This window comes from Clostridium sp. C2-6-12 (assembly GCF_009928485.1).
Classification (GTDB): domain Bacteria; phylum Bacillota; class Clostridia; order Clostridiales; family Clostridiaceae; genus Clostridium.
This window is the reverse complement of sequence record NZ_JAABNP010000017.1, coordinates 1-115,343: the sequence shown is the minus strand read 5'-3', so window position 1 is coordinate 115,343 and position 115,343 is coordinate 1. Positions and strand designations below refer to the sequence as shown.

Below are 115,343 nucleotides of genomic sequence, written 5' to 3'. Positions count from 1 at the left end.
AAGCTTAATTTATTTAGGATGAAGGAGGGATTGTGTGAATAATAAAGATAACAAGGATGAATTCTTAGGATATATTAATTCTCTTTGGAAACAAGGTCAAATTTCAGAAAGTGTATTAATAAAGATTAGAAATGAATATTGCAAGGAAAAGCTAAAGTGGCAAGAAGTTTCCGTAGAAAAAACTAAAATTGATGATCAAACAGCATCAATTGAAAAAGTTCTAGCTAAGGATTCTGAAGAAGAAAAGCTTATCAAAGAGGAGTTTTCAGAGATAAATGATTTGGATGTTCATTTTGAATCGGAAACAATTGAAGCAGAAAAGATTAATAGTTTTGAAAAAACATTAGGTGAAATTAATAAACCTTTAAAGGATTCATATATTATTAATAAAAATCAAAATAGAGAACAACAAAATAAGCTAACTAAAGAAAGAAATATTACCTTAATTTTAAGTTTAGGAATTATATTGATTCTTCTTGCAGGAATAATTCTAGCAACCAGTACGTGGTTTATAATGAGTAATGGAACAAAAACAATTGCATTATTAATGGTAAGTATTTTATTTTTTGCAATGAGCAGTTTTACAGAAAGAAAACTTAAAATAGTTAAGACGTCATTTGCTTTTTGGGTACTCGGAAATTTATTTTTACCAATAATATTTTTGTCTATTGGATTTTTTAAACTGCTAGGTAATTATTTGAGTATTGGAGGATCTGGAAGGTATATTTATGGAATTATAAGTGCATTTATATGTTTAATATTTTTTGTTTATAGTATCAAAAAATACAAAAATACAGCTTTTATTTGGATATCACTTATTGATTTGCAGTTATTGTATTGGTTTATCTTAAAACAATTATATTTTAACTATAATACGAGAGTTTTAATGATGCTAATATATACTTTGATTTTATCATGTGTTTACCTAATAGGAAAAAGATATGAAGGTATATATGCCTTTGTTTTGAAAACTATAAAGTATTATTCTTTTATTAATATTATATCGTGTATTTTTCAAGTTTTAGGAATTTGTATTTATGCTACAGTAATGATAATGGCAGGAAAACCATGCGGAGTGATACAAGGGTTAATAATTACATTTGGAGTCTTTATTTTAGCTGTAATTGTTTGGTTATGGATGTATGAACTTAAATTTCAAGGTGGAGTATTCGTAACGAGTCTATTGATTTTAGTAATTCATATGCTAGCTATCACTTTTAAAATTAAGATGGATGTTTTTGCTTATTATATTCTTATGAGCATAGGTATGAGTGTGGTCTATGGAGTAATTTACTACTTTAATGATTTTAAGTATTTAAAAAAAGGATCAGATATCTTAATATTAATTTCAATGACATGTTTAGATTTGATTTCTATTATACCTTTAAAAGCCTTATATGTAGCAATATTATTATATTTGTTAGGAACACTTATAGTTATTACTAGTAAAAAAAGCAAAAATCAATTTTACGTATTTTTATTAAAAAGTATAATACCAATCAATATTTTTATTGCTAATTTATTTGCTCTTTCAGGCTTGAAATTAATAGATAATATTTTTGCTAATAGCAGATTCCATTTAGGTTTTATTTATATAATTTTAAATATAGGGATTATTTATGCTATAGGTTTTATTTATGGTTTGAAAAATAATAGTAGTTATAAGATATATTTATATGAAGGACATGCATTTTTAGGGATTATTTATTTACTAACGTTATTTTTTCAAATAGATAGAATAATTGCAGGAATAGCAGTAATTATTGTAACAGCCTTTTGTTTTATTTTTGCAAAAAATGAACTTAAAATAAAAGTATATTTATATCTCTTTATAACCATGTTTACAATGGTGCTGTTGGATTTAGAATTATTTTATAGATTTAATAAATTGAATATATTCATTTTAAAGCCTCAAAATATATTCTTATGTATAAGTTTGGTTTTAACCATTATTTGGTGGTGTACTAAAGAACCATGGAAAAAGAGATTAAATTCATATATTATTGGAATTTACTCTTTTGGATTTATAAATTCAATGTTTTTAAACGATTTTCAAAATCTAAATTTCCTATTTATATTCTTCTTAATAGCAGCTCTAGGAATAATGGCATTATTTTTATATAAACAAAGAAAAATTATACTTATGTTTATTCCTCTTGGATTCTTTTGGATTATGAGTTTTAGAATAATATATTATTTTGAATTAATAAATCAAATAACAGCAAATTGGTTTATAGCTTTTATAATAGGAGCAGTAGGATATGAACTTTATAATATAGATGAAAGTTCAGGACATAGAGAATTGCTGTATTGTAGTACTTTTTCGGGAATTTCTCTTGTATATGCCATAATAATTTCATTATATGGAGCTGTCCCATTTATTTTTAATGTTTTTTCATTTATAGTATTTGGAGGTTCTTTATATTATTTGAGTCAGATTGTAGAAGGTAATAAATTAAAAAGAAATTTGTTCATAGCTTCTATATTTATTAATTATATCGGTTATGGAAGATTTATTTCTGAATTGGACTTTTTAGAAAATTTTCAATTAGATTTTTTATTGATTCCATTTATCATTGTATTACATTTGATAATAAAATATTATTTACAAAAGAAAAACATTTTCTGGAATTTAATTTTAAGAAGCTGGTATGTACTAACAGGAATAATTTTAATGTTCTCTCATAAAAATAATAGTTCATTTGAAGCTATTACTTATTGCATATTATGTATAATAAGTGTTATTGTAGGCTTTATTTTGCAAAGAAGGTTATATTTTATTGGAGGAGCAGTATTTTTATTGATAGGTGTATTTTTATATACTTTGAATTTTTGGCTAAATATACCTTGGTGGATATATCTGCTTACAGGAGGAGCATTACTAATATTTTTTGCAAGTAAAAATGAGCTTAATAAGCGAAATAAAAGAGAGAGCATTATTGGTAAGTTTATTAAAAAAGTTAAAATGTGGTAAGAGCGATTTGCAGCAAAGAAAATATTTAAATGTATATTTTAAGAAGATTAAATCTACAAGATTTTGTAGATTTAATCTTCTTTTACATTGTCTAAGAAAGTTAAGTAAAATTGTTCAGATATTTAGGCAGGTAAATAAATTAAAAATAAAGAATGTTATAAAAATAACGATAGTATTAATAATAAAATTACTTATCAAGAGGAGGTGGATATATATGAAAATCATTGGTGATATGAATAAAGATATGTGGGGAGAATTTAGAAAAGCAGAAGGTAAAGAAGAAAAGAAAAGAATTTTGGATAAAATGATTAATAGTCATCAAGAAAGGCCTCAGCAAAGTAATGTAAATTTGACACCAAATCAAATGGAGATGCAAAAGCAGCAAGATAAACTTTACATGGAAAGTATAGCTTCTAAAATAGCCAGAGGAGAATATGTTAATGATGAAGAGATTAAACATCTGGAAAAAAATGATCCTATACTTTTAAGTAAATCTAGATTTATGGATACGGAAAGAAAAAGAATTGAAAATCAAGTGAGAAATTCAAGAACAAAAAGAGAAGCTCAAAATATACTATCCTCTGCAAGACAAGGCGGTATTTATTTGGCATTTACAGGTTATTCTAAAGGTTATGATGGCGGCGCTGGAGGTATGACTTTTGTATCAGCTCTTAATAAAGCGGAAGATAATACTGCATCGGATTTGAGAAAAATAGAGAAAAAAGAAAATGAACGAGAGCTAGAAAGAACAAGGGCAAAAAAGAAAATCAATAAATTAGTCTAGTGAAATTTCGGACAGAAAAGAAAAAAAGATAATATTAAATCTTATAAAATTAATTATGTAAAGAGCAACTCTGTTTTGATATTACGTGTTGCTCTTTATATATTTTAAAAACTATTGGAAAAATAATAAATTATTATATAATATAGTGTGATACAATTAGCATTATATTAGAAATTATTAAAAACTGAAAGGAAATAGTTAAAAGGTTTTTCTTTCAAATTAAAAAAACTAAAGACTGAGGTTATGATTAATGAAAAAATTTAAAAAAGTATATGTAGAGATAACAAATGTATGTAATTTGAGCTGTAATTTTTGTCCTAAAACATCTAGAAAATTAAAGTTTATGGATAAAGAAGGTTTTGAGCATATTATAACAAAAATAAAACCTTATACAGATCATATTTATTTTCATTTGATGGGGGAGCCATTTTTAAATGAAGAACTTAAAACTTTTTTAGACATAAGCAGAGAAAACCAATTGAAGGTTAATATAACTACTAATGGAACTTTAATAAATGAAGTTAAAAACATATTGCTTAATGCATCTGCTTTAAGGCAGGTAAATATTTCTCTTCATAGTTTTGAGGCTAATGAGGAGAAAGTGGATTTCAATAAATACATAAATAATATAGTTGATTTTGTTAAAGAAGCAATTGAAAATACTAACATAATCTGTTCTTTAAGGTTATGGAATTTAGACACAAAATATAGAGCTAGCAATAATATGAATATTGATATACTTACACTACTTGAAAAAGAATTTGAAATAAATTGTAATTTAAGAGAGAGTCTTAAAGAAAAGAATAGTTTTAAATTAACAAAAAATGTTTATATAAGCATGGGTGAAAAATTTAAATGGCCATCTCTGAAGGTAGAGGAATTAGAAGAAAGAGCATTTTGCTATGGACTTAGAGATCAAATAGGCATTTTAGTAGATGGAACTGTAGTGCCATGTTGCTTGGATAGTGATGGAAGTATTCCTCTTGGTAATATTTTTGAAAGTGATTTAGAGGAAATATTAAATTCTGAAAGAGCTAAGGATATATATAATGGATTTTCTGAGAGAAAAGCTGTAGAAGAATTATGTAAAAGATGTGGCTTTATAAATAGAGTCAGATAGAAGTCTTTATAAAATATAGCACAATAGTTAGAAATGGATGTGGTTAAATGGAAGCAGCAGTTAAATCAGTAGGAGTTTTTTTAGTATTATATTTTTCTTATTATTATGTATTAAGATTTATACAATCAGTTTTTCAAGGTGCAATAGGAAGTGTAAGTTCTAATTTAGGAAAGTTTTTATATGGACTTAGTACACCAGCGCATGAATTGGCGCATTTACTTGTAGCTTTATTATGCCTAGCTAAAATTGATGAAGTTAAGTTTTTGCCTAAAGGCGGTAGGCCTGGATATGTAAAGTCAAGAATAGGAAGCAGTATACCATTTTTAATTAGTATAAAAGGATTTTTTATTGCAATAGCACCAGCTTTAGTTAATATACCTATATTTATATTTATTGAAAGCAAATTTATATTAAAAACTGAAATAGGTCAAATATCGCAAATATTAGATCCAAGATTTATGATAACTAAAGAAGGACTAATAACATTCTTATTGTTCTTAATATTAATAAGTGGAATTGCTCCTAGCCATGAAGATCTGAAAGGTATGGTAAAAGGACTTATAATCTTCAGTGTTGCTATATTTGGAATATCTTATGCTACTTCTATGCTTTTTAATATGAGATGGGTAAATTTTACTCCAATATTGACAGTAATATTTTACTATTTGGAAATTATATTAGGTGCATTGATAATAAGTGGCTTTGCAAACTATAAAAATTGTTTTAGAGTTACTGGAAATATAATTATAAATGCATTAAAACATACTTTCAAATCCAATTAAGGATATTTTATTTATTATAAGTAATTTAATGTATATTTATTTAAATAGTGTTAATACTCCTTAATAAGGAGTGATTATTTATGATTAATAAAAAGAGATTATTTATTGGAATGACATTGACTTTAGTAATTATTTTTTTTATAACTTACTATTTATCAGATAAATATATAGCTAATAAGAGCATAAAAAATAATGCAGTAGAAGCAAGTGAAGTAAATAAGAATAATGAATTGAGAGATAACACAAAAATATATTTATTTTCTGGAAACACTAAAGAAAAAGAAGCAACCATAGCAGAGTTAAAAAAAGAATTAAATATAGATGGTAATTTAACTAAGGGAGAATTATCAAAAGTATTAAGTGAAAAAGGTTATGTTCTTGAATTAAATAGTAATGGAGAAATGACATATAAAAGGGATATATCTAAAGCAGTAAAGCCTAACAAATATTACATTGGAGAAAAAGATGGTTTTTTAGCTATATATAAAACTGACAAAGATGGAATATTATTAATTGAGAATAGTGAAGATGTATATTCAAATAATAAAAAAGTTGATAGCTTAAGAGAAACGGATAAACAAAAAATCAAGAATTTTGAATTTGAATATGATTCTAAAGAAGAAGCTGAGGAAAATATATCTGAGTTTCTGTCATAATTAAATATGATTTACAGTAAAGTTCACAAAGGTATGGGCATATTTATTGCTTTCATACCTTTTTATATATGTAAGTCTTAACTGATTTATTAAATACATTGTTGAAAGATTTCTCTTAAAATGATAAAGTATAAGTTAGGTTTTATAGATTAATTTGACGAAATATTCATGAGGTATATTATTATGGAGGAATTTAAATGTACGAATATATAAAAGGAAAATATGTAGGCATAAATAGGGATTATATAATAGTAGAGAATAATGGTATTGGTTATAAAATATTTACATCAGGTGCCACAATGTCCTCCATTCCCAAACCAGAAGAAGAAATAATGTTATATATCGAACAAATAGTTAGAGAAGATTTCTTAGGGCTTTATGGTTTTGATTCGAGAGAAGAACTTGATTTATTTAAATTGCTTTTAACGGTAAGTGGGGTAGGTCCAAAGGCTGCCTTATCCCTGTTATCAATAAGCAGAGTAAACAATTTAAAATATGCTATATTGACTGGTGATGAAAAACATATTTGTAGGGGAGTTGGCATAGGTAAAAAGACAGCTGCTAGAATTATATTAGAACTTAAGGATAAGTTAAGAGCAGATGAATTATTAGATGTTCCTCAAAATACTGAAACGGGTACTAGTGAAAATGTTGTAGTATTATCAGAAGCCTTAAGTGCCTTACTTGCGTTAGGATATAGTGAAAAAGAAGCAGAAGCGGCACTTAAAAATGTTGATAGAAATGAAAGTATTGAAAATATAATTAAGGCTTCTTTAAAATTGTTAATGGGATAATTAAGGGGAGGTTTTTATGGAAAGAATAGTTAATGCGTTTGAATCGCAAGAGGATTTTAATTCTGAACTTAGTCTAAGACCTCAAAAAATTAGTGAATATATAGGACAAGATAAGGTTAAGGAACGATTAGATATTTTTATAAAGGCAGCAAAGAATAGAAATGAAGCTTTAGACCACGCTATTTTATATGGACCGCCAGGCCTTGGTAAAACTACTTTAGCAAATATTATTGCAACAGAAATGGGCGGAGATTTGAAGGTTACTTCAGGACCGGCCATAGAAAGAGCAGGTGATCTAGCTGCCATTTTAACAACATTAAAGGATTTTGATGTTTTATTTATAGATGAGATACATAGATTAAATAGATCTGTTGAAGAAATTTTGTACCCAGCTATGGAGGATTATGCGCTAGATATAGTTATAGGAAAAGGTGCTGCTGCAAAATCTATTAGAATTGATCTTCCTAAATTTACACTTATAGGAGCAACTACAAGAATTGGAATGCTTTCTGCACCTCTTAGAGATAGATTTGGTGTACTTTGTGCAATGGAATATTATACAGATCAAGAGCTAAAGGAAATTATAGTAAGAAGTGCAGCAGTATTTGGCTGTGAAATTACTGAAGAGGGAGCCTTTGAAATTGCAAGAAGATCAAGGGGAACTCCAAGAATAGCTAATAGATTATTAAAAAGGGTTAGGGATTATTCAGAGGTAAGAGGAGATAAGCTTGTATCTTTAAAGGAAGCAAAAGCAGCTTTAGAACTGTTAGAAGTTGATAATCAGGGTTTTGATAAAGTTGATAATAAGATATTAGAAGCAATTATAGATAACTTTAATGGTGGACCTGTGGGGATTGAAACTCTCTCTTATTTTATAGGCGAAGAACTAGGAACAATAGAAGATGTTTATGAACCTTATTTATTACAAAAAGGTTTTATAGTAAGAACTCCAAGAGGAAGAATTGCAAGTGAAAAAGCTTATAAACACCTTGGTAGAGTGAATACTTCAAAAAATAAATCTAGCAATAGTGTTCAGAGAAATTTTTTTGAAGAATAAAGAAGTAGATTATATATAAATTATCTAAATATATATTTTATTATAATGTAAATTAATTGTAATGTTTTTTTAGTTAGGAGAAATAATAAATGAACGTAAAAGATTTTGATTTTTATTTGCCAGAAGAGTTAATCGCTCAACATCCATTAGAAAAAAGAGATTCTTCAAGATTAATGGTTTTAGATAAGAAAACTGGTGAAATTAATCATAAAAAATTCCATGACATTGTTGAATATTTAAATAAAGGTGATACTTTAGTTTTAAATAATACAAGAGTAATGCCAGCAAGATTAATTGGAGAAAAAGAAGAAACTGGTGGAAAAATAGAATTCCTATTACTTAAGAGAATTGAAAAAGATAAGTGGGAGTGTTTGGCTAAACCTGGTAAATCAGCAAGAGTGGGAAGAAAATTTACTTTTGGAGATGGTAAATTAAAAGCTGAAGTAGTGGAAGTTAAAGATAATGGTAATAGAATTGTTGAATTTTTCTATGAAGGAATATTTGAGGAAGTATTGGATGCACTAGGTGAAATGCCTTTACCACCATATATTCATGAAAGATTAGAGGATAGGGAAAGATATCAAACAGTTTATTCAAAAGAAAATGGTTCAGCAGCAGCACCAACAGCAGGGTTGCATTTTACAAAGGAGTTACTGGCTGAAATAGAAGCAAAGGGTATTAATGTAGTTTATTTAACTCTACATGTTGGTCTAGGAACTTTTAGACCAGTAAAAGTTGAATCCTTAGAAGAACATGAAATGCATTCAGAGTTTTATATACTTTCAAAGGAAAGTGCAGATATAATCAATGAAACTAAAAAAAGAGGTAATGCAGTTATTTCTGTTGGAACTACATCAACAAGAACTTTAGAGACTATTGGTGACGAAAATGGCTTTGTAAAAGAACAAAGTGGATGGACTAATATTTTCATATATCCAGGATATAAATTTAAAGTAGTGGATAAATTAATAACAAACTTTCATTTACCAGAATCAACATTAATAATGCTGGTTTCAACATTAGCTGGAAGAGAAAATGTTATGAAGGCATATGAGGAAGCGGTAAATGAAAAATATAGGTTTTTCTCATTTGGAGATGCAATGTTTATTAGTTAACTGATTTAACCGCTGATGAGGTGACATTAATCAAGCGATAATAAATTATAAAATATAAGAGGTGACGCTTGTGAGTAAAAGATACACATTATTAAAAAAAGATGGAAAAGCAAGAAGAGGAGAGTTTGTAACGCCACATGGTACAATACAGACTCCTGTATTTATGAATGTTGGAACACTTGCAGTTATAAAAGGTGCAGTATCTACAATGGATTTAAAGGAAATAGGATGTCAGGTAGAACTTTCTAATACATATCATCTTCATTTAAGACCAACAGATAAAGTTGTAAATAAACTTGGTGGATTACATAAATTTATGAATTGGGATAGACCTATTTTAACTGATTCAGGTGGATTTCAAGTATTTTCTCTTGCAAAGATGAGAAAAATTAAAGAAGAAGGTGTATATTTTAATTCTCATATAGATGGAAAAAAAATATTCATGGGTCCAGAAGAATCTATGCAGATTCAAAGTAATTTAGCATCAACTATTGCAATGGCATTTGATGAATGTATTGAAAATCCAGCACCAAGAGAATATGTCGAAAGATCAGTAGAAAGAACTACAAGATGGCTTGAAAGATGTAAAGTTGAAATGGATAGATTGAATTCACTTCCAGATACAATAAATAAGGAACAAATGCTGTTTGGTATTAATCAAGGTGGAATATACGAAGATATAAGAATAGAACATGCTAAAGAAATAACTAAAATGGATTTGGATGGCTATGCAATAGGAGGACTTGCAGTTGGAGAATCTCATGAAGATATGTATAGAGTAATTGATGCAGTAGTGCCATTTTTACCTGAAGATAAGCCAATATACTTAATGGGAGTAGGTACTCCAATAAATATATTAGAAGCTGTTGAAAGAGGTGTAGATTTCTTTGATTGTGTTCTTCCTGCTAGAAATGGAAGACATGGGAATGTATACTGCAGTGAAGGTAAACTTAATTTAATGAATGCCAAATATGAACTTGATACAAGGCCGATTGATGAAGACTGTGAATGTCCAGCTTGTAAGAATTATACAAGAGCTTATATAAGACACTTGTTTAAAGCAAAAGAAATGCTTGCTATGAGGTTATGTGTATTGCATAATTTATATTTCTACAACAAATTAATGGCGGATATAAGAGATGCCATCGATGGCGGATATTTTAAACAATTTAAAGAAGATAAATTAAAAGCATGGGAAGGCAAAATGTAATAGATAAGCAATACTATTGCATTTAAATTATAGAGAAATAACCCAATCATAATGCTACAGGTAAAACCATACATAGTAAGTATTTTATATACTTACTTGTGTATGGTTTTATTACTAAAAGTAACTGCTTTGCAGTAACGTATAAACTGATTTGACTAAAAATTTTTTAGACATAAATAAATTTAATGGGAATAATAGACAAAATATAAGGGGATTTGATAAGGAAATAAAACGTAATAAAAAGAAAAATTTATAATGCTGAAATAATAAATAGAGATATAAATAATATGCTTATTTGCCAATAAACTTCTTTAGATGTAAAATTAAGGAAAGTGATTGCAGAATGAGGAGGGTGTTGGTATGAAGGGGAAGAAAAATAGAAAGCTAAAAAGTAGAGCAATAATAAAAGAGTTAAAGATAAATAGAAGAAATAAAAGATTAATGATAGATAAGATTCTATCATATAATCCAATGTTAATAGAAGGAATAGAAATATATAAAGATGCAAGTAATAACTTTTTATTGTTAATATTTTTAGGTGGATTACTAGTAGAATTTCCTTTAATTTCACTGCCTTGTTGTATAGGTGCAATATTCTTTGTTTTTAGAATGTTACAATATATTAAATATAAAAGTATAAAAGATATAGTAAGTAAGTTAGCAAAAGATTTATCTTCTAAAGGTATATATGATAAAGAAAAAGCATTAGATATGATAGAAGATTTTAAATTAAAATATGGTAATGATATTGTTGAGTACGAAGAATTAGTAAACATGATTAATAAATATGGAGAGTTTGTTATTAAAATAGAAAGAGTTTTAAAGGGATGTAATGGAAAGGACAATAATATTTATTATGAAAAGGATATTTTTATTCAAAATAGGATAGCCATGTTTGGCAATAGGGAAAATAATATGACTTTAAAAGAGACAGAAGGAAATAAGAGTAAAGAAAAAAATTATTGCTTAGATTTTAATGAAAAAATTTCTGTATTGTATAAACGAGAAGATGGAGAAATAAAAGAGGTTAATAAAGCAATAGAATTTTTCAATGGGGGAGATAGCAAAAGTTATAATAATCAAAATGCAGTAATTTTAAATAATGTAAATAAAGATAATAAAAATTTAACGGTATATTTGTATAAAAAATCTTCAATTATGTAAAAATATATTTTCATATGATTAATTTATAAGATAAATATTTTATATAGACGGCTTTTAATAAAATTTTGTGTTTTTTTACACTAAATTTTATTAGGAGTTGTCTTTTTCTTTGTTATATAATAAAATCTAATAGATATAATTGTACGAGTTTATTAATAAATGATATATGATATTCATATATTAAGTGATATGGAGGAGAATATGCAAAACGTAATGGTAATAGGTATAGCTGGAGGAAGCGGTTCAGGAAAAACCACTATATCTCAAAAAATAAAAGATTTTTTTGGAGATGAGGTAGTAATTCTATGTCATGATTATTATTATAAATCTAATGAAGATATCCCATTAGAAGAAAGAAAAAAACTTAATTATGATCATCCTAATTCTTTTGATACTGATTTTTTAATTGAACAGCTTAAAAGTTTAAAAGAAGGGAATTCTATTTTTCATCCAGTATATTCTTTTGTCGAACATACGAGATTAAATGAAACGGTTGAGGTACATCCTACGAAGGTAATCATTGTTGAAGGTATATTGATATTTGAAAATAAAGAACTATGTGACTTAATGGATATAAAGGTGTTCGTTGATACTGATGGAGATGTTAGAATAATAAGAAGATTATTAAGAGATGTTCAAGAAAGAGGCAGAGATTTAGATTCTGTAGTAAATCAATATTTGACTACAGTAAAGCCTATGCATGAAGAATTTGTTGATCCAAGTAAAAAACGAGCGGATATAATCATTCCTGAAGGCGGAGAAAATATGGTTGCGTTAAGTATGCTTTTAGAAAGAATTAAAAGCTTTATGAATAAAAATTAGTACATAATTCTAATATTATCATAGTAGAACATGAATGAAACCCTAAATGCTAACGAATTAAGTGGCATTTAGGGGTTTATTTTAGTTAACTTTGGAAGGGGAAAACTATGGATATTAAACAACTCACATATTTTATAACAATAGTAGAAGAAGGAACTATAACCCAAGCAGCAAATAAGCTTCATATGGCTCAACCTCCATTGAGTACTCGATTGAAGTTATTAGAAGATGACCTTGGAGTAAAATTAATTGAAAGAGGAGCTCGAAAGATTAAGCTTACTGATGCAGGAAAAATTCTTTATAAAAGAGCCAAACATATATTAGAAATAACAACTTCAACAGAAAAGGAAATAGAGGAATTTAGAAAGGGAATTCAAGGAACTTTAAGACTTGGGACAATTTCATCTTCTGGATCAGTTCTTTTAAGCAGGAGAATTATAGATTTTAATAAAAAATATCCAAATATAAAATTTGAAATACATGAGGGAAATACTTACGAACTTATTGAAAAGTTAAACTCGGGAATTATAGAAGTGGGAATAGTTAGGACACCATTTAATTCTAAAAATTTTCAATGCCTATTTTTAGAAGCTGAACCTATGGTAGCAGTTATGAGTGAAAGCTATAATTTTGAAACTGCAAGAGATGAAATTCTTCTGGAGGATTTAAAAGGTAGACCTCTAATAATTTATAGAAGATTTGAAAAAATTCTTTTAGGAGAATTTCAAAACTTAGGAATAGAACCTAATGTATTCTGTATTAATGATGATGCAAGAACTACAATTTTATGGGCAGGAGCGGGTCTGGGAATTGGAATAGTGCCTAAATCAGTAATTAATTTTGGACTTATGGATAATATCAAATATAAAGAAATAAATAATATTACATTAAGAACACAAATTTCTGCAATTTGGATAAAGGAGAGATATTTATCTATGGCAGCAAAAAAGTTTTTAGAATTTTTTACTTAGAAATTATATATGAAAATTATTTTGAGAAATAATTAATAACGGATATTTTAAAGAATATATGATAATATGGTTTAGAATAAATATTCTAAATAAGGAATATAAAATAAGTGATTATAAAGTCAACATATACAGTGAATAGTGAGGAGATAAATTATGAATAGACCAGAACTTTTAGCACCAGCAGGAAATTTAGAAAAGCTTAAAACTGCTATTAATTTTGGTGCAGATGCAGTATATCTTGGAGGAAATAAATTAAACTTAAGAGCAGCTGCAGATAACTTTACAATTGAAGAATTAAAAGAAGGGTTAGAATATGCACATTCAAGAGGTAGAAAAGTTCATGTTACCTTAAATGTAATTCCACATAATGATGATTTAATAGGGATTGAAGAATATATCAGGGAATTGTATGAAATTGGAGTGGATGCTGTACTTATTGCTGATCCTGGTATTATGAGCATAGTACGAGAAGTAGCTCCAAATCTTGAAATACATTTAAGTACTCAAGCTAGTAATTTAAACTATAAGTCTGCTTTATTTTGGCATAAAATTGGCATAAAAAGAATTGTAGCTGCAAGGGAAATGAGTCTTGAGGAATTGAGAGAGTTAAGAAATGAACTGCCAGAAACTTGCGATATAGAAGCATTTGTTCATGGAGCAATGTGCATGGGCTATTCAGGAAAATGCCTTTTATCAAATTATATAACAGGGAGAGATTCAAATAGAGGAACTTGCACTCAGCCTTGCAGGTTTAAATATCATTTATATGAAGAAAAAGAACCTGGAGATTATGAAAAAGTCAATCAAGGTGAGAATGGAGTGTATTTTATGAATTCAAAGGATTTATGTATGATAGAACATATTCCAGAGCTTGTTCAAGCAGGTATAAATTCTCTTAAAATTGAAGGGAGAATGAAAAGTTCGTATTATGTAGCATCTGTAGTAAAAGCTTATAGGCAGGCTATTGATAGATATATGGAGAATCCAGAAAATTATGTATATGATCCAAAATGGATGGAAGAGCTAGAGAAACCTAGCCATAGACCATATACAACAGGATTTTATTTTGATGAAGAAATAAGACAAAATTATGAAACTTCAGCATATATACATAATTATGACATGGTGGGGGTTGTGTTAAGTTATGATAAGGAAAGCAAAATTGCAACGGTTCATCAAAGAAATAAGGTTTGTAATGGAGATTTAGTTGAAGTATTGGCTATAAAAGGGAATAATGTTATTACTAAACTTGAAGATATGAAAAATGAATTTGGTGAATCAATAGAAAGTGCATCTCATCCACAAATGGTTTTTACAGTTAAATCAGATAAAGAACTGAAAGTTAATGATATTCTTGTTAAAGAGAAATAGATAATTTTAACAATATATTTGCCATATTATTCGTTATGATGTAGAATAATGAAAAATATAATATGAAGAGGAATAGTCATTAATGAAACATTTAAAAAAGTTTTTTGTAGTAATTTTAATTACTATTATAACAGCAACAACTGCAGTTGGGTGTGGTGAGGCAAGTACACCTCCAGATGAAAGTGCTAAGATTTTCTTGAATATTTTACTGAAAAATGATAAGACTAATATGGATAAGATTGGATTGAAAGAAGATGAATATGGGGAGTTAAGAAAAGAATTTGAAGATTATATGACTCAAGGTTTTAGTTCTAGCGGGATAGATGAAAATGTATTAACAGAAGAAGTTAAAACTAATTTTCAAAATAATATTATTAATGGACTAACCAAAGTAGATTATAAAGTTGCATTGGTATCAAAAGATAAGAACAATGCAAAAGTAGAAGTTAAAATAAAAGGATTTGATCTTCAAAAAATTTCTACTGATGCCCAAACCATTTTGCACGAAAAAGTTCTTGAAAATCCATCAATGACACAAAGTGAAAAGTATAAAGAATTATTTAATCTTATAGGAAAAGGTATTGCTGAGGGTGTATTAGCAGAAGATGAAGAAACTATAGAGATGGTATTAACAAATGAAAATAATACTTGGGTACCTGATAAAAATGACAGTATTTCAATTGTAACAGCAATAATGCAAATGCGAGAAAGTTAAAAAAATATATCCTGAAATAATTAAGGTTATTTTAGGGTATTTTTTTGAATAAATTCATTGAAAAGGATATATTGATATTTATGTTTGCAGCTAGGCTATTTGAAATCTATTATAAATGATAAAATTTTTAGGATGCTTGCTATTTATATATATAATTGATGAATAGAAGTTGGAAAGTATAAAATATAATGTTAATATTAAATTAGTAAATTATTTTTAATGTAAGAGAGGAATAGTTAAATGAAAAAAGTAAATGCAGTAATTTTTGATATGGATGGAGTATTAATAGATTCAGAAAGAATATCATTTAAGTGTTACGAAGAAGTTTTTAAAGAATATAATTATACCATTGATGAGAAATTTTATTTAACATTAATAGGAAGAAATTTAGAGGGCATTAAAGCAAAAATGGAAGAAGAATATGGTAAGGATATTCCCTTTGATATAATATATAAGAAAAAGTCTGATTTAGCTCATGAAGTTACAGATAAAAATGGAGTTATAGTTAAACCTGGTGTTCATGAAATTTTAGATTATTTAAATGAAAAGAAATATAAAATAGCTGTGGCAAGTTCTACAAGAAAAGAAAGAGTACTTGAATTATTAGGACAAGCAAAAATAAAAGATAAAGTTCATTTTATTATTGGAGGAGATCAAGTTGAAAATTCAAAGCCTAATCCTGAAATCTTTTTAAAAGCAGCAGAGGGGTTGAAGGTTGAACCAGAGAAGTGTTTGGTAATAGAAGATTCTGATGCTGGAATAAGAGCAGCACATGCTGCAAAGATGACAGGAATACATGTTCCAGATATGAAATTTTTAGAGGAAGATACAAAGGATTTAGCTTATAAAGTATGTGAAAGCTTATTAGCAGTAAAAGAATATTTAGATAAAAATAATACTTTAAATTAATTATTTACATAGATTTATATATAGAATAAGTAGTATATATAGATTATTTTTAGGATTTTAGTTATTTTCATAAAAATAGATCCCTCAATAATTTGAGGGATCTATTTTTTATTGATAAATCATTTTTGGTTGAATTAATCTTGGTTTATAACCATTATCTATAAGAGCTTTAACAATTGCTTCTTTATGCTCATGACCAAAGGTTTCCATAGTAATGTCCAATTCAACAGCACTATTACGATTAATGCTTACAAATTGATTGTGGTCAAGCTTTATTATATTACCTTGAGCTTCTGAAATTACTTTTGAGACATTTGTTAATTCACCAGGTTTATCAGGAAGTAAAACTGAAATTGTACATATACGTTCTCTTTCAATTAAGCCATGTTGAACTAAAGAAGCAAAAGTAATCACATCCATATTGCCTCCGCTTATAATAGAAACAACTTTTTTATCTCTTACATTTAAATGTTTTAGTGCAGCTACTGTAAGCAGGCCAGAATTTTCAGCAAGCATTTTATGATTTTCAAGCATATCTAAAAAAGCACCTATTAATTCATGATCTTCAATAGTAATAATGTCATCAATATTTTCTTTTACATAAGGAAATATTTTAGAGCCAGGAGTTTTAACAGCAGTACCATCTGCTATAGTATCAACTGATTGCAAAGTAGTTACTTCACCTTTCTTTAGTGATTCTTGCATACAATTAGCACCTGCTGGTTCAACACCAATAACTTTAATGTTAGGATTAAGGAGTTTGACTAGGGTAGAAACTCCAGCTGCAAGTCCTCCGCCTCCAATTGGAACTAAAATAATATCAACTGTTGGAAGTTCTTTTACAATTTCCATTGCAATAGAGCCCTGTCCAGTTGCAACGTCTAAATCATCGAAAGGATGAATAAAAGTATAGCCTTTTTCTTCAGCAAGCTTTAGAGCATAATTGCAGGCTTCATCATAAACATCTCCATGTAAAATAACTTCTGCACCGTATGCTTTTGTACGGTTTACCTTCATAAGGGGAGTAGTGGTAGGCATTACTATTACGGCCTTAGATTTATATTCTTTAGCAGCATATGCAACACCTTGGGCATGATTGCCAGCAGAAGCTGTTATGAGCCCCTTGCTTCTCTCTTCTTCAGTAAGAGTACTGATTTTATAATAAGCACCTCTAATTTTATAAGCGCCAGTTTTTTGCATATTTTCAGGTTTTAAATAAACTTTATTTCCAGTAATATCTGAATAATAATCACTATAAACTAACTTTGTTTTTAATATTACACTTTGAACAACTTCATATGCTTTTTCAAATTTATCTAACGTCATCATCTAGTAAGAACTCCTTTTTATGTATAAATTCCTTGTAAATATCAATACTTTTATAATAACATTTTAGTATTTTATGTCAAGATAACTTTTTTGAAATGGAAAAATAAAATAAATTTATTTAACAGTTATAAAATAAAACGTCCTATTTAATATTAATTTCGTAAAAGGAAAAATCATGACTTACAATAGAATTACTATCATAACCCATGATTCTAATCATTATAGAATATTTACATATTTTTTAATTAATATTCTATAATTTAATTTTAAATTGACTAGTGCCCTTTGCGTTTTTCAAGTCTTTTCTTTTGTTTTAATTCAAATTTTCTTTGTTCTTCAAGTTCTTTTTGTGCTTTGGATTTTTTCTTACGTTCAACTTTACATTGCTCGTGTTGAAGTTTTAAAGCTATTTGAGCTTTTGTTCCAATTCCATTTGTAGAAGTTTCCTTTTGAATTTTTCGTTGAATTCTCTTTGGATTTAATTTTTTTTCAACTAAAACATTTTTATCAGTTGAAATTGGGCTACTAAAATTTAAGGAATAAAATCTTTTTAATACAAAATCTAAAGTTTCATCTTCCCTTGGTTCAGAACCAAAAGTTACTTTGCATACTTTATATTCCTCATCCTCAGTAAGTTCGAAAACTCCAATCCAAAAAGGTTCACTAAAAAGAACTGTCAAATTAATTTGAGATATCATAAGTGTATCCTCCTGTAAAAAAACTAAATAGAGAATGGACAACCCCAGGAGGGCAGGTTACTGCTACATTTAATTAATGTAGGTTCCGACTACCAACGGAACTGTGTTTTTATCCCTAATATTATTATATAAGTTTTCATAAAGATTTACAAATTATATATTAATTTAAAGTTTATTAGATACTTTTAGAAGCACGTTCATAATAATTGATTTTATTATCTATTTTATCAAGGCTTTTATGTAGTTCTTCAATTTTATTTACAACTTCTTTACGATGATTTGAAAGTATTTCTTTGCGAATACTAAGAGTATCATCACCTTCAAGGCTCAATTTTATAACTTCTTTTATTTTTTTAATAGGCATATTTGAATTTTTAAGACAACGGATAAGCTTAAGCCATTCTAAATCCTTTTCTTTAAAATCTCTATTTCCTAATTCATTACGCTCTACAAAAGGCAGTAGACCCATTTTATCGTAATACCTAAGTGTATATGTAGATAGATCAATTTTTTCGGCTGCTTCAGCAATGCTGTATCCCATGTTATATATCCTCCATTATTTATGTTTAAGTATTCAATATTTTAAATTATATTCCAACATATCCAACTTGTAAATTTTATATAAATAAAAAAAGAGTTGACTTAGACTATACTGTAACCATTAGAATGTAATTGTCAGTAAAATATGGAAAGAAGGAAATATAATGTTAATTAGAAAAGATATTCTGGGACTAGCAATACCAATAGTTGTTGAACAAACTTTTGTTATGCTACTTGGAGTATGTAACACCATGATGGCAGGGCATATTGGGAAGGAAGCTGTTTCAGCTATTGGAATGGTTGATTCTATGAATAATTTGTTCATAGCTTTTTTTGCAGCTTTGTCAGTGGGTGCAACTGTAGTGGTTGCACAGCAAATTGGACAAGAACATCATAAAGTGGCTAACGAAACTGCTAAACAAGCTATAGTGTCTGGACTTTTAGTTTCAGGAATAATATCCTTGATATTATGGATTTTTCGTATACCAGTAATTAATTTTTTATATGGTTCAGCAGAAGAATTGGTTAAAGCCAATGCTAAATTATACATAGAGTTTACCTTAATTACGTATCCCTTTATTGCTATATCTCAAATTGCAAATGGTATACTTAGGGGAGCAGGAGATACAAAAACTCCAATGTACATTACAATGTTTATAAACATAATAAATATAGTATTAGGGTATATGCTAATATTTGGAATCGATGGTTTGAACATACCTTCCTTTGGAATAATGGGAGCTGCAATAGCAATTGCTATAGCTAGAATGATCGGGGCTATAATTATAATGACAGTATTATTCAGGGGGAGCAAAGTGATAAAAGTTAAAAATATACTTTCATTTAAATTTGATATCAATACTCAAAAGAGCATATTTAATATTGGAATACCAGCAGGAGTTGAACAGGTGATTTTTAATACTGGAAAACTAATCGTACAAGTGTTTATAGTTACTATGGGAACAGCATCAATTGCAGCTAATGCTATTGGAATGTCAATAATGCAGATAATGAATGTTCCAGGAACTGCACTTTGTATGGCTGCTACTACATTAGTGGGACAATACATTGGTAGAAATGATGTTAAGGGTGCAAAAGATACTCTTCTATATCTAGTTAAATTTACAACCATATGTTTAGTATCTATAGGGCTGTTATTTTTCCCTATTTCTGAATGGGTAGCTAGTATTTATACTGATGTTCCAGAGATAATAAAACTTACTGGTATATTAGTAAAAAGTAATAGTATAGCATATTTAGCATGGGCGATTTCCTTTGTATTGTCTGCAGGGCTTAAAGGAGCTGGAGATACAAGATATACAATGATAACAGCATTTGTTGGAATGTGGATGTTTAGAATTGGGCTTGGATATATATTAGGGATTGTATGTAATATTGGAATTCTTGGAATATGGATTGCAATGTACGTTGATTGGATTGTCCGAGGAACATTGTATTTGTATAGGGTTAGAGGAACTAAGTGGATTACGCATAGAGTATAGAAAGACGCTGTCACTAATGTGACTGCCTCTTTTTATATTCTTATATTAACTATTTTGATAGAAGAGGATAATATAAAAATAAGTAATTTGAATGAATTTGAGTATTATTGATTTTGAGTTAACACACAACGGTGTTTTTCTCTCTTGTGAGAATTATAGATTAAGAATAGCAAAATATCCTTGACTAATAACAGCCAAGGACAAATTTTGAGCAGTATAAATCAAAAGTTAAATCTTTAATAATGCTGCTATGTTATTACCTAAAACAGCATCTTCAACATATGAATCTTTACATATTTTTCTTACTGCATCTAATGATAACTGTAAATCCCCATAAGGCATGTCTACACCAAAGATGCATTTTTGTGGGATTTCATTTATAACAATTTTTAAGACAAGAGTGGAGAAATATGCAGATGTATCAAGATATAAATTTCGGATTTCCTTTGCAAGTTCTATAGTTGTCATCCAGTTACTTCCACCTAAATGGCCTAATATTACAGGTATATAAGGATAAGCCTTGCATAATTCAGCTATTTCTCTTATATCCTGTAAATCTAGAGGATTGAAGCCATGTATCCAAATTGGTAATCTTCCAAAATTCATGGAAGCTTTGAAAATGGGGGCTAATAATTTTACTTGTCCGCTTGCTGGAGTAAATTCACCTATGCCAGCAAGTTTGTTATTTGCTATATTTTCTCCAATATATGCGTTGGTGTCATTTTCACTCACTCCTAATGGGACATTTCCAAAGCCTATATACCTGTCTGGGTAACTGTTAATTACCGTCATAAGTTCATTTATAGATTTACGCTTAGTTTCTATTAATGAAGGTGTTTTTCCTCCTACAACATCATTTAATTTTTTCATTTCTATTTTTAATTCTTGCAGGTCTATGGAATTTTCAGGATGCACGGAGGTGGAAAAGAGTATTGTTTTATGAACTCCTGCTTGATTCATTATTTGAATATGTTTTTCTGCTGGTAAGATTACATGTGAATGTCCATCTATAATCATTTATATCATTCCTTTTCAATATTGTATTATCATAAGGCCTTATAAGTACATTATATAGAAGCTGTAAATTTATGAAAGTATGCACTTTTTTGTGCTATACTATCATAAAGGAGAGTGGAAGAAATGGAGAAGCTTTGCTATGTCAATAATAAGGAACCCTTTGAATATACTTTGTCTATTATAAGTGGAAAATGGAAACTAAAAGTTATTTATTTACTTGCATGCAGTGGCACTTTAAGATATGGGGAGTTAAAGAAGAATATTGAAGGAATTACTCATAAGATGTTAAGTTCCCAATTAAAAGAATTAGAAAATGAAAATATAATATTTAGAAAAGAATATCCACAAATTCCGCCTAAAGTAGAATATTCATTAACACAAAAAGGCCAAAGTCTTATTCCTCTCGTAAGAAATATGTGTGAATGGGGTAAGTCAAATATATAGACGATAAAAAGACCTTAATAATATATATTGCTATTATTAAGATCTTTTTATTTTGTTGTAGTTATAGCTGTAATTTTGTGCTACGAATTAAATTTTTTATATGATTTTTGTTGTCCAATCTTCGCAATTCCAAGTTTCAGTTACCACATCTCTATAAAATTCTGGTTCATGGGAAACTAATAGAATGCTTCCTTTATATTCTTTAAGAGCTCTCTTTAATTCTTCTTTTGCATCTATATCTAAATGGTTTGTAGGTTCGTCTAGGATTAATATATTTGTTTCATTGTTTATGATTTTACAAAGTCTTACTTTAGCAGCTTCTCCACCTGATAAAACTCTTATTTGAGATTCTAGCTGTTTAGTAGTTAGACCACATTTAGCAAGAGCAGCTCTTATTTGATATTGAGTGTATCCAGGGAATTCTTCCCATACTTCCTCTATACAAGTATTGCTGTTATTAGATCTGTCTTCTTGCTCGAAATAACCTATGTATTGATAATCTCCAAGATGAACTTCTCCGCTTAAAGGTTTTATTATACCAAGTAAACTCTTTAATAGTGTTGACTTCCCAAGTCCATTAGCACCAACTAAAGCTATTTTTTGTCCTCTTTCCATATATAAGTGTAATGGTTTTGTAAGAGGAGAGTCATAACCAATTACTAAGTCTTTAGTTTCAAATATTACTTTACCTGAAGCTCTAGCAGTCTTAAAGACAAATTCTGGTTTTGGTTTTTCCTTAGAAAGTTCAATTACATCCATCTTGTCTAATTTCTTTTGTCTAGATTTAGCCATATTAGCAGTTGCTACATTAGCTTTATTTCTAGCAACGAAATCCTCAAGTCTAGCAATTTCTTTTTGTTGCTTTTCATATGCTGCTTCTAATTTCTTTTTATTTTCTGAATATATTCTTTGGAATTCATCATAGTCCCCAACATATCTTGTGAGTTTTCTTTCTTCAACATGATAAATTAAATTTACTACTGAATTTATAAATGGAACATCATGTGAAATTAATATGAAGGCATTTTCATATGACTGTAAATATCTTTTTAGCCATTCTATATGTTCTTCGTCTAAATAGTTTGTAGGTTCATCTAAAAGTAAGATATCAGGAGATTCAAGTAATAACTTACCTAAAAGAATCTTAGTTCTTTGGCCTCCAGATAAATCATCAACATCTCTATCAAGACCTAAATCTAAAAGACCTAGTCCTTTTGCAACTTCTTCAACCTTTGGATCAATTACATAAAAGCCGTTATGATCAAGCATATCTTGAATTACAGCAGTTCTTTCAAGCATTTTTGTTAACTCATCTTCTGTGCAGTCACCCATTTTTTCATATAAGGAATTCATTTCTGATTCTAGGTCAAAAAGATATCTAAATGCTTCTTTTAAAGCATCTCTAATAGTTTGTCCTTTAGTTAAGGCAGCATGTTGGTCCATATATCCAACTCTAACATTATTAGACCAGGAAACACTACCTTCGTCAGGCATAAGTTTACCTGTTACAATATTCATAAATGTTGATTTACCTTCTCCATTAGCACCGATAAGACCAACATGTTCTCCTTTTAATAATCTAAATGAAACATCTTCGAAAATAGCTCTATCACCAAAGCCGTGATTCATATCTTTAACAATAAGTACGCTCATTAATTGCCTCCTATAAATATAAAATAATTACTTGTGAAATCTATACTAAAATAGTTTAAATGATAGTAAGCTACTATGTAAAGTGATTTTCTTAAATTTTAGTGATTTTCATTTATTTATTCTAATTATTAAGCTGTTTAGGAAAATAAAGAAAATTTTAAGAAAGAAAAGCTAATATTAATAATATTTCTATTTTGGGGCAAACTTATTAATGTAGATAAAATATTTTTCTACCCCAAATAATTGCTTTTATATTCAATGAAAAATTAAGAACAGATTTTTGCGAAAGGAGAAATTTTAATATGGAGCATTTTACTAAAGAAATAATGGAAAAAGCAGAAAGAATGGGAGGTGAAATGAAAGGATTAGCACAGGATATGGGTAATGAAATGAAAGGCATGGGTGAATTTATTAAAGAAAAGGCAGGAAGAATTGGAGAAGAAATAAAGAAAAGATTTATTGGATAATATTTACAAAAATCAAAGAAATAAATTTTTACTCTCATTCAAGTATTAATATTTATAACGAAATAATAATTTAAATTTATAAAAATAATCAAGGTTAGCTTTTAAAGTATGGATTAATTTTAACACCTACTAATAAAGCATAACCTTGATTTTTTATATTTATTCAAACATAAAAAGTTTGTAACTATAGAAGAAATGGAAAAGTAACATTAAAAAATAGAAATCATATTATATAGTGGACATGATTAAAGGGTAAGCAAGCTGCCTCTATCTATCAAATTTCCTTTTCTTAGCGCTATTGGAGAAACATCGTATTTGTAAAGAAATTTTTTAACTTCTTCTCCATAAGTATAGCAGTCTAAGTCACCAAAGAAGGCCATCTTGTCATTAGAAATCATACCTCCAGTACCTCCTATAAAACCATAGTCTAATGAGGGTAATAATATATTGGCGGGAGGAAGCAGTAGGATGTCAAAGTTATAGTCTTTTAGAGCTTCAAAAATACCTTTATCACTTGTTATTAATGCATTATCTCTTACAGGAAGAATTGAACATTTAGTATATCCTTGAGAAACATTGATTTTTATTTTGAAATTTTGTGATTTTAAAAGATTTTCATCTGTAAATTTTAAATTATGGATAAAATAATTTTCTAAAATCAAAGAATTTAAAATAATATCCTTAGGATATGTATTGGACAATGAATTTTTTGAAAGAATATATTTTATATTATTTGATTCAAGAATTTTTATGAAATCTTTGCTCATATTTTTTTGAATAATAATATGATCATTTTCTTTACTTTTGAGGATATTTAATTGAATATCAGGATGACCATTTATTGCTTCATAAACTTTGTTGCATTTAGGTACCAGTATTGGATTTACATTTAAGTTAGAAAGGTTTACTAATTCTTCATTAGTAATTCTATAATCGACAAAAACATGCATAATGATTCTCCTTAGAAATTATTCTTTTCAAAAAAATGTATAGTGTATATTTTGAACCTTAAAAAATAATCTGTCAACGTACTTTATTAAATAGGAAAAGAGGAAGATATAGGCTTATAAAATAAATTATAAATTCTGCATAGCAAGAAAAATTTGATACATACTAATATTAAGAAGGGAGTGAAATCCATGCTTATTTTAAAATTAGCTTATGATGAAGATCTGAACTTTTCCCGTGATTTGCAAGAGCTAAGAGATTTGCTAAAGAAAAGGGATATTTTAATAGGGTTAGTTGAAAGTATAGAGGGAAAGACTCATATAATTAAGATAATTTGTGAAGATGAATGTTATAATGAAAAAATAAAAGAAATTATTAACTTATATGTTAGTAATATTTTATATAGAATAGTAATTGAGAATTACAGAAAAAAAGAGATGTTAGAATTTTTAACTGACAATTATTTTTTCTTAAAGCAAAGTGAAATATTGGAAGCAGAAGATGAAATAATCAAGGTATTAAAAGTTGAAGAAAAAACTAAAAATGAAGAAGCAGTATATTGTTTAAATAAAATTAATTCAATGATAGAGAAAATAAGGGACTGTATAAGCGAGAAACAGGAAATTAATATAGATGGATTTATAACTTTTAGAATGAAAATGCTCAGAAGAGATATAGAAAAAATTATAGATAAAGTAATAGAAGCATACATGGTAGAAAAAGAATATAAGGAATTTGTAAAACTGCTAAAATATTTTGTGGAAATACAAGAATGTAAGATTGAAGAAATTAATATAATAATAGAAGATAATAATAATTATATAGTTAAGAATAAAGAAGGTAAAAATCTATATTATGATTTTTTAAAAGAAATTACAGCAGAGCAAGGTGCAATAGAACTAAATATGGAAGATGTTTTAATAAGCGGACTTATAACTAATGCACCTAAAAACATTATTATTTATGGAAAAGAGAACTGTACAAATAAAGAATTTTTAGATACAATAGAAAATGTATTTGAGGATAAAGTTGTTTTTTGCGAATATGATGATAAATATAAAATTATAAAAAATATTGCAAAAAACATTGACATGTATTAAATAGCATGATATACTCAAATTCGTTAAGAAGAAACAGCCGTTTCTCACCCTACAGTGTCAAGGTACTACTAGTATGGGTTTTTGGTATCTATGCATTAAGTATTGATAATATGAGACGGCTTATGGCCGTCTTTTTATTATGTATAGATTTTTTCGGAGGTGAAAAATATTAGTAAAGATTTTTCGATTAATGATGAAATAAGAGAAAAAGAATTGAGAGTAATTGGAAGCGATGGGGAACAATTAGGTGTTATCTCATCAGCAGAAGCAAAAAGACTTGCAGAAGAAAAAGACTTAGACTTAGTTATGATTTCTCCAAATGCAACTCCACCAGTTTGTAAGATTATGGACTTTGGTAAGTTTGTATATGAGAAATCTAAAAAGGAAAAAGAAGCTAAGAAAAAGCAAAAAATTGTAGAAATTAAAGAAGTAAGATGCAGTCTAACTATTGAGGAACATGACATTGATATAAAAGCAAAAAATGCCAGAAAGTTCCTATTAGAAGGAGATAAAGTTAAAATCACTGTTAGATTTAGAGGAAGAGAAATGGAACTATCTCATATGGGAGAAAAGATTCTTAATAACTTTCTATCTAAATTAGAAGATGTCTGCTTAGTAGAAAAAAGACCTAAAAAAGAAGGCAGAAGTATGACAATGGTTTTAGGGCCTAAAAAGGCATAACTTGAGAGGAGGATTTAAATCATGCCAAAAATGAAAACTCATAGAGGTGCAGCAAAAAGATTCAAAAAGACAGGTACAGGAAAATTAAAGAGAGCTAAAGCATTTAAGAGTCATATCTTAACAAAGAAAAGCTCAAAAACTAAGAGAAATCTTAGAAAAGCTGGATATGTTTCAAAGACACAAGAAAAAGTAATGAAGAAATTATTACCATACCTATAATATAGTTAAACACAGGAGGTTTAAGTAATGGCAAGAGTAAAGAGAGCGAAGAATTCTCGTAAAAATCATAAAAAAGTTTTAAAACTTGCAAAAGGATACTACGGTGGGAAAAGTAAGTTATTTAAAACTGCTAACGAATCAGTAATTAGAGCGTTAAGAAATTCTTACGTTGGAAGAAAGAATAAGAAGAGAGATTATAGAAGTTTATGGATTGCAAGAATTAATGCTGCAACAAGAATAAACAACTTATCATATTCAAAATTCATGAATGGAATTAAATTAGCTGGAATAGACATCAACAGAAAGATGTTATCTGAAATAGCTATAAACGATCCAAAAGCGTTTGCTGATTTAGTAGAAGTTGCTAAAAAACAATTAAACGCTTAATACATATAAAATGCGGCTTAGGTCGCATTTTATTTTTTTTGTAATAAATTTTTCTTAAATTTTAATTCTAAATAATGACAAAGATTACTAAGATACTTTATAATGTAGGTAATTGAAATTTATAATACGAAATTTTTCAGTATAATCATATTTTAGACGGAATTAGATAAGATTATATGGATAATTGTATATTAAGGCTTCATGTAAGAAGAGTAAGTTTTATATGTGAAAATAATATATAATGGGGTAAGGTTGGCTAACCTTTGGGATGGTGAGAGTATGGCAGAAACTTTAATGAAAAGATCAAAACTTAATGCAGTTCAAGTGCTTGCTATAGGTTTTGCATTAGTAATATTACTAGGAGGAATTATACTCAGTTTACCAATTTCATCAGTTGATGGAAATTTTACAAACTTTATAGATGCTATTTTTACATCAACTTCAGCAGTTTGCGTTACTGGGCTGGTAACTGTAGATACTGGAACTCACTGGAATAACTTTGGTAAAGTGATTATAATGCTTTTAATTGAAACAGGTGGACTTGGGTTCATGTCCATTACTATTTTTATAGCTGTATTATTAGGTAAAAAGATAACATTAAAAGACAGGCTTATTATGCAGGAGGCTATGAATACTTTTAATATACAAGGACTTGTAAGAATGGTTCAGTATGTTTTAGGATTTACTTTTGTAGTTCAATTTTGTGGGGCATTATTATTGTCTACGCAATTTATACCACAGTTTGGAATACAAAAAGGAATTTTTTACAGTATATTTCATTCAGTATCTGCCTTTTGTAATGCTGGCTTTGATTTGTTTGGGAATTATGATAGTTTAGTGAATTATTCTAGTAATTCGGTTGTGCTCTTAACTATAGCATTTCTTATAATTATTGGTGGGCTTGGTTTTACCGTATCACTTGAGATATTTAATTATAGGAAAGCTAAAAGATTATCGACACATTCAAAAATTGTAATATCAATTACAATTGGTCTTATAGTTATAGGGACTCTATTTATCTTTTTAGTTGAATATAATAATTCAGCTACTCTAGGTAATATGACTTTTGGAGGTAAAATTCTCAATTCATTTTTTGCTTCGGTTACACCAAGGACAGCCGGATTTAATAGTGTTTCTACTACAGAAATGACTATGGCAGGCAAACTTATGACAATAATATTAATGTTTATAGGTGGAGCATCAGGATCAACAGCGGGAGGGCTTAAAGTAACTACCTTTGGAGTGCTATTATTCACTATAATATCTGTGCTTAAAGGTAGAGACGATACTGAAGTTTTTGGAAGAAAATTTACAAAAGAAACTGTATATAAGGCATTTACACTTTTGTTTATATCAATGTTGTTAGTATTAACAGTAACAACAATTCTTGCTATAACAGAACCAGATAAGCTTTTTATCAATTTACTTTATGAGGCAACATCAGCGTTTGGAACGGTAGGACTTACAGCAGGAGTAACTCAAAGTATAGGCGTAATATCTAAAATAACTCTCATTATTACTATGTACCTTGGAAGAGTTGGTGCTATGACAGTAATACTTGCAGTTATTAATAAGAAGAAAAAAAGTGGAATAAGGTATCCAGAAGCAAAAATATTAATTGGATAGGGGTAATTAACATGGCAAAAAAACAATTTGTTATAATTGGACTTGGGAGATTTGGTACTTCAATAGCTAAAACTATATACAACTTAGGGCATGATGTATTAGCTATTGATTCTGATGAAGATAAAATTCAAGAAATTGTTGATAATGTAACTCATGCGGTACAAATGGATGCAACTGATGAAAATGCATTAAAAACTTTAGGGATTAGAAATTTTGACGTAGCAGTAGTTACTATTGGAAGTAATATTCAATCTAGTATTATGGTTACTCTTTTAGTTAAAGAATTAGGTGTAAAATATATAGTGGCAAAAGGTACTAGTGATTTGCAGGCAAAAGTATTATATAAAATTGGTGCAGATAGGGTTATATTACCAGAACAGGATATGGGAATAAGAGTGGCGCATAATTTAGTGGCTTCAAATATAATAGATTTTATAGAATTATCTTCAGAATATAGTATGATGGAAATTCAGCCCCTAGAAGAATGGTATGATAAATCATTAAAAGATATAAGAATAAGAGCAGATTATGGGATAAATGTTGTTGCTGTAAAAAATGAACATAACATTAATGTGTCTCCTTCTGCAGATTATGTAATCAAGAAGACTGATGTTTTGGTGGCACTTGGTTCAAGTGAATATTTAAGTAAATTTGAAAGTATGATAGGTAGAAAAGTTAAATAGTTTTGAGGTGTAAGACTTTGGCATTCATTGAAAGTAAGGATAATAATTTATTTAAAAATACAAAAAAACTTAAAGAGAGAAAAAATAGAAATAAAAGCAGCAAATATATAATTGAAGGTTTTAGATTGGTTCAAGAAGCTTTTAAAGCAAATGTAGATGTAGATTACTTAATTGTCACTAAAGATGGTAGTGAAAAAATAGATCAGTTTCTAACAAGTTATTTAACCGATCAAGTAAAAATATATGAGGTTAGTGATAATTTGTTTAAAGAATTAGTTTCAACAGAAAATCCTCAAGGAATACTTGCAGTTATAAATATGAATATAAAACCTATGAATTTAGATGGGAACTTTTATTTGCTTTGTGACAAACTACAAGATCCAGGAAATATAGGTACCATAATTAGAACAGCCCATGCAGCAGGGGTTCAGGGGATAATATTGACTAAAGGAACAGTTGATATATATAATGAAAAGGCAATTAGATCAACTATGGGGTCAATATTTTATATTCCTATTCATTATGATGATGACAGTTTATCCTTAGTAAAAAAATTAAAGGATCAAGGATTTAAATTAGTGGTAACATCATTAGAAACAGATAAGGATTTCTTCCAAGAAGATTTGGGTGGAAAAGTTATTTTAACGGTAGGAAATGAAGGCAATGGTGTAAGTGAGGAAGTGTTTGAATTAGCAGATACAAAGGTTAAGATACCAATGCCAGGAAATGCTGAATCGCTAAATGTTGCTATAGCCACTTCTGTCATTATGTATGAAAAGATAAGACAGGATAGAATGGAAAAATCGTAAGTTTAATATATTTTTTGTAAAGGATAGATGATTTCTTTTCTGAGAAATTATCTGTCCTTTTTATATTTACCACTTTAGTATAAAAATGTAATTATTTATTTAATAAGAAATAAGTTGGGTATACTTATGGAAACATATTACAAAGCATGGTATTATTATGATTGACGTATGTTTTTGGAAAGAATATTTTTGGTCAATAGATCAACCAGAGTGAAAAAAGAAAGCCACATTGTATATAACAATTTTATGCTTTTAATACAATAAAATTTAAAAGTAATAAACATAGTTATAGAATTACTGGAGTATAATGAGCTACGGAGGAGTAAAATGAAGGAATTGGAAACTGAAAGACTAATTATAAGAGAATTTAAAGCTGAGGATTGGGAAGATTTATATGAATATCTTAGTGATGAAGAAGTATTGAAATTTGAACCATATAAACCCTTTTCGGAAAAAGAGTGTAAAGAAGAAGCTTTGAGAAGAACTACAGATTCTGCGTTCTTAGCGGTGTGCTTAAAAAGTACTAATAAATTAATTGGGAATATATATTTTGCTAAAAGAGATTTTGATACTTGGGAAATTGGGTATGTATTCAATGGTTCATATCAAAAAGCTGGTTATGCAACTGAAAGCTGTATAAAAGTTATGGACTATGCTTTTAAAGAACTTAATGCTAGACGTATTACAGCTCATTGTGATCCTAAAAATCCAAATTCATGGAAGCTTTTAGAAAGATTAAAAATGCGTAGAGAAGGCTGTTTAAAAGAAAATATATATTTCTTTAAGGATGAAAATGATCAACCTATTTGGAAGGATACCTACGAATATGGAATATTAAAAACTGAATGGATTAAGATCTCTTAATCTCCATGAAAATTTTAATTTATGAGCTAACTTAATACATGTAAATTTATAGATAAAAATGAAATAAACTATTGAATTTTTTATTTTTTGCTTGTATAATAAGTTGTATTAATTTAATAACTAAAAACTGTGAATGAGAAAGTAGATATTAAAAAGATTTTAAGGGAGAGAAGGTCATGGACTGCAAGCCTTCTTAAGTTGTATAATATTGAAGTTCGCTCAGGAGTTCTGGCTGTGAAATTGTAGTAGTAGCTAGCGGCAAGAAAAGTCGTTAATGTTAATTGAGTTGGGAAGCTTGATATTTTTAATTAGGCTCCAATTAGGGTGGTAACGCGGATTAATTCGTCCCTTTTTATTAGGGGGCGATTTTTTTATACAAAAAATTAATTAATAAAATCAATTTAGAAGTTTAGTTTTATTTCAAATTAAGATTAATTTCAATTGAATTTGCTGAAAGGAGAACAGTTATGAAAGAAAAACTTAAAGAATTACAAGAACTTGCATTAAAACAAATTGAAACAGCTGTAAAAAGCAGTGAATTAGAAGAAATTAGAGTTAAGTTCTTAGGAAAAAAAGGTGAACTTACTACAATATTAAGAAGCATGGGAGGATTATCTCCAGAAGAAAGACCACTAGTTGGTAAGTTAGTCAATGAAGCTAAAGCTTTAGTTGAAGAAAAATTAGATGCAACTATAAAAAGCATAAAAGATAAAGAAAGAGAAGCTAAACTTGCTAGTGAAACTATAGATATATCACTTCCAGGAAAGAAGAAAATCATAGGGAAAAGACATCCTCTAGATTTAACACTTCAAAGTATGGAAGAAATATTTATTTCAATGGGATTTACAATCGAAGAGGGGCCTGAAGTTGAATTTGATCATTACAATTTTGAAGCTTTAAACATTCCAAAAGATCATCCGGCAAGAAGTGAGCAAGATACTTTATATATTAATGATAATATAGTTCTTAGAACTCAAACTTCACCAGTTCAAATTAGAACTATGGAAAATCAAAAACCACCAATAAAAATGATATCTCCAGGTAAAGTGTATAGATCAGATTCTGTTGATGCTACTCATTCACCTATATTTTATCAAATGGAAGGTTTAGTTATTGATAAAGGTGTTACTTTTGCAGATTTAAAAGGAACTTTAGAGTTATTTGCTAAAAAGATGTTTGGTGATAAGGTTCAAACTAAATTCAGACCACATCACTTCCCATTTACTGAACCATCAGCAGAAATGGATGCAACTTGCTTCGTTTGTGGAGGAGAAGGATGCAGAGTATGTAAAGGAAGCGGATGGATAGAATTACTAGGTTGTGGTATGGTACATCCTAATGTACTTAGAAATTGTGGAATTGATCCAGAAGTATATAGCGGATTTGCATTTGGATTCGGTGTTGATAGAATGGTAATGCTAAACTATGGAATAGATGATATAAGATTATTATATGAAAGTGATGTTAGATTTTTAGATCAATTCTAAAATCTATAAATAAGTTTTCTATAAATGTTCTTAACAATATATATTCTTTAGAATATTTGGAAATAATGCGGGTTTGAATGAGTTTGCTTCTAAATTTAAGCGCAAATAATCTGCATCTATAAATGAGGAGGAAAAAATATGAAAGTACCATATAATTGGCTTAAAGATTATGTTGAAATAAATGTAAGTCCTAAAGAGTTAGGAGACAAATTAACTTTAACTGGTTCACAACTTGAAGAGCTTGTAATTCAAGGTGATACAATTGATAAAGTAGTTACAGGAAAGATTACACAAATAGTAAAGCATCCAGATGCAGAAAAATTAAGCATCTGCCAAGTTAATATAGGCAGTGAAGAGATACAAATAGTTACAGCTGCAACAAATATGAAGGAACAAGATATAGTACCAGTTGCACTTCATGGATCAACACTTGCAGATGGAACTAAAATTAAAAAAGGAAAGCTAAGAGGAGAAGTATCAAATGGTATGTTCTGTTCTGAAGAAGAACTTGGAATTGCTGGAGATGAGCCAGTGCATGGATTAATGATTTTACCAGCTGATACTGTTCTTGGAGCAGACATCAAAGATGTTTTAGGCCTTAATAAAGCGATCTTAGATTTTGAAATAACTTCAAACAGACCGGATTGTTTAAGTATTGTTGGTATGGCAAGAGAAACTGCTGCAGCACTTAGAACAACATATAAAATGCCAAACTTAGAATATAAGGTTTCAAATTCAGCTAACATTGCAGATGAATTAAAAGTTGAAATTAAAGATGAACTTTGTTCAAGATTTATGGCAAGAGGAATTAAAAATGTTAAGATTAAACCATCACCAGGATGGATGCAGGAAAGACTTCTTGAAGCAGGAATTAGACCAATAAATAATTTAGTTGATATTACAAACTTCGTTATGCTTGAAATTGGTCAGCCAATGCATGCTTATGATAAAAGAGAAATTACAACTAATAAAATTGTAGTTGAAAGAGCTAAGGCTGATGAAAAGTTTACTACTTTGGATGAAGTAGAAAGAATATTAGATGATACTATGCTTTGCATAAAAGATAGTGATACAACAGTAGGTCTTGCTGGAATCATGGGTGGATTAAACTCAGAAATAAAAGAAGATACAACTGAAGTTATTTTTGAATGTGCTAACTTTGATGGAACAAACATTAGAGTTAATTCTAAGAAGTTAAATTTAAGAAGTGAAGCTTCAAGCAGATTTGAAAAAGATATTGATCCTAATTTAGCTGAAATTGCAATAAACAGAGCTTGTAGCTTGATTTGTGAATTAGAAGCGGGAGATGTAATGGAAGGAACTATTGATATTTATCCAAAGAAAAAAGAAGCTGGGAAAGTAGTTGTAGATTCTAAATGGGTAAATTCATTCTTAGGTACAGATATAACTAAAGAAGAAATGAAAAGATGTTTAGATAGTGTTGATTTATTTACTGAAATTGATGGAGATAATTTAGTTGTAACGGCGTCAACCTTCAGAGTTGATATTGCAATTAGAGAAGATATAGCTGAAGAAATTGCAAGAATATATGGATATGATATTATTCCAACAACAATATTTAGTGTTTCTACTGATAGAGAACCAAGATATAGAAAAGGTGTTTTAGATAACAGAGTTGTAATGCTTGCAACTGGAAGTGGATTAAATCAATCTATAAGTTATTCTTTTGTATCTCCAAAGGTATTCGATAAGATAAATTTACCTGCAGATAGTGATCTTAGAAATGTAGTTAAAATAAAAAATCCATTAGGTGAAGACTATAGTGTAATGAGAACATCAACACTTCCTTCAATGATGGAATCATTAGGAAGAAATTATTCTAGAAATAATTCTTATGTAAGATTATTTGAAATGGGAAAAGTATATATAAAGAATGAAGAGGAAAATAAACTTCCAACAGAAAAGAATATTTTAACTATTGGTATGTATGGTGATTGTGATTACTTAGATCTTAAAGGTGCTGTTGAAAATATAGTAGAAGGTCTTGGAATTAAGAATAGCAAATATGAAAGAGAAAGTGAAAATGTAAGTTACCATCCTGGAAAAACAGCTAAGCTTGTTATAGGAAAAAATGTGGTTGGAACTTTGGGAGAAGTTCATTTGGCTGTTAGCGAAAATTATGGACTTGATGTTCCTTGTTTTGTAGCTGAGTTAAATTTAGATTTCTTATATGAAAGTTCAAATATGGATAAGAAGTATAAGCCATTACCTAAATTCCCAGCGGTAACAAGAGATATAGCGCTGCTTGTTGAAGATGCTGTATTAGTTCAAGAAATTGACGAAACTATTAGAAAAGCTGGCGGAAATTTAGTAGAAAAAGTTGAATTATTTGATATATATAAAGGAAAGCAAATTCCAGAAGGTAAAAAGAGTATTGCTTATGCAATAGCATACAGAGATGAAAATAAAACATTAAAAGATGAAGATGTTAATAAAGTTCATGAAAAAATATTAAGATCCTTAGAATATAAACTTGGTGCTACATTAAGAGATTAATTGTTTTAATATTCTCTTAGAATATAAATATTAATAAATATAATATGTAAAGCAAGATCATGTGAATTATTATATACATGGTTTTGCTTTTTTATTTTTAACATTGGAATTAGTAACTGTAAAGGTTAAAGGTTAATAAATACAAATTTAATATAATACTAATACAAAATTTACATTAAGAGGTTTATTTTAAAAGTATAGACTGCTGGAAATTTGGTTGAGAATCAATATATAAAATGTAATAAATACAATGGGAATAGGTGAATTAATTACCTCTTTATAAAAAAAATTGAATAATTATAAAAAAAGCTTGATTTTAAGAAGGAAATACTATATTTTTATAGAATAGATATAAAAGTGGTTAGAAGTGGTGTTAAGTGGTTAAAAATAGAGTGGAATTTTAAATTTGTATAAAACAGGAGCTGAGAATAATGTTTATTGGTGAATACCAACATGGGTTAGATCCTAAGAATAGAATAATTGTTCCAGCAAAACTTAGAGAAGGTCTTGGTAATACATTTGTGATTACAAAAGGTCTTGATGGCTGTTTATACGCTTATCCACTTGATGAATGGAAAATATTAGAAGAGAAACTAAAAACTTTACCTTTAACTAACAAAGATGCGAGAGCCTTTGTAAGATTCTTTTTTTCTGGGGCTTGTGAAGTTGAATTAGACAAACAAGGAAGAGGATTGATTCCACAAAATTTAAAAGAATATGCAGGAATAGAAAAGGACATAGTAAGTATTGGAGTGTTAACTAGAGTAGAAATATGGAGCAAGGAAAAGTGGAATAACTATAATGAATCAAATATTGATTTTGATTCTATAGCAGAAAAAATGAACGATTTAGGAATATAAGGAGTTTTTATTATGGAATTTAAACATGTATCAGTATTATTAAATGAATGTATAGAAGCATTAGATATAAAAGAAAATGGTATTTATGTTGATTGCACTTTAGGAGGTGCAGGTCATTCATCTCAAATTGTAGCCAATTTATCTAAAGAAGGGACGCTAATTGGTATTGATCAAGATAAAGATGCTCTTTCTGCGGCTAAAAAAAGGCTTGAAAATTATGAAAACGTAAAATATGTTCATAATAATTTTTATAATATAGATAGCATTTTGACAGAATTAGATGTGGAAAAAGTTGATGGGATTTTAGCTGATTTAGGAGTTTCATCATATCAATTAGATGAAGCTTCAAGAGGTTTTAGTTATATGCAGGATGCTCCTCTAGATATGAGAATGAATAGAGATAATGATTTTTCTGCTCATGAGATTATAAATAATTATTCTGAAGATGAATTATATAAAATAATAAAGGACTATGGAGAAGAAAGGTTTGCAAAAAGAATTGCTAATTTTATAGTGAATAGAAGATCACAAAAAACTATTGAAACAACTTTTGAGCTTGTAGATATTATAAAAGCTGCAATTCCAGCTAAGATGAGGAGAGATGGGCCTCACCCAGCTAAAAGAACTTTTCAGGCAATTAGAATAGAAGTTAATTCAGAATTAAAAATATTAAATAAGACAATAGAAGATGGTGTAAATAGACTAAATAAAGGAGGAAGAATGGCAATTATAACTTTCCATTCTTTGGAGGATAGAATAGTTAAATTAAAGTTTAGAGAATTAGAAAATCCATGTACTTGCCCAAAGGAATTTCCAGTCTGTGTTTGTGGGAAAAAGCCATTAGTTAAGGTGATATCAAAAAAAGGAATAGCACCAACTGAAAAAGAAATTGAGGAAAACCCAAGAAGCAGAAGCGCTAAGCTTAGAATAATTGAGAAATTATAATTACTATTTTATATGTTATAAATGAGTTGGGATGTGAATAATATGGCGAGAAGACAGTATGATTATATAAAGGGAAATACGGCATTAGCACCAGAGAGAAAAAAGAGAGTACAAAAACCTGATAGGAAATATAAACAGATACAAAGAAGAAAAAAGCTTCAAAATAAAAATATACTATTGAGGAATAAAAGAAAAAATGATAGGAAATATGTATTATCTATAGCAATAGTTATATTTAGCTTGGGATTTATTACTATTTCGGGAGATAGTAAGGTTTATAACATGCAAAAGCAGGTTACAGATTTAAATAGTCAAATTAAACAAACGGAAGAAGCAAATGAAGCATTAAAAGTTAAATTGCTAAAATACTCATCCTTAAATAACATAGAGAAAAATGCATCTAATAAATTATCTATGGTTGTTCCTAAAAAGGATGAAACAATGAAAATTGATTTTTCACAAAATTATTTTACGGACTTAAAATCTAATGTATCTGATAACAATACAAAAGAAACAAATTTATTTTCTAAATTACTAAGTTTAATTAAATAATTAGGTATAATCATAAAGTAATAAGTTAGTATGCCATTTATTTTGAGTTATGTCAAAAAAAGTTTATTTATATTTTTATAGGTGAAGTATTTTATGACGTGACTTAAATCATATGCTGCATTAATGACTTATTATTTTATTTCGTAATAGTTATCAATTAGTAATATTGATAAAAATATATAGTATAGCAAAAATAATTATTATTAAAAATAATATAAGTTTTAAAAATTATGTAATAAGAATTATTTTTTTTGAATATGATTATGTAAAAGAAAGTACGTGGGGGAAGTAGGCGTTGAAAAAGAAAAATTATAAAGATAAAGCAAAAATGCGGCAAAGGATGAGCATTTCAGCTATTATGCTGACATTGGTTTTTGCTCTTTTAACAATTAGATTATCTTATATAATGATAGTAAAAAAGGCTGATTATTCTGCTAGGGCAGAGGAACAATGGACTAGTGAAGTTAAAATTGACGCAATAAGAGGAAGAATTTTAGATAGGAATGGTAAAGAACTTGCAGTATCTGCAAATGTTTATAGAGTTGATTTTGATTTAAATGCTATTAGAAAATATCTGGATAGGAATTTGACTCAAATACCTTCAAAAGAAACTGAAAAGATGAAGAGTGTCGGTATACCTCTTCCTACAAAAGATAAGGGACTAACTACAGATGATATTGCTCCTGTAATAGCAAAAGCATTAGATTTAGATGTTCAAAAAGTAAAAGAAAAACTCGAAACAAAGCTTCCGAATGGATTAATGGCAGGATCTGCAACACTTATAAGAAGAATAGAAAAAGAACAAGCTGACAAAGTTAAGGAACTTAATATAAATGGTGTTTTGGTATCTCCAGACACAAAAAGATATTATCCTAACAATAATTTCTTAGCACATGTACTTGGAAATACTGATGCTGATAATAAAGGATTAAATGGAATAGAGCTTCAGTATAATTCATATTTATCTGGAATTCCAGGAAGAAAGATTACTGAACTTGATGGTGTAAATAGAGATTTACCTTATACTATATCTCAGTTTACATCACCAGTTCCAGGTAAAGACGTTTCTCTTACTATTGATGAAAACATACAAAACTTTGCAGAAAAGGCAGCGCAACAGGCATATTCTGATACACAAGCCAAGGCAGTATCAGTGTTAGTTATGGATCCTAAAACAGGGGAAGTTTTGGCTATGGTCAATAAACCGGATTTTGATCCTAATAAGCCATTTGATGGAAAAGAGAAATTTGATGGTGACACTAATAAAATGTGGAGAAACAGGCTTGTAAATGATACTTTTGAACCAGGGTCAATATTTAAGGTAATAACAGCAATCACTGGGTTAGAAGAAAATGTTGTCAACAAAGATACAAAATTTTTCTGCAGTGGTTCATTAGCAGTTGGTGGAATTCATCCAAAATGTTGGAGACCAGAAGGACATGGTCCTCAAGTATTCCCTGATATAATTCAAAATTCTTGTAATGTAGGATTTATGGAATTGGGAGCTTTGATTGGAAAAGATAAACTATGTGCGTCTATTAACAAATTTGGATTTGGTCAGGCTAGCGGAATTGATTTGCCTGGTGAAGCAAAAGGAATTGTTAAATCAGTAGGAAAAGTTTCGGATGCAGACCTTGCAACAATATCTTTCGGTCAAACAAATACAGTTAATTCTGTTCAATATATGGCAGCTTTTAATTCTGTTGCAAATGGGGGGACATTAATTCAACCTCATGTAATGAAAGAAATAACACATAATGATGATAGTGATGTTAAAATAGTTGATGAAACTTTTAAGCCAAAAACAACTACAGTAGCTAGCACTGAGAAGACGGCAGAATTGAGAAGTTATCTTGAAAGAGTTGTAACTGCAGGCTCTGGAACAGCAACTTTCATGGAAGGATATCATATTGGAGGAAAAACAGGAACTGCTCAAAAGGTTGTTAATGGAAAGTATCAAGATGGAGCATATATATCTTCTTTTGTTGGAATGGCTCCAGTTAGTGATCCTAAGGTAACAATAATGATAACAGTTGATGAACCTCGTAAAGATGGAATATATTATGCGTCTCAGGTTGCTGTACCACCAGCAAAAACATTATTTACAGATATATTTAATTATTTAAATAGTAAATTTGCTGAAGAGAATTTAGGACAAATTACTAAAGATGTAGTTATACCAGAAATTAGAGGAATGAAAGTTGCAGATGCAAAAAAAGCATTGAGCAATGTAAAGTTAGATTTTAATATTGATGGAACTGGAGAAACAATAGTAGATATAAAACCATATCCAGGATATTCAGTAAAGGAAGGCGAGAAAATAAATCTTTACACAACTGGTGAAGCGACTTATAATAATACTGTTGCAATGCCAGATGTTAGAGGATATTCAAAAGAAGATGCAGCTGCCTTGCTTAAAAATCTTGGAATAGTTCCTGCCTTTGAAGGAAGTGGAATGATATCAGACCAAGATATTGCAGCAGGCGAATTCATATCTAAAGGAACAACAGTTAAATTAGAATTAAGTTCAGAATATAAGGATTAAAAATTAACTCTTATTTTTAAAATTAATAAAACTGTTATAAGTTTAATAATTATTTTATTTAGATTATGAATAAATTTTCTTTAAGTTAAAGTAAACAAGACTAATGACGAAATACTAGCATGTGGGAAAATGCTCACATGCTATATTTTTTTAAATAATAGGGACAGTTAGGAGAGGGAATGTTATGAATTTGAAATCTATCTTAAAAGGATTGGACTACGAAATTATTCAAGGTGAAATTGATCTTGATATTAATAAAATAAATTATGATAGTCGAAAGGTTGCAGCTTTTGATATTTTTATTTGCATTAAAGGATATTCAACAGATGGACATAAATATGTAGATAAAGCTATTGAAAATGGAGCTAAGGTTATAGTTATTCAAGATGATGTAGAAATAAGAAACAATGATATTACTGTTATTAAAAGCAGTGATACAAGAAAAGCATTAGCTTTAATGGGAGCTAATTATTATGATAATCCTAGTGATAAAATGAAAATAATTGGTGTGACAGGAACCAATGGGAAAACTACAACAGCTTTTATGATTAAAGAGATTTTGGAAGCAGATAATAAAAAGGTTGGATTAATTGGTACTATAGCTAATTACATAGGTGATGAAAAAATTCATACAGAAAGAACCACACCAGAATCTTTAGAGTTACAGGAATTATTTTCTGAGATGGTAAATAAGGGTGTGGAATACTGTGTAATGGAAGTCTCTTCACATTCTTTAGAATTAGATAGAGTATATGGAGTTAAATTTGAAGTTGGTATTTTTACAAATTTAACAAGGGATCATTTGGATTTTCATAAAACTTTTGAAAATTACTACAAAGCAAAGTTTAAATTGTTTGAAAGGGCAAGAATAAAAGTCGTTAATATTGACGATAATTATGGAAAACAAGTAATTTCAGATTTAAATAAGTTAAATTCAGAAAATATATTTTCTTTTTCAGTAAAGGCAACTTCGACATTTAAAGCAATAGGCGAAGAAATGGGAAGTAGAAATATTAAGTTTAAAGTTAATCTTGATAAAGAGGAAGCATTTATATTAAATATACCAGGTGAATATAATATTTATAATGCATTAGGTGCAATTGGAGCATGCTTTAAAGTAGGTATAAAAATTGAAAGTATAAAAGAGGGTATTAAAAAGGCTGTTGTACCAGGAAGATGCGAAAGAGTTGGAGCAGAATACAATCTTCCTTATGAAATAATAATTGATTATGCACATACTCCAGATGGTCTTGAAAATATATTAAAAACAGCTAAAGCATTTACTAAAGGAAGATTAATTTCCATATTTGGTTGTGGCGGAGATAGAGATAAGGTGAAAAGACCTCAAATGGGAAAAATATCAACAGATATTGCAGATGTCACAATAATAACTTCAGATAATCCAAGAAGTGAAGAACCAATAGATATTATTAAAGATATTCAAGCAGGATTAGAAAAAGAAAATTATATTGTAATTGAAAATAGAAAAGAAGCTATAAAGAAGGCTATATCTATTGCTCAAAAAGAAGATGTAATAGTCATTGCTGGAAAAGGTCATGAAACATATCAAATATTAAAAAATGAGACTATACATTTTGATGAAAGAGAAGTTGTAAAGGAAATACTTAATTCAGTTAACAGCTAACTGATCAAAAGGGGTGTATGAAGTGGATTTAAATTTAGAAGAAATAATAAAAGCAGTAAATGGAGAAATAATAGTCCAAAACAATGATGGTTTATTTAATAAAATTTCTACAGATACAAGAAAAATTGAAAAAGACAATTTATTTATTGCATTGAAAGGAGAAAATTTCAATGGGAATGATTATACTGTTTCAGCTATAGAAAAAGGAGCTGCAATAGTAATAGTTGATGAAGTAAAGTTTCAAAAAGAAGAACTAAATAATAGAGGAACTATCATTAAAGTAAAAGATACTAGGATAGCTTTAGGCGATTTAGCTAGATTTTATAGAAATAAATTAGGTATAAAAGTTGTTGGAATAACCGGGTCTACAGGAAAAACTTCAACTAAAGATTTAGTTGCAGCATTTCTAAGCGGAAAATATAGAGTATTTAAAACACAAGGAAACTTTAACAATGAAATAGGTCTTCCACTTATGATATTTGAACTTTCAAAAGAATATGATATAGCAGTTTTAGAAATGGGAACCAGTAATTTTGGAGAAATAAATAGACTTGCAAGTATTGGTCTTCCAGATGTAGCAGCAATAACAAATATTGGAGTAGCCCATATAGAATATTTAAAGACTAGAGAAAATATACTTAAAGAGAAGATGGGAATAGTAGATTTTTTTGAAGGAAAAAATTCTCTCATATTAAACTGTGAAAATGATATGTTAAAGACTGTTGAAAAAAGTGATAAGTTTAAATTAGAAAAAATAGGCTATGATGAAAATTATGACCTTCATGCTGAAGATTTAGAATTAACTTCTGAAACAACAAGTTTTAATGTGGTTACTAAAGATAAAGAAACATATAGATTTACATTAAATATGGTTGGACAGCACAATGTTTTAAATGCATTAATAGGAATACAAGTTTCTAGAGATTTTGGGCTTACATTTAAAGAAATGGAACAAGGACTTAAAAACTTTAATGCAACGTCCATGAGACTTGAATTTATAAAAAAAGACAATTTTACAATTATTAATGACTCGTATAATGCAAATCCAGACTCAATGAAGGCTGCTTTAGATGTACTAAAAAATTATTCTGGAACTAGAAAAATTGCAGTACTTGGTACTATGGGAGAACTGGGAGATTTTGCAAATGAAGCTCATACTCAAGTTGGACAGTTTGCAAGAGAAAAAGCAGATATTATATTAACAACAGGTGAATATAAAGAATGCTATAAAAAAGGCTATGAGGAAAATACAATCGTATTTGAAACAAAACAAGACTTAATGGAAGCTTTGGCTAGTATGATTCAGTTTGGAGATACTATTTTAGTTAAGGCATCTAGAAGTGCAAAATTTGAAGAGATAATTAAATATATTGAAAAAGTAAAATAAAGCGAAGGAGGTGACTTGCCTTAAATAAGCATCTTCTAAGCAGATTTTGATTTTAGATGCGCTAGGCAACACTAAGATGGGGGAAATAGTAAACTTTATAATAAGCTCAAAAATTATAGCACCGTTAATAATGGGATTTGTATTTTCAATAATACTAGGACCAATATTTATACCAGTGCTGCACAAATTAAAATTTGGCCAAAATATTAGAAAAGAAGGTCCTAAAAGTCATCAAAAAAAATCTGGGACACCAACAATGGGAGGACTTATATTTTTTATTTCAGTAGCTGCAGCCATATTAATTATGGGACATAGCTTTATGGATAAAGAAATGATAATTTTATATTCATTTCTTGCCTTTGGTTTCATTGGATTTTTAGATGATATTTTAAAAATAATTCATAAAGATAATTTAGGATTAAAAGCGGCTCAGAAAATGACATTATTAATTTTATTTTCTGTAGCTTTAGCTTGGTATGGATATACTTATATAGGAACAGAAATTTTAATACCATTTGCAAGCATTAAATTGAATTTAGGTCTGTTGTATATACCTTTTGTTGTATTATATTATGCAGCCGTTACAAATGCAGTAAATTTAACTGATGGTGTAGATGGACTTGCAACTTCTGTTACCATAATAGTGTTGACATTTTTTGCAATAGTTGGTTTTAAAACAGGAAATTCAGAAGTGGCAATTTTTGCAATAGCGCTAATAGGAGCTTTACTTGGATTTTTGAAATTTAATGCGTTTCCAGCTAAGATATTTATGGGAGATACAGGTTCACTTGCTCTTGGAGGAGTTGTTGGGACACTGGCATTAATGCTTAAGATGGAAGTTTTTGTAGTTATAGTTGGTGGTATATACGTAATTGAAACTTTGTCAGTTATTATTCAAGTAACATCATTTAAATTAACAGGTAAAAGAGTATTTAAAATGTCACCAATCCATCATCATTTTGAGCAATTAGGGTGGAGTGAAATAAAAATAGTAATAGTTTTTTCTATTGTTACGACAATTTTATGTATTATTGGATTTATAGCAATATAGGTATTTTGTATGCCTTAGTTATATGAGTTTGGAGGATTTATGTATGAAAATCATTAGGTCCAAAAGTAAAAGAAAAATGGGTGAAATAGATTATGGAATATTTTATACTGTAGCTTTGCTTTTAACAATAGGAGTGGTTATGGTATATTCTGCAAGTTCCTATACTGCAATGTTTACAACTCCTAATAAAGACAGTATGTTTTTTTTAAAGAAGCAATTAATATCAGCAATTATTGGAGTTATCGCTATGGGTGTTGCAATGTGTTTTGACTATCATAAGATAAAAAAATATACATTGGCAATAATGGCACTAAGTATTCCTTTGTTAATTGCAGTTTTCTTTTTTCCAGCAACTAATGGAGCGAGAAGATGGGTTTATATTGGATCGCAAAGTTTTCAACCGTCAGATCTTGCTAAATACGTTATAGTATTATTTCTAGCTATGAGTCTTGAAATTAAAGGCGAAGGTGTAAAGAAGTTTACTACAGGTATATTGCCTTATCTTGGAGTATCAGGTTTTTATGCAGCTTTAGTATTGGCAGAAAAAAATCTTAGTATAGCTGCAGTTATTATGATCGTTACATTTATAACATTATTTGCAGCTGGTGGACAAATAAAACATCTATTTGGAATTGTAGCACCTGCTATCGGAGGTATAGCAGTCATATTCACTATATTTGAGCCATATAGATTGAGAAGGCTTTTAAATTTTACTGATCCATGGAAGTCTCCAACAGGTGATGGATATCAATTGATACAATCCTTTTATGCCTTAGGTTCAGGAGGAATTACAGGTTTAGGCCTTGGACAGTCAAGACAAAAAACATTATATATGCCAGAGCCTCATAATGACTTCATATTTTCTATTATAGGCGAAGAATTAGGCTTAATAGGATGTGCATTTATAATAGCTCTTTTCGTAATACTCATATGGAGGGGAATAAACGTGGCGATGAAGGCAAGAGATACATATGGTACACTTCTTGCTATAGGAATAACCTCGGTTTTAGCAGTTCAATCTATAATAAATATTGCAGTTGTTACTGGTTCAATGCCAGTTACAGGAGTACCACTGCCATTTATAAGTTATGGAGGAACGGCACTTGTAATTAATATGACGGCTGTTGGGGTATTATTAAATATATCTCGACAGACTGAAGGAAAAGACATATAAAATGATATTTAACATTGAAATAAATACAGGGCAAAGAAAAAATCTTTGTCCTGTATTTAAGTGTTTAAAAAATTATATAATAGATTTTATGCATAATGTTAGCCAAAATAACGGCAATAATGGTATTGGTTTAGATATAATGAAAAATATATATGATTTTTAAATGATTATGAAAATTCTAATGTAAATTTTAATGAAAATATTTTTATAAAGTGTTATTATTGTATTAACTATTATTATATATGTTAGAATTTGAAATTTATAATACTTTTTAGTTAGTCATAAATTTTATACAATAAATTAATTTTCAACATATATAAAAATCGTGTTATTATATAATTAACTTGTATAGAATAGGGATGTGTATGGTAAAAAATAATAAATTTATTTTAAAGGCGAAGCGTAAAAGAACAATTAAAAGAATTTTTATATTGATTATAATTTTGATAGTTAGCGGAATGATATTTGCTACTAAGTCAAATTTCTTCAATATAAAAAAGGTAGCAATTTTAGGAAATCCAATAATGAGTGGAGAAGATGTAAAAACAAGAACAGAAAACCTAATAGGACAGAATATTTTCTTCATAAATAAACAAAATATTATAAACGAAGCAAAAAAAAATCCATATGTGGAAAGTGTAGAGATAAAAAAGGTATATCCGAAAGAAGTTGATATAAAAATTTCTGAAAAACAAGGAATATACTGTATAGAGAAGGATGCACAAAAGTATGTTCTAGATGGAGGAGCTGTATTACTTGAAAAAACAGATAATGTTGAAAATAGAAAATTAGTAAATATAATTGGTCTGGAAATAAAAAACACTGAACTTGGAAATAAAACTATAGATAATTCTAGAATGTTAAATTTTTTAGATATTTTTTATAAAATTATAAAAAATAATCCAACAAACTATAATATTGACTCTATTGATGTATCTGATTTAATGAATATAAAGATATATATTGGAAAAGTTGAAGGAAAGCTTGGAAATGATGAAAATATACCAGATAAAATGAATAAATTATTACACATAATTGAAAATTCTAATATTGGGATTACAGAAGGGTATATAGATGTGGGCTTTAATGGAGCACCAGTATATTATAAAAAAGGAAGGTAAAATGGCATGAAGGTATCTAGATCGCAAATATTTGTGGCAATTGTTTGTGGACTTTTAGGGTTTTTATTAGCATATCAATTTAAAGTTTTATCCAGCAAAAATATTGAAGCAAAAATTAATAATTATGATAAAAATGATATAATTGCAGAAATTGAATCTCTAAAGAAAGAAAAGGAAGAATTAATAAAAACAAATTCAAAAATATCTGATGAGTTAAAGCAACTAGAAGAAACAGCAGCTAAAGATGGAAATATGGGAAAAGATATAAAAAATCAATTAGATAATGCAAGAATGCATTTAGGTGTGGTCGATGTAAAAGGCCCAGGGATTGTGCTTACAATATCACCTAAATCTTCAATATTTGGTACAAATTCTCCAGAAAGTAATAGAGATTTAGGCGAAGATGAATTGGTTCATATTGTAAATTTTCTCTGGTATTCTGGAGCTGAGGCTATATCAGTAAATGATATAAGAATAACTCCTCAAACAGGAATAAAAACAGCTGGAAATGCTCTTGCAGTGGGGTCTTCAGGAAGAGTATACCCAAAAGAAAAAATTATCGTTAAGGCTATTGGAGAAAAAGGCAGACTAAATGTAGGAGCAACTTTTCCAGGCTCATTAGATTATGGAGTTCTTCCTAATTATAATACTGAAGTAAAATCAGAAGATGATATATTTATAGGAAAGACTACTCAATCATTGAAAAGTGATTTTGTCAAATTAGTAAAAGAATAGGAGAGAGTTGATTTGATAGCAGTAATAGGACTATTAATTGGAATAATACTTGGATTTGTACTTGATGTTAACATATCAGATAAACTGTCACCATATATGTCTGTAGCTATACTTGCATGTTTAGACTCGGTTTTTGGAGCAATTAGAGGAAACCTTTCAAAGAATTTTCAAGCAGATATATTTATATCTGGATTCTTTGGAAATGCGCTTCTTGCTGCAGGCCTTGCATATTTAGGGGATAAACTAGGAATACCAATTTATATAGCAGCAGTAATTGTATTTGGTGGAAGAATATTTGATAATTTTGCCATTATTAGAAGGCTTTTAATAGAAGATTTTAAAATTAGAAGAAAAAACTTAAACAAGAAGAATTCTATAGAAAAAGAAAACAATGATATTAATTAAAAGAGAGGTGATGTAATGAAAAATACTAAAGGTTTTTTCTTTGTTTTCATTGCAACTATAATACTAGGGACTTTAATATCAATGAATTTTAATTTTGAACGAATTCGATCATATAGTCAGCTTAATTCATCAGAATACCAAAATGCAGTTGAAGAAAGAGCTGGTTTATATAAAGAAATTGGAAATTTAAAAGAAGATACCATGGAGAAAAAATCCAAAATTAATAAATATACTAGTAATTATAAGAAAGATGATAAAATTCTTGAAGATATGAAATCTCAAATTGGTGATTACGAAATGTTTATTGGATTAAATAAAGTTGAAGGTCCAGGGATTGTATTGACAATAAAGGATGGAAAAACTAACCCACTTGAAGAAAGTACTGATGAAATAGATAATAAACTTTTACATTATTATGATATGGAATTAATACTAAATGAACTTAGAGTAGCTGGTGCAGAAGCTATTAGTGTAAATAATCATAGAGTAGTTCCATGGACTGGCGTAGTTTGTAGTTGGGCATTCATGGGTTTTGACGATGGAAGTATGGAATATGCACCCTTTAATATTTATGTTATAGGTGATCCGGAAAAATTGAAAGCTGCTCTTTTAGAGAATGGAAGTCATGTTAAGGAACTTATATTTAGAAAACTATATGTAAATATTGAAAAGAAAGATAAAATAACAATGCCTCCAACAACAGCGAGTGGAAATATTAAGTATATGAAGCGTGATGAAAGCAAAAAATAAAAATTATTTATATTTTGTTAGAGGAATTTTTAAATTTATATAGAATATAAACAAAGTGTAGTATAGAAAGGATGCGTTTTAAGGTGTTACATTGTGGGATTAAGCAAAATATTGAGGAACTTAAATCTAAAATTCCAGAAGAAGTAAAGCTTTTAGCAGTTTCTAAAACAAAACCACTAGAAGAATTAGAAGAAGCGTATATAGCAGGAATGAGGGATTTTGGAGAAAACAAAGTCCAAGAATTGGTAAAAAAATCAGAAAACTTTCATGATGATGTTAGATGGCATTTCATAGGACAACTTCAAAGTAATAAAGTAAAATACTTAGTAGATAAGGTTTATTTAATACATTCTTTGGGTAGTCTCAGCTTATTAAAAGAAATAGAAAGAGTTTTTGGTAAAGCTGATAAAGTTGCAAATACATTAATTCAAATTAACATTGGAAAAGAAGAAAGCAAAAGTGGAATTTTAGAAGAAGATTTATATGGTTTTATAGAAGAGGTAGAAAATTGTAATCACGTTTCTGTAAAAGGTATAATGGTAATTATTCCAATTGGAGATGAAGAAAGTAACAGGAAATATTTCAGAAAGACAAAGAAAATATTTAATGAGCTTAAAGAAAAAAGATATAAGAATATATCTATGGAAATATTATCTATGGGAATGACACATGATTTTATGACGGCTATAGAAGAAGGATCTAATTTAGTTAGAATTGGTACAGGAATATTTGGAGAGAGAAATTATAATGTAGGAGGAGTAATTAATGAGTAACGTTTTATCAAAGGTAAAATCTTTATTAGGATTTGAGGATTATGAGGAATATGATGACTACGAGGATGAAGATTATGAAAAAGAAGTAGCTGAAGATGACGATGTAGAACCAGTTATAACAAACAAAAAAAATAGTAAGGTTGTAAATATTCACACATCTTCTGCAACAAAGGTAACTATAACTAAACCAGTAGATTATGAAGAAGCTACTGAAATTTGTGAGGCACTAAAAAATAGAAGAATAGTGTTAGTTAATACAACTGTATTAGAATTAAAAATCGCACAAAGATTATTAGATTTTATAAGTGGATCTTGTTATGCATTAGGTGGGGAGTTACAACAAATTGAAAAAGGAGTATATCTTCTTTCACCATCAAATGTTGAAGTAACAAATGAATTAAAAAATGAACTTAGTTCAAAAGCCTTATTTAATTGGTCAAAATAGGAGGTAATATGATTGTAACTATTGTTATAACGCTTTTTAATCTGTTAGAACTGGCAATATTATTAGAAGTTATACTTTCATGGATTCCTCAAATTGGAAATAATAAATTTGTAAGTACTATACACAATTTTATATATCCATTGATGGAACCTCTAAAAGGTTTGCAGGATAGATTAATTCCAGGATTACCAATAGATTTTTCACCAATACTAGCATTGTTTATACTTGATATATTAAAAAGACTTATATTGGGGATTATATTTTAGCAATGAAGGAAAGAATAAGTTGCCACTTTACAGATGATGATAGAAATGATGCATTAAATTTATATGAAAGATACTTATTGGCAAGGGATAAAGATATACCAACCTTTGGTAAATACTTTTATCCTCCAAATATTTGGACTTGGTTTGAAGAAAATTTATCTACTAAAAACTTTAATGTAGAAACCAATGGATTTTTTGGAGAAGCGGAAAGAAGAATGATTTCTTTTAATAATGAATATGAAAGTCCTTTTCCTATGAAATTAATTAAGATTGAAAATACATCAAAGTTTTCAAAGCTTACTCATAGAGATTTCTTAGGAGGAATACTTTCTCTTGGTATCGAAAGAAACAAAATTGGTGATTTATTAGTAGATGAAAATGTATGTTTTGTACCAGTTCATGAGGATATAGAAAGTTTTATTCTATATAATTTAGAAAAAATTGCTAAGGTCGTTTGTAAGGTGAGCGTAGTTAATAAAATTGAACAAATTCCTGAGTTTAAATTTAAAGAAGAAATTATATTAATTTCTTCTTTAAGAATTGATGGAGTAGTTTCTAAAATTACAAATTTGTCACGTGCAAAAGCAGCAACAATGATAGAGCAGGGACAGGTTTTAATAAATTACGTTAAGATTAAAGATAAAAGTTATGAACTTAAGGGTGAAGAACGAATCACAATAAGAGGATTTGGAAAATTCATTATAGGTGATTCTATTGGAAATAGCAAAAGTGGAAAAATTAAGGTTATCATAAAAAAATATACATAATTGAGGTGAAAGTATGAAATTAACACCAATGGATATAAACAATAAAGAATTTAAAAAGGGATTAAGAGGCTATAATGCTGATGAAGTTGATGAATTTTTAGATGAAGTAGTTGAAAATTACGAAGAGCTTTATAAAGAAAATGCTAATCTAAAAGAAAAGCTTGCAAATTTAAATGAAAAGGTTGAACATTATTCACAAATTGAAACTACAATTCAAAATACATTATTGCTTGCTCAAAATGCTGCAGAACAAGCAAAAAATTCAGCTCAAAAGGAAGCTGAATTAATGTTAAAAAATGCAAATGAGACAGCTCAAAAAATTATGGATAAAGCACATGGTGATGTTATTCAAATTAATGATGAATATGAAAAGGTTAAACAAGAGTTTATTAAATTTAGAGCAAAATACAGAAACTTCATGAATACTCAATTGGAAACATTTGATGATTTGGAAAAAGATTTTATTAAAAATTATAACGTAACAGATCCTATAGAAGAGGATGATACAATTCAAGAAGACATAGTAGAAAAAGAAATAGAACTTTTGGAAAATAAGAAAGAAGAAAAAATTGAAGATACGAAAGATGCTTCAGAACGTGCCTTATTAAATGATGAATTGAATGAAATTAAAAGTTTTTTTGTTCAAGGAGAATAAAATATTAATATTGGTATTATAGATTTATAAAAGTACATGTGTAAAAATTTATGCAGTACTTTTTTTATTGTGTGTTAAAAGCATTATAATTATTTTTATGTATTTTGAAAATATAGTTATATAAATGAAGCCATCTGTAACTAATTTACAGATGGCTTCGTTTATAGTTTTTATTTTTGCTGAGTTTCAGATTCATTAAATTTATTGTTTAATATTAATATATCAACTCTTCTATTTGCTGCTTTACCTTCTTCAGTATCATTTCCTTTAATAGGTCTATATTCCCCATAGCCTACAGCTGATAATCTTTCTGGTTTTATACCTTGAGAAATTAAAAATTCAACTACATTTGAAGCTCTATCTGAAGATAATTGCCAATTAGAGTGATAATATTCAGTATTTATGGCCACATTATCAGTATGTCCTTCAACACGTATGTAATTACCAATTTCATTTAATACTTTAGATATAGAGACAAGTTTATTGTACCAGTCAGTTTTTACTTTAGCATCACCGCTATTAAATAAAACACTGTCATTAAAGCTTATTAAAAGACCTCTTTCTTGAATAGAAGTAGTAACACTGCCTTTTAGCTCTGAAGTTTCTACAAGTTCGTCAACCTTCTTTTTTATGTCCTCTAATTTTTCAGCTTCTTTTAAAGCTTTTAAGGTTTCTTCATCAATAGCAGGAGGAGTATTTGAACTATCAGATACAGCTATTATGTTTTCGCCATTGCCAGAGTTAAAACCAATTTTTAATGAGTGTGCAAGTGCCTCAGCCTTTTTATTATCAACATTAGAGATTGCATACATCATTAGAAAGAAAATCATAAGTAAAGTTATAAAATCCAAATAAGAAAGCATCCATCTTTCTGTATTATCCTTTTCCTTTTTTACGCCTCTTCTTCTCATAATTTACATACCTCTATTGAATTTCTTCTTCTAATATTTTTGCTTGAGATTCTGTTATATAACTAGAAAGTTTATTAACTAATGTATTTGGATTAACACCTTCTTGAATTAACAAAACGGCTTCAATAATCATCTCTTTTTCAGTAATTTCTTCTTTATTAAGTTCTTTCAATTTGCTAGCAATAGGAAGCCAGAAAAGATTAGCTGTGCCAAGCCCATATAAAGTCGCTATAAAAGCTACTGCAATTCTTCCACCCATAGCAGCAGCATCACTTAAATTGCTAAGTACAATGACTAAGCTTGTTATTGTTCCAACTATACCCATAGTAGGAGCATATCCGCCAGCAGCTGTAAGCATTTCAATACAATCCTCATGGCGTGTAATAAGGTTATCTAGCTTAGTGTTTAATATACCTTTTACAGTAGAAGGTTCAACACCATCAACAACCATTTGCAATCCTTTTTTTATAAATGGGTCTAAATCAGCTTCAGATAATTCGGCATCTAAGCTTAAAAGACCATTTTTTCTTGTTTTAAGAGAAACTTCTTTAAAGTATGATATATGTGATTGTAAATCTAATTCTTTTCTTTTGAAAGCCATAGATAAGATTTTTGGAAGTTTTTTTAGTGTTTTTGAAGGAAAAGAAATTCCAACTGCACCTAACGTACCACCAACAACTATTAAGAAAGCATTAGGCTGTATTAATGCTAAAGGTGCACCACCTTCAAAAATAAAACCTGCTATTATACACGCGAATGCAAATACCAAGCTGATAACTGTCATAATGTCCATAAATAAATTCCCCCTCACAAGAAATAACACGAATTAAAAAAATATGTAATAAAAGCAAATACCAGTAAAATACCCACTTGTACTCATTAAGCATATCATAATATAAAATAATTGTAAAATGTTAATGTTTATTAGCAAAACATGAATGTAAATGTTTTATAATAAGTTTTTAATTGTAAAGTGAAGGCTGTTATATTATAATGTTGAAGTGATACACTTGAAGGAAAGGATATTGATTTATGGAAAAAGATGTTTTTATTATTGAAGAAAAAGACCAAGGGACAAGAATTGATAAATATTTAGCAGAAGTATTTATTGACAAATCAAGATCTTTTATTCAGGGCCTTATTGAAAAGGAATGTGTTAAGGTAAATGGAAAGATTCCTAAAAGTAATTATAAATTGAAGGTTTCAGATGAAGTAGAAGTGGAAATTAAAGAGCCTGAGGTATTAATGGTGGATGCTGAAGATATACCTTTAGATATATTATATGAAGATAAAGATGTTATAGTTGTAAATAAAGTTCAAGGAATGGTGGTTCATCCAGCGCCAGGAAATTATAATGGAACTTTAGTAAATGCTTTACTTTTTCATTGTAAGGATTTATCAAGTATAAATGGGGTTATAAGACCTGGAATAGTTCATAGGATTGATAAGGACACATCTGGAGTTCTAGTAATTGCAAAAAATGACGAAGCTCATAATAAGCTTTCTGAACAATTAAAAGATCATTCTATGAAAAGGGAATATTATGCTTTAGTTGAAGGAAGGCTAAAAAATGAAAAAGGGACTATTGATAAACCTTTGGCAAGAAGCAAAAAGGACAGATTAAAAATAGGAATTGTTCAAGATGGAAAAAGAGCAGTAACACATTATGAAGTTATTGAAAGGTATAATGGTTATACCTTAATAAAGTGCATGTTAGAAACTGGGAGAACTCATCAAATAAGAGTACATATGGCATCAATTGGATTCCCATTAGTTGGAGATCCTCTTTATGGTTTTAAAAAGCAAAGATTTAAATTAAACGGGCAAATGCTACATGCAAAGACATTAGGATTTATTCATCCAACCCAAAATACATATGTTGAATTTACCACAGAGTTACCAGATTATTTTAAAATTATCATAGATAAATTAAGAAATGAACTAAAATAATGAGTTACTTAAGTGTAATAATGAATTATTAATTTAACATGACAGATGAATGGTGTGAAGGAAACCATATTAGTACTAAATTTATATAACGGAGGTATAATATGAAGTTAAAAGCTGTATTATTAGATGAAAAGGCTATAAATAGAACATTAATAAGAGTTTCTCATGAAATAATTGAAAAAAATAAAGGCGTAGAGGATTTAGTTTTACTTGGAATTAAAACTAGAGGATATCCTTTAGCACAAAGAATTGCAAGTTATATTAAAGGAATAGAAGGAAAAGAGGTTCCTGTTGCATCTGTTGATATAACTTTATACAGAGATGATTTAACTATTGTTAATGAAGATTTGGAAGTTAGAAATTTAGATTTAGGTCTTGATATAAAAGATAAAAAAATAGTTATTGTAGATGATGTTTTATATACTTGTAGAACAGTAAGAGCAGCAATAGATGCAGTTGTAGATGTAAGCAGGCCCAAAGCTATACAATTGGCAGTATTAATAGATAGAGGTCATAAAGAATTGCCTATTAGGGCAGACTATGTAGGGAAAAATATTCCTACGTCAAAAAATGAAGTTATAGCAGTTTTATTAAAGGAAACTGATGGTGAAGATTCTGTTAAAATATATGAGTCAGATGATACTAAAAAATAATAGTATTCAATTTGAACAGGGGAGAATTTAAAAATATGTATGAATTAATTGCAACAAGTACATTTGGAATAGAAAGTATAACCGCAAAAGAATTAAGAGCTTTAGGATATGAAGATTTAAAAATTGAAAATGGAAAAGTAACCTTTGAAGGAGATGAAATGGATATTGCTATATCAAATATTCATTTAAGAACTGCAGATAGAGTTCTTATAAAAATGGCTGAATTTGAAGCCAGATCCTTTGAAGAATTATTCCAAGGAGCTAAGAAGGTAGAGTGGAGCAAAATAATACCTTTAGATGGTGTTATGCATGTTGTTGGAAAGAGTATTAAATCAACACTTCACAGTGTTCCAGATTGTCAATCTATAGTAAAAAAAGCTATTGTAAAGAGTATGAGCGAAAGTTATGGAATAGAACAATTCAGCGAAAGTGGGCCAGTATATAAAATAGAGGTATCTATACTAAAAGATGTAGTAACATTAACTATAGATACAACAGGGCCAGGGCTTCATAAGAGAGGATATAGAGAACTTGCTGGAGCGGCACCTTTGAAAGAAACATTAGCTGCATCAATGTTATTAATATCTAGATGGGATGACCAATTTGAGCTTATAGATCCGTTTTGCGGTTCGGGAACAATATTGATTGAAGCTGCAATGATAGCTCAAAATATTGCACCTGGAGTAAATAGAACATTTATATGCGAAACATGGCCATCTATAAGTAAAGATGTTTTTGAAAGTGTAAGAGAAGGCGCAAGAAGATCGGAAAAACATAAGGAAATAAGCATAATTGGTTATGACCTTGATTATAGAGTTCTTAAGGTTGCTATGGAAAATGCAAAAAAAGCAGGCGTTGATAAATATATAAAATTTCAAAAAAGAGATTTTATGGAGTTTTCAACTTCTAGAAAACATGGTTTTATAGTGTCTAACCCACCATATGGAGAAAGAATAGGAGAAGAAAAAACATTACCACTTATTTATAAACATATGGGAAATATGAAGAAAAAATTAGAAAGCTGGGATTTTAACATTTTGACTTCTTTTGAACCATTTGAAAAAACAGTTGGGGTTAAATCAACTAAAAATAGAAAATTATATAATGGTAAAATAAAATGTTATTATTATCAATATTTTGATAATGACAAGATTAAGAATTTTGGAGACACATTAATAAATCAATTAATGGATTAATATATTAAGAAAAATTGTAGTTGAAGTTAACTTAATAAAGATTATTCTAAATAAAATTAATAAATAGAAGTAAATAAATAGAAATATGAAAAGATATTTACAAGATTTTTTTGACATGCTAAAATGTAAATAAATAGATTTTGATGGCAAAGGCGCTAACAAACTTAAGGTTGTTAGCGCTTTTTTTGATGACTTTTTTGGTTATAGAATGAGTTCATAAAAAATCAGATTAAAACTGCAGGAGCGATGAGAGAAATTAATAAAAGCTTTATATTTAGTAAAAGGAGGAGTTCAAACAATGACAGAAGTATATCAAAAGATGGCAGAAAAAATGCCTAATATGAGTAAGGCACAAGAAAAAATAGCAAAATACATTTTATCACATCCCAATAGTACACCCTTTTTGACTGTAGAAAAGTTAGCTAGTTTATCTGGAGTTAGTATTGCAACTGTTACTAGATTTGTAATCTTTCTTGGTTACAAAGGGTATCCAGAATTCTTAAAGGATACTCAGGAATCAATTAAACAACAAGTTAGCAATATTGAACGTTTAAAATCGGATTCAGAAAAGAGCTGTGGTGAAGATAGAGATATTTATGAGGTATTTTCAGAAGACTTAAATAATATTAAGGTCACCATGGAAGAGTTGAATTTAGATGAATTGAAGAAGGCTGTCAGTTTATTGGTAAATGCCAAAAGAATATATATAGTTGCAAGGAGAAGCTCTTCTGCATTAGGAACTTTTCTGAAATATTATCTTGATTTAATGTTTAGTAATGTAAATCTAATAGAAAATATAGAACAGATACCAAAGCAGGTTAATGAATTTACGGAGGAAGATGTTATTATTGGAATTAGCTTTGAGAAATATGCTAGAAGTACTATAGAAATTTTTACTTATTTAAAGAAAAGGGGTGCAACTACTATAAGTATTACGGATAATATGCTATCACCGCTTGTACCGTATTCAGACGTAACATTAACAGCAGTAAGTAAAAATTCTACCTTTATAGAATCTTTTGCGGCTCCACTTAGTTTAATAAATGTTTTAATTGTATACATCGAAAAAGAAAAGAAAGAATTATTTAATAGTAATGTAGAATTACTAGAAGAAGCGTGGAAAAAATTTGATTTATTTATTTAAATAAGTACTCTAAAAATAGCAGCTATGCACCTATAAAAGAAGTAGATATGTCAGAATGCGGAACTTCCCAGCAATACGTAAATTTTGGCCTATAAAAAGAGTAGCTATGTCCCAATACGGAATTTGTAACATCTAAAAAGATCGGTTATATTGTAATACGGACTTTCAAACAATAAAGTTTCTATAAAAATAAATATTATGAATATAATTATAACTGAGATAGGTATAATTAAAAAAGCTGGCAAAATCAATAAAATTTTATGATTTCACCAGCTTTTTTAAGCTATGATTTAAATAAAGAATTAAATTCACTTGGATTTATAATGATAGTTTTATTTGTGTGATAAATTACCATACCAGGTTTTGAACCGTTTGGCTTTTTCAATTCCTTTACTTTTGTATAGTCAATAGGAACTTTTAAAGAGTCTTTACCTTTACTGTAAAAGCCAGCAATTATGGCGGCTTCTTCAAGGGTTTTGTCTGGAACTTCAAAAGAAGAAACAATAACATGTGAGCCAGGAATATCCTTTGCATGAAGCCAAAGATGATTTTTATTAGCAAATTTTAAGCTTAAGTAGTCATTTTGTAAATTATTTTTACCTACATAAATATCAATTCCATCACTTGATACGAAATGAAGAGGCTTTGAAGTTTTAACCTTTTTAGAATTCTTATTATTTTTTCTAAATCTTATATAACCAGTTTCAACTAACTCATTTTTTATTTCTTCAATTTCACTATAATCATCAACATTTAATATATTTGTTAATACAGAATTTAAATATTCTATTTCTTCAAGATTCTTTTCAAGCTGAACTTTAGCATATTCCTCTGAAGTTTTTAGTTTATTATATTTCTTATAATAAAATTGAATGTTTTCAGAAGGGGTTTTTGTTTCGTTTAATTTAATATTAAGATATTCTTCTTCATTTTCATTATAAAAGTTTAAGAGATTACATTCTTTATCTCCTTTTTTTATAGTATATATATAAGACGTTAGAAGATCTCCCTTTATTCTGAAAGATTCTTTTTCCTCACACTCAGTAAGAGTTTCCTTAAGAATGCGAGCTTTTTTATTGCATCTTTCAATATTAGTATGGACAAGTTTTTGTAAATCAATTGATTTATTTTGAAGTCTATCCTGTTTATCTTTTTTTTCATAAAAAGCATCCATTAAGGTATTTGGATCAGCATATGAAGTTGTCGAAAATTCTTCTTCTAGAGTTTTTAATTTTAAGCAATAAAAGTCCTTTACTATGCCAATTTTATTTGTATATATATTATAAGAAATATTTTTTTGCAAATTATCTGTAAAATTCTTAAAATTTTCATAAATTTCTGATCTTGTAGGTGAATTATTTACTTCAATAGTGTTATAATATAATTCGCTAGATAATAGTTTACTTATTCCAGTAAAACAATTAGAATAAAAATTGGTGTCAAAAACAATGGAATTTTTACTTATATAAGAAGAAAAATCTTCATAAGTAGTAGAAAAAGGACCTAATTTAGTAGATGAAGGTGGATAAACATAATTAACACCGGGATATAATACTCTAAAGCTATTAATATCAGGCGTAATGTGTTTTATAGATTCCATGACTTTATTGTCTCGGTTTCTAACTAAGGTTATATTTGAGTGACGTCCCATTATTTCTATAATAAGGGAATATACACTATCAAAACCTAATTCATCTCTATTTTCAATTTCCATTATTATAATTCTATCATTATCTTTTTGATTAAGACTTATAATTCTTCCACCCAATATGTATTTTCTAAGAACCATTAAATACATTGGTGCTTTTATTGGATTTGGTTTAGTCGAATTAGTTAAATGAATTCTTGCAAATCGAGGAGATGCAGAAATCAAAAGTTTTATATTACTACGATCTTTTCGTATAGTTAAAATAATTTCATCTTTTTCAGGTTGATTTATTTTATCTATTTTTGAATTTAATATTGATTTTTGTAAATCATTGATTAAACTATATAAGTATATACCATCTAATGCCATGTTATGTCATCCTTTCTTAGTGTAACTAAGAATAGTATAACATTTTAGGTATGTAATTATCAATTATTAGCAAAATATGAAAGTACAAATATATTAAATAATCCTTGTATGTGAATGAGCAATAGTTGAATCTTATTACAAAATATAATAATAAAGATATTAAGTAGGGGGAATTAGAAATGAACTTTTATAAAATGCAAGGGGCTGGAAATGATTTCGTATTTATTGAAGATTTTGATTGTGAAATTAAAGATGAATGTAAACTGGCACAAAAGCTTTGCGATAGACATTTTGGAATTGGGGCTGATGGATTAGTTATTGTTAGAAAATCAGATATAGCTAATGCAAAAATGGTTATAATAAATGCAGATGGATCAAGAGCAAATATGTGTGGAAATGCTATAAGATGCTTTGGAAAATATGTTTATGAACATAAAATAGCCAATGGAACTAAATTTTCTGTTGAAACTGGCGATGGAGTTAAGGAAATTGAAATAATATTAGAAGGGGATAAAATTAAATACGTAAGAGTATATATGGGAAAACCATCTTATGATGGGAAGGATATACCTTTAAAGAATATAGACAGTCTTGTGGAATATGAAATTAATGTGGAAAACAATAAATATGTTATTACAACTGTTTTGTTAGGGGTGCCTCATACTGTAATTTTTGAAAAAGAAAGAGAATACAACGTTATAGGAGAAGGTTCTAAATTAGAAAAATTAGATTTGTTTCCAGAAGGAAGTAACATTAATTTTGTAAAGATAGTAGATGATACTCATATAAGAGTTAACACTTGGGAAAGAGGAGCAGGTGCAACCCTTGCTTGTGGAACAGGATGTTCAGCTTCAGTAGTTGTAGCTAAAAGATTAGGACTTGTAGATAGTGAAAAAGAAATTTTTGTTAAAGCACCAGGTGGTGAATTAGTTATAGAAGTTTTAGGTGATGATGTATACATGAAAGGACCAGCAGAAGTAGTTTTTGAGGGGAAAGTTTCATTATAAATATATTGCAAAAATATCTACATAAATTTTGAACTAATAAACAAAATTTATGTAGATTTCTAATTCAAGTGGGAAAAATTGTTAAAGAAGAGGGAGTAAGATGAAATCATTAAAACGAAAGTGTTTGAGCAGTTTAGCTTTCATTGTTCTTCCTCTGCTTATGTTAGGTTGTTCTTCAGAAAAGCCGAAGATAGAGACTTCTAATGTAGCAGAGGAAATGAAGTTAAATGCAGGAGCTGTATTAAAAAGCGAAGAAGGAATTTATAAATTATATAATTATGAAAATGGAAAATATGAAAAAAGCAAAACTAATAATGTTGTTTTAGCTTATGATAAAAACAGTTCAAATTATATATCAATTGAAGATAGTAAGCCTTATGTAGTAAATGGAGGCAGAAAATTTGAAATCAAAGATAAAGGATATAGTGATATTAAGTTATCTAAAGATGGAAAATATATATCGTATTTTATTGAAGATAATGGACTTAAGCTTAAAATATTTGATGCAGATAAAAATAAGGAAATAGAAATGAAATCTGATGTTTCAATATCAGGAACTTTGTATGATTGGTATGATGTTAATACTTTAGTATATTATGGAGTCAGTAATGATGGAGTGAATGGATTATTCACATATGATATAAAAGAAAATAAAGAAGAGTTACTTTATAAAATTAAAGAAGGATATTTAGCATTTATAAAGGGAACAATAGATAATGTTGTATTCTTACAATTAACATTAGAAAATAAGAAAGAATTAATCATGATAGATAAGAAAACAAAGGATGTTAAGCTTTTAACAGATAATATAGAGGAACTTTCAGACATAATTATAAATAAAGAAAAAATTTATTTTACTGGAAAAATTTTTGGTAATACTGATTCATTATATGAATTGATTAATAATAAAGCTAAAAGACTCGTTTATGATTTTCCTGCACAAGTTAAAACAAAAAAAGGTTTAATAATAGATGATAATGGAAATATTTTATTTGTAGGCTCAAATAATGTGAGCTCTAATAATGAGCAGGTTTACACCTATGCACAAGATGGTAGTATAAGTGCCGTATCTAAGGAATCTGTAGATTTTGTATTTTTAAATTATAGAAGTTAAAATTTTCTTTAGTAGTAATTTTAACTATTAAAACAACATTTTAATAGAGATATAGATGAAATAAAAACTAATATTGTTTAATGAAAAGCAAATAATTGAAAATAGAGATACCATGTGATTCATAAGAGAATCCATGGTATTTTTTATCATGAAATAAAATGAAGTGAATTTAAGTATTGACTTGATTAAAATAATTAAATATAATGTTAATGAAATTCGTTCTCAATTATATTTTAAGGAGCATAATAATGATTTTAGTTTGTACTTTTATTTTAATAACAATTTTAGCATTGACTTTAACAAAGTCTATTAAAAAATTACCTTATGTTTATTATTCGATTTTCGGGACTATTGCTGTTATTACTTCAATTTATGAAATATTAAGGATTACTTCTAATGCGAAAATTGATGGGTTTCTTCTTACTATTGAAAAAATTTCTATGAGGGGACTAATATCAATATCCTTTTTCATTTTAGTAATGTATGCTGGTGCTTTGAATTCTAAATGGTCAATAACAAAGAAGCTACTTAGCATTAGAGCTGAATTAGCAATACTAGGTTCAATTACAATGCTGCCTCATGGGATTATATACTTTGCTAGATTTTTGATACTTAAGTTGCCAAAGATTATAAGTGAAGGAACTTTTCCTATTTTGTATTTTAGTTATATAGGGATTGGAATTATAGGGTTTATTGTAATGATACCGTTGTTTATAACGTCAATAAAAAAAATAAGGAAGAAAATGAAAGGCATCCAGTGGAAAAGACTGCAAAGATGGGGATATTTATTTTATTTATTAGCTTATGTACATATTTTACTTGTATTATTTAATGAAAAAGAACTAGATTGGTTAAGAATAGCTACATATACCATGATTTTTAGTGGATACATGAGTTTTAGGTTCATAAAATATAGAGAAAGTAAACAAAAACAAGCATTAGTATTATGCAAAAGTAGTATTTAATATACATACATATATTATAAAGTAAAAACACCGTAAATTTTCGATTTGCGGTGTTTTTACTTTACAGTTCTAATAACAATTGATAAATAAAAAGGTTAGAGATGATCTTTTGAATTTATATTATCTTGTCATACCTAAAACTGCACCTGAAATATACGCAATTACCCAAATAATCCACACAGGAATACAAAATTTTAGAAAGTTAGTTTCAGCATTTTCATTTATATCTCTAATTGCTTTAGTTCCCCATAAAGCTTGAAAAAGCATTAGAAGTATTCCAAACAATCCAGTTATTCCATGAAAATTAAATTCAAAACCATTTCCAGCAAGTTTACTCATAATGGTTGTACCTAAAATATCTGATGTTAGACCTAAGTAAAGCGTAATTAAATGCCATTTCTTTAATTTCTTTTGAATTTTACAACACCATATTCCAATTGTATAAAATAAAAGAGCGAATGTTATAAATATAATTGCATAAATTAACATATTAATATCTCCTAATAATTTAATTTTTTAGTATTACTTGTATGTAAAAAATATGATTTTAATATAATTTTATCATATAAACAGGAATTCAAATAATAAATATCAGAAATTGTTTAATTTATCAAAAAGAATTAGTAATTAGTTTATGGAAATAATCATAAGATTAATATGAAGTGATTTATGGGAGTGGTAAATATTAAGGATTTAAATGGTACAGAAACTGAAAAAAATCTTTTTAGAACTTTTGCAGTTGAATGTAGAACTAATAATATTTATATAATGTTTGCCGAAAAGGCTAGAAATGAAGGTTACTTATGGATAGCAGAAATATTTGAAAGAATTGCAGGAAATGAATTGGCACATTCTAGAGCTGCTTATAATAAATTTCTAGGACTGATTAAAAATACAGCAGATAATTTAAAGTATGGAGTAGAGAGAGAAGATAATGTTGCTGAACTTTATAAAACATATGAAGAAATAGCTTTAGAAGAAGGATTAGATGAGATAGCTCGTTTTTATAAGGAATTAAGAGAGGTAGAAGAGTCTCACGCAGAAATTTACTCTGATTTATCCAAGAGATTTGAAAATGGTATATTTTCATCAAATAAGTATATTAGGTGGGTATGTATGAATTGCGGATATATACATGAGGGCGAAATGGCTCCAAATAGTTGTCCGTGCTGTGGCTATCCCAAAGCTTATTTCATGCCAAAATGTAATCCAGAATAATCTAATGAAAGAATTATATTATATTTCATTTATGGACCACGAGTTCAGTTCATTAATTGCACTGAATTTGTGGTATTTTTGTTATTTTATGAATTAAATTCAGCATAATAATATTTATTAATTCTGTTACGATATGCCCTTAAAAATCCCTATAAAATAATTTTAATTTTTAATTTCTACAGGTAAATATTAATATGAATATTATTTTCAGATTCAGTCAAGAATCTAAAATGAATTAACTAAGGATATAAAAATTTCTATTAGTAAGGCAGGGGGAGTCAAAAATAAAAGAATATGAAATAAGAGATGTGGATTTTAAAACTGCAAAGAATTTAAAGAAAGAAATCTGCGAAAAGTATAAAGTTATTCCTATTAAGGAGGATTTAACTGAAGTTATTGTAGTGACTTATGATATAACAAAGGAAGCAGAAGATTACTTAAGTTTTTTATATAACAAAAAGATTGAATTTAGAGAAATAGATAAAAACAATTATGAGAATTTAAAGAATATAATTTTTGGAGAAGAGGATAAAAGTTTAGAAGAAATCTTAATATTTAATGCTATAAAAGATAAAGCAAGTGATATTCATTTAGAACCACAAAAGAATTATGTTAATGTTCGTTATAGAATAAATGGTACCTTAATTTTAGTTCATAAAATAGATACAAGTGAATATGTAACACTTGTATCTAAAATAAAATTAAAGGCTAATATGGATATTACAGAAAAGAGAAAACCTCAAGATGGAAAAATTATAGTTGAATATAAAAATGCTAAGTATGATTTAAGAATATCATCTATTCCTTTAGTATATGGTGAAAAATTGGTTATAAGAATATTATATTGTGATAATTTTGATTATAAGCTTGAAGATTTAGGTTTTTCTGATGACCAAGTTAAACTGATTAGAAAAATAGTTGCATTAAATAACGGTATGACTTTAATTAGTGGTCCAACTGGTTCCGGAAAAACCACAACTCTCTGTACAATGTTAAAAGAGCTTGATTCAAAATCATTTAATATAACAACTCTTGAAGATCCTGTGGAAGTTTTACTTCCTAATATTAACCAAATGAGTTTAAATGCGAAATTAAATATAAATTTTGCAACAGGACTAAGAAGTATTTTACGGCAAGATCCAGATGTAATTATGATAGGTGAAATAAGAGATGAAGAAACTGCTGCAATGGCGGTTCGTGCTTCTATAACAGGTCATAAGGTATATAGTACAATACACTGTAAGTCTGCCAGAGAGGTATATGCAAGATTAGAAAATATGGGGATTAAAGAATATTTATTAAGTGATGCATTAGTTGGTATAATCTCACAAAGATTAATCAAAACCTTATGTGATAAATGTAAGCTGGTTGATATGGAAAATTCAACTCCAGAGATAACGATTTATAAAAAGTGCGGATGTAAGCAATGCAATTATTCCGGATATGGAGGGAGACAGATTGTAAGTGCAGTATATTTCCTACATGGAGAAAGTAGCAAAACAATAAAAGAAAATAATGAATGTTTATCAAACAATCCAATGAAAGAAGATTTGAAAAAACTACTTCGAGAAGGAAAAATCTCTAATAACGATTATATGGAATTCATTGAAGGAGAAAGATTGAATGCATAATTACGTGAAAAATCAAACTAAAAATAAAAAAATCAATTTTTCTATTATGAAGGAAAGAAATTTATTTAAACCAAGAGTGAACGAAGAACAACTAGTTTTAATTGCTGGCAATCTAGCTCAACTATATAAAAATGGAATACCTATTGCAGCAGCTTTGGAATTAGTCTCTGATATTTCATACAATAAAGTCTATAAAGAAAGTTTGCATAAGGTTTTGAATTGTATTAAGCAGGGAAATAGCTTATCTGAAGGTTTTTCTCAATTTAATACCTTGTATCCAAGATTTTTTACAGGGATTATTGCTATTGGTGAACATACGGGGAAGCTATATTCAGTATTAAAGGGGCTAAATGCATATTATAGCAAATCCATATTCATAAAAAAGGAAATAAAAAATGCCAGTATTTATCCTTTATTTATCCTTTTATCTATGTTTATACTTAGTATATTTTTCATAAACAATATAATACCTAGTTTTTGTGAGATATATAAAGCTATGAATATAGGGTTGCCTGCAAACTGTAAAGCTATATATGAATTCAATAATAATTTAAAAGAAAATCCTCTTATGTCAATCACTACTATGGTGTGTTGGTCATTAATATTATTAATTGTTCTAAAATATTTTTTTAAAAAAGTAGGTATTGATAAATTTGCTAAAGTCAGCATTGTTAAGCTTTTTTTTGAGTATATTATGGTGTTGTTTTTCTCCATAATAACTAGTTCAGGAATAAATATTTCAAAGGGGTTAAAGCATTGTGAAGATAGCATTACCTTTATATATCTGCAAAATAAAATAAAAAATATTAATGAAAATATATTAGGTGGAAGAACTCTTACTGATGCATTGGAGATAAGTGGTGTTTTTTCAAAATATACATTAGCTATTATTAAAGTTAATGAGGAAGGCGGGACAATAGAAGAAGGGTTTAAAGGATTATCTGTTCATTTAGAATATCAGTTATCTGAACAAATAAAAAAATATCTTAGATTAATTAGTCCGATTTTTGTATTTATAATGGCGGCTTTCATAGTTATATTTTTAGTAGGATTTGTATTACCATTATTTGATAATTTAAAGAGTGGAATTAGGTAATGAAAAAAGAAGGATTTACTTTAATAGAGATAATTGTAAGCATATTTATTTTAACTATTTTATTTAGTGTGGGAACATCGTTAAATAAATTTGCATTTAAATTATCTAATAATATGAAAACTACCGCTTATGTTTATGAAATACAAAATATACTCTCTTATGGAAAGGCTGTTTGTAGAGAAAAAAACAAATATGGGAAAATAACCATTGATCCTATGAAGAATCAGATTAGATTTGTAGAAGGAACTGATAAAATAGAAAAGGTTTTGAAAATACCTATGGACATTTCAATGGATGGTAAGTATAGGAATATATTAATAAGGCCCAATGGTAAAATTTCTAATGGAACATCTATTGTGCTTATAGATAATTATAGAGAAAGACAGACTGTAACTGTTCGAGTAGGTGTTGATTGTATTAATATAAAAGAGGATGAAATTATATGAAAAAGCATGGGAGTATACTTATTGAAGTTGCTGCTTCAATAATGATTTTAACACTTACAACAACTTTTATTGTTAGCACAAGTATAAAAAATATACAGGTTTTAAAGGAAAGAATTTTATTAGAAGAAGTAAATAGAGATGTAAGTAATCTTATTAATGAGTTTAAATACAATTTAACAAAAGAGGAAATAGAAGAACTATTAAAGGATGAAAAGGTAGGATATAAATATTATGAGAACTTCTCAGAGAAATTATTAAATTCACCTGTTAATGAGCTTGAAAATGGAAATGATATTGAGGTTATTAAAATTGGTGAAGATAATATTGGTATAAGATTTAAAGTTCAAACCAATATAAAAAACGAAAAGAGTGAGGCTGTAATAGAGCGAGAATTTATTAAAAGCTGGTGGATGGATGAAACATAAAAATAGTAGTGATTCTAAGAAGAAATATGGATTTACTATTATTGAATCTTTAGTATATATTTTTTTAACTACTATAATTTTAGTAGAGGGAATAAGTTTATATATTTCAATGTATAAATCATATTTGGAAACTAAAGCAGTTACTGTTAGATATAATAACTATCAAAATTTTTTTATTAATCTAGATAGTATTATATCAGAGGGAAATACTGAAAAAATAATAGTAAATGATAATAATATAATTCTTTCAAAAGAGGATAAATCACAAAAATTAGACAAGATTATTAAAGGTAATGAAGGGAAAGTAGCCATTAAATATTTGAAAAATGGTGTTACGGAAACAATAAACATTATGTTGATAGGTATAGAAAAATTGGAAGTAAAAACAAAGGGGAAATTGGCTTATTTAATAATATATGATAAGGAAGGAAAGAAATTTATTAAATGCATTTAAAGAAGAGGGGAACAGTCTTAATAAGTTCCATGGTTGTATTGGCGCTTATGTGCATTCTTGGAGGTTTCATTTTTAATATGATGAGAAATAATATTGAAATGGGTTCCTTATATAACTTTGATAAAGATAGATATGATTTAGATACAAAAGAAGAAGCAATTTTAAATAAATTTATGAGGGAAATAAACATAAAAATTAAAAAGGATAAAAGGGACAGTCTTGACGAAAAAGGTATATTTTCAGAAGATTTTAATAAAGTGATAGGAGATAGCGCTTTAGAGTATCATAAAGAAGCGGATAAATTAATTTTAAAAACTCAAAAAGATAATGAAACCATTAGAAATAGAAAAATTACGTATTCGTATAAAAAAGATAAAATAATTTTAATTCCAACTTATATGTTTGAAGATACAAATGACTAAGTATATATTGAAATTGTAAATTGCAAAAAGTGTTTGCACTAAGTTGGATATTGAAGAAGGAGAAAATATAGTGAGTAAAGCTGTGATTTTTATGAAGAAGGATTCATTTATATATAAGGACAAAGAATATGATTTCAATGTAATTTCGGAAATTAAGCATCAATTTAAATCTGATCTTAAAATAATAATTTTAGAAGAAGAGCTATATGGAAGGCAGTTCGTTAATAATGCCAAAGGAAATCAAATATATAAATTTGTTGAGTATAAGATAAATACTGATTTTATGCAAAATGGGGATATATTATATGATTTTCAAAAGCGCAATAATATTATTGTTATTTATTATATAAAAGGTGCTAAAAGAGTAGAAAAATTATCAGAAAAGACATGTAACTTAGAAGTAAAACCAATTCAATTTATAGTTAAAGCAGTTATGGGAAAAGTCTTAAATAATGAAAAATTTAATTGTAGTCTTTTAGTAAAGTTTTTAGAGTGTTATTATTATATGACTTTTGAAAATGGTTTATTCTACAGTGGATTTGTTAGTAAAGATAAAGAATTAATGTATAGTAAAATAATTGAAAATAATGAGTTGGAAGAAGTATATATAGATTGCAGTATAGAAGAAGATTTATTTGATTCAAGAGAAATTAAATTAATAAAAATTAATTTAGGAGAATTAATCAATGAAAAAATATATGAAAAACAAAAATTTTATACCAGAAAAATTTTATGAGAAAAAGCAGGTTAAGAAAAATAGAAGAGAAACCGAGATACTATTAGTAATATTAATAGTAAATTTATTTTTGCTACCAATCACTGTAAAAAGCAATGAGCAAGCGAAGAAAGCTACTTCTATAAATAAAATTAATGTAGAAGAAAAGCAATTGGGTATGGATGAATTTGAAAATATTAATATTTGGATTGAAAATATTATAAATGATGATGTTGAGGAGGCATATATAGATAAAAATAAAGGAGAAATTATAATTAATAGCATAGATAATATTGATAAATTAAGTAGTAAGAAGTCTTTAACAATAAATGATGTGAATTTAATAGATGATGGACAATATAAATTAGGAGTAAGTTTGAATGAATAAAATATATAAGAATATTTTAATATTAATTATGGTTGTAATTGCTAGTGTTCAAGGATGGTTCATAAGTAATATCAACAAACAAAAGAATATTGTCGTATGTAATAATATTAATAGTGAAATAATAAATAATAAAAGCTTAAAAGATATTAATGAGGAATTAAGCTGCTTAAATGATAAAAATATATTATCTGCAAATGAAGTTAATGGTAAATGGTATGTTAAAGTTAAGATAAAAGGGGATAAAGATAAGTTAGTTCAGGAAATATCAAAATTAAAAAACTATGAAATAAACGATTATTTCATTAATAGAGTTAAAGGAGAAAATTTTATTGTGTTAGATATTTGCTCTAAAGAAAATATTTAATTATGGAAATTATAAATTTTTATTAAAAAGTGAGCAGAAATAATTGCAATTATTTCTTTCTTTTGATAAAATATGAGTGTTATGTCAACGGTTAAGTATTTAGGCTTAATGCATAGAGAAAAGTTTTATTTTAATTAGGCATACAAAAAGAAAATTAGTTATTATGCTAATTTATTTTATGTGTTGTTTAACAAATTTGGAGGGATATTTAATGATAACAGCAGGAGATATAAGAAAAGGAACAACTTTTGAATTAGATGGTCAAGTGTTTACAGTAGTAGAATTTTTACACGTTAAACCAGGGAAAGGTGCAGCATTTGTTAGAACTAAACTTAGAAATGTAATTTCTGGTGGAGTTACAGATACAACTTTCAATCCAACTACAAAATTACAAGAAGCTGTAATTGAAAGAAAAGAAATGCAATACCTTTATAGTGATGGTGAATTATACTACTTCATGGATCAAGAAACATATGAACAAATTCCATTAAACTATGAAAAAGTTGAAGATGCAATCAAATTCTTAAAAGAAAACATGTTTGCAACAATTAAATTCTTTAAGGGTGAAGCATTCTCAGTAGAAGCGCCAAACTTTGTAGAATTATTAATCACTGAATCAGAACCAGGAGTTAAAGGAAATACTGCTACTAATGCAATGAAACCAGCTACTCTTGAAACAGGAGCAGTAGTAAATGTTCCTATGTTCGTTAACGAAGGTGATGTTATAAGAGTAGATACTAGAACTGGCGATTACATGGAAAGAGTTTAGTATTTATACATAAGTTGCTAGGCATAAGCTTAGCAACTTTATTTATATATAAATTTATAAATAATTATAGAATAAGTTAAAAGGGAGTGAGAAGCTATGGAAGAACTTAAAATTCAAATTGAAGAGTTAAAAAATAGTTTGTCTAAAATAGAAAGTAATCAATACAAAGAATGCTTTGATAGTATCACTTCAATTTTGGAAAACATGAATGAAAAAATTGAAGAGTTAACTGTAAATCAAGAAACTCTTGAAGAAAATTTAAAATTCATGGATGATGATTTAACAAATATTCAAGATGAATTATTTGAAGAATTATCTATAGATGAATTAAATGATATTGAAGATGAATATACAGAAATTACTTGTGTTCATTGTAACAAACCTATTTTTATAGAGCAATCAGCTTTAAGCAACAATGATGAAATTCCATGTCCATTTTGTAATAAAAATATTAAGAATAGTTAAATATAAGGTTAACATAAATAGTAATAATTTAATGTAAAAATAGCAGTTCAGTCTCAAAGTATGATTTGAGGAGGAGCTGCTATTTTTTATGCATATATATAAGAAAGTTTCAGTATCAATTAAAGAAAATAAATATTTTAAATTTTATTATTGTGAAATGGAATCTATTTATGAAAATTTACATTTGAGTAATAAATTAGAATAACATTACATATTAATTAAATAAAAGACATGAGAGGAGGCAGTGAGGTTTGAAGGGACAAGAAGAAATAATAAGCATTTTTACAGATAAAATAGGAAATATACTTGAGGAAAGGCTTCATAAAGAACAGATATATGAAATTAGAATTAAAAGCCAACAACCAATTTTAATTTACTCAAAATATGGAGAAAGTATTATAAATTATGTGCCTTCAAAAGATGAATTAAAAAGCATGATTCAAAAAATTTCAAATTATTCACTATATGCTTATGAAGAAGATATACGGCAAGGGTTTATAACTATAAAAGGTGGACATAGAATTGGTATAGCTGGTGAATGTGTTATGGAAAATGGAGAAGTTAAGACTATTAGAAATATTTCATCATTGAATATAAGGATTTGTAGAGAAATTATAGGGTGTTCAGATAAAATTATTAAGTTTATTACTTCTGAAAACAGGATTTATAATACAATAATAATTTCACCTCCCAAATGTGGTAAAACAACAATTTTAAGAGATATAGCTAGAAATATATCAAATGGAATTCCAACATTAGGAGCTAAGGGAAGAAAAGTTGTTGTAATAGATGAAAGAAGCGAAATTGGAGCATGCCATTTTGGTATTCCTCAAAGTGACTTAGGAATTAGAACAGATGTTTTGGATAATTGTTTAAAAAGAGAAGGTCTTATTATGGCAATTAGAAGTCTTTCACCAGAAGTTCTTATTTGCGATGAGATTGGAACAAAAGGAGATATCGATGCACTTATGATGGCATTTAACTCAGGCGTGAATATAGTAACCACCATTCATGGCTTTTCAGTGGAAGATTTATATAGGAGAAAGGTTTTTGGAGATTTGCTTAATAATGAAATATTAGAACGGGCAATAATTTTAAGCAATAAACATGGGGTTGGAACAATTGAAAAGGTATTTAGCTTAAAAGGAGATGAAAAAATATGCTTAAATTAATTTTTATAATGTGCATATTTATTATAAGCACCTATATAGGGTTTTCATATGGTGAAACTTTTCGAAGAAGACAAGCTGAATTAAAAGAAATATTAAAAGGGTTAACTATTTTACAAAATGATGTTCTATATGGAGCAACTCCTCTGCCAGAAGCCTTAGAAAAGCTTTCGTGTAAACTATGTGAACCTATGAGTTTGATGGTAAAGGCTGTTGCATTGCACTTGATAAAAGGTGATGTGGAAAGTGTTTATCATGGAGCTATAAAAGAATATAAGGTATTAGAAAATAAATTCTATTTATATGAAGAAGATAAAAAAGTAATGGGAGATTTTTTTAAGTCTCTTGGAGATTCTGGAATTTATGGACAGGAAAAAATATTTTCATTAGCAATTGAAGGATTAAAAATAAACCTAAAAGATGCTGATGAATTTGCAAAGAAAAATGTTAAGCTTTATAGATATCTTGGAATATGCTTTGGGGCAATGATAAGTATATTTATAATTTAAAAACTTGGAATGAAGTAATTAGCTAGTGTAAAGAGCAATTGAAAAATTAAAGATTGGAGGAAGATGAATGCATGATATAAGTATTCTTTTAAAAATTGGGGGAGCAGGAATACTTTTGGTGGTTTTAGATAAGGTATTAACTAGCAGTGGAAAGGGTGAAATAGCGGCTATAACTAATATAGCAGGTGTTGTAATAATTCTTCTTATGATAATTTCTATTATAGGAGATTTATTTAGCTCTGTTAAAACCTTATTCATAATGTAGGTGCAGTTATGTTAATAGTAAAAGTAGTTGGTATAGCATTAGTAGCTTTATTTATTATATTACTGTTTAGAAATTCTAAAAGTGAATTAAATACATTTCTAACGTTAACTGCTGGAGCATTAATTTTAATTATAATGATAGAACCACTTAAAGAAATAATTGATTTTTTAAGGCAAATTGCTGATAAGGCAAATATTGATACTGTTTATATTGGAATTGTGTTAAAAATTTTGGCTATTGCTTATATAGCATCTTTTTCAAGTGCATTATGCAAAGATGCTAATGCTGACAGTCTTGCGGCGCAAATAAATCTTGCAGGAAAAATTATGATTTTAGTACTTGCTATTCCAATACTCATGGCTGTTTTGAATTCTATATTACAGATAATGTAGGTGTTATTTATGAAGAGGATAAGAAGATTTACTTTTATATTAATATTAAGTGTGTTAGTAAATATAATACCAATAATCTTGAATTGTATATTTTCTAATTGTGATTATGTTTACGCGAGTGAAGTAGTGAACATTAAAACTGAAACAAAAGAAAATCAAGCAAACATTGAAGATATAAATGGAACAGCCAAAGAAGAAATCAATTCTTTATATGATTATATAAAAAACATGAAAACAAAAGAAGAACTCATGAACACACTTGATCCAGTAGATTATATTAAAGAATACATTAAAGATGGAAAGGGCAATTTATCTTTTCATAATATTTTAAATGGAGTTTTGAGCCTTATTTTTAAGGAGGTTAAAAGTGTTTTAAAGCTTTCCTTGTCAATAGTCACTATAGCAATAATAGGTTCACTGCTTAAAAATCTCCAAGATGCGTTTTCAGATGAAAGTATATCAGAAGTTGCATTTTATGCCTGCTACGGATTGATAATAATAATTCTTTCAAAGAGTTTTATAATTTCAATTTCAGTAGCAAAAGAAGTAATTGCTAATGTTTCAGACTTTATGAGTGCCCTTCTACCAATATTAATTACTATGATTTCCCTATCGGGAGGTATTACATCAGCTGCAACATTAGATCCGATTGTACTAGGGGCAGTTGTATTTATACCTAAAATTTATTCTAATATTATAATTCCAATGATATTAATGATTTTTGTACTAGAATTTGCTAATAATATTTCAACAGAACATAAAATAACTAACTTATGTAAATTGTTTAAACAAGTAACTATTTGGTTTCAAGGAATTATAGTTACAATATTTATTGGATTGTTATCAATTCGAGGAATTACTTCTACTACAATGGATGCAGTGACTTTAAAAACTACAAAGTTTGCAGTAGATAATTTTATACCTATAGTAGGAAAAGCATTTTCAGATGCAATTACATCAGTTGCAGGATACTCTCTTATTATAAAAAATGCAATAAGTTCTATTGGACTTGTTATAGTTCTATTGATTTTATTGCATCCCTTAATTAAGTTAGTTTTGATTACATTTATATATAAATTATCAGCTGCATTAGTAGAGCCAATAAGTGATTCGAGAATAACCAAATCAATAGAAGCAGCAGGAAGTTCTATGGTGTTAATTATTTCATGTGTTTTAACAGTAAGTTTAATGTTTTTTGTGCTTATTGGAATTATGGCATCAACTGGACGATTTATAGTTGGAGGATAAGCTTATGTTTATGGAAACCCTAAAAAGCATTGTAATAACACTTGTAACTATGCTTGTATTCATTAGTGCAGTTGAAATTATAACACCTGATAATAAGATGAAAAAATACATCAAATTTATTTTAGGCTTAATATTAATAAGTGTAATTTTAAACCCAATTATTAATTTAATATCAAATGGAGAAAAAAATCTTCCTGGGAGTATAGAAGATTATGAAACTGTATTTAATAACGACAAAACTAATTTAATCAATATGGCAACGAAAGAGAATGAAAATAAAGTAGATGTTAGAAAAAAAGAATTTATTAATAATTTTAATAAAAATTGTGATAATTTACTTAAAAATCAATTTAGAAATATGAATTTTAAATGTGAAGTAGAATGTGATGTGAATTTTACAAATGTAAGTTTAAATATAAAAAAATTAAAAATAGGCATAGGTGAAAATAAGGTAAATAAGATAAAAAAAATAGTCATAAATAATAAGGAGGAGAGCAATAAACAGGAACTGAATGAAGAGTATATAAAAATAATTGATTTTGTATCTAAAGAATTGGATATTTCAAAAGAAAAAATAGAAGTTTATAAATTAGATGAATAGGAGGTAAAAGTATTGGGAAAAAATAAAATTATAGAAGAAATTAAAAAAATACTTGATCAAAAGCAATTGAAAAATTTAATAGCTTTGTGTTTACTTTTAGGATTTATTTTGATTACAATGAATGTTTTAATTCCTAACAGCAAAATTATAACCAGCAATAAACTATTAGAAACAAATAATCAAGGAAATCAAAATAATAATTCACCTATAAAAGATTCCAATGAAACAATTAAAGCAGAGGAAAAAAATTATGAAGAAAACCAAAAAAATGAACTTAAAAATATATTGAAAAAAATGAATGGAGTTGGAGATGTAGAAGTTATGATGTCCTTTGGACAGGGAGAACAAAAGATTCCAGCTTATGATAAGAACACTCAAAAATCAACAACAGAAGAAACTGATAATGAAGGTGGAAAAAGGGTAAATAATCAAGACACAGATGGTACTAAAGTTGTTATGAAAACTTCTGATGGAAATAATGAACCTTTTGTATTAACAACATATAAACCAAAAATTTGCGGCATAATAATAATTGCAGAGGGGGCTGAAAATAGTAAAACAAAATATGAAATTGAACAAGCAGTGTCTAAATTATATAACTTAAGTTTAGATAAGGTTAATGTATATAGCATGAAGAAGTAGCATATAATTTTATAGAAAAGGGATGGGAGGAAAATATTATGACAAAGAAACAATGTGGGATTATTTTTACATTACTAGCATTAATATTATGTGTAGGGATGCTAGCTGCAAAACTTAATAATGGAGGATTAAATGATCCAACTGATTTAAGTCAAGTTCTATCAGCAGATAAAGTAAACAAGGAAGATACTGAAGCATTAAATCAAAATCAATATTTTTATGAGTCAAGAAGCGCAAGAGAACAACAGGATTCAGCAACTATTCAAACCTTGAATTCTATAATTTCAGATGCAAACACATCAAAAGAGCAAAAAGATGCTGCTACAAAGGAGTTAACTCAAAAAACTATGGTTAGAGATAATGAAGGAAGAATAGAGCTTGGTATTAAAAATAAAGGTTATGAAGATGTATTATGCAGATTAGATTCTAATAAAGCAACAGTAATAATAAAATCACCAGTTAGTCTTCAAGAAAGCGAAACTGTTGCAATACAAGAAATAGTTCAAGATGTATCAAAAATAAAAGACGTTATAATAGAAGTTCAAAAATAGTATAAAAACCATATAATAATTGTAATGTTAAATTATATTTGATATAATAAACACAAGATTATCATGTTTTGTTATTACAAAACCTAGGAGGTTAAGCAACATGGAAGATTTAGTTAGAGAAGAAAATATTGGAGTCGTTAAGATTTCAGATGAAGTAGTAAGCGTTATTGCTGGTATTGCAGCTCAAGAAATAGAAGGGGTATTAGATTACCAAGTGGGTGTAGCAAGTAATATAACTAACATATTTAAAGGTAAGAAAAGTACTGCAAAAGCAAGTAAAGTAACTTTAGAAGAAGATAAAGCTATTATAGAAATGAGTGTAGCAGTTGAGTATGGAAAAAAAATCATGGAGGTTGTAGCTCAGGTTCAAGACAATGTTAAAAAGACCGTTGAAGCTATGACAGGATTATATGTTGAGGCTGTTAACATCTATGTACAAAATATTTATCTACCAAAAAAGGAAGAAAGTGAATCTAACTAGTTTGATTTTCACCCTCTGATGCTTTCAGAGGGTGTTTCTATGTGAGTTAAGGCATAAGGAATAAAAAATTAGTCTATGGGGATCTATGTGATTTAACCTTAAGCAAAGAAGTATATTTGTAAAATAAGAATTTATCAAGTAAATATTCTAGGGTTTAAAAGAAAACAAAAGTGTGTATAATGATAAAGTGAAACAATGCGATACATTTAGGAGGATAATATGAATAGAAAATTATCAAGGGAAAAAACTATGGAGTTATTATTTGGAATGACTTTAAGTAAGGACACAATTGAAGAAGCAATAGAAAATTTTATTGACAATTATGAAGGAAATATAAAAGAAATTGATTTGACATATGTTAAACAAGCGTTAATTGGTATAGAAAATAATAAAGAAGCAATTGATAAAGTAATCGAAGAAAATTTACATAATTGGAAATTAGACAGAATATCTAAAGTGAATTTAAGTATATTAAGACTTTCAACATATGAGCTTTTATATGATAAAGAAATTCCAACTAATGTTGCTATTAATGAAGCATTGGAAATTACAAGAAGATATTCAGATGAAAAGAGCGTAGGCTTTATAAACGGAGTTTTAGACAAGGTTAAGTCAGTTAACATTTAACAATTAACAGTTATGGAACAAATCCTTACAGGATTTGAAGAAATTACAGTATGTTTTAGATAATTAAATTTTTGTATTAGCTCAATCTAATTATAGAAAGAAAAACATCATATTTAACTGTGAACTGTAAACTGTAAACTGAACGAAAGGTAGTGTGTGATAATGGGGCAAATTATAAACGGCAAAGAAGTAGCATTAAAGGTAAAAGAGGATATTAAAAATTTTATCAATGATAGAAAAGAAAAAAATCTTAAGATACCTAAAATTGCATCAATTTTGGTTGGAAACGATGGCGGATCTATTTATTATATGGCTAGTCAAGAAAAAGTAGCTTTATCTCTTGGCGCAGGATTTCTAAAGGTAACTTTACCAGAAACTCTAACGGATGAAGATGTAATTGCTCAAATACATAAATTAAATGAAGATTCAGAAGTTCAAGGAATTATTTTACAATTACCACTTCCAAGTAATTTTGATGAAAAGAAGATAATTAGAGAAATATCACCAAGCAAGGATATTGATTGTCTTACATTTGAAAGCCAAGGAAAGTTATATATGGGAGAACCAAAATTCTTACCATGTACTCCAAACTCTGTAGTTACATTAATTAAAAGTTTAAATGTAGATATTACTGGAAAGAATGTAGTAGTTCTTGGAAGAAGTAATATAGTTGGAAAACCTGTAGCTCAGCTTTTATTAAATGAAAATGCTACAGTTACTATCTGTCACTCTAAAACAAAGAATTTAAGAGAAGTATGTAAGGCTGCAGATATAATAGTAGTTGCTATTGGAAGACCTAAATTTATAGATGAAACTTATATAAATGAAAATGCTATTGTAATTGATGTAGGAACTTCCTCTTTTGAAGGAAAAATAACTGGTGATGTAGATTTTGACAAGGTTATAGATAAGTGTAAATTCTTAACTCCAGTTCCAGGAGGAGTAGGAGCACTTACAACAACACTTTTAATAAAAAATGCATGTGAGGCGTTAAAGGATAATGAATATTAAGACGTTAACTGTATCTGAGGTTACGAATTATATAAAAAGAATGTTAGACAATGACTTTATTTTAAGCAATCTCTCTGTAAAAGGGGAGATTTCTAATTTAAAATATCATAGCAGCGGCCATATTTATTTCACACTTAAAGATAGTAATGGGAAAATTAACTGTGTTATGTTTAAGGGAAACGCAGTTTTCTTGAAATTTGCATTAGAAGAAGGCATGGAGGTTGTAGTTAAAGGAAGAGCATCTGTATATACTGCAACTGGAAGTTTTCAGCTTTATTGTGATGAAATAGAAAAAGAAGGCTTAGGTGATTTGTTTGTTAAATTTGAAAAGCTAAAAGAAAAATTGTCCAAAGAAGGATATTTTGATGAAGCATATAAAAAACCACTGCCTAAATATCCTGAAAGAATTGGAATAGTAACATCACCTACTGGAGCAGCCATTAAAGATATTATAAATGTATCTACCAGAAGAAGTACATTGGTGGATTTAGTTTTATATCCAGCTAAAGTGCAAGGTATTGGTGCATATAAAGAAATAATAGCAGGTATTAATTATTTTAATAAGAAAAAATCTGTTGATTTAGTTATTGTAGGTAGAGGTGGAGGTTCCATAGAAGAGCTATGGAATTTTAACGAAGAAGAACTAGCTAAAGCTATTTTTAAATCTAATATACCTATAATATCAGCAGTAGGACATGAAATAGATTTTACTATTTCAGATTTTGTAGCAGATTTTAGAGCAGCAACTCCATCGCAAGGAGCTGAAATAGCAGTTCCTGTGAGCGAAGATATAAAAGCTAAACTTTATGATATATCAAAATTACTTGATAGAAAAATAGAAGATAAATTAAAGATAAACAAAAATGATTTGATTGCAGCAGAAAGAATTCTAAAAATTCATTCTCCAATGGCTAAAATATCTAATTCATATTTAGAAGTAGATAAATTAAAGGATAGATTAAAATTTGCAATAAAAACTAAGGTTAAGAGAGAAAAAGATCAAATATTAAATTTAAATAATCTACTTTCAGCACACAATCCAATTAATGTTATTTCAAAAGGATATGCTATAATAGAGGATAATGAAAATAATCTTATTACATCAAAAGAACAATTAATGGAAACAATAGACTTAAATATTTCACTTAAAGATGGAAAGGCTGAAGGAACTTTTATTCCATACAGCCAGAAGGATAAAAATTAATTGTTAATATTTATATATGATGAGATGCTGTGAAATAATTTATACAAAATTTACAGAATAATCTAATTGCAATGCAGCATATATGTTGTTTTGAAGTACTTAAAATAAGGAGTAAAAAGATGGCTAAAAAAGAAAGTTATGAAGAGATGCTTACTAAGCTTCAAGAAATATTAAACAATCTAGAAACAGATGAGTTAAACCTTGAAGAATCAATGAAATCCTATGAAGAAGGAGTAAAACTTGTAAATAAAATTTACAAAGTATTAGATTCATATGAAGCAAAAATTTCTATAATTAAAGACGAAAAAGAAGTGGAGTTTACTGATAGTTATGGAGATAAATAATTTAAGGCAAGAAATAAACGAATATTTAGAAAATTACTTTAAGGAAAAAGGAACATATAATAAAATTATTTATGATTCATGCAGTTATAGTTTAAATATCGGAGGAAAGAGAATCCGACCTATATTATTGGCATTATGTTATTATATATACAAAGAAGATTATAGAAAAGTTATGCCAATGGCAGCTGCTATAGAAATGATACATACATATTCATTGATTCATGATGATCTTCCTTGTATGGATAATGATGATTTAAGGCGTGGAAAGCCAACCAATCATGTAGTGTTTCAAGAAAATATTGCAGTCCTCGCAGGTGATGCTTTATTAAATGAAGCCATGATAATTATGATGGATTATGCTTTAAAGAATAATGGGAATTCATTAAAGGCAGCTTATGAGGTTTCAATGGCAGCAGGTGCTGAAGGAATGATAGGCGGTCAAGTTGTTGATATAATATCTGAAGGAAAAAAGATTTCAAAAGATGAACTTGAATATATGCATTCTAAAAAAACTGGAGCATTAATTAAAGCTTCCATATTAGCAGGGGCAATATTAGCTGAGGCACCTGAGGAAGACTTAATTACATTTGCTGAATATGGTGAAAAATTAGGATTGGTATTTCAAATAAAAGATGATATATTAGATGTTATCGGAGATGTTGAAGTTTTAGGAAAAAATATCCATGCAGATGAAGAAAATGATAAAACAAATTTTATATCTGTTTTTGGATTAGAAAAATGTAATGAATTATGTGAAACTTTAAGTGAAGAATGTATTGAGATTTTAAAGAGATTAACTGTTAATGCGGATTGCTTAATTGAGTTAACATATGCTCTTTTAAGTAGAGAAAACTAATAGAGGGAATGATTGTTGTGAAATTAATAGATAAGTTAAATTTCCCAAAAGATTTAAAGAAACTTAATGAAAAAGATAATAAAGTTTTATGCGATGAACTCAGAGAATTTCTAATAGAGAGTGTTTCTAAAACTGGAGGGCATTTAGCATCTAATTTAGGAGTAGTAGAACTCACTTTAGCTTTATTTAAAGTCTTTGATTTTGATAAGGATAAAATAGTATGGGATGTAGGTCATCAAAGCTATGTTTATAAGATTTTAACTGGAAGAAAAGATGGATTTAAAGTACTGAGACAATATAGTGGAATGAGCGGATTTCCAAAAAGAAATGAAAGTAAATATGATTACTTTGATACAGGGCATAGCAGCACATCTATTTCTGCTGCACTTGGAATTGCAAGGGCAAGAGATATAAAGAAAGAAAAATATAGTGTTATTTCAGTTATAGGAGACGGGGCTTTAACTGGAGGTATGGCTCTTGAAGCATTAAATGATGTAGGGTTTAGAAAAACAAACATGATCATTATATTAAATGATAATCAAATGTCCATATCAAAAAATGTTGGTGGACTTTCAAGATACTTAAACAAGCTAAGAATAGCTCCTTCATATAATAAATTAAAAACAGATATACATGCTTCGTTAAATCAATCAGATTTTGGAAAAAATATTGCTGGAAAGATTTCTAAAGTTAAAGATAGCCTCAAGCAATTAGTTGTATCATCTATGTTTTTTGAAAATATGGGAATCAAATATATAGGGCCAATTGATGGACACGATGTAAATTTAATGTCAGAAGTTTTTTTGAAAGCTAAAGAAATAGATGGTCCTGTTATAATACATATATTAACTCAAAAAGGAAAAGGGCATGCATTGGCTGAAGAAAGTCCAAGTAAATATCATGCTGTGGGTCCTTTTGACTTAGAAAGTGGAGAATTGAAGGTGTCTCCTAAAAACAGTTATTCTAAAGCTTTTGGAAAAGCACTGATAAAGTTAAGCAAAGAAGATGAAAAAATTGTTGCAATTACAGCAGCAATGCCTGAAGGTACAGGACTTAAATGTTTTTCAGAACAATTTAAAGATAGATTTTTTGATGTAGGAATAGCAGAAGAACATGCTGTTACGTTAGCGGCAGGGATGGCAAGTAATGGACTAAAGCCAGTATTTGCAGTTTATTCTACATTTTTACAAAGAGCTTTTGATCAAGTACTTCATGATGTCTGTATTCAAAATCTTCCAGTAGTTTTTGCAATAGACAGGGCTGGATTGGTTGGAGAAGATGGAGAAACACATCAAGGAATTGTTGATTTATCTTATTTATCAATTATTCCTAATATATTTATAGTTGCGCCAAAATGTTTAGAAGAAGTTGAAGTGCTATTAAGATGGGCCATAAATAAGGATGCACCAGTTGCTATTAGATATCCAAGAGGTGGAAACATAATAAATACTCTTTTCCCAATAACAGAGGTTAAAGAAGGAAAATGGGAAGTAATAAATTCGGGCTCAAAGGTATGTATTATTGCAACAGGAAAAATGGTACAAAATGCAATGCTTGCAAAGGATATACTATATGAAAAAGGATTAAATCCTATGCTGGTAAATGCAACCTTTATTAAACCAATTGATAAAAATTTACTAGAAAATTTAAAAAAAGAAGGATATAATATCTTAACAATAGAAGATAATATTTTAAAAGGCGGTTTAGGTTCAGCTATTAAGGACTATTTAAGTGAAATAGATTATAAGGGAACTATTAGAACCCTTGGATATGACGATGAATTTATACAGCAGGGAAATGTAGATACTCTATATAGAACATATAAGCTGGATGGTGAAAGCATAAGTAAAGCTGTTATAAATCTGTATGATTAAAAGGAGAAACAAATGGCAGAAAAAAAAGAAAGACTTGATATACTTTTAGTGGAAAAGGGCATAATTACTTCTAGAGAGAGGGCAAAAGCCTGCATAATGGAAGGTAAAGTATATGTTGATGGACAAAAAGTTGATAAAGCTGGAGAAAAAGTAAGTTTATCTGCTAATATAGAATATAGAGGAGAAACTCTTAAATATGTTAGCCGTGGTGGTTTAAAATTAGAAAAGGCCATGAATTCATATAATATTTCATTAGAAGATAAAGTTTGTATGGATATAGGTGCCTCTACAGGAGGTTTTACGGACTGTATGCTTCAAAATGGAGCAAAAAAAGTATTTTCAGTGGATGTTGGATATGGACAGTTTGCTTGGAAGCTTAGAACAGACGAGAGAGTAGTTTGCATGGAAAGAACAAATATAAGGTATGTTACTCTTGAGGATATTGGAGAACCTTTAGATTTTGCATCTATAGATGTATCATTTATTTCTTTAAAAAAGATAATGCCTGCAACGTTAAATCTTTTAAAAGAAAGTGGAGAAGTTGTAGCACTTATAAAACCTCAATTTGAAGCAGGACGTGAAAAGGTAGGCAAAAAAGGTGTAGTAAGAGAAAAAGAAACTCATAAAGAAGTAGTATATGGAATTATTGACTTTTTACTAGAACAAGATTTAAATGTTTTAGGGGTTGGGTATTCTCCTATTAAAGGTCCTGAAGGAAATAGAGAGTATTTAGTGTATTTTACTAAAGATAAAAATAAGGAAAGTAATTTTAAAAGGGAAGATATTGATGTCGTAGTAGAGGAATCACATGTAGAAATTTAACTTCTTTTGGAGGGGCTATGAAAAATATTGGAATTGCAATTAATCCATCAAAGGACAAAGATAATCAGATATTGCACATGGTTATAAAAAAGTTCACAGAAAAATTTAAGTTTAAAGATATTGTTATCTTTAGTTCTTATGATATAGAAAAGCAGGATTTAAAGGAAATTGACCTGCTTATAGTCCTTGGTGGAGATGGAACTCTTCTTGGAATAGCAAGATCATTAAATGATAGTTTTAATGCACCTATATTAGGAATAAATATAGGCAATTTAGGGTTTTTATCCAGTGTAGATATTTATGATATAGATAATGCTTTAAATAAGCTTGAAGAAGGTAAATATAAAATTGCAGAAAGAATGATGTTAAATTGTAAGGTTGAGTCTAGTATAAATAAAGAAGAGTATAAAGCACTTAATGATGTAGTATTGGCAAGAGGAACACTTTCACGAATGGTTAAATTTAAAATATATGTAGATGGAAAAATATACTCAACATTTAAAGGGGATGGACTTATTATAGCAACTCCTACAGGCTCTACAGCTTATTCTTTTTCAGCAGGAGGACCATTTATATATCCGGATTTAGAGCTTATAACTATAACACCTATATGTCCACATACAAAAAGTATGCAGACTATTGTATTAAAAGCTGATAGCATTATAGAAATACGTACAGATCATGAAGAGGAAAAAGTTTACTTAACTGTTGATGGCCAAAAGGCTATTAATATAAATCATGAAACCTCAATAAAAATAAGCAAAAATCAAAAAGGAGTAAAATTACTTTTATTTGATGATTATGATTATTTTAAAGTATTAAGAAGTAAGATTTTAAATAATTCTAAAGAATGTGATGGTGAGTAGTTTTGAAATCAAAGAGACATACGAAAATATTAGAAATTATAAGTACAAAGGAAATTGAAACACAAGAGGAGCTTGCAGAAGAATTAAAAAAAGAAGGATTTGATGTAACTCAAGCAACTGTATCAAGAGATATAAAAAATTTAAAATTAATAAAAATGCAGTCTTCAAGTGGTAAGTCAAAGTATTTTGTATCTACAGGAGAACAAAAAAATATAATAAATAGACTAAGTAATATATTAGCAAATACAGTGCTTTCTGTAGAAAATGTAGATAAAATGGTAGTTATTAAAACAATAACAGGTTCAGCACCAATTACAGCTGAAGCAATAGATAATTTGGAAAGTGCTGATATAGCTGGAACTGTAGCAGGAGATAACACTATTTTCATTTTAGTTAGAAGCATAGAAAGTGCTGAGGATTTAGTAGACAAAATAAGAAAAAGAATGTCATCATAAGGTATAAGGATGGGATGAAATGTTAATTCAACTTAATATTAAAAATTTTGCGTTAATCGAAGAAATGACAATAAACTTTAACGAAGGCTTTAATATACTTTCAGGAGAAACAGGTGCAGGAAAGTCTATTATGATAGATGCAATAGACTTTGTTCTTGGCGGAAAGTTTTCCAAGAGTTTAATAAGGACAGGTGAAGAAAAAACATATGTAGAAGCACTATTTACCATTGAAGGAACTAAAGCTTTAAATATTTTAGAAGAACTAGAGATTGAATATGAGGATGTATTAATTGTTTCAAGAGAAAGTCATGCAAATGGTAAAAATTTAATTAAGGTTAACGGAAAAAGTTTAATTACATCTCAGTTAAGAAAAATAAGATCAAAATTATTAGATATTCATGGACAACACCAAAATATAGAACTTCTTCAAAGAAGCAGTCATATATTATATTTAGATGATTTTATTGATATAGAAATAATAGAACCATTAAATAAATATGGTGAATTAAGGGATAATTTATTAGAAATTAGAGAAGATATTAATAGAGTTTCAGGAAATCAGGATAGGGAAAAATTACTTGATTATTTGAAATTTCAAATTGAAGACATAGAAAAAGCCAAGCTTAAAGAAAATGAAGAAGAAAATCTAAAAGAAGAATATAATATTTTAGCAAATGCTGAAAAAATTAATAAGAGTTTAGCGATTTCTTGTGGAGTTTTGAATGGAAATGAAGAATTTAGTGTTATTGAGTCTATTTCAAAAGTAATTCAAGAATTAGCAAATGTGGAAAAGCATTTTGATAAAATAAAGAAGAATAAAGAAATTATTGAAGGAGCATTTTATTCACTTGAAGAAGCAAGCCGTGAACTTCGTGATATGGCTGAAGAAATTGTTTTTGATCAGGAAGCTTTAGATAAAGTAAATGCTAGAATTTATGAAATAAATGTCTATAAGAAAAAATATGGACCAACTATACCTGAAATATTAAAATATTATGAAAAGATCCAAAAAGAATATAACGAAATAGTTAATTCAGAAAAAATTATAGAAGAGTTAAAAGAAAAAGAAAAGCAGGTTTTAATCAAAATGGAGGCAGAAGCGTTAATTCTTCATAATATCCGAATAGAAAAAAGCAAACATTTAGAAGAAAAAATCTTAAAAGAGCTTGCTTTTGTAGGGCTTGAAAAATCGAGGATGGAAATAAGAGTTTTAAGGCAGGAAGATTTTAATGAAAAAGGTTTTGATGATGTATGTTTCTATATATCTACAAATCCAGGTGAACCTCTTATGCCATTGGAAAAAGTATTGTCAGGTGGAGAACTTTCTAGAATAATGTTAGCTTTAAAATGTGTATTTGCTGAAAAAGATGAAATACCTACGTTAATTTTTGATGAAATAGATACAGGAATAAGTGGTGCTGTTGCGCAAAGAGTTGGAGAAAAAATGTATCAGTTATCAAATACTCATCAAGTATTATGTATAACTCACCTTCCACAAATTGCAGTACTTTCAGATTATCATTATTTTGTCATGAAAAAGGTAATAGATAATAAAACCTTCACTCAAATAAAAATTTTACAAAAAGAAGAAAAAGAATTAGAAATAAGTAAAATGTTAGCTGGTGATGATGTAACAGAAGCTACTTTAAACAATGTAAAAGAAATGATAAATTTAAGTGAAATAAAAAAATTAGAAATTAAAAAATAAATACATATACAAATAAAAATTGGTAAAAATAAAACCATGGATTTCGTGGTTTTATTTTTTTTTATATAAAATATTAAATTTTAGAATATGCTAAATTTTTTAACTACAATAACAGAGTTACTATAGGATAAGACTTTTGTATAGTGGGGAAATTAAATTTAAGAAGTAAAGGAGGAGAGAAATATGAAGAAAAAATTTTTATGTACAACTAGTTTAATTATAACTCCAATCCTAATTCTAAGTTTAATAACCGCAATCAGTATAATAAATTTACCAAATAAAATTTATACTGCTAATGAAAAAACAGTTCAGTCTATTGCACCAATAGGGAATACAATAGATAAAATTAAAGGAAATAACAATAAATATGAAATTAAATTTTTAGGTGTTATTCCTTTAAAATCCTTAGAAGTGCAAAAAATTAAAGATTTAGAAGTGTATCCAGGTGGTAATTCAATTGGTGTGAGAGTAAATAGTGAAGGTGTACTTATTGTTGGATATTCGGATATAGAGGTTAATAATAAAAAAGAGGAGAGTCCAGGAAAATTAGGTGGTCTTGAAATTGGAGATATAATATTAAAAGTAAATGGAATAGATATAGAAAATTCAATTGATTTATTAAAAACAATTAAAAGTTGCGAAAAGGAAGACATAGAAGTTTATATTTTACGAAATGGAAAAAAGATTACTAAAAACATTCATTTAAAAAGAGAAAATAATAAAGATTATAAAATTGGACTGTGGATTAGGGATTCAACTGCAGGTGTTGGAACAATGACGTTCTATGATAACAATACAAAAAAATTTGGAGCTTTAGGTCATCCTATTACAGATTGTGATACAAATGAGCCATTTTTAATTAAAAATGGGGATTTACTTGAATCCTCAATAATTAGCATTAAAAGAGGTGAAAAAGGAGCGCCAGGAGAATTAAAAGGCATTTTCATAAATGAACAGTTGCCGTCTGGAAGTATTGAAAAGAATACTGAAAGCGGAATTTTTGGAGAAATTAAAAATGCACAATCCTTTAATAGAAATATGAAGCCTCTTAAGGTTGGATTTAGAGATGAAATTAATGTAGGAAAAGCAAAAATAATAACAACAATAGATGAAAGCGGTCCTCAAGAATTTGACATAGAAATCGAAAAACTATTAAATCAATCAACACCAGGATCTAAAAGTATGGTAATAAAAATAACTGATCCAAAATTATTAGAAAAAACCGGAGGAATAGTTCAGGGAATGAGTGGAAGTCCAATTATACAAAATAACAAAATCATAGGAGCGGTTACTCACGTGTTAATTAATAAGCCGGATACAGGTTATGGGATATATATAGAATGGATGCTTCAGGATTGTGGAGTCATAAAATAATTGTTTACTAATAAGTTAAGATATTAATATAAGTCATATTTCTCAAAATAATAAGTCAATATCCTAGTTGAATTTGTCTGATAAAATGCACAACTGAAATAAGTGCAAATAATTTTATTAAACAAACCAATCTAGCTTAATGACTTATTATTTTTTGTAAAAATCCTATTTATAACAAGATTTTAGAAATAAAGATAAGACATATGCATTGTAGAAAAAGTAATATAATTATATAATAAATATATATTGCATTAATAATTGAGAATTTAGGAAATATATAGTTACATATTTGTAAAAAAAATACTTTTGGGTATTTTTTTATAAACTATTTACTTCTACAAATAAAAAGTGTATAATTTACAAATAGTGGAAGATAAACACAGCATAACAAATAAACAAATAAACATATTAAATATTTATGCAGAATGCTATATATTATATAAAAAGAAAGTATGAAAACAATAGTACATACCCTAGCAATAAAAAAGTTATTTACAAAAAAAGGTAAAAAATATATAATATAGTTGTGATCTAATAATATTGTTTATTAGATAATATATATGGTCATAAGGGGTAAAGTAGTATAAAACAACATATAATTTAATAATGGACTAAAGGAGAGAGAAAAAAATATGGAAGATTCAAAAATATCAGTACTTATTGCGGACGATAACAAGGAATTTTGTAGCATTTTAAATGACTACCTGCTAAATCAAAGGGACATAGTTGTTACAGGAATTGCAAAAGATGGTAGAGAGGCATTGGATTTAATTGTTGAAAGAAAACCTGATTTAGTTATTCTTGATATTATCATGCCACATTTAGATGGACTAGGAGTACTAGAAAAATTAAATACTATGGAACTAGAAAAAGTTCCAAGAATAATAATATTATCAGCAGTAGGACAAGATAAGATTACTCAACAAGCTATAACACTTGGAGCTGATTATTATACTGTAAAACCATTTGATATGGAAGTATTCACAAAGAGAATAAGAGAAATGTTCAACAGCAATGTAAGTGATACTTCAAGCATAAGAACCTCTTCATCATATCAACAAACATCATCAATTATATCTACACCAGTAGAAAACAGATCTAAAGGTCCTATGGACTTAGAAACAGAAATAACTAACATAATACATGAAGTTGGTGTACCAGCTCATATAAAGGGTTATATGTATCTAAGAGAAGCTATTACTATGGTAGTAAATGATATGGAATTATTATCAGCAGTCACTAAGGAATTATATCCTTCAATAGCTAAAAAATACAATACAACAGCTTCAAGAGTTGAAAGAGCAATAAGACATGCTATAGAAGTTGCATGGGGTAGAGGTCAGGTAGATGCTATTAATAGACTATTTGGATATACTGTTCATGGAGATAAGGGTAAGCCTACAAATAGTGAATTTATCGCTATTATAGCTGATAAATTAAGACTTAAGAATAAAGTATCTTAACAGGCATTGAAGAAATATGAAAAGCTTAGTAGAATGTAATGAAAAATATCTTCTATCTATATTTTAATAGCAGCTAATAGTTTTTCATACCAATTAATACTCTGAATTTATGTAAGCTAATACCTTTTATTAGTTGGGTGTAATAATCTAACTAATAGGAGGTTATTTTTATTCTAAAAATAAAAAAATGAATTTAGTATTTATATTTAAGATTTCTTGGATTATTGCAAAATTAAAAATTTATGGATTAAAACAATAAAAAGTTATTAAAAAAAGCCACAAGACAGTATTTACCGTTTGCAATGGAATATCCAGCAAAAGTGGTATTACTATTCTGTGGCTGTTATGACGTTAAATTAGAATATTGTGATAAAAAACAACATGTGATTATACTTATACTATAAGTGTTGCTGATAAACAATTTTTCTAATTGATTCAATTGAGAGATTGTATTGCTCAGCAAGAGATTCTATTGATATTTTTTGAGCAAATTTCTCTCTTATTTCAATATTTCTCTGTTTATAATAATCCTTTGCACCTGTGCTTTCTCCCCATTTTTGACGACTTTTATACTTTGGAAAGTATAATGCTTCACCACTCACATATTTTTGTACTTCTTTCAATAGTTCATCTGGCAAAACATCGCTTGCTTTTCTATATTTCATACAACTTACTCACTTACGAGTTCTGAATTATAAACTCATCTACGGAAGGATATGAATCAATTTTCACATTGTTTGATCTTATAGCAGCAACAATACGTTCCTCAGCTTGTTTTACTCTTTTTGAAAACCCAGATAAATCACTAACGTCAAAATTTGAAATAATATCTAAATCTGATATATTAAAATCCTTTGCAATCTCGTCCAAATCTGTTTGAATGTGAAAGCTTCCATCAAAGGCAAGTTCAGCTTCGTTATTAGCACAGAAGTGATAAATTCTCTTGAAATAATAGCTACATTCTTGATACCAGGATGCTAAATAGCCATAATCTGGAGTAACCTTATTTTCTCGAACACGCTTATCATTAATTTTGAAAAAATCTCTTGTTGTTTTAATAATTTCATGGCAAAGTGATTGTAATTCGCTTATAGTTTTTGTCTTAACAATTTGTTTATATTGTTCAATGAAGTTGTTAGGCAGATGCTTCATTGCATTTAGTTCTTGAAGTTTGGTAAAGCTTTTGAAATAAGTCTGATTATAGCAAGCAATAGCTACAGCTAAGTAATCTGCAATAAATCCAGCACCATTTCTTACCTTAGAAAGCTCATCTTCAAATAGCAAGGTTTTATATACATCCATAGCATTATTTAACCATTCCAATCCTCTTTCAAACATATACTTTGGATTTTCAAGATTTGCAAAAAACTTTGCTCTTAAATATAAAAACCTTTGTCTATCTGCTTCATTTTTACTATAAAGAATATTTGCTTCTGCAAGAATAGTTACATAATAGCCTTTTACATCTGCATCTCTTTCAAAACTTTCCCAGGAAACTTGATTAATGTCATACCCATTTCCATTAACGATAAATGTTCTTGCTAAACCAATATATTCTTTCGAATCAGATATAATAGTATTGACATACCTTACATTTTTGTCTTCCTCAAGACAGTAAGTGTTGTGCTCTAGTAAAATAGAGACTTAATCTTTGTAATGTGTTTCAGTTTCTTTGATTGCCCATTCTATAAGACGATTATCAATTTCTTTCATTTTAATACCACCTTTTTAATATATTGCAAGCGCTTTGCTATTATTAATGTATCATAGTAGAAAGGTAATAAATATACCATCATTTTTTATAAAAATTTATTACCCCCAAATTACGGCTATATACAATAAAAGTTAATAATATTTAATTAACCATTAATTTCCGATCTGATTTTCAAGAACATTATACCATCAGATACCATTTTTATAAAATTCTGAAGTCACAGTAAGTAAGAGATTCATAGATTTGAATCATATAATTTTCATTTCATGTTATAATAATGATAAATTAACTATTTTGAGGTGAATTATGAAGACGTCACAATTATTTCAATTGATTTTTGGCACAGTTATAAATTGCTGTATACTTGGTAGGATTATTTTTATTGTATCTACTAAACTAAATATAACTTTAGAAGATACAAGTTATATTATTGGATTAATGACACTTTTCATAGGTATATCCTTTAATATATTGGGAAATTCAGCAAGACTATCAATGGAAAATTCAGAAGATTTAAAATCTCAATATATATCAAAGAGCGATTTGAAAAATTATAAATATAGAAAGAAAAAAGATGTATTTAGCAATTCAAGTATTATTTCAGGAGTAATTATCATTTCAAGTATAGTTATATTAATTGCAGGACATTTTTTATAGAGTCTTATATGCAATTCCTATATCAAAATATAGGAATTTAAATTATATTTAGTAAGTATATCGTTTACATTAGAAAAGTAGTATAATAAAATCATAGGAATATTTTAATTATGATCAATTAAATGCAAGGGGGAATAAATATGTTATTAGGTATAGTTATTCTTATTAGTATTATATTAATTGCTTGTAATGCTTATTATGAAACAGATGAAAATGAGTTTGAGAGAAAAAATGAGACTGAGAATAAATTAGATGAAAAAAACAATTTAATATCTCATTATATATAAAATTTGGAGCTGTAAAAAATTAATTCATTAGTTTTTTACAGCTTGTTTCTTTGTTATATAAAATAAGCACTTAAAGAATGAAGGATATTTAACTATTTTTCACTTAAATCAACTTCAATTTCAATAATAGAATCTTCGTTTTCAGCAATAATTTCAACTGAAATTTTGTTTACTATTGTTTTAAATTCATCTTTTATAAATTTAGTGTTATTAAATGCTTTATTTAGCTCGTCTTTTGCATTAAAGCTTCCAATTGTCATGTGAGGAAGAAAGGTGTCTTCATTTAACCATTCAGCTTTGTATTTCTGCAAAATTCCTTTATATAGTTCTTGATTAAGTGCTTTTATTTCAGGCGAACCTTCCTTTATATTTAAAAATAAATACATTCCTAAAGGATTATTAACTTTTATTATTTCCTGTAAAGTTAATTTGAAAGGTTTAAACTTTTTAAGTACTTCTTTTAAATGAGTTTCTATTTCTATTGTAGATAGAGTACTTTCAAAGGTAAAGACTAAAGTAACGTGAGGCCTTACATGATTAGCAAGTGGATCATATTTTTTTCTTATTTCATCTATAATATTAATGTTTTCAAATTCGGGGAATATCATTATTGTTCTTCTTTTTAGCTTTGTATTCATATTATTGACTCCTTTACATATAATAATATCTCTATATTATAGCATATTACTTAATAATTGGAATTAGCTTTGCTGAAGCTGGAGAATTGGTTAAGATTATAAAAATATAAGTAGAAATTGATTACATTTTATATAATTTATATTGAATTTAAATGGATATATAATTTTAGAAATAATTTATAAACTTAACATAAAAAGTATAGCAAAATTTAGGGAAAAATGTTATAATTCAATTAGACATAATACTAAGCGGATTGCCAAGCAACTTTAAATTAACATCTAAAAGATAGGATAATAGAGATAAATCTTTATTATCCTATTTTTTTTAGTAATTTTAACTAAATATTAAAATATCGCTCTAAAATATTGACAAAGGGTACATATTTATGTTACCTTTTGTAAAGCATACTTTTAATTTAGTTCAGAGAAACTAACAAAGGAGATTACAAAATGAAAAAAGAATTATTAGACGACAGACATGATTTTATAGGAGTAACAGAAAAGGTTCCTTTAGCGAAAGCAATTCCACTTAGTTTTCAACATTTATTTGCAATGTTTGGAGCATCAGTTCTAGTTCCACTTATCTTTAAGGTGGATCCAACCACAGTTCTATTTTTTAATGGTATAGGTACATTGTTATATGCATTTATTACAAAAAAAAGAATTCCAGCATATTTAGGTTCAAGTTTTGCTTTTATTTCCCCGGTATTATCTTTATATAGTCAAGGTTATGATTTTCAAACTATACAAGGTGGCTTTGTATTTGCAGGTATAGCGTTTTCAATACTAGCAATTATTATAGGCTATACAGGTATGGGATGGATAGATAAATTATTTCCACCAGCAGCAATGGGATCTATAATAACAATTATAGGTTTAGAGCTTGCAAGTAATGCAGCTGATAATGCAGGATTTGCAGTAGGCGGAACTAATACTACTATTAACACTACTTGGGTAATTGTTTCTATGGTAACATTAATTACAGTGATTTTATGTAATGTTTTATTAAAAGGCTTCCTAAAAATTATACCAATATTAATTGGAGTAGTAGTTGGATACATAACTGCATACTTCATGGGAATAGTTGATTTTAGTAAGGTAAACGAAGCTAGCTTCTTTATATTACCAAATGTGCATGTGGCTAAATTTGATATAAATGCTATACTTACAATATTACCAGCAACTTTTGTAGTAATTGCAGAGCATGTTGGGCATTTAAAAGTTACTAGCAGTATTGTAGGAGAAGATTTAACTAAGGATCCAGGTCTTAATAGATCGTTACTTGGAGATGGTGTATCAACTATGATTTCTGGATTGTTTGGATCAGTTCCAACAACAACTTATGGAGAAAATATAGGAGTTTTAGCAATCACAAAAGTATATAGTGTATATGTAATTTGTGGAGCAGGTCTTATATCAGTATTATTAGGGTTTTCAGGAAAAATATCAGCACTTATTAGCACAATTCCAACACCAGTTGTAGGTGGTATCAGCTTCTTATTATTTGGTTCAATAGCAACAGGTGGGCTTAGAACCTTTATTGAAGAAAAAGTTGATTTTGCTAAATCTAGAAATTTAATTCTTGCTGCGGTTATATTTATTGTAGGAATGAGCGGAATAAAATTAACTTTTGGTAATTTAGAGTTAAAAGGAATGGGATTAGCAACAATAGTAGCTATGGTAATGGGAATTTGTTTCATGATATTTGATAAATTAGGAATAATGAACGAAAAAGAATAATAAATAAATGAAAATGCTCCGTCTAATTTAGATGGAGCATTTTTATTGTAAAAAAATTTACAGGATAACCATAATATAATTAGCCAATAAGCAAAAAAAAGAGTATAATATTTTAGAAATTATATAGAATAGGTTAATAAAAAAGAAAGATAAACTATATAGTCGATAATAATAAATATATGAATTAAGTTTTAACAAAATAATTACAATAACAAATCAATTTATATAATATTGATGTAGTAATATTTAAGACATAATCATATGACGAGAAGGAGAAAATAAAAAATGTTTTTCAAGAAAATAATTTATGGATTTTATATGCTATGGGTAAGAATAAAAGGTTTTAAGTATGACTATCTTTTTAAGACTAAAGGAATAGAAGCTGCTGAACAATATTTAAAGAAAACTGGTTACTTATGGAGTGAGTTTACTTTAAAGATCATAGGTATAGAATTAGATGTAAAGGGAAAAGAAAATATACCAGAGGAACAATGTGTATTTATAGGAAATCACTCAAGTATATTAGATATAATAATACTTCTAAATACTATTGATAAGAAAATGGGATTTATAGCTAAAAAAGAAATACTCAAAGCTCCAGTAGTTGGTTATTGGTTAAAAAAGAGCAGATGTGTACCTTTAGATAGAGAAAATCCAAGAACAGCTATGCTTGCGATAAATGAGGCTGTCAAAAATATAAAAGAAGGAAGCTCTATGGTAATCTTCCCAGAAGGAACTAGAAATAAAGAAGGAAAAGTTGGAACATTTAAAAAAGGTAGTTTAAAGCTTGCTACTAAGTCTCAAGTAAAAATAGTTCCAGTTTCAATTGACAGAGCTTCAAGATCTTTTGAAGATACAAGAGAATTTAGACCTGCTAAAATTAAAGTGGTATTTGGAGAACCTATAGATACAAAGAATTTATCTAAGGAAGAAGAAGCAAATTTAGCAGAAAATATAAGAAATATTATTGTAGCTAATTTAGAATAAATATAAGGATGATTTTATGAAAAAGACAATAGGAGTGCTTGCTCATGTTGATGCAGGGAAAACTACATTTTCAGAGCAGCTTTTATATCATACAAAGAGCATTAGGAGTAGAGGAAGAGTTGATCATAAGGATGCCTTTTTAGACAGTCATAGTATTGAAAAAGAAAGAGGTATCACTGTATTTTCTGATCAGGGTATTTTTGAATTTAATGGTTCTACATATTATCTTATAGATACCCCAGGGCATGTAGATTTTAGTACTGAGATGGAAAGAGCAATTCAAATTATGGATTATGCAGTTATAATTGTAAGCAGTGTTGAAGGAGTTCAAGGGCATACAAAAACTGTCTGGAATCTTTTAAGAAAATATAATGTACCTAGCATGTTCTTTATTAATAAGCTTGACAGAGTTGGGGCGGATAAAGATAGAGTTATTAAGGAAATTAAAAGAGATTTAACTAAAGATATATATTTTATTGATGAAGATTCTTTGAGTATTATTTCTAATGAAATAAATAGTTTAAGTAACTCTAAGGAAATAACATTAAAGGAAGAGTTTATAGAATTTATAAGTGAATATGATGAAGAGCTTTTAGAAAAATATCTTGAAGGAAATTATGAAAGTGATCTTTGGTTAGATACTTTAAAAAGACTTATAAAAAATAATGAGATATTTCCTTGTTTTGGAGGAGCTGCGCTTCAAGACACAGGAATAGTTGAATTTATAAATTATATGGATACGTTAACTTCTACTGATTATGATGAAAATGAAGAGTTTTCAGGAAGAGTTTATAAAATACGTTTTGATGAAAATGGAAGCAGGTTAACTTTTATTAAAGCTTTATCTGGTGTATTAAAGGTTAGAGATGAAATTTGTTATGGTGGAAGTAGCGAAATTAAAGAAAAAATAAGCAGTATAAGAATATATAATGGAAGTAAATTTAAGACAGCAGATTTTGTTCGGGCTGGAGATTTATTTGCAGTTACAGGGATTTCAGGGGCCGTAGCTGGTGATGGAGTTGGAGCTATAAAAGAAAACACACATTATGAAATGGTACCAACCCTAATGTCTAAAGTAATTTTTGATAAGAGTTTAAATATTCGAGAGGTTTTAAGTTATTTTAAAATTTTAGAAGCTGAAGATCCAGCTTTAAATATTACTTGGAATGAAGCTCTTCAAGAAATACATGTACATATTATGGGAAAAATTCAGTTAGAGGTTTTAAAAGAGCTTGTAGAAGAAAGATTTAACTTAAAGGTTGAATTTGGTCCATGTCAAATATTATATAAGGAAACAATAGCTGAAAAAACTATAGGTTGTGGTCATTTTGAACCACTTAGGCATTATGCAGAAGTACATTTAAAGCTTGAACCAATGATAAGAAATTCAGGAATTACATTTGAAAATAAATGTCATGCAGATCATTTAACTGTTGGAAATCAAAATTTAATTAAAACTCATATTTTTGAAAGAGAACATCATGGGCTTTTAACAGGTTCTAGCATAACAGATATAAAAATTACCTTATTAACAGGGAGAGCTCATAATAAGCATACCTGTGGAGGAGACTTTAGAGAAGCAACCTTTAGAGCATTAAGACAAGGATTAGAAAAAGTTGAAAATATATTGTTAGAACCATATTACAAATTTACAATAGATGTAGCTTCAGAACATATAGGAAGAGTATTATCAGATATTCAAAAACTTCATGGTTCCTTTGAACCTATACAAACAGAAGAAGATAAAGTAGTTATTAATGGTAGAGGCCCTGTGGCAACCTTTATGGATTATAGCATGGAGGTTATAGCTTTTACCAGAGGAAAGGGCAGTATAACTTTAGTATATGATGGTTATGATATTTGCCATAATAGTGATGAAGTTATAGAAAATAAAGGATATAATAAAAATGCTGATATAGAATATACATCAACTTCAGTATTTTGTTCCCATGGACAAGGATACTTGGTTCCTTGGGAGGATGCAGATGCTGCTATGCATTGTGAAATACTAGAGTAAAGTGAAAAGTTAGAAATGATATAGAATTTTTATTATCTGCTACTTTTTCAATGATATTGATATAAAGTAATATAGCATTAATTAGCAGAGCAGTGTTTGGAGATATTTATGAAATTAAATTTTGAACATAGGAATAAAGAAATAGAATTTAATATAGTACGAAGAAAAAGAAAAACAATTTCTATAAAGATAGAAGAAGATGGCAATGTTATTGTAAGTGCACCTTTAAGAGTGAGCAATAAATTTATAATGGACGTTGTACAAAATAAAGCAGATTGGATAATAGAAAAGCAAATTGAAATAGAAAAAAGAGGCTCAAGAAAGCTATCTAGGGAAATAGCTGAAGGAACTACGTTTATGTATTTAGGAAAAGAATATCCTTTTTATTTAATTTTTGAAAAATATAGAAAGAATATATCTGTTGAATTTCAAACTATAACTAAAAGTGAATTCAAAAATTTTAATTTTTATAAAACCACTATAAATTCAAAAGTTACAGAAGATATTCTTCCAAGTCCAATTTTTATCATACGTACAAATACAATGGAAGAAGAAAAGATAAAAATTGCAATGGAAAAATGGTATAGAGCTGAAACTTTACAAATAGTTTCAGAAAGAATAAATTATTATTCAGATAATTTTAAGGATAAGGTTACTGAAATAAGAGTTAAGGAACAAAAAAGAAGATGGGCAAGCTGTACAGGAAAGAATGCAATATTATTTAATTGGAGAATTAGCATGGCAACAGCTGAAGTCATAGATTATATTGTAGTTCATGAAATGTGTCATATGGATCATAGAGATCATTCGAAATATTTTTGGAATAGAGTTGCAGAGATTCTTCCTGACTATAAAGAAAAGAATGAGTGGCTTAAGAGAAATGGAATAAATTTATATATATAATTGTAATGACAATCAAAGCGGACGTGTATACTAAGTCTTTTTTGGTTGTGATTTTTTTGCAATAAAAGTTATAAGTTAATAGTAAATAACTGGCAGTTGATGATATAATTATATGTACATATGTAGACTCAAAACATAAAGAATTAAAATAATATACAAAGAGTAAATACAACAAATTTATAGCAATACAGTTCAAGAACTTATTTTTGAGATAGGGTATTATAAGTTTATTGGAGGGGATAACATGGAAAGCTGGGAAATTGTAAATGCAGTGCAGAGAATGCAGGAATATATTGATGAGCATATTATGGAGGAAATTACACTGAGTCAACTTTCAAAAGTAGCAGGTTATTCTCAATGGCATAGTGCAAGAATATTTAAAAAACTTTTAAATAAAGCACCTTTTGAATATATAAGAGAACTTAGACTTAGTAAAGCTGCTTTAGTTTTAAGAGATGAACAGCCTAGAGTAATTGATGTGGCTTTTGATTTTGTATTTAGTTCACATGAAGGTTTTACTAAAGCATTTTCAAAGAAATTTGGGATTTCTCCAAGAAAATATATTCAAAATGTACCACCGATAGGTCTATTTATGCCCAGCAGTATTCGTGATTATTACCTTATCTTAGAAAAAGGAGAGAATGTTATGAATAATGAAAAGAAAGAAAGAAATACTATTTTTGTCCAAGTGGTAGAGCGTCCAAATAGAAAGTTATTATTAAAGAGAGGAATAAAAGCAACAGAATATTTTGCTTATTGTGAAGAAGTTGGTTGCGATGTTTGGGGAGTTCTTACAAGTGTAAAAGAAGCTTTATATGAGCCAGTAGGCTTATGGCTTCCGGATCATTTAATAATGGAAGATACTTCAAAATATGTTCAGGGGGTTGAAGTGCCATTAGATTATAGTAATGAAATTCCAGAAGGCTTTGACCTTATAGAACTTCCTCCATGCAAAATGATGGTGTTTCAAGGGGAGCCATATGAGGATGATGAGAATTTTGAATGTGAAATTTCAAATGTGTGGGAAGCAATAGAAAATTATAACCCGGAAATTTATGGCTTCCAATGGGCAGAGCAGGAAGCCCCAAGATTTCAACTTGCACCAATGGGGTATAGGGGATATATTGAAGCTAGACCAGTAAAAGCAATAAACAATAAGGATAAAAAGTAAAGGAAATAAATCAAATTATAAAATATGTTTGAAATGATGATTAATTTGGAGACATATTTGCATAATAAGATTAGAAATGCTGTAATATTTGTGAAGAGTATTGCAGTATTTTTTATTAGAAAGATTAAAGTTATATTTTTATAAATACATACAAAATTAAATTATTTATATTTTATGAAAAGGTTATAATATGAAAAAAATTAGACTTGTGATATAATTTTGAAGGGATAGAATTTAAAGTTTGGGTAATTTTAGCTTCGAAATATATAGCTAAAGATACAGTAAATAAATAGCTTAACAGTTGTAATTTCAATAAATTATATATTTTAATTTGAAATATATATTAAAGAGTAAAGACATAATTGTTGTGCTTTGGAGGGAGGAAAATATGGACTATACTAATCTACATGATAAAAATCAATTTGATAAATTTCAAAGCGAGATACAACAGTTTAATAATAACTGTAATTATAATAAATCAATACCAATATTATTAGAGTCCATAAAATGTTTTAAAGACCATCCAGGATTGCATTATCTTTTAGCTCTTACGTACTATAATTGCAAAGAGTATTTAAAAGCAACTGAATGTCTAAAAACAGCTATTTATTATGATGAAAATAATAATAAATATTTAGGACTCATTGGGTGCTGTTTTTTTCAAATAAATGATTTTGAAAGTGCATATAATTATTCAAAAAAAGCTTATGAATTAGATAACTATAACTTAGATGCAATAATTACTTTGGGAAAAATAGAGTTAGTTAGACACAACTATGATGAAGCACTTCAATATGCTAAATTAGCTGTAGAAATTGAGGAAGAAAATTTTAAAGCAATACGTTTGCTTAGTAAATGTTATATAGCGCAAGGTGAAGAAGAAAGTGAAATTTTAGAAATATTAAATAAGGCAAGAAATCTTGGAAATGATGAAGATCTTGATTTTGATATAATTAAATATTTATATATCAATGGAGATTATTATGAATGTTTACAAGAGTGCAAAAAAAGCATAATGGAAAATACAAATTCCTATATTGCACAAAAAGCATCTAAATATGTTTCAAAAATATATGAAAAAGTAATGCGCAATAAAACTAAAATAAATCAAGAATTAGTGGCAGAAAGCGAAAATACTCAATCCAATAAGGAAGATGTTAAAGATGAATTTCATATAAATGAAGGACGATTGAAATCTTCTGTTGATGATATTATAGATATGGGATTTAAAAATGAAGATTTAAATGAAAATAAAGATGAAGAAAACCTAAATAAAGATTCAAATAGTAATGAAGCATCAAAACAATCAAAAGATAAATCTGAAAGACGTGCAAATAATAAAAGACGGGCTGCAGAAAATGAAGAAGAAGTTGAAAGTAGAACTTCTTCTTCACTAGAAGAAGCACTAGAAAAACTTGAGTCCTTGATTGGCTTAGAAAATGTAAAATCAGAAGTTACAAGAATAGTTCAACTTATTAAATATGAAAATAACAGGGCAAATGTACTTGGGATCGAAAAAAGTATGAATCAATCCTATCATTTTGCATTTTTAGGAAACCCAGGAACAGGAAAGACTACAGTTGCCAGATTAATAGGGGATATATTTTATTATTTAGGTATTTTAGAAAAAGGTCAATTGGTGGAAGTTGATAGAAGTGCAATAGTTGGTAGATATGTAGGTGAAACTGCAAAGCTTACTAAAAAGGCGATAGATAATGCTATGGGAGGAATTCTCTTTATAGATGAAGCCTATTCTTTAGCAAAGGGTGGAGAAGGTAGTAATGATTATGGGGCAGAGGCTATTGAGGTATTGATTAAAGCAATGGAGGATAATAGAGATAAATTTACAGTTATTTTAGCTGGATATACAAAGGAAATGCAGAATTTATTGAAATTAAATCCAGGACTTAAAAGCAGAATTAATTTAGATATCGAATTTGAGGATTATAAGGATTATGAATTGCTTGATATAGCTAAGAGCATGGCAGATAGTGACTATTACAAGTTTAATGAAGAAGGTGAAAAAGCCTTTTTGGAAAAGATTAAAATAGAGCAAGTGGATGAAAATTTTGCTAATGCCAGAGTTGCTAGAAATATATTAGAATCTGCAATTAGGGAAAAGGCATTTAGAATTGGCGATAGTGAAGTTTCAAAAGAAGAATTAATAACTTTAACTCCAGAGGATTTTGGAATAGATCTTGATTTTAATGCTCGTGATAAGATGAAAGAATTACAAGAAGAATTAGATAACTTAGTTGGACTAGAAGCTGTTAAAAACATTGTAAAAGGAATAATAAATACGTTAGAGCTTCAGCATAGGAAAAAAGAAATGGGAATTGAATCGGAGGATATTTCTTTAAATATGATATTTTCAGGAAACCCAGGTACAGGAAAAACAACAGTAGCAAGAATTATTGGTAAGATTTTAAAAGCTATTGGTGTTCTAAAGAAGGGGCATATGATTGAAGTTACACGTTCCGATTTGGTTGGAGAATACGTTGGACAGACTGCTCCAAAGACTTTAAGTAAAATTAAAGAAGCTTATGGAGGAGTATTATTTATTGATGAAGCATATAGCTTAAATGGAAGTGGCTCCAATGATTTTGGGAAGGAAGCTATAGCAACCTTAATAAAAGAAATGGAGGATAATCGAGATAAGCTGGTAGTTATAATGGCTGGATATACTAAGGAAATGAAAGATTTATTGAATTTAAATCCAGGTATAGATAGTAGAATTAAATTTACAATAGATTTTTCAGATTACAATCCAGAGGAGTTAATGGAAATATTTGAAGGATTGAGTAAAAGGGAAAGCTATGTACTTTCTGAAGAAGCTAAAGAAGAATTGAAGACTAAATTTATAAAGGAATATGAAAATAAAGATAAGAATTTTGGAAATGGACGATTAGTTAGAAAGTATTTTGAAACTATAAAAATGAAACAAGCTGATAGGGTGATTAAAGAAGATATCAGAGATAAGGAAGAAATTCTTAAAATTATTTTAGAGGATGTAATTGAAGTATAAATAATAACCTTGGTATGTGATAGACACCAAGGTTATTGTTTTTTATGCTTTTTCTAAATAATTGGATTTCATAATATGAATAGTGACTGTTTAACCATGAATTTTTATATATGTTTGACATGTTTTTGTAGGAATACTATAATAAAGGAATGTTTTGAATATGAAAAAAATGGTGCTTTATAGAAAGGATATAAACTATATGTTAAATGCTAATGTGAGTAAAAGTTTTATAAAAAGAGACCTTAATAGAACAAAGGATAAGCACAGAAATTTTGAACAAATAAGAACCTTGTATGATTTAAGTAAAAAAAATGAATTTACTATTGATGACCAAACTTGGGATGATTTAATAATGAATGAAGTATTTCATGAATTAGATAGAACTTATTCTACAGAAGGAGAAGCAGCTTTATATAAAATGCTTAGAAATCCAGTGATGAATGAGGAGGAGCTAAAAGAAAGAGGAAAACTAATTAATTTATTTAAAGAAGATATAGAGTTGACAGTTAAGCTTAGAGGAATATTTTATAATATGATTTTTGATAGCAAAAATAGATTATTAGAAATGATAAATGAATTACTTTATATTAGTAAGTTCAAGTATTATTTTTATTCATTCTTAGGATTTGTACCAGTACTTTTAATAGCTGGAGCTATAATATTTAAGGAACCTAAATTAATGATAGCATTAATGATAGATATATTTTTGCATATGTATATACATAATAAAGAAGGAGATACAATTTCTGCAGTTGGTCTTATTTATTTAAGAGATTTAATCGTAGCCGCCAATAGGTTATCTGGAATAAAAAATCAAGAAATAAAAAATTATACCACAAAGATTAGAGATTTATTAAAGGATGTAAGCCATATAGATAGATCAACAAGGATACTTACTGCAATTAATTCTTTTGGTGGTTTGTTAGAAATACTTTCAATTCCGTTTTTAATAGAAGAAAGTACATATTACAGAGTAAGTGAACAATTGAATAAAGAAAAAGATAAGATATTTGAATTATATTATTTAGTTGGAGAACTTGATGCTTTAACTTCAGTTGCAATTTATAAAAGCAATAATGATAAATGCAGCAAACCAAAATTTATCAAGGAAACTTCTTTAAAAATTACAGAAGGAATACATCCACTTTTAAAGAAGCCTGTTGCAAATTCAATTAGTATTTCCAAAAAGGGAATTGTTTTGACAGGTACAAATATGTCTGGAAAATCTACTTTTTTAAGAATGATAAGTGCTAACATACTTTTAGCTCAAACTTTTAATTTTGTTTTAGCAAGGGAATATGAAGCATGCTTTTTAAATGTTGTATCATCCATTAGTCCAAAGGATGACATAGTAAAGGGGAAGAGCTATTATCTTGCGGAAGCAGAAGCTATTTTAAGAATAATAAAAGCTTCAGAAGGAGAAGTTCCTGTATTTTGCCCAATTGATGAAATATTTAGAGGGACAAATCCCCTTGAAAGAATATCTTCTTCAGCTGAAATACTTAATTATATTAATAAGAGAAATGGTATCTGCATTGTAGCTACTCATGATAGAGAACTTTCAGATATGCTTAAGGAAAATTATGATTTTTACTATTTCAGTGAAGATGTAGATAGTGAAAATGGCTTGAAATTTGATTACAAACTTAAAAAAGGAATTTCTAAAACAAGAAATGCTATTAAACTTTTGGAATATGTAGGTTATCCAGAAGAAATTATTCAAAATGCATTTAAGAGAGTTGAAAAGATGGAAGGTTACGTTTAAAAAACTTAGTGGAAAAATGAGTTAAATAATATAGGATGTTGTGAAAATACTTAAAAAGTTATTTTGCAGCATCCTATATTGCTATATGTAGTGTTAAATTAAAATTGGTTTTTTGCTGGTTCAGAAATGTTTTTTAGAGCCTCTTCAGCATTATCTTGTAATGTAGGTTCTACTGAAATATCACCTAAAGAAACTATTCCAACAAGATGGTTATTTTCAACAATAGGAAGTCTTCTTATTTGTTGTTCACTCATTATTTTCGCTGCATCATGAACATCCATATCAGGGCTTCCTGTGACAGGATTTGAAGTCATAACTTCACTGATTTTTTGGTTATTTCCATTGCTACCTGTAGCAACTGTTCTTAAGATAATATCTCTATCTGTAATCATTCCAACTACTTTTTCTTGATTACAAACTGGTATTGAACCTACATCGAATTGTTTCATCATTTGAGCAGCTCTTTCAACAGAATCCTCTGAATTTAAACTTACTATACTATTTGTCATTATATCTTTCACTAACATGTAACTCACCTCCTAAAATAGATTGCCCAGTAATATATTTTTTATTTATGGCATTATAAAATTTATATTTATTTAAACGTTGACAAATATTTTAATATTAAATAATATGAGAGGTAATAAATGATTATATAAGATCTAACAGAAAACTTCTAATTTATGTATTTAACTAGAACCTATATAATAAATATCATTCACGTTATGGTCAAATGAAGAAAAGGAGAGAATTAAATTATGGGAAAAAATATTCTTCTTGTTGATAATGTTTCAAAGATTATAAATAAAAAAAGTATTGTTAAGGATGTAAGTTTTTCCATAGATCAAGGAGAAGTTTTAGGATTTTTAGGACCAAATGGAGCTGGAAAATCAACTACTTTAAGAATGATAGTTGGCCTTTCAAAACCTACTTCTGGGAACATAGAAATTTGTGGTCATTCAATAACTAAAGATTATATAAAAGCAATGTCTAATATAGGATGTATTATTGAGGGACCTGATTTATATAACTATATGAGCGGATTGGATAATCTTAAAATGCTTGCATCTATGAATGAAGGTATTTCTGAAAAAGTTATATACGAGATTATTGAGCTTGTTGGCTTAAAAAATAGAATTAAAGATAAGGTTAATACTTATTCTTTAGGAATGAAACAAAGATTGGGATTGGCTCAAGCACTTATAAATGATCCTAAGCTTCTTATTTTAGACGAACCAACTAATGGTTTGGATCCAGCAGGAATAAATGAATTTAGAAATATAGTGAAAACTTTAGCCAAGGAAAAAAATATATCTGTACTTGTATCCAGTCATTTAATGTCAGAAATAGAGTTGATATGCGACAAGGTATCAATAATAAGCCATGGTTCTATCATAAAGAATGCGACGGTAGATGAATTAATAAATACTAAAGAGGTAGCTTGGAAACTTGATGATAATGAACGAGGTAAAAAAATTTTAAAAGATATATGGAAAATAGATTCACAAATATCAGGAGAAAATCTGGAAGCAGAAGTTGATTTATATAAATTGGGTGAAATAAATAATTCGTTTTTTAAAGAAGGACTTATGATCACTTATGTAACAAATAAAAATAGAACGTTGGAAGATTTATTTTTAAGATTAACTGAAGGAAATGAAATTACTTAAAAGTGAGGTGACAAATTTGTTAAAATTAATAGAAAATGAAGTAAACAAAATGCTATTTAAAAAGAAATTTTTACTTATAAGTGGAATTTTATTAGTTTTAATTTCATTGTTTGCATATGGAGAAAATTATAAATATAACAATACTATTAATAGATATACCCAAATGAATTCCCAAACACAAAGTTATGAATGGCAGCAATTGGTGAAACAGCAAATATCTGATTTAAAAAACAGGCATATTAACGAGTTGAATAAAAAATCAAATAATATTGAAATAGAAAGACTTCAATATTATTTAGACAATAATATAAATCCAATAACTCCAAATGCAGCAAAATTTACAATTAATTTTATGAACCAATCTATATTTTTGTTTTTACCTCTACTTGTAATAATTCTTGCAGGAGATATTGTTTCGGGAGAGTTTTCCTCAAAGACAATTAAATTTCTTTTAACGAGGGCTGTTCCAAGATGGAAAATTCTTTTGAGTAAGTACATAGCTGTCATAATTATGTCAACACTAATGATTATAGAAACTGCTATAATTTGTATTATAGTGTCTACAATCACTTTTCAGATAGGAGGATGGTTTGAGCCAGTAGCTACAGGCTTTAAAGTTGTTGGAGAAAAGCTGGATGCCTCAAATGTAATAAAGATTTATCAATGGCAAAATGCAGTTTTGGTTTATTCTTTAGGATGGATTTCTATGATTACAGTAGCTAGTATATCTTTTATGGTTTCAGTATTAGTTAGAAGTACAGCCACTTCAATTGGAATTATGATGGCTTCTTTAATTACAGGAAGTTTTCTACAATTTTTCTTGTCAGATTGGCCTTTAGTTAAATATTATTTTGCAATAAACTTGAATCTAGCCAAATACTTGAGAGGATCCTATGAAGTTATTCCAGGAATGAACTTTAATTTTTCAATAATAGTATTGTTTTTTTGGATAGGGTTATCTTTAATTGTGAGCTTTAGGAGATTTACTAAACAGGATATATTAGTTTAAGAATTTATTGTAATATAAGATATAATGGAGGAAGTCATGTATAAGAAGATAATTTGGAAGTTAATTTTATTCTTATCAATAATAAGTGCTATAGTTTTTTCTGTCAGTGTTATAATATCTGGTAAAATAACAAATGGTACTAATAAAGAAGAAACATCAGTTAAGAATAATCAACCTGAAAGTAATAATGAATCAACTTTTAGTGATACAGGTGATGCATTTAATATTTTAGTTTTAGGAGATTCATTAGCAAAGGGAACAGGTGATGAAACAGGAGCAGGTTTTGCCCAAGAATTTGCAAAAGCATGGAGTGCTCAAAACAACAAAAAAGTAGAAACTAGCAATATGGCCATAAATGGAGATGTTTCTTCAGGATTATTAACAGTGGTACAAAAAGAAGAAATATTAAAATCAGTAGAATTATCTAATTTAATATTTATTTCTATAGGTGGAAATGAAGTGAAAGCATTTCAAAGCAATATAAAGGATGCAAATGCAGCAGATGTGAAGATAGTTCAAGATAAATATTTAAGTAATTTAAAGGAAATTATGAATTTAATACAAAGTAAAAACAAGAAATGTAAAATTGTATTTATAGGGTTATACAATCCTTTTGGAGAGGAAATTAGTCAAGAAAATTTAAAAACACTATATGAATGGAATTTTAAAACAGAGGAACTTTTATCATTATATCCCAATACAGTATTTATTCCAACCTATGATCTTTTTAAATATAATTTAGATAATTATCTTGCACAAGATAAATTTCATCCTAACTCAAAGGGGTATAAGGCTATTTCTAATAGGATATTAGAAGTAATCAAATAATAACTATAGTTTATAAAAAAATAATATTATTAATTGAAATATGGCATCTTCACGAAAAAGTGAAGGTGCCATATTTTTTTGCAAAAGAATATAAAGGGTAATATTTTTATTGACCTTGGTGTAACACGAAGGCTTATAATTATTTATAATATCAGATATTAATAAAATTTTCCTAGTTAGACGGGAGTTGATTTTTGTGTACACAATAGGAGAAATATCAAAAATAGTTAACGTATCACCAAATACTTTAAGATACTACGATGAAATTGGATTACTTAAACCAAGTCTTATACAAAATAACAATCAATATAGATATTATTCAGATATGCAAATAAAGAAGCTTGTTTTCATTTTAGAATTAAAACAATATGGTTTTACCTTAGGAGAAATTAAAGAATTAATGCGCAATGAAAACAAACAGAAATTTAAACAAATGTTAGAGGAAAAACATATTAAGCTGAATAAGGAAATAGTAAGACTTAAAAGTAATTCTATTCTTATAGAAAAAAGAATTAGCCAAATTATTCATGAGGAGAAATTAAATATGGAGGGTAAAAAAATTCTTATTGTAGATGATTTAGAACTTGCAAGGATTATGATTAAAAATATTATAGAAGATCAAGGATATATATCAGTTGCAGAGGCAGGTAATGGAAAAGAAGCAATAGAGGCATACGAACAATTTAAACCTAATCTTGTTATTATGGATATAGTTATGCCTATTATGGATGGAATAGATGCTGTTAAAGAAATTACTAAAAAATATTTTGATGCAAAAATAATCATGTGTTCAGCAATGAGCAATATTTCGGTAATATTAGATAGCATTAAAGCTGGGGCTTTAGATTTTATTTCAAAACCAATATCAAGTGACAGTTTGATTAAATCAATAGAAAGAAATCTTGAAAATAATCATGTTTTTGAAATAGGTAAATTTGACAATATATTTAATAATATAACAGAAGAAAGTAAAGAATTTATAGTTAATAAGCCTTTGCTGCAAAAAGATATAAATATATTTATTTATGAAATATTACAAAGTGACTTTAAAGATCATATAATTATAGATTTCATTAATAAAATTTGTAGTGATTATATTAAATTCGATAAATATTTAATTAATCAGTCTCTTGAAATTGAAGAAAATATTACTTTTTATTTAAAAGATAAAATAAAAGAGATTTTATCAGACTTTTCAAATTATTTATTTGAGAAAGAAAATAAGAAATTTATGATAAACCTATTAACAGTAGAAAGTATTACTATGAGTGAGTTCAGAACGTTATTAAGCAAAGGCGATAGAATAGGAACAATTAGAGTTAATGATTCTCATTCAAATATTTATGTTCATTTAAATAGTTATATTAATAAAGAAGATGATATTTTAAATGAAATTAATAACTTTATCGTAAGCATACTTAAAAAAACTTTTATTGAAAACGTAAATGCTGATATAATTCCAATCAATAAAACGTATTGTGAGTTAGCAGATGATTATTCGGTTGTATTAGTTTCTTTTGAAATAAAAGCTAATGAAGGAGCTAGAAATTTAATAGAAATAAGTATTCCACATTACCTTTTGGAAGGTTTAACAGAGAGATATAATATTCAATAGGAAATTTACTATGAAGGTTAAACTAAGAAAATTATATGCTTAAATTATGGTCAAAATTGATGCTAATCTAATGTAGACAGAGACGAACCCTGCCTACATTAGATTAAAAAATTACTCTTCTTTTAAATCATAATTATCAGGAGAAATCATATCTTGTGTATAATCAAATTCTGCATTAGATATATTATTAACAACAATATTATCATTTGCTGGATTAGGCATGTTTATTGGAAAATCTACGCCAGTTGCACTTTCTACATCGTCTTCACTTGGATGATAATTTGTTCTCATTTTTGGTAAATATGGATTAACAAATGCATTTTTCTCGTCATCTCTTACATTTGAAGTAAGAGATTTTTTTTCTTTATTCATAATATCACTCCTTAATTAAATTTTCAAATATGAATACAAAGGTTATATTTCACCCTTATATTCAAATTCCTTATCATCTTTATTCATGTTTGAATATTTTGATAATGTTGGAATTTTCTCAGTTGTATCTGAAACATTTTTTGCATTTGAATATAAATCATCTTTTAAAGAGCTATGATTTATATTTCTTAAATAAGAAGAAGGATTTGTTTCAGGTGAATGTATGTCAGTTAAGATTTCCACATCATAATCTCCAGGAGTTGGATTATAAGGTGTTTTTTCTTTACTCATAAGATTAATCACTCCTAACATAATAATTTAGAAAATATATAATATCCTAGACAAAAGCATAGTTAATTTATTTACAGGATTATTATTTGATAAAATAAGTATATTAATACGTAAAATATTCAGGTTTAAAATGTATTAATTTGGATATAATCATTTGAAAGGCTATAAATAAGAATTTGTTTATAATTATATGAAAATAATTTTCTAGCTGATGATAATGTGTTTTTAATAAGAAATATTAATATAAAAGTAATATATTCATAAATAAAAATTAATTATTTATATGCTATAATGTACAAGAAATAATGAAATAAAAATTTTAGTATTTATTTTACAGCACAAAAAGGAGAACAAAATAATGAAATTTAAATCATTTATGTCAAAAGCTATAATATCATCTTTAAGCTTAAGTATTTTATTTACATCCCTTCCTGGGATTCCAGTTTTTGCAGATTCATTTAAATCTGTCACTTTAGGAGGAGATCTAAATGAAGCTCAGAAGAAGGATATGTTAAAATACTTTGGAGTAAGTAAAAATGATGCCAATATATTAGAAGTAACATCTGAGGAGGAGCATAAATATTTAGGTAAGGTTGCCTCAGAAGCTCAACTTGGAAATAAATCAATATCCTGTTCTTATGTTGAACCTACAGAAAAGGGCGGAATAGTTGTAACTACTGAAAATCTTACTTGGGTTAATGATGGTATGATAAAAAATGCATTGATTACAGCAGGAATTGAAAATGCAAAGGTTAAGGCATCAGCACCTTTTAAAGTATCAGGAACTGCAGCACTTACAGGAATCTTAAAGGGTTTTGAAAATAGCACTACAGGGAAAAAGATTGATGAAAATAAGAAGGAAGCTGCTAATGAAGAATTAGTTACTACTGGAGATATTGGTGAAAAAATCGGACAAAACGATGCTACTAACTTAATGAATAATATTAAGAAGGAAGTAATAAAAGAAAAACCAGGAACTGAAAAAGAAATAAATAAGATAGTAGATAAAGCTACTGAACAATATAAATCAAATTTATCTGAAGAGGACATCGCAAATATAAAAGCTGTGATGAAAAAAATAAATAATTTAGATCTTAACTATAATAATTTAAAAGATCAATTAGATGATGTAACTAAACAATTAAAAGATAAATTAAATACTGAAGAAGCTAAAGGTTTTTTTGCAAAATTAGAAAAAATGTTTTCAGAATTATTGGAAACAGTAAAAGGAGCTTTTTCAAAATAATATACTATAAATTTTATAGTATATAAAAATATTCGATTTAGGGAAAAGTTGTCTAAACCTCTAATATTTTTAAGGTCTAGACAATTTGTTTTTATGAAATTATGGTTTTACAGTAATTATTTAAGTGAAAAATCTGTAAAAGTAAACTAATAATATAATAAGAAAGGTAAATTATCAAAAGCAAGCTAAAAGAGTGTTTGAATTCTATTATTGCTAACAATTTTATAGAGTATTATTCGTATGGCTGGTTAATATAATAGTGCAAAGCAAATTTAAAATAAATTGAAAAGTAAATTTATTTTAGAGTGTAAAGCAAAATTATATTATTTAAGGAGGAGATAGTTATGAGTTCAAACAATAGTGGAAGCAACAGAACTTTAGTACCAGAAGCAAAAGCAGGTTTAAACAGATTAAAAACTGAAGTGGCATCAGAAGTAGGCTTACAAGATTATGAAAACATAGATAAAGGTAATCTTTCTTCAAGACAAAATGGTAGTGTAGGTGGAGAAATGGTTAAGAGAATGATAGAAAGCTACGAAAGAGGACTATAGTAGCTAGATAATTAATGGATAGCAGTTATACAGCTGATTAAAAAATTTGCTGTGTAACTGCTATTTTATTGTAGGAGGTTAACTAAAATCAAATTTACTTTAGCTACAAAGAAGGAAACTCTATAATGAACTTATGATGTTCAAGAAAAATATTGCTTTTTGAAAAAAGTTAACGCATTTGGAAGGTTATAGTATATAATTTGATTGTAAAGTATTATCCGTAAATCAATAAAATTTTTATTGGCTTAAGGAGGAAAAAATAAATTAGAAAATAAATGGGATGGAATAACCTTATAAATATAAAATGGAGGCATTATATGATTGGTTTTCAATTAATATTTTTTGTTACTTTAGTATTTATTATTTTTAACTTAATTAGCACATATGTAAAAAATGAAAAATCTCCTGTTATAGCAACAAAAGCACAATTAATTAAGAAAAAAACAGATACTAATATACAAACAGATTCTAATGGAATGACTACAACAACTGAAACCTTGATTTTAATTTTTCAACTGGATACAGGCAGTGAAATTAAATTTGTTGTTGGAGGACGAGTATATAGAACTATTTCAGAAAATGAATGGGGAACATTAACTTTTCAAGGTACACGTTTCTTAAAGTTTGAGTCAAAGATGGGATAATAGAAAAATAAAGTATGATTTTTTTTGTTAAACTTTTATATTGGTGACTGTCACCAAAATTTTGAGAATTTAAGGAGTTATATTTATGGAAAACAAATTTATGGAGGACTTATTTCTTCAAATTGGTAAAACCTTTGCTGAAATTAGTAGTGAAGGACAATATAAGACAATGAAAAAGTATAGGAAGTTATATGGAAATGAGGAGAATAAATCTAAGGAAAGAATAAAATCAAATATTATAATTAATCCGGAAGATAAAGATGTGGTATATAAATATTTTTATAAAGGACTTGATATAATATCTCAAGGAGCAGTGCCAGAATATTTACAAATTGAATTAGACTATGAACTTCATAGAATTGCTTTAAGGTCTGAGATAGATGATGTTAGTCTTAGAGCCTTGCATGTGGTAAAAAGAATTTTAATAGATTATCAAGTTGGAAATTTTAAGTGGGAGGATTTTTCTGCTTTATCAGTATATTTTACTAACCCTAATGTTCGTAATAAATTATTTCCGCTATTTAAGGAAAGTGGTTTCTTTATAGAGGATGAACTAGGAAAAATATATAACGAAGAATGTGAAATAAGCCAAGAATTGACTATTGAAGAATTAAAAGAAGCTAATGAAAGTTTGAACATAAAAATTAATGATGAAGAAGTAAAGGAATGTATAGATAGGAATATCAAAGATTCAAGAATCTTAATAGCACAATATAAAGAAATTGTAATAGGTACGATTGTTTTTAAGGAGAATATAAGAGAGTCGGTAGATAAAGAAATATTAAATTATGATATTAATGATATGAAAATTGACAAGCTATATGAAGGAAAAGGCGTAGCAAAATTTCTGATTTGGGGTGTATATGATAGGTTAGTTAGTGTATCTGGAAATGGCGTTAAGTTCAATATTATTGAACCAGGTGGTACAAGTATTATTATGAAATGTAAAGCAAAAATGAACAATTAAATAATTAAAAGAATCAGCAAGAAATTAAAGAAAATATGAGGGTATGAGGGATATGGTCTATGGATATATTAAAAAATGCACAATATTTAAGAAGTATAGAATTAAAAAGAAATAAGATTGAATGTTTTGAGGAGTATCCATTTTGTATACCATCAATTAAAAATTTAACCAATTTAGAATTTCATCCAAAGGTAACATTTATAATAGGAGAAAATGGTACAGGAAAATCAACAATTTTAGAAGCTATAGCAACAGCCTATGGTTTTAACCCAGAAGGTGGGACTAAAAACTTTAATTTTTCTTCAAGGGATACACATTCAGAAATGCAGCAATATGTAAGATTAATTAAAGGATTAGTAATGCCTAAAGATGGATTTTTTTTAAGAGCTGAAAGTTTTTATAATTTTGCAAGTAATGTGGACGATCTTGATATGGAGGATCTACATAACGGAACATCTAGACTTTTAAGTTCCTACGGAGGAACATCTCTACATAACCAATCACATGGTGAGTCATTTTTTTCAGTATTTATGAATAGATTTTCAGGAAGAGGATTATATATATTAGATGAACCAGAAGCAGCACTGTCTCCATCGCGTCAAATGGCTATGATTTCAAGAATGCATGATTTAATTAAAGCTGGATCACAATTTATTATAGCTACACATTCTCCTATTATAATGGCATATCCTGATTCGATAATTTATGAAATTAGAAATGAAATAAAAACTGTTAAGTATGAAGAAACTGGGCATTATCAAGTTATGAAGAGTTTTATTAATAATACAGAAAGTTTGTTGGACATACTTTTAAGCAGAAATAATAATTAGTTTTAGATTAAAATAAGCTTGAATATATTCAGGGTAAATATATCCAAGCTTATTTGTGATAATTATAGTAAGATGTTTGTTAAATAAAATAATCCATGTCTTACTCTAAAGAGTTTTTTTATATTAGAATATGAAAAAAATATGTATAAAGCAGAACAAGATTATACAATAGTAGCATTTAAAAGTTTTGTTGATAGTTCGCTTAGACGCTGGCTTCCAAGAGATAGCTGTTCTGCTTGAGCAGAGTTCACCTCACCAGTGGTATAAAACTCATTACAAACATTTATGATACTGTTTATATTTTCAGTTATTGTTGCTAAAGTTTCATTTATTTGTCCAGTTGAACTTTTGCTGCTTTCTGCAAGTTTTCGTATTTCACTAGCTACAACAGTAAAGCCTCGTCCATGTTCCCCAGCACGTGATGCTTCGATTGCTGCATTTAAACCCAAAAGGTTAGTAGTATTAGCTATGCTAGTGATATATTGAATTATTGTATCCATGCTTTTAATACCAAGTTGAGTTTGTTCAACTAAAGTATTAACATTGTGGCTATTAGATGTTAATTCATGAGTAGAACTTGCCAATTCTTCAGAAGACGCTGTTAATTCTTCAGAAAACGCTTGCAATTCACTTACAATATCAAATATTTCCTGTTCTTTTTCTTGAGAAACAGCAATATTGATTGTACTTACAATATTATTAGTATCAGGATTAATAACAGGAATACTATAAGCAGATATTGGGAAACCATAAACTTCTTTTGGAATTTTTGCTGATTCTTTTTTTCTAGAACTTAATGCTTTTTGTGTAAGAGGGTCATTGGCGATTAATCCACCTTCTGATATATTAAGCTTAAATGTTTTCGCTTGTTGTACAAATATTAATTTATTTGTATCAGAAATACATATAGCAGCATCAGAATAAAATAAATTAGGAATTACAGTAAATACTGTTTTTAAGGCTGTTAATAACTCTTCATCTTTCATAATTGTTTTGCACGTCTCCTTTTTATTTTAAGCACATAATAATGTTTGAGTTGTTAATATATTTATACTAAGATAGGTTGTTGAATAAATAGAATCTGTAAAAAATAAATAAGCCATTCCTTTGTGA

120 protein-coding genes, 2 pseudogenes and 2 other annotated features are annotated in these 115,343 nt (G+C 28.0%); of the genes and pseudogenes, 105 read left to right on the top strand and 17 right to left on the bottom strand.

What is annotated here, in order from left to right:
• Nucleotides 1-34 precede the first annotated feature (34 nt).
• The 15 genes from GXK56_RS15440 to GXK56_RS15370 all read left to right on the top strand — a co-directional run bounded on the left by GXK56_RS15440 (nucleotide 35) and on the right by GXK56_RS15370 (nucleotide 16,444).
• Nucleotides 35-2,974, top strand: coding sequence for a hypothetical protein (locus GXK56_RS15440; protein WP_160688957.1), 2,940 nt, complete (start codon nucleotides 35-37; stop codon nucleotides 2,972-2,974).
• A 214-nt stretch (nucleotides 2,975-3,188) separates the two neighbouring features.
• On the top strand, nucleotides 3,189-3,758 hold the full coding sequence (locus GXK56_RS15435) for a hypothetical protein (RefSeq protein ID WP_160688955.1): 570 nt from the start codon (nucleotides 3,189-3,191) through the stop codon (nucleotides 3,756-3,758).
• Nucleotides 3,759-4,008: 250 nt separating this feature from the next.
• On the top strand, nucleotides 4,009-4,878 hold the full coding sequence (locus GXK56_RS15430) for an SPASM domain-containing protein (RefSeq protein WP_160688953.1): 870 nt from the start codon (nucleotides 4,009-4,011) through the stop codon (nucleotides 4,876-4,878).
• Between the two features lie 47 nt (nucleotides 4,879-4,925).
• Nucleotides 4,926-5,660: a hypothetical protein gene (locus GXK56_RS15425; RefSeq protein WP_160688951.1), complete on the top strand. Its 735-nt coding sequence runs from the start codon at nucleotides 4,926-4,928 to the stop codon at nucleotides 5,658-5,660.
• A gap of 80 nt (nucleotides 5,661-5,740) precedes the next feature.
• Complete coding sequence (locus tag GXK56_RS15420) at nucleotides 5,741-6,316, top strand: hypothetical protein (RefSeq protein ID WP_160688949.1); 576 nt, start codon at nucleotides 5,741-5,743, stop codon at nucleotides 6,314-6,316.
• Between the two features lie 197 nt (nucleotides 6,317-6,513).
• Nucleotides 6,514-7,110, top strand: a complete 597-nt coding sequence (ruvA, locus tag GXK56_RS15415; RefSeq protein ID WP_160688947.1) for a Holliday junction branch migration protein RuvA — start codon at nucleotides 6,514-6,516, stop codon at nucleotides 7,108-7,110.
• 16 nt (nucleotides 7,111-7,126) lie between these two features.
• The gene (gene ruvB / locus GXK56_RS15410; protein WP_160688945.1) at nucleotides 7,127-8,167 is read left to right on the top strand and encodes a Holliday junction branch migration DNA helicase RuvB; all 1,041 of its coding nucleotides are present in this window, start codon (nucleotides 7,127-7,129) and stop codon (nucleotides 8,165-8,167) included.
• Between the two features lie 89 nt (nucleotides 8,168-8,256).
• Nucleotides 8,257-9,282, top strand: a complete 1,026-nt coding sequence (queA, locus tag GXK56_RS15405) for a tRNA preQ1(34) S-adenosylmethionine ribosyltransferase-isomerase QueA (protein ID WP_160688943.1) — start codon at nucleotides 8,257-8,259, stop codon at nucleotides 9,280-9,282.
• 70 nt (nucleotides 9,283-9,352) lie between these two features.
• Complete coding sequence (gene tgt, locus GXK56_RS15400; RefSeq protein ID WP_160688941.1) at nucleotides 9,353-10,492, top strand: tRNA guanosine(34) transglycosylase Tgt; 1,140 nt, start codon at nucleotides 9,353-9,355, stop codon at nucleotides 10,490-10,492.
• Nucleotides 10,493-10,852: 360 nt separating this feature from the next.
• Complete coding sequence (locus tag GXK56_RS15395; RefSeq protein ID WP_160688939.1) at nucleotides 10,853-11,656, top strand: hypothetical protein; 804 nt, start codon at nucleotides 10,853-10,855, stop codon at nucleotides 11,654-11,656.
• Between the two features lie 201 nt (nucleotides 11,657-11,857).
• Nucleotides 11,858-12,478 (top strand): uridine kinase, encoded by a 621-nt coding sequence (udk, locus tag GXK56_RS15390; protein WP_160688937.1) that lies wholly within the window; start codon nucleotides 11,858-11,860, stop codon nucleotides 12,476-12,478.
• Nucleotides 12,479-12,585: 107 nt separating this feature from the next.
• Nucleotides 12,586-13,449: a LysR family transcriptional regulator gene (locus GXK56_RS15385; protein WP_160688935.1), complete on the top strand. Its 864-nt coding sequence runs from the start codon at nucleotides 12,586-12,588 to the stop codon at nucleotides 13,447-13,449.
• A gap of 153 nt (nucleotides 13,450-13,602) precedes the next feature.
• Nucleotides 13,603-14,820 (top strand): U32 family peptidase, encoded by a 1,218-nt coding sequence (locus GXK56_RS15380; protein WP_160688933.1) that lies wholly within the window; start codon nucleotides 13,603-13,605, stop codon nucleotides 14,818-14,820.
• An 82-nt stretch (nucleotides 14,821-14,902) separates the two neighbouring features.
• On the top strand, nucleotides 14,903-15,535 hold the full coding sequence (locus tag GXK56_RS15375) for a DUF5105 domain-containing protein (RefSeq protein ID WP_160688931.1): 633 nt from the start codon (nucleotides 14,903-14,905) through the stop codon (nucleotides 15,533-15,535).
• Between the two features lie 240 nt (nucleotides 15,536-15,775).
• Nucleotides 15,776-16,444, top strand: coding sequence for an HAD family phosphatase (locus GXK56_RS15370; RefSeq protein ID WP_160688929.1), 669 nt, complete (start codon nucleotides 15,776-15,778; stop codon nucleotides 16,442-16,444).
• Between the two features lie 108 nt (nucleotides 16,445-16,552).
• Here GXK56_RS15370 and ilvA read toward each other — a convergent pair whose 3' ends face one another.
• The 3 genes from ilvA to GXK56_RS15355 all read right to left on the bottom strand — a co-directional run bounded on the left by ilvA (nucleotide 16,553) and on the right by GXK56_RS15355 (nucleotide 19,012).
• On the bottom strand, nucleotides 16,553-17,773 hold the full coding sequence (gene ilvA, locus GXK56_RS15365) for a threonine ammonia-lyase (RefSeq protein ID WP_160688927.1): 1,221 nt from the start codon (nucleotides 17,771-17,773) through the stop codon (nucleotides 16,553-16,555).
• Nucleotides 17,774-18,048: 275 nt separating this feature from the next.
• Nucleotides 18,049-18,471: a YjdF family protein gene (locus GXK56_RS15360; protein ID WP_160688925.1), complete on the bottom strand. Its 423-nt coding sequence runs from the start codon at nucleotides 18,469-18,471 to the stop codon at nucleotides 18,049-18,051.
• Between the two features lie 175 nt (nucleotides 18,472-18,646).
• Nucleotides 18,647-19,012 (bottom strand): MerR family transcriptional regulator, encoded by a 366-nt coding sequence (locus tag GXK56_RS15355; RefSeq protein ID WP_160688923.1) that lies wholly within the window; start codon nucleotides 19,010-19,012, stop codon nucleotides 18,647-18,649.
• Between the two features lie 163 nt (nucleotides 19,013-19,175).
• Between GXK56_RS15355 and GXK56_RS15350 the strand changes: the two genes are divergently transcribed.
• On the top strand, nucleotides 19,176-20,513 hold the full coding sequence (locus tag GXK56_RS15350; protein ID WP_160688921.1) for an MATE family efflux transporter: 1,338 nt from the start codon (nucleotides 19,176-19,178) through the stop codon (nucleotides 20,511-20,513).
• A 228-nt stretch (nucleotides 20,514-20,741) separates the two neighbouring features.
• On the opposite strand, the gene GXK56_RS15345 is transcribed toward GXK56_RS15350, so the two are convergent.
• Nucleotides 20,742-21,530, bottom strand: a complete 789-nt coding sequence (locus GXK56_RS15345) for an amidohydrolase family protein (protein ID WP_160688919.1) — start codon at nucleotides 21,528-21,530, stop codon at nucleotides 20,742-20,744.
• A 123-nt stretch (nucleotides 21,531-21,653) separates the two neighbouring features.
• On the opposite strand from GXK56_RS15345, the gene GXK56_RS15340 reads away from it, so the two are divergent.
• Nucleotides 21,654-21,974, top strand: coding sequence for a helix-turn-helix domain-containing protein (locus tag GXK56_RS15340; RefSeq protein WP_160688917.1), 321 nt, complete (start codon nucleotides 21,654-21,656; stop codon nucleotides 21,972-21,974).
• A gap of 96 nt (nucleotides 21,975-22,070) precedes the next feature.
• On the opposite strand, the gene abc-f is transcribed toward GXK56_RS15340, so the two are convergent.
• The gene (abc-f, locus tag GXK56_RS15335; protein WP_160688915.1) at nucleotides 22,071-23,627 is read right to left on the bottom strand and encodes a ribosomal protection-like ABC-F family protein; all 1,557 of its coding nucleotides are present in this window, start codon (nucleotides 23,625-23,627) and stop codon (nucleotides 22,071-22,073) included.
• Nucleotides 23,628-23,929: 302 nt separating this feature from the next.
• Between abc-f and GXK56_RS27815 the strand changes: the two genes are divergently transcribed.
• Entirely contained in the window at nucleotides 23,930-24,094 is a 165-nt protein-coding gene (locus GXK56_RS27815; RefSeq protein ID WP_202127897.1) for a hypothetical protein, read from the top strand.
• A gap of 245 nt (nucleotides 24,095-24,339) precedes the next feature.
• Here GXK56_RS27815 and GXK56_RS15330 read toward each other — a convergent pair whose 3' ends face one another.
• Complete coding sequence (locus GXK56_RS15330) at nucleotides 24,340-25,044, bottom strand: DUF6873 family GME fold protein (RefSeq protein WP_160688913.1); 705 nt, start codon at nucleotides 25,042-25,044, stop codon at nucleotides 24,340-24,342.
• A 189-nt stretch (nucleotides 25,045-25,233) separates the two neighbouring features.
• On the opposite strand from GXK56_RS15330, the gene ytxC reads away from it, so the two are divergent.
• The 28 genes from ytxC (at nucleotide 25,234) to GXK56_RS15190 (ending at nucleotide 51,491) form a co-directional block, all read left to right on the top strand.
• The gene (gene ytxC, locus GXK56_RS15325) at nucleotides 25,234-26,142 is read left to right on the top strand and encodes a putative sporulation protein YtxC (protein WP_160688911.1); all 909 of its coding nucleotides are present in this window, start codon (nucleotides 25,234-25,236) and stop codon (nucleotides 26,140-26,142) included.
• A gap of 19 nt (nucleotides 26,143-26,161) precedes the next feature.
• Nucleotides 26,162-26,286 (top strand) — a sequence feature (ribosomal protein L20 leader region).
• A gap of 15 nt (nucleotides 26,287-26,301) precedes the next feature.
• Complete coding sequence (gene infC / locus GXK56_RS15320; protein WP_160688909.1) at nucleotides 26,302-26,823, top strand: translation initiation factor IF-3; 522 nt, start codon at nucleotides 26,302-26,304, stop codon at nucleotides 26,821-26,823.
• Between the two features lie 21 nt (nucleotides 26,824-26,844).
• Nucleotides 26,845-27,042, top strand: coding sequence for a 50S ribosomal protein L35 (rpmI, locus tag GXK56_RS15315; RefSeq protein WP_160688907.1), 198 nt, complete (start codon nucleotides 26,845-26,847; stop codon nucleotides 27,040-27,042).
• A 27-nt stretch (nucleotides 27,043-27,069) separates the two neighbouring features.
• Complete coding sequence (gene rplT, locus GXK56_RS15310; RefSeq protein ID WP_160688905.1) at nucleotides 27,070-27,429, top strand: 50S ribosomal protein L20; 360 nt, start codon at nucleotides 27,070-27,072, stop codon at nucleotides 27,427-27,429.
• Between the two features lie 279 nt (nucleotides 27,430-27,708).
• Nucleotides 27,709-29,055, top strand: coding sequence for a TrkH family potassium uptake protein (locus tag GXK56_RS15305; RefSeq protein ID WP_160688903.1), 1,347 nt, complete (start codon nucleotides 27,709-27,711; stop codon nucleotides 29,053-29,055).
• 11 nt (nucleotides 29,056-29,066) lie between these two features.
• A complete protein-coding gene (locus GXK56_RS15300; protein ID WP_160688901.1) occupies nucleotides 29,067-29,738 on the top strand; it encodes a TrkA family potassium uptake protein in 672 nt (223 codons plus the stop codon).
• A gap of 17 nt (nucleotides 29,739-29,755) precedes the next feature.
• The gene (locus GXK56_RS15295; RefSeq protein WP_160688899.1) at nucleotides 29,756-30,547 is read left to right on the top strand and encodes an RNA methyltransferase; all 792 of its coding nucleotides are present in this window, start codon (nucleotides 29,756-29,758) and stop codon (nucleotides 30,545-30,547) included.
• Nucleotides 30,548-30,874: 327 nt separating this feature from the next.
• Complete coding sequence (locus GXK56_RS15290; protein ID WP_160688897.1) at nucleotides 30,875-31,411, top strand: GNAT family protein; 537 nt, start codon at nucleotides 30,875-30,877, stop codon at nucleotides 31,409-31,411.
• Nucleotides 31,412-31,531: 120 nt separating this feature from the next.
• Nucleotides 31,532-31,764, top strand: a binding site (T-box leader).
• A 114-nt stretch (nucleotides 31,765-31,878) separates the two neighbouring features.
• A complete protein-coding gene (pheS, locus tag GXK56_RS15285) occupies nucleotides 31,879-32,898 on the top strand; it encodes a phenylalanine--tRNA ligase subunit alpha (protein ID WP_160688895.1) in 1,020 nt (339 codons plus the stop codon).
• A 138-nt stretch (nucleotides 32,899-33,036) separates the two neighbouring features.
• On the top strand, nucleotides 33,037-35,415 hold the full coding sequence (gene pheT / locus GXK56_RS15280; RefSeq protein WP_160688893.1) for a phenylalanine--tRNA ligase subunit beta: 2,379 nt from the start codon (nucleotides 33,037-33,039) through the stop codon (nucleotides 35,413-35,415).
• Between the two features lie 431 nt (nucleotides 35,416-35,846).
• Nucleotides 35,847-36,275, top strand: a complete 429-nt coding sequence (gene mraZ / locus GXK56_RS15275) for a division/cell wall cluster transcriptional repressor MraZ (RefSeq protein WP_160688891.1) — start codon at nucleotides 35,847-35,849, stop codon at nucleotides 36,273-36,275.
• Nucleotides 36,276-36,287: 12 nt separating this feature from the next.
• Entirely contained in the window at nucleotides 36,288-37,220 is a 933-nt protein-coding gene (gene rsmH, locus GXK56_RS15270) for a 16S rRNA (cytosine(1402)-N(4))-methyltransferase RsmH (protein ID WP_160688889.1), read from the top strand.
• Between the two features lie 21 nt (nucleotides 37,221-37,241).
• Entirely contained in the window at nucleotides 37,242-37,772 is a 531-nt protein-coding gene (locus tag GXK56_RS15265; RefSeq protein ID WP_202127896.1) for a cell division protein FtsL, read from the top strand.
• Between the two features lie 295 nt (nucleotides 37,773-38,067).
• Nucleotides 38,068-40,317, top strand: a complete 2,250-nt coding sequence (locus GXK56_RS15260; RefSeq protein ID WP_160688885.1) for a stage V sporulation protein D — start codon at nucleotides 38,068-38,070, stop codon at nucleotides 40,315-40,317.
• Between the two features lie 184 nt (nucleotides 40,318-40,501).
• Nucleotides 40,502-41,962, top strand: coding sequence for a UDP-N-acetylmuramoyl-L-alanyl-D-glutamate--2,6-diaminopimelate ligase (locus tag GXK56_RS15255; protein WP_160688883.1), 1,461 nt, complete (start codon nucleotides 40,502-40,504; stop codon nucleotides 41,960-41,962).
• A gap of 22 nt (nucleotides 41,963-41,984) precedes the next feature.
• A complete protein-coding gene (gene murF / locus GXK56_RS15250; protein ID WP_160688881.1) occupies nucleotides 41,985-43,349 on the top strand; it encodes a UDP-N-acetylmuramoyl-tripeptide--D-alanyl-D-alanine ligase in 1,365 nt (454 codons plus the stop codon).
• Between the two features lie 76 nt (nucleotides 43,350-43,425).
• Nucleotides 43,426-44,400: a phospho-N-acetylmuramoyl-pentapeptide-transferase gene (mraY, locus tag GXK56_RS15245; RefSeq protein ID WP_160688879.1), complete on the top strand. Its 975-nt coding sequence runs from the start codon at nucleotides 43,426-43,428 to the stop codon at nucleotides 44,398-44,400.
• Between the two features lie 43 nt (nucleotides 44,401-44,443).
• Nucleotides 44,444-45,574 (top strand): stage V sporulation protein E, encoded by a 1,131-nt coding sequence (spoVE, locus tag GXK56_RS15240; RefSeq protein ID WP_160688877.1) that lies wholly within the window; start codon nucleotides 44,444-44,446, stop codon nucleotides 45,572-45,574.
• A gap of 1 nt (nucleotide 45,575) precedes the next feature.
• Nucleotides 45,576-45,737, top strand: a complete 162-nt coding sequence (locus tag GXK56_RS15235) for a hypothetical protein (RefSeq protein ID WP_160688875.1) — start codon at nucleotides 45,576-45,578, stop codon at nucleotides 45,735-45,737.
• 202 nt (nucleotides 45,738-45,939) lie between these two features.
• Nucleotides 45,940-46,695, top strand: coding sequence for an FtsQ-type POTRA domain-containing protein (locus tag GXK56_RS15230; RefSeq protein WP_160688873.1), 756 nt, complete (start codon nucleotides 45,940-45,942; stop codon nucleotides 46,693-46,695).
• Between the two features lie 6 nt (nucleotides 46,696-46,701).
• Nucleotides 46,702-47,430, top strand: coding sequence for a DUF881 domain-containing protein (locus tag GXK56_RS15225; protein ID WP_160688871.1), 729 nt, complete (start codon nucleotides 46,702-46,704; stop codon nucleotides 47,428-47,430).
• 12 nt (nucleotides 47,431-47,442) lie between these two features.
• Nucleotides 47,443-47,835, top strand: coding sequence for a small basic family protein (locus tag GXK56_RS15220; RefSeq protein ID WP_160688869.1), 393 nt, complete (start codon nucleotides 47,443-47,445; stop codon nucleotides 47,833-47,835).
• Nucleotides 47,836-47,850: 15 nt separating this feature from the next.
• Nucleotides 47,851-48,585, top strand: a complete 735-nt coding sequence (locus GXK56_RS15215) for a DUF881 domain-containing protein (protein WP_160688867.1) — start codon at nucleotides 47,851-47,853, stop codon at nucleotides 48,583-48,585.
• 83 nt (nucleotides 48,586-48,668) lie between these two features.
• A complete protein-coding gene (locus GXK56_RS15210) occupies nucleotides 48,669-49,358 on the top strand; it encodes a YggS family pyridoxal phosphate-dependent enzyme (protein ID WP_243156140.1) in 690 nt (229 codons plus the stop codon).
• Nucleotides 49,351-49,803, top strand: coding sequence for a cell division protein SepF (gene sepF / locus GXK56_RS15205; RefSeq protein ID WP_160688863.1), 453 nt, complete (start codon nucleotides 49,351-49,353; stop codon nucleotides 49,801-49,803). Before GXK56_RS15210 ends, sepF begins: the two co-directional genes overlap by 8 nt.
• An 8-nt stretch (nucleotides 49,804-49,811) precedes the next feature.
• Entirely contained in the window at nucleotides 49,812-50,069 is a 258-nt protein-coding gene (locus tag GXK56_RS15200) for a YggT family protein (protein ID WP_160688861.1), read from the top strand.
• Between the two features lie 2 nt (nucleotides 50,070-50,071).
• Nucleotides 50,072-50,836: a YlmH/Sll1252 family protein gene (locus GXK56_RS15195; protein ID WP_160688859.1), complete on the top strand. Its 765-nt coding sequence runs from the start codon at nucleotides 50,072-50,074 to the stop codon at nucleotides 50,834-50,836.
• Nucleotides 50,837-50,849: 13 nt separating this feature from the next.
• Nucleotides 50,850-51,491: a DivIVA domain-containing protein gene (locus GXK56_RS15190; RefSeq protein WP_160688857.1), complete on the top strand. Its 642-nt coding sequence runs from the start codon at nucleotides 50,850-50,852 to the stop codon at nucleotides 51,489-51,491.
• Nucleotides 51,492-51,661: 170 nt separating this feature from the next.
• Here the strand turns inward: GXK56_RS15190 and GXK56_RS15185 are convergent, their stop codons facing one another.
• Together GXK56_RS15185 and GXK56_RS15180 are read right to left on the bottom strand one after the other, a co-directional pair.
• Nucleotides 51,662-52,402: an OmpA family protein gene (locus tag GXK56_RS15185; RefSeq protein ID WP_202127895.1), complete on the bottom strand. Its 741-nt coding sequence runs from the start codon at nucleotides 52,400-52,402 to the stop codon at nucleotides 51,662-51,664.
• Between the two features lie 13 nt (nucleotides 52,403-52,415).
• A complete protein-coding gene (locus tag GXK56_RS15180; RefSeq protein WP_160688855.1) occupies nucleotides 52,416-53,195 on the bottom strand; it encodes a flagellar motor protein in 780 nt (259 codons plus the stop codon).
• 239 nt (nucleotides 53,196-53,434) lie between these two features.
• On the opposite strand from GXK56_RS15180, the gene GXK56_RS15175 reads away from it, so the two are divergent.
• The 4 genes from GXK56_RS15175 (at nucleotide 53,435) to GXK56_RS15160 (ending at nucleotide 57,345) form a co-directional block, all read left to right on the top strand.
• Nucleotides 53,435-54,352 carry an RluA family pseudouridine synthase gene (locus GXK56_RS15175; protein ID WP_160688853.1) on the top strand — a complete coding sequence of 306 codons (918 nt, stop codon included), beginning with the start codon at nucleotides 53,435-53,437 and terminating at the stop codon, nucleotides 54,350-54,352.
• A 101-nt stretch (nucleotides 54,353-54,453) separates the two neighbouring features.
• On the top strand, nucleotides 54,454-55,005 hold the full coding sequence (gene pyrR / locus GXK56_RS15170; protein WP_160688851.1) for a bifunctional pyr operon transcriptional regulator/uracil phosphoribosyltransferase PyrR: 552 nt from the start codon (nucleotides 54,454-54,456) through the stop codon (nucleotides 55,003-55,005).
• Nucleotides 55,006-55,040: 35 nt separating this feature from the next.
• Nucleotides 55,041-56,201: a class I SAM-dependent RNA methyltransferase gene (locus GXK56_RS15165; RefSeq protein ID WP_160688849.1), complete on the top strand. Its 1,161-nt coding sequence runs from the start codon at nucleotides 55,041-55,043 to the stop codon at nucleotides 56,199-56,201.
• Between the two features lie 298 nt (nucleotides 56,202-56,499).
• Complete coding sequence (locus tag GXK56_RS15160) at nucleotides 56,500-57,345, top strand: MurR/RpiR family transcriptional regulator (RefSeq protein WP_160688847.1); 846 nt, start codon at nucleotides 56,500-56,502, stop codon at nucleotides 57,343-57,345.
• Between the two features lie 283 nt (nucleotides 57,346-57,628).
• Here GXK56_RS15160 and GXK56_RS15155 read toward each other — a convergent pair whose 3' ends face one another.
• Nucleotides 57,629-59,362, bottom strand: coding sequence for an NFACT RNA binding domain-containing protein (locus GXK56_RS15155; protein ID WP_160688845.1), 1,734 nt, complete (start codon nucleotides 59,360-59,362; stop codon nucleotides 57,629-57,631).
• A gap of 179 nt (nucleotides 59,363-59,541) precedes the next feature.
• Here GXK56_RS15155 and dapF point away from each other — a divergent pair, with 179 nt between their 5' ends.
• The 3 genes from dapF to GXK56_RS15140 all read left to right on the top strand — a co-directional run bounded on the left by dapF (nucleotide 59,542) and on the right by GXK56_RS15140 (nucleotide 62,448).
• Entirely contained in the window at nucleotides 59,542-60,369 is an 828-nt protein-coding gene (dapF, locus tag GXK56_RS15150; RefSeq protein WP_160688843.1) for a diaminopimelate epimerase, read from the top strand.
• Between the two features lie 100 nt (nucleotides 60,370-60,469).
• The gene (locus tag GXK56_RS15145) at nucleotides 60,470-61,483 is read left to right on the top strand and encodes a hypothetical protein (RefSeq protein ID WP_160688841.1); all 1,014 of its coding nucleotides are present in this window, start codon (nucleotides 60,470-60,472) and stop codon (nucleotides 61,481-61,483) included.
• Nucleotides 61,484-61,731: 248 nt separating this feature from the next.
• Nucleotides 61,732-62,448 carry a ferric reductase-like transmembrane domain-containing protein gene (locus tag GXK56_RS15140; RefSeq protein ID WP_160688839.1) on the top strand — a complete coding sequence of 239 codons (717 nt, stop codon included), beginning with the start codon at nucleotides 61,732-61,734 and terminating at the stop codon, nucleotides 62,446-62,448.
• Between the two features lie 120 nt (nucleotides 62,449-62,568).
• Here the strand turns inward: GXK56_RS15140 and GXK56_RS15135 are convergent, their stop codons facing one another.
• Nucleotides 62,569-62,937: an HsmA family protein gene (locus GXK56_RS15135; RefSeq protein WP_160688837.1), complete on the bottom strand. Its 369-nt coding sequence runs from the start codon at nucleotides 62,935-62,937 to the stop codon at nucleotides 62,569-62,571.
• 180 nt (nucleotides 62,938-63,117) lie between these two features.
• Between GXK56_RS15135 and GXK56_RS15130 the strand changes: the two genes are divergently transcribed.
• The 33 genes from GXK56_RS15130 to spo0A all read left to right on the top strand — a co-directional run bounded on the left by GXK56_RS15130 (nucleotide 63,118) and on the right by spo0A (nucleotide 89,303).
• Complete coding sequence (locus GXK56_RS15130; protein ID WP_160688835.1) at nucleotides 63,118-63,666, top strand: rubrerythrin family protein; 549 nt, start codon at nucleotides 63,118-63,120, stop codon at nucleotides 63,664-63,666.
• A 308-nt stretch (nucleotides 63,667-63,974) separates the two neighbouring features.
• Nucleotides 63,975-65,297, top strand: coding sequence for a GspE/PulE family protein (locus tag GXK56_RS15125; protein ID WP_243156139.1), 1,323 nt, complete (start codon nucleotides 63,975-63,977; stop codon nucleotides 65,295-65,297).
• The gene (locus GXK56_RS15120) at nucleotides 65,290-66,393 is read left to right on the top strand and encodes a type II secretion system F family protein (RefSeq protein WP_160688833.1); all 1,104 of its coding nucleotides are present in this window, start codon (nucleotides 65,290-65,292) and stop codon (nucleotides 66,391-66,393) included. The genes GXK56_RS15125 and GXK56_RS15120 overlap by 8 nt, the downstream gene beginning before the upstream one ends.
• Nucleotides 66,393-66,839 carry a prepilin-type N-terminal cleavage/methylation domain-containing protein gene (locus GXK56_RS15115; RefSeq protein WP_160688831.1) on the top strand — a complete coding sequence of 149 codons (447 nt, stop codon included), beginning with the start codon at nucleotides 66,393-66,395 and terminating at the stop codon, nucleotides 66,837-66,839. Before GXK56_RS15120 ends, GXK56_RS15115 begins: the two co-directional genes overlap by 1 nt.
• Nucleotides 66,836-67,264: a hypothetical protein gene (locus tag GXK56_RS15110; protein WP_160688829.1), complete on the top strand. Its 429-nt coding sequence runs from the start codon at nucleotides 66,836-66,838 to the stop codon at nucleotides 67,262-67,264. The genes GXK56_RS15115 and GXK56_RS15110 overlap by 4 nt, the downstream gene beginning before the upstream one ends.
• A complete protein-coding gene (locus tag GXK56_RS15105; RefSeq protein ID WP_160688827.1) occupies nucleotides 67,254-67,718 on the top strand; it encodes a hypothetical protein in 465 nt (154 codons plus the stop codon). Before GXK56_RS15110 ends, GXK56_RS15105 begins: the two co-directional genes overlap by 11 nt.
• A gap of 77 nt (nucleotides 67,719-67,795) precedes the next feature.
• Nucleotides 67,796-68,140, top strand: a complete 345-nt coding sequence (locus tag GXK56_RS15100; protein WP_243156138.1) for a hypothetical protein — start codon at nucleotides 67,796-67,798, stop codon at nucleotides 68,138-68,140.
• A 70-nt stretch (nucleotides 68,141-68,210) separates the two neighbouring features.
• Entirely contained in the window at nucleotides 68,211-68,876 is a 666-nt protein-coding gene (locus GXK56_RS15095; RefSeq protein ID WP_160688823.1) for a hypothetical protein, read from the top strand.
• Nucleotides 68,827-69,243 carry a hypothetical protein gene (locus GXK56_RS15090; RefSeq protein ID WP_160688821.1) on the top strand — a complete coding sequence of 139 codons (417 nt, stop codon included), beginning with the start codon at nucleotides 68,827-68,829 and terminating at the stop codon, nucleotides 69,241-69,243. The genes GXK56_RS15095 and GXK56_RS15090 overlap by 50 nt, the downstream gene beginning before the upstream one ends.
• Nucleotides 69,236-69,607, top strand: a complete 372-nt coding sequence (locus tag GXK56_RS15085; RefSeq protein WP_160688819.1) for a hypothetical protein — start codon at nucleotides 69,236-69,238, stop codon at nucleotides 69,605-69,607. The genes GXK56_RS15090 and GXK56_RS15085 overlap by 8 nt, the downstream gene beginning before the upstream one ends.
• Before the next feature lie 211 nt (nucleotides 69,608-69,818).
• Nucleotides 69,819-70,376, top strand: a complete 558-nt coding sequence (efp, locus tag GXK56_RS15080) for an elongation factor P (RefSeq protein ID WP_160688817.1) — start codon at nucleotides 69,819-69,821, stop codon at nucleotides 70,374-70,376.
• A 96-nt stretch (nucleotides 70,377-70,472) separates the two neighbouring features.
• Nucleotides 70,473-70,841 carry a CD1247 N-terminal domain-containing protein gene (locus GXK56_RS15075; RefSeq protein WP_160688815.1) on the top strand — a complete coding sequence of 123 codons (369 nt, stop codon included), beginning with the start codon at nucleotides 70,473-70,475 and terminating at the stop codon, nucleotides 70,839-70,841.
• 251 nt (nucleotides 70,842-71,092) lie between these two features.
• A complete protein-coding gene (gene spoIIIAA / locus GXK56_RS15070; RefSeq protein WP_160688813.1) occupies nucleotides 71,093-72,013 on the top strand; it encodes a stage III sporulation protein AA in 921 nt (306 codons plus the stop codon).
• Nucleotides 72,001-72,519 (top strand): stage III sporulation protein SpoIIIAB, encoded by a 519-nt coding sequence (spoIIIAB, locus tag GXK56_RS15065; RefSeq protein WP_160688811.1) that lies wholly within the window; start codon nucleotides 72,001-72,003, stop codon nucleotides 72,517-72,519. The genes spoIIIAA and spoIIIAB overlap by 13 nt, the downstream gene beginning before the upstream one ends.
• Nucleotides 72,520-72,586: 67 nt before the next feature.
• Nucleotides 72,587-72,784 (top strand): stage III sporulation protein AC, encoded by a 198-nt coding sequence (spoIIIAC, locus tag GXK56_RS15060; RefSeq protein WP_160688809.1) that lies wholly within the window; start codon nucleotides 72,587-72,589, stop codon nucleotides 72,782-72,784.
• 8 nt (nucleotides 72,785-72,792) lie between these two features.
• Nucleotides 72,793-73,176: a stage III sporulation protein AD gene (gene spoIIIAD, locus GXK56_RS15055; RefSeq protein ID WP_160688807.1), complete on the top strand. Its 384-nt coding sequence runs from the start codon at nucleotides 72,793-72,795 to the stop codon at nucleotides 73,174-73,176.
• 9 nt (nucleotides 73,177-73,185) lie between these two features.
• Entirely contained in the window at nucleotides 73,186-74,424 is a 1,239-nt protein-coding gene (gene spoIIIAE / locus GXK56_RS15050) for a stage III sporulation protein AE (protein ID WP_160688805.1), read from the top strand.
• 10 nt (nucleotides 74,425-74,434) lie between these two features.
• On the top strand, nucleotides 74,435-75,025 hold the full coding sequence (gene spoIIIAF, locus GXK56_RS15045; protein ID WP_202127898.1) for a stage III sporulation protein AF: 591 nt from the start codon (nucleotides 74,435-74,437) through the stop codon (nucleotides 75,023-75,025).
• A 12-nt stretch (nucleotides 75,026-75,037) separates the two neighbouring features.
• On the top strand, nucleotides 75,038-75,667 hold the full coding sequence (spoIIIAG, locus tag GXK56_RS15040; protein ID WP_160688801.1) for a stage III sporulation protein AG: 630 nt from the start codon (nucleotides 75,038-75,040) through the stop codon (nucleotides 75,665-75,667).
• A gap of 38 nt (nucleotides 75,668-75,705) precedes the next feature.
• The gene (locus tag GXK56_RS15035) at nucleotides 75,706-76,218 is read left to right on the top strand and encodes a SpoIIIAH-like family protein (protein ID WP_160688799.1); all 513 of its coding nucleotides are present in this window, start codon (nucleotides 75,706-75,708) and stop codon (nucleotides 76,216-76,218) included.
• Between the two features lie 100 nt (nucleotides 76,219-76,318).
• Complete coding sequence (locus tag GXK56_RS15030; protein ID WP_160688797.1) at nucleotides 76,319-76,699, top strand: Asp23/Gls24 family envelope stress response protein; 381 nt, start codon at nucleotides 76,319-76,321, stop codon at nucleotides 76,697-76,699.
• 219 nt (nucleotides 76,700-76,918) lie between these two features.
• Nucleotides 76,919-77,326, top strand: coding sequence for a transcription antitermination factor NusB (nusB, locus tag GXK56_RS15025; protein ID WP_160688795.1), 408 nt, complete (start codon nucleotides 76,919-76,921; stop codon nucleotides 77,324-77,326).
• 162 nt (nucleotides 77,327-77,488) lie between these two features.
• A complete protein-coding gene (locus GXK56_RS15020; RefSeq protein WP_160688793.1) occupies nucleotides 77,489-78,337 on the top strand; it encodes a bifunctional methylenetetrahydrofolate dehydrogenase/methenyltetrahydrofolate cyclohydrolase in 849 nt (282 codons plus the stop codon).
• Nucleotides 78,327-79,541 (top strand): exodeoxyribonuclease VII large subunit, encoded by a 1,215-nt coding sequence (gene xseA / locus GXK56_RS15015; protein WP_160688791.1) that lies wholly within the window; start codon nucleotides 78,327-78,329, stop codon nucleotides 79,539-79,541. Before GXK56_RS15020 ends, xseA begins: the two co-directional genes overlap by 11 nt.
• A gap of 119 nt (nucleotides 79,542-79,660) precedes the next feature.
• On the top strand, nucleotides 79,661-79,885 hold the full coding sequence (locus GXK56_RS15010; protein WP_160688789.1) for an exodeoxyribonuclease VII small subunit: 225 nt from the start codon (nucleotides 79,661-79,663) through the stop codon (nucleotides 79,883-79,885).
• A complete protein-coding gene (locus GXK56_RS15005) occupies nucleotides 79,872-80,741 on the top strand; it encodes a polyprenyl synthetase family protein (protein ID WP_160688787.1) in 870 nt (289 codons plus the stop codon). Before GXK56_RS15010 ends, GXK56_RS15005 begins: the two co-directional genes overlap by 14 nt.
• 17 nt (nucleotides 80,742-80,758) lie before the next feature.
• Nucleotides 80,759-82,615: a 1-deoxy-D-xylulose-5-phosphate synthase gene (gene dxs, locus GXK56_RS15000; protein WP_160688961.1), complete on the top strand. Its 1,857-nt coding sequence runs from the start codon at nucleotides 80,759-80,761 to the stop codon at nucleotides 82,613-82,615.
• A gap of 12 nt (nucleotides 82,616-82,627) precedes the next feature.
• Complete coding sequence (locus GXK56_RS14995) at nucleotides 82,628-83,437, top strand: TlyA family RNA methyltransferase (RefSeq protein WP_160688785.1); 810 nt, start codon at nucleotides 82,628-82,630, stop codon at nucleotides 83,435-83,437.
• Nucleotides 83,438-83,454: 17 nt separating this feature from the next.
• A complete protein-coding gene (locus GXK56_RS14990) occupies nucleotides 83,455-84,303 on the top strand; it encodes an NAD(+)/NADH kinase (RefSeq protein WP_160688783.1) in 849 nt (282 codons plus the stop codon).
• Nucleotides 84,304-84,305: 2 nt separating this feature from the next.
• Nucleotides 84,306-84,758 carry an arginine repressor gene (locus GXK56_RS14985; protein WP_160688781.1) on the top strand — a complete coding sequence of 151 codons (453 nt, stop codon included), beginning with the start codon at nucleotides 84,306-84,308 and terminating at the stop codon, nucleotides 84,756-84,758.
• Between the two features lie 19 nt (nucleotides 84,759-84,777).
• Nucleotides 84,778-86,466, top strand: coding sequence for a DNA repair protein RecN (recN, locus tag GXK56_RS14980; RefSeq protein ID WP_160688779.1), 1,689 nt, complete (start codon nucleotides 84,778-84,780; stop codon nucleotides 86,464-86,466).
• Nucleotides 86,467-86,649: 183 nt separating this feature from the next.
• A complete protein-coding gene (spoIVB, locus tag GXK56_RS14975; RefSeq protein ID WP_160688777.1) occupies nucleotides 86,650-87,840 on the top strand; it encodes a SpoIVB peptidase in 1,191 nt (396 codons plus the stop codon).
• Between the two features lie 632 nt (nucleotides 87,841-88,472).
• Complete coding sequence (spo0A, locus tag GXK56_RS14970; protein WP_160688775.1) at nucleotides 88,473-89,303, top strand: sporulation transcription factor Spo0A; 831 nt, start codon at nucleotides 88,473-88,475, stop codon at nucleotides 89,301-89,303.
• Between the two features lie 398 nt (nucleotides 89,304-89,701).
• Here spo0A and GXK56_RS14965 read toward each other — a convergent pair whose 3' ends face one another.
• Both GXK56_RS14965 and GXK56_RS14960 read right to left on the bottom strand, forming a co-directional pair.
• A complete protein-coding gene (locus GXK56_RS14965) occupies nucleotides 89,702-89,968 on the bottom strand; it encodes a CD3324 family protein (protein WP_160688773.1) in 267 nt (88 codons plus the stop codon).
• A gap of 13 nt (nucleotides 89,969-89,981) precedes the next feature.
• Nucleotides 89,982-90,641: a hypothetical protein gene (locus GXK56_RS14960; protein WP_160688771.1), complete on the bottom strand. Its 660-nt coding sequence runs from the start codon at nucleotides 90,639-90,641 to the stop codon at nucleotides 89,982-89,984.
• Between the two features lie 682 nt (nucleotides 90,642-91,323).
• Here GXK56_RS14960 and GXK56_RS14955 point away from each other — a divergent pair.
• Both GXK56_RS14955 and GXK56_RS14950 read left to right on the top strand, forming a co-directional pair.
• A complete protein-coding gene (locus GXK56_RS14955; RefSeq protein WP_160688769.1) occupies nucleotides 91,324-91,674 on the top strand; it encodes a hypothetical protein in 351 nt (116 codons plus the stop codon).
• 140 nt (nucleotides 91,675-91,814) lie between these two features.
• Nucleotides 91,815-91,961 (top strand): hypothetical protein, encoded by a 147-nt coding sequence (locus GXK56_RS14950; RefSeq protein WP_160688767.1) that lies wholly within the window; start codon nucleotides 91,815-91,817, stop codon nucleotides 91,959-91,961.
• Nucleotides 91,962-92,053: 92 nt separating this feature from the next.
• On the opposite strand, the gene GXK56_RS14945 is transcribed toward GXK56_RS14950, so the two are convergent.
• Nucleotides 92,054-92,599 (bottom strand): 2'-5' RNA ligase family protein, encoded by a 546-nt coding sequence (locus GXK56_RS14945; protein WP_160688765.1) that lies wholly within the window; start codon nucleotides 92,597-92,599, stop codon nucleotides 92,054-92,056.
• A 450-nt stretch (nucleotides 92,600-93,049) separates the two neighbouring features.
• On the opposite strand from GXK56_RS14945, the gene uraA reads away from it, so the two are divergent.
• From uraA to GXK56_RS14910, 7 genes are all read left to right on the top strand, one after another.
• Nucleotides 93,050-94,339: a uracil permease gene (uraA, locus tag GXK56_RS14940; protein ID WP_160688763.1), complete on the top strand. Its 1,290-nt coding sequence runs from the start codon at nucleotides 93,050-93,052 to the stop codon at nucleotides 94,337-94,339.
• Between the two features lie 285 nt (nucleotides 94,340-94,624).
• Entirely contained in the window at nucleotides 94,625-95,326 is a 702-nt protein-coding gene (locus GXK56_RS14935; RefSeq protein ID WP_160688761.1) for a lysophospholipid acyltransferase family protein, read from the top strand.
• A 16-nt stretch (nucleotides 95,327-95,342) separates the two neighbouring features.
• A complete protein-coding gene (locus tag GXK56_RS14930) occupies nucleotides 95,343-97,343 on the top strand; it encodes a TetM/TetW/TetO/TetS family tetracycline resistance ribosomal protection protein (RefSeq protein WP_160688759.1) in 2,001 nt (666 codons plus the stop codon).
• 108 nt (nucleotides 97,344-97,451) lie between these two features.
• Complete coding sequence (locus GXK56_RS14925; RefSeq protein WP_160688757.1) at nucleotides 97,452-98,246, top strand: SprT family zinc-dependent metalloprotease; 795 nt, start codon at nucleotides 97,452-97,454, stop codon at nucleotides 98,244-98,246.
• A 244-nt stretch (nucleotides 98,247-98,490) separates the two neighbouring features.
• Nucleotides 98,491-99,417, top strand: coding sequence for an AraC family transcriptional regulator (locus GXK56_RS14920; protein WP_160688755.1), 927 nt, complete (start codon nucleotides 98,491-98,493; stop codon nucleotides 99,415-99,417).
• Nucleotides 99,418-99,805: 388 nt separating this feature from the next.
• Complete coding sequence (locus GXK56_RS14915) at nucleotides 99,806-102,442, top strand: AAA family ATPase (protein ID WP_160688753.1); 2,637 nt, start codon at nucleotides 99,806-99,808, stop codon at nucleotides 102,440-102,442.
• A 199-nt stretch (nucleotides 102,443-102,641) separates the two neighbouring features.
• The gene (locus GXK56_RS14910) at nucleotides 102,642-104,207 is read left to right on the top strand and encodes a DNA mismatch repair protein MutS (protein ID WP_160688959.1); all 1,566 of its coding nucleotides are present in this window, start codon (nucleotides 102,642-102,644) and stop codon (nucleotides 104,205-104,207) included.
• Nucleotides 104,208-104,305: 98 nt separating this feature from the next.
• On the opposite strand, the gene GXK56_RS14905 is transcribed toward GXK56_RS14910, so the two are convergent.
• Entirely contained in the window at nucleotides 104,306-104,734 is a 429-nt protein-coding gene (locus tag GXK56_RS14905) for a CBS domain-containing protein (protein WP_160688751.1), read from the bottom strand.
• A 231-nt stretch (nucleotides 104,735-104,965) separates the two neighbouring features.
• On the opposite strand from GXK56_RS14905, the gene GXK56_RS14900 reads away from it, so the two are divergent.
• The 5 genes and pseudogenes from GXK56_RS14900 to GXK56_RS28225 all read left to right on the top strand — a co-directional run.
• Nucleotides 104,966-105,877, top strand: coding sequence for an ABC transporter ATP-binding protein (locus GXK56_RS14900; RefSeq protein ID WP_160688749.1), 912 nt, complete (start codon nucleotides 104,966-104,968; stop codon nucleotides 105,875-105,877).
• A gap of 16 nt (nucleotides 105,878-105,893) precedes the next feature.
• Nucleotides 105,894-106,886, top strand: a complete 993-nt coding sequence (locus tag GXK56_RS14895; protein WP_160688747.1) for an ABC transporter permease subunit — start codon at nucleotides 105,894-105,896, stop codon at nucleotides 106,884-106,886.
• A gap of 36 nt (nucleotides 106,887-106,922) precedes the next feature.
• Entirely contained in the window at nucleotides 106,923-107,714 is a 792-nt protein-coding gene (locus GXK56_RS14890) for a GDSL-type esterase/lipase family protein (RefSeq protein ID WP_160688745.1), read from the top strand.
• Between the two features lie 196 nt (nucleotides 107,715-107,910).
• Nucleotides 107,911-108,189: pseudogene (locus GXK56_RS28230) on the top strand (MerR family transcriptional regulator); the annotation flags it as partial.
• Between the two features lie 69 nt (nucleotides 108,190-108,258).
• A pseudogene (locus GXK56_RS28225) lies at nucleotides 108,259-108,618 on the top strand (response regulator); the annotation flags it as partial.
• 822 nt (nucleotides 108,619-109,440) lie between these two features.
• Here GXK56_RS28225 and GXK56_RS14880 read toward each other — a convergent pair.
• Both GXK56_RS14880 and GXK56_RS14875 read right to left on the bottom strand, forming a co-directional pair.
• On the bottom strand, nucleotides 109,441-109,701 hold the full coding sequence (locus GXK56_RS14880) for a hypothetical protein (RefSeq protein WP_160688741.1): 261 nt from the start codon (nucleotides 109,699-109,701) through the stop codon (nucleotides 109,441-109,443).
• A 42-nt stretch (nucleotides 109,702-109,743) separates the two neighbouring features.
• Nucleotides 109,744-109,992, bottom strand: a complete 249-nt coding sequence (locus GXK56_RS14875) for a hypothetical protein (RefSeq protein WP_160688739.1) — start codon at nucleotides 109,990-109,992, stop codon at nucleotides 109,744-109,746.
• 358 nt (nucleotides 109,993-110,350) lie between these two features.
• Here GXK56_RS14875 and GXK56_RS14870 point away from each other — a divergent pair, with 358 nt between their 5' ends.
• From GXK56_RS14870 to GXK56_RS14850, 5 genes are all read left to right on the top strand, one after another.
• On the top strand, nucleotides 110,351-111,238 hold the full coding sequence (locus tag GXK56_RS14870; RefSeq protein ID WP_160688737.1) for a DUF1002 domain-containing protein: 888 nt from the start codon (nucleotides 110,351-110,353) through the stop codon (nucleotides 111,236-111,238).
• 344 nt (nucleotides 111,239-111,582) lie between these two features.
• The gene (locus GXK56_RS14865) at nucleotides 111,583-111,789 is read left to right on the top strand and encodes an alpha/beta-type small acid-soluble spore protein (protein ID WP_160688735.1); all 207 of its coding nucleotides are present in this window, start codon (nucleotides 111,583-111,585) and stop codon (nucleotides 111,787-111,789) included.
• Nucleotides 111,790-112,106: 317 nt separating this feature from the next.
• Nucleotides 112,107-112,433, top strand: a complete 327-nt coding sequence (locus GXK56_RS14860; RefSeq protein WP_160688733.1) for a DUF2500 domain-containing protein — start codon at nucleotides 112,107-112,109, stop codon at nucleotides 112,431-112,433.
• A gap of 85 nt (nucleotides 112,434-112,518) precedes the next feature.
• Nucleotides 112,519-113,400: a hypothetical protein gene (locus GXK56_RS14855; RefSeq protein ID WP_160688731.1), complete on the top strand. Its 882-nt coding sequence runs from the start codon at nucleotides 112,519-112,521 to the stop codon at nucleotides 113,398-113,400.
• A 59-nt stretch (nucleotides 113,401-113,459) separates the two neighbouring features.
• Complete coding sequence (locus GXK56_RS14850; protein WP_160688729.1) at nucleotides 113,460-114,230, top strand: AAA family ATPase; 771 nt, start codon at nucleotides 113,460-113,462, stop codon at nucleotides 114,228-114,230.
• Nucleotides 114,231-114,391: 161 nt separating this feature from the next.
• Here GXK56_RS14850 and GXK56_RS28575 read toward each other — a convergent pair whose 3' ends face one another.
• Nucleotides 114,392-115,216, bottom strand: a complete 825-nt coding sequence (locus GXK56_RS28575) for a methyl-accepting chemotaxis protein (RefSeq protein WP_160688727.1) — start codon at nucleotides 115,214-115,216, stop codon at nucleotides 114,392-114,394.
• Between the last annotated feature and the right edge of the window lie 127 nt (nucleotides 115,217-115,343).

Excerpts from the sequence above, each read along its gene's own strand:
- GXK56_RS15435 (WP_160688955.1), top strand. The coding sequence starts at position 3,189 with ATGAAAATCATTGGTGATATGAATAAAGATATGTGGGGAGAATTTAGA.
- GXK56_RS15430 (WP_160688953.1), top strand. The coding sequence starts at position 4,009 with ATGAAAAAATTTAAAAAAGTATATGTAGAGATAACAAATGTATGTAAT.
- GXK56_RS15425 (WP_160688951.1), top strand. The coding sequence starts at position 4,926 with ATGGAAGCAGCAGTTAAATCAGTAGGAGTTTTTTTAGTATTATATTTT.
- GXK56_RS15420 (WP_160688949.1), top strand. The coding sequence starts at position 5,741 with ATGATTAATAAAAAGAGATTATTTATTGGAATGACATTGACTTTAGTA.
- ruvA (WP_160688947.1), top strand. The coding sequence starts at position 6,514 with ATGTACGAATATATAAAAGGAAAATATGTAGGCATAAATAGGGATTAT.
- ruvB (WP_160688945.1), top strand. The coding sequence starts at position 7,127 with ATGGAAAGAATAGTTAATGCGTTTGAATCGCAAGAGGATTTTAATTCT.
- queA (WP_160688943.1), top strand. The coding sequence starts at position 8,257 with ATGAACGTAAAAGATTTTGATTTTTATTTGCCAGAAGAGTTAATCGCT.
- GXK56_RS15395 (WP_160688939.1), top strand. The coding sequence starts at position 10,853 with ATGAAGGGGAAGAAAAATAGAAAGCTAAAAAGTAGAGCAATAATAAAA.
- udk (WP_160688937.1), top strand. The coding sequence starts at position 11,858 with ATGCAAAACGTAATGGTAATAGGTATAGCTGGAGGAAGCGGTTCAGGA.
- GXK56_RS15385 (WP_160688935.1), top strand. The coding sequence starts at position 12,586 with ATGGATATTAAACAACTCACATATTTTATAACAATAGTAGAAGAAGGA.
- GXK56_RS15380 (WP_160688933.1), top strand. The coding sequence starts at position 13,603 with ATGAATAGACCAGAACTTTTAGCACCAGCAGGAAATTTAGAAAAGCTT.
- GXK56_RS15375 (WP_160688931.1), top strand. The coding sequence starts at position 14,903 with ATGAAACATTTAAAAAAGTTTTTTGTAGTAATTTTAATTACTATTATA.
- GXK56_RS15370 (WP_160688929.1), top strand. The coding sequence starts at position 15,776 with ATGAAAAAAGTAAATGCAGTAATTTTTGATATGGATGGAGTATTAATA.
- ilvA (WP_160688927.1), bottom strand. The coding sequence starts at position 17,773 with ATGATGACGTTAGATAAATTTGAAAAAGCATATGAAGTTGTTCAAAGT.
- GXK56_RS15360 (WP_160688925.1), bottom strand. The coding sequence starts at position 18,471 with ATGATATCTCAAATTAATTTGACAGTTCTTTTTAGTGAACCTTTTTGG.
- GXK56_RS15355 (WP_160688923.1), bottom strand. The coding sequence starts at position 19,012 with ATGGGATACAGCATTGCTGAAGCAGCCGAAAAAATTGATCTATCTACA.
- GXK56_RS15350 (WP_160688921.1), top strand. The coding sequence starts at position 19,176 with ATGTTAATTAGAAAAGATATTCTGGGACTAGCAATACCAATAGTTGTT.
- GXK56_RS15345 (WP_160688919.1), bottom strand. The coding sequence starts at position 21,530 with ATGATTATAGATGGACATTCACATGTAATCTTACCAGCAGAAAAACAT.
- GXK56_RS15340 (WP_160688917.1), top strand. The coding sequence starts at position 21,654 with ATGGAGAAGCTTTGCTATGTCAATAATAAGGAACCCTTTGAATATACT.
- abc-f (WP_160688915.1), bottom strand. The coding sequence starts at position 23,627 with ATGAGCGTACTTATTGTTAAAGATATGAATCACGGCTTTGGTGATAGA.
- GXK56_RS27815 (WP_202127897.1), top strand. The coding sequence starts at position 23,930 with ATGGAGCATTTTACTAAAGAAATAATGGAAAAAGCAGAAAGAATGGGA.
- GXK56_RS15330 (WP_160688913.1), bottom strand. The coding sequence starts at position 25,044 with ATGCATGTTTTTGTCGATTATAGAATTACTAATGAAGAATTAGTAAAC.
- ytxC (WP_160688911.1), top strand. The coding sequence starts at position 25,234 with ATGCTTATTTTAAAATTAGCTTATGATGAAGATCTGAACTTTTCCCGT.
- rpmI (WP_160688907.1), top strand. The coding sequence starts at position 26,845 with ATGCCAAAAATGAAAACTCATAGAGGTGCAGCAAAAAGATTCAAAAAG.
- rplT (WP_160688905.1), top strand. The coding sequence starts at position 27,070 with ATGGCAAGAGTAAAGAGAGCGAAGAATTCTCGTAAAAATCATAAAAAA.
- GXK56_RS15305 (WP_160688903.1), top strand. The coding sequence starts at position 27,709 with ATGGCAGAAACTTTAATGAAAAGATCAAAACTTAATGCAGTTCAAGTG.
- GXK56_RS15300 (WP_160688901.1), top strand. The coding sequence starts at position 29,067 with ATGGCAAAAAAACAATTTGTTATAATTGGACTTGGGAGATTTGGTACT.
- GXK56_RS15290 (WP_160688897.1), top strand. The coding sequence starts at position 30,875 with ATGAAGGAATTGGAAACTGAAAGACTAATTATAAGAGAATTTAAAGCT.
- pheS (WP_160688895.1), top strand. The coding sequence starts at position 31,879 with ATGAAAGAAAAACTTAAAGAATTACAAGAACTTGCATTAAAACAAATT.
- pheT (WP_160688893.1), top strand. The coding sequence starts at position 33,037 with ATGAAAGTACCATATAATTGGCTTAAAGATTATGTTGAAATAAATGTA.
- mraZ (WP_160688891.1), top strand. The coding sequence starts at position 35,847 with ATGTTTATTGGTGAATACCAACATGGGTTAGATCCTAAGAATAGAATA.
- rsmH (WP_160688889.1), top strand. The coding sequence starts at position 36,288 with ATGGAATTTAAACATGTATCAGTATTATTAAATGAATGTATAGAAGCA.
- GXK56_RS15265 (WP_202127896.1), top strand. The coding sequence starts at position 37,242 with ATGAGTTGGGATGTGAATAATATGGCGAGAAGACAGTATGATTATATA.
- GXK56_RS15255 (WP_160688883.1), top strand. The coding sequence starts at position 40,502 with ATGAATTTGAAATCTATCTTAAAAGGATTGGACTACGAAATTATTCAA.
- mraY (WP_160688879.1), top strand. The coding sequence starts at position 43,426 with ATGGGGGAAATAGTAAACTTTATAATAAGCTCAAAAATTATAGCACCG.
- spoVE (WP_160688877.1), top strand. The coding sequence starts at position 44,444 with ATGAAAATCATTAGGTCCAAAAGTAAAAGAAAAATGGGTGAAATAGAT.
- GXK56_RS15235 (WP_160688875.1), top strand. The coding sequence starts at position 45,576 with ATGATATTTAACATTGAAATAAATACAGGGCAAAGAAAAAATCTTTGT.
- GXK56_RS15230 (WP_160688873.1), top strand. The coding sequence starts at position 45,940 with ATGGTAAAAAATAATAAATTTATTTTAAAGGCGAAGCGTAAAAGAACA.
- GXK56_RS15225 (WP_160688871.1), top strand. The coding sequence starts at position 46,702 with ATGAAGGTATCTAGATCGCAAATATTTGTGGCAATTGTTTGTGGACTT.
- GXK56_RS15215 (WP_160688867.1), top strand. The coding sequence starts at position 47,851 with ATGAAAAATACTAAAGGTTTTTTCTTTGTTTTCATTGCAACTATAATA.
- sepF (WP_160688863.1), top strand. The coding sequence starts at position 49,351 with ATGAGTAACGTTTTATCAAAGGTAAAATCTTTATTAGGATTTGAGGAT.
- GXK56_RS15200 (WP_160688861.1), top strand. The coding sequence starts at position 49,812 with ATGATTGTAACTATTGTTATAACGCTTTTTAATCTGTTAGAACTGGCA.
- GXK56_RS15195 (WP_160688859.1), top strand. The coding sequence starts at position 50,072 with ATGAAGGAAAGAATAAGTTGCCACTTTACAGATGATGATAGAAATGAT.
- GXK56_RS15190 (WP_160688857.1), top strand. The coding sequence starts at position 50,850 with ATGAAATTAACACCAATGGATATAAACAATAAAGAATTTAAAAAGGGA.
- GXK56_RS15185 (WP_202127895.1), bottom strand. The coding sequence starts at position 52,402 with ATGAGAAGAAGAGGCGTAAAAAAGGAAAAGGATAATACAGAAAGATGG.
- GXK56_RS15180 (WP_160688855.1), bottom strand. The coding sequence starts at position 53,195 with ATGGACATTATGACAGTTATCAGCTTGGTATTTGCATTCGCGTGTATA.
- GXK56_RS15175 (WP_160688853.1), top strand. The coding sequence starts at position 53,435 with ATGGAAAAAGATGTTTTTATTATTGAAGAAAAAGACCAAGGGACAAGA.
- pyrR (WP_160688851.1), top strand. The coding sequence starts at position 54,454 with ATGAAGTTAAAAGCTGTATTATTAGATGAAAAGGCTATAAATAGAACA.
- GXK56_RS15165 (WP_160688849.1), top strand. The coding sequence starts at position 55,041 with ATGTATGAATTAATTGCAACAAGTACATTTGGAATAGAAAGTATAACC.
- GXK56_RS15160 (WP_160688847.1), top strand. The coding sequence starts at position 56,500 with ATGACAGAAGTATATCAAAAGATGGCAGAAAAAATGCCTAATATGAGT.
- GXK56_RS15155 (WP_160688845.1), bottom strand. The coding sequence starts at position 59,362 with ATGGCATTAGATGGTATATACTTATATAGTTTAATCAATGATTTACAA.
- dapF (WP_160688843.1), top strand. The coding sequence starts at position 59,542 with ATGAACTTTTATAAAATGCAAGGGGCTGGAAATGATTTCGTATTTATT.
- GXK56_RS15145 (WP_160688841.1), top strand. The coding sequence starts at position 60,470 with ATGAAATCATTAAAACGAAAGTGTTTGAGCAGTTTAGCTTTCATTGTT.
- GXK56_RS15140 (WP_160688839.1), top strand. The coding sequence starts at position 61,732 with ATGATTTTAGTTTGTACTTTTATTTTAATAACAATTTTAGCATTGACT.
- GXK56_RS15135 (WP_160688837.1), bottom strand. The coding sequence starts at position 62,937 with ATGTTAATTTATGCAATTATATTTATAACATTCGCTCTTTTATTTTAT.
- GXK56_RS15130 (WP_160688835.1), top strand. The coding sequence starts at position 63,118 with ATGGGAGTGGTAAATATTAAGGATTTAAATGGTACAGAAACTGAAAAA.
- GXK56_RS15120 (WP_160688833.1), top strand. The coding sequence starts at position 65,290 with ATGCATAATTACGTGAAAAATCAAACTAAAAATAAAAAAATCAATTTT.
- GXK56_RS15115 (WP_160688831.1), top strand. The coding sequence starts at position 66,393 with ATGAAAAAAGAAGGATTTACTTTAATAGAGATAATTGTAAGCATATTT.
- GXK56_RS15110 (WP_160688829.1), top strand. The coding sequence starts at position 66,836 with ATGAAAAAGCATGGGAGTATACTTATTGAAGTTGCTGCTTCAATAATG.
- GXK56_RS15105 (WP_160688827.1), top strand. The coding sequence starts at position 67,254 with ATGAAACATAAAAATAGTAGTGATTCTAAGAAGAAATATGGATTTACT.
- GXK56_RS15100 (WP_243156138.1), top strand. The coding sequence starts at position 67,796 with ATGATGAGAAATAATATTGAAATGGGTTCCTTATATAACTTTGATAAA.
- GXK56_RS15090 (WP_160688821.1), top strand. The coding sequence starts at position 68,827 with ATGAAAAAATATATGAAAAACAAAAATTTTATACCAGAAAAATTTTAT.
- GXK56_RS15085 (WP_160688819.1), top strand. The coding sequence starts at position 69,236 with ATGAATAAAATATATAAGAATATTTTAATATTAATTATGGTTGTAATT.
- efp (WP_160688817.1), top strand. The coding sequence starts at position 69,819 with ATGATAACAGCAGGAGATATAAGAAAAGGAACAACTTTTGAATTAGAT.
- GXK56_RS15075 (WP_160688815.1), top strand. The coding sequence starts at position 70,473 with ATGGAAGAACTTAAAATTCAAATTGAAGAGTTAAAAAATAGTTTGTCT.
- spoIIIAB (WP_160688811.1), top strand. The coding sequence starts at position 72,001 with ATGCTTAAATTAATTTTTATAATGTGCATATTTATTATAAGCACCTAT.
- spoIIIAC (WP_160688809.1), top strand. The coding sequence starts at position 72,587 with ATGCATGATATAAGTATTCTTTTAAAAATTGGGGGAGCAGGAATACTT.
- spoIIIAD (WP_160688807.1), top strand. The coding sequence starts at position 72,793 with ATGTTAATAGTAAAAGTAGTTGGTATAGCATTAGTAGCTTTATTTATT.
- spoIIIAE (WP_160688805.1), top strand. The coding sequence starts at position 73,186 with ATGAAGAGGATAAGAAGATTTACTTTTATATTAATATTAAGTGTGTTA.
- spoIIIAF (WP_202127898.1), top strand. The coding sequence starts at position 74,435 with ATGGAAACCCTAAAAAGCATTGTAATAACACTTGTAACTATGCTTGTA.
- GXK56_RS15035 (WP_160688799.1), top strand. The coding sequence starts at position 75,706 with ATGACAAAGAAACAATGTGGGATTATTTTTACATTACTAGCATTAATA.
- GXK56_RS15030 (WP_160688797.1), top strand. The coding sequence starts at position 76,319 with ATGGAAGATTTAGTTAGAGAAGAAAATATTGGAGTCGTTAAGATTTCA.
- nusB (WP_160688795.1), top strand. The coding sequence starts at position 76,919 with ATGAATAGAAAATTATCAAGGGAAAAAACTATGGAGTTATTATTTGGA.
- GXK56_RS15020 (WP_160688793.1), top strand. The coding sequence starts at position 77,489 with ATGGGGCAAATTATAAACGGCAAAGAAGTAGCATTAAAGGTAAAAGAG.
- xseA (WP_160688791.1), top strand. The coding sequence starts at position 78,327 with ATGAATATTAAGACGTTAACTGTATCTGAGGTTACGAATTATATAAAA.
- GXK56_RS15010 (WP_160688789.1), top strand. The coding sequence starts at position 79,661 with ATGGCTAAAAAAGAAAGTTATGAAGAGATGCTTACTAAGCTTCAAGAA.
- GXK56_RS15005 (WP_160688787.1), top strand. The coding sequence starts at position 79,872 with ATGGAGATAAATAATTTAAGGCAAGAAATAAACGAATATTTAGAAAAT.
- GXK56_RS14995 (WP_160688785.1), top strand. The coding sequence starts at position 82,628 with ATGGCAGAAAAAAAAGAAAGACTTGATATACTTTTAGTGGAAAAGGGC.
- GXK56_RS14990 (WP_160688783.1), top strand. The coding sequence starts at position 83,455 with ATGAAAAATATTGGAATTGCAATTAATCCATCAAAGGACAAAGATAAT.
- recN (WP_160688779.1), top strand. The coding sequence starts at position 84,778 with ATGTTAATTCAACTTAATATTAAAAATTTTGCGTTAATCGAAGAAATG.
- spoIVB (WP_160688777.1), top strand. The coding sequence starts at position 86,650 with ATGAAGAAAAAATTTTTATGTACAACTAGTTTAATTATAACTCCAATC.
- spo0A (WP_160688775.1), top strand. The coding sequence starts at position 88,473 with ATGGAAGATTCAAAAATATCAGTACTTATTGCGGACGATAACAAGGAA.
- GXK56_RS14965 (WP_160688773.1), bottom strand. The coding sequence starts at position 89,968 with ATGAAATATAGAAAAGCAAGCGATGTTTTGCCAGATGAACTATTGAAA.
- GXK56_RS14960 (WP_160688771.1), bottom strand. The coding sequence starts at position 90,641 with ATGTTTGAAAGAGGATTGGAATGGTTAAATAATGCTATGGATGTATAT.
- GXK56_RS14955 (WP_160688769.1), top strand. The coding sequence starts at position 91,324 with ATGAAGACGTCACAATTATTTCAATTGATTTTTGGCACAGTTATAAAT.
- GXK56_RS14950 (WP_160688767.1), top strand. The coding sequence starts at position 91,815 with ATGTTATTAGGTATAGTTATTCTTATTAGTATTATATTAATTGCTTGT.
- GXK56_RS14945 (WP_160688765.1), bottom strand. The coding sequence starts at position 92,599 with ATGAATACAAAGCTAAAAAGAAGAACAATAATGATATTCCCCGAATTT.
- uraA (WP_160688763.1), top strand. The coding sequence starts at position 93,050 with ATGAAAAAAGAATTATTAGACGACAGACATGATTTTATAGGAGTAACA.
- GXK56_RS14935 (WP_160688761.1), top strand. The coding sequence starts at position 94,625 with ATGTTTTTCAAGAAAATAATTTATGGATTTTATATGCTATGGGTAAGA.
- GXK56_RS14930 (WP_160688759.1), top strand. The coding sequence starts at position 95,343 with ATGAAAAAGACAATAGGAGTGCTTGCTCATGTTGATGCAGGGAAAACT.
- GXK56_RS14925 (WP_160688757.1), top strand. The coding sequence starts at position 97,452 with ATGAAATTAAATTTTGAACATAGGAATAAAGAAATAGAATTTAATATA.
- GXK56_RS14920 (WP_160688755.1), top strand. The coding sequence starts at position 98,491 with ATGGAAAGCTGGGAAATTGTAAATGCAGTGCAGAGAATGCAGGAATAT.
- GXK56_RS14915 (WP_160688753.1), top strand. The coding sequence starts at position 99,806 with ATGGACTATACTAATCTACATGATAAAAATCAATTTGATAAATTTCAA.
- GXK56_RS14910 (WP_160688959.1), top strand. The coding sequence starts at position 102,642 with ATGTTAAATGCTAATGTGAGTAAAAGTTTTATAAAAAGAGACCTTAAT.
- GXK56_RS14905 (WP_160688751.1), bottom strand. The coding sequence starts at position 104,734 with ATGTTAGTGAAAGATATAATGACAAATAGTATAGTAAGTTTAAATTCA.
- GXK56_RS14900 (WP_160688749.1), top strand. The coding sequence starts at position 104,966 with ATGGGAAAAAATATTCTTCTTGTTGATAATGTTTCAAAGATTATAAAT.
- GXK56_RS14890 (WP_160688745.1), top strand. The coding sequence starts at position 106,923 with ATGTATAAGAAGATAATTTGGAAGTTAATTTTATTCTTATCAATAATA.
- GXK56_RS14880 (WP_160688741.1), bottom strand. The coding sequence starts at position 109,701 with ATGAATAAAGAAAAAAAATCTCTTACTTCAAATGTAAGAGATGACGAG.
- GXK56_RS14875 (WP_160688739.1), bottom strand. The coding sequence starts at position 109,992 with ATGAGTAAAGAAAAAACACCTTATAATCCAACTCCTGGAGATTATGAT.
- GXK56_RS14870 (WP_160688737.1), top strand. The coding sequence starts at position 110,351 with ATGAAATTTAAATCATTTATGTCAAAAGCTATAATATCATCTTTAAGC.
- GXK56_RS14865 (WP_160688735.1), top strand. The coding sequence starts at position 111,583 with ATGAGTTCAAACAATAGTGGAAGCAACAGAACTTTAGTACCAGAAGCA.
- GXK56_RS14860 (WP_160688733.1), top strand. The coding sequence starts at position 112,107 with ATGATTGGTTTTCAATTAATATTTTTTGTTACTTTAGTATTTATTATT.
- GXK56_RS14855 (WP_160688731.1), top strand. The coding sequence starts at position 112,519 with ATGGAAAACAAATTTATGGAGGACTTATTTCTTCAAATTGGTAAAACC.
- GXK56_RS14850 (WP_160688729.1), top strand. The coding sequence starts at position 113,460 with ATGGATATATTAAAAAATGCACAATATTTAAGAAGTATAGAATTAAAA.
- GXK56_RS28575 (WP_160688727.1), bottom strand. The coding sequence starts at position 115,216 with ATGAAAGATGAAGAGTTATTAACAGCCTTAAAAACAGTATTTACTGTA.